We start from the raw sequence: 82,826 nt of genomic DNA, 5'->3' as shown, positions 1-82,826 counted from the left end.
AACAAGTTAGAGCGCACTATAAGTCCCTCTATTTTTTAGAAGACCGTTTTCAATATGGAAACGGTCTTTTTTGTGTTGATTATTGAAGGATTGAAAAATTAAAAGATTTAAAGAAATATAAATGTCATCTCGACGAAAGGAGAGATCTAAAAACTTTCAATCGATTTAACAATTACACAGATTAACAATCATAAAAAAGAGGTTTCTCTTCGGCTATGCCTCATTCGAAATGACGGATTTGCTTCCGATTAACGATAAAAAAAATCAACGATAAAAGAAAACAAAACAATTCAATTATACACATCTTTCGCATATCTTTTCGTTATTTTGTGCCCTCATTATGATTCACTACAAACGTACATATATTTCCGCAGGAAGCAATTTAGGCGACAAGTTTAAAAATCTAAATACAACCGTTCAACTTTTAAACGAAAGTGCCGGGACTGTTATTTCTTGTTCTCCCATTTACCAAACACCACCTTGGGGTTTTGATAGCGACGATTTTTACAATATTTGCATCGGTTTAGACACCCAATTACAACCGCAAGAATTGTTGGATTGCCTGTTGCAGATAGAGCAAAAAATGGGGAGAGTACGCTCTAATTCCAAAGGTTATTCGGCTCGCACCATCGATTTAGACATTCTTTTTTATGAAGATGAAATTATCGACGAACCCGACCTTATTATTCCGCATCCACATTTACAGCTACGTAAGTTTGTTTTGCAACCGTTGGCAGATATCGCTCCGGGAAAAGTTCATCCTATTTTACAAAAAAGTATTGCTGAATTACTCGATTTTTGTGAAGATGAAAGCGAACTTGAAAAAACTAATTTAGAGATTTCAATACTGAAAAAAGACTTTTCAAAATTCAACTTTATTGCCATTGAAGGAAATATTGGCGCCGGAAAAACTACACTTGCTACCAAGATTGCTGAAGAATTTAACGGAAAACTTATCTTGGAACGCTTTGCAGACAATCCGTTTTTACCAAAATTTTACGAAGATAGAAATCGCTATGCTTTTCCGTTGGAAATGTCTTTTTTAGCTGATAGATATCAACAATTTACCGATGACACTGCGCATCCAGATTTGTTTAAAAATTTTATGGTAAGCGATTACGATATCTTTAAATCGCTCATCTTTGCTAAAGTTACCCTTCAAGAAGATGAATTTATACTGTACAGAAAACTCTTTAATTTTATGTACAAAGAAGTTGTAAAGCCCGATGTGTACGTTTATTTACACCAAAACACCGAGCGACTTTTACATAACATAAAAAAACGAGGAAGAAGTTACGAGCAAAGTATCCCGCCAGATTATTTAGAAAAAATAAATAACGGTTATCTCGAATTTATAAAAACACATCCAAACATTAACCCGTTAATCATCGATATTTCGGAATTGGATTTCGTACAAAATAAAAACGACTACCAATTTATTATCGATAAAATACACGATTTTTAGGTCGATTTGTTAAATTTTTAAAAGTTTGTTAGTGTTTTTTTTGGATTTCTCGTTAAGGTTTCCTTAATTCGTAGCATATTTAAAACAAGAAACTAGCTAACTTTACTTAATATACTTACCAGGATTCGACCTTTTCGAATCCTTTTTTTATCTACTAAGCTTAGCAAAAAAGTCCCACACCACTACTCCAACACTTACAGAAATATTGAGTGAATGCTTTGTGCCGTATTGCGGAATTTCAATAACATTATTCGAAGCCGACACCACTTTTTGCTGAACACCTTTCACTTCGTTTCCAAAAATTAAGGCATACTTTTTATCAGAAGAAACCGAAAAATCGTTTAACATCGTTGCGTTATCGGCTTGCTCGATGGCTACAGTTACAACACCTTCAGTATTTAATTTTTCAACCAAGGTTACAGTATCTTCAACATATTCCCACGCAACACTATCGGTAGCGCCAAGTGCAGTTTTATGGATGTCTTTATGTGGCGGTGTAGCCGTAATTCCGCAGAGGTAAATCTTTTCAATTAAAAAAGCATCTGAAGTTCGAAAAACCGAACCTATATTATTTAAACTACGAATATTGTCTAGAACAATAATTATTGGTGTTTTGGTAGCTTCTTTAAATTCTTCTACATTTAATCGGTCGAGCTCGTTGTTCTTTAATTTTCGCATGTTTAATTTTTCGGCAAAAATAGGGAATATTGCTATACAACAAAACCTTAGTCCTAGCCCTGATTGAGCCAACTACCGTGTAGTGGCGAAAGCCTGCCTACCCGTCAGGCAGGTAACGGCAATGGCTAAATACACCATTTTAAAGTGCTTCAAAAAATATTTCATCAAGCAATTTGGAGGTAAATAGTGATTCAAAAGAGAAATTTACGAAAGTTGTTTATAATCAATGGCGGTAAAAATGGCATAAAAGGGTAAAAAATAATACTTTCGCTAAAGAACCTAATTTTTGAAATGGCTACAGCAAAAAAGAAGAAAACAACGCCTTTAATGGCGCAATACAACACGATTAAAGCTAAATATCCTGATGCACTTTTGCTATTTAGGGTGGGCGATTTTTACGAAACTTTTGGAGAAGATGCTGTTGATACTGCCAAAATTTTAGGGATTGTTTTAACGCATCGAAACAACGGAAGCGACCGTACGGAGTTGGCTGGTTTTCCGCATCATTCGTTACATACGTACTTGCCAAAATTAGTAAAGGCGGGAAAACGTGTGGCAATTTGCGACCAATTGGAAGACCCAAAACAAACTAAAACCATTGTAAAACGTGGGGTTACCGAATTAGTGACTCCTGGAGTTGCGCTAAACGACGATATTTTAACTGCAAAATCGAACAACTTTTTAAGTGCTATTTTCTTCGGAAAAAAAATGTTGGGAATTTCATTTTTAGACGTTTCAACAGGGGAGTTTTTAACTGCGGAAGGCGATGAAGAATACATTGCAAAATTATTGCAAAATTTTAGTCCGAGTGAAGTTTTAATTTCCAAGAAAAACAAAGCTGATTTTCTAGCAAGTTTCGGGAAAGAATTCCATACATTCTTTATGGAAGATTGGATTTTTCAAGAAGATTACACCCAAGAAACGCTCAACAACCACTTCCAAACCAAATCGTTAAAAGGTTTTGGTGTGGAACATTTGCAACATGGTATTATTGCTTCTGGAGCGGTATTGCATTACCTTTCGGAAACACAACACAACAAGCTGGAGCACATTACTGCCATTACCAGAATTGCCGAAGAAGAGTATGTGTGGATGGACCGCTTTACCATTCGGAATTTAGAATTATACCAAGCGCCAACAGCCAATTCTGTTACGCTACTCGATATTATCGATAAAACTATTTCTCCAATGGGAGGTCGTTTACTGAAAAGATGGTTGGCACTTCCGCTGAAAAGCATCGATAAAATACAACAGCGCCACCAAATTGTACAACACCTTTTGGAGCATTCGGAGTTACTAGAAAGTTTCCGAAGTCAGATTAAACAAATAAGCGACTTAGAACGATTGATATCGAAAGTTGCTACGGGAAAAATTAACCCCAGAGAAGTAGTTTTACTAAAAAATTCGCTTAACGCCATTGTACCAATAAAAGAAACGGCATCTCAAATTGATAACGATGCCTTAAAAGTTATTGGCGACCGCTTAAATACATGCGATGTGTTGCGAGAACGCATTACGCAAACTATAGCTGAGGAAGCTCCGGTAAACATCAACAAAGGGAATACAATTGCCGATGGTTTTTCGGAAGAATTAGACGAACTTCGAAAGTTAGCATTTTCTGGGAAAGATTACCTCGACAATATGCTAGAGCGCGAAATGAAGCGCACCGGAATTACTTCCCTAAAAATAGCTAGCAACAATGTTTTTGGTTATTATATCGAAGTTAGAAACACGCATAAAGACAAGGTGCCTGCCGAGTGGATTAGAAAGCAAACTCTTGTAAATGCCGAACGTTATATTACTGAAGAACTCAAAGAATACGAAGCTAAAATTTTGGGTGCTGAAGAAAAAATTGCCGTGCTAGAACAACAACTCTACACGCAATTGGTTACTTGGATGCATCAATACATCCAATCGGTGCAAACCAATGCTGTTTTGATTGCTCAACTCGATTGTTTATGTGGTTTTGTCCAATTAGCAAAAGAAAATAACTATACCCTTCCAGAAATTGACAACTCCTACGATTTGGAAATTAAAAACGGAAGGCACCCCGTTATCGAAAAGCAATTACCGCTAGGAGAAAATTATATTGCAAACGATGTTACTTTGAATCGAGATGAGCAACAAATCATCATGATTACTGGTCCGAATATGAGTGGTAAATCGGCTATTTTACGCCAAACCGCACTCATTGTTTTATTAGCGCAAATGGGAAGTTTTGTGCCTGCGGAAAAAGCTCGAATTGGAATTGTAGATAAAATATTTACCCGTGTAGGTGCGAGTGATAATATTTCTTTAGGCGAATCGACTTTTATGGTTGAAATGAATGAAACCGCTTCAATTCTAAACAATGTCTCCGAAAGAAGTTTGATTTTGTTAGATGAAATTGGAAGAGGAACTAGTACTTACGACGGAATTTCAATTGCATGGGCTATTGCCGAGTACATCCATGAACATCCTGGAAAAGCTAAAACTCTTTTTGCTACGCATTACCACGAGCTAAATGAAATGACAGAAACTTTTAAACGAATAAAAAACTACAATGTTTCTGTAAAAGAATTAAAAGACAACGTGTTATTTCTTCGGAAATTGGTTGCTGGAGGAAGCGAACACAGCTTCGGAATTCATGTTGCAAAAATGGCTGGAATGCCACAACAAGTAATTCACAGAGCCAATAAAATATTGAAGAAGCTAGAAAAATCGCATAGCAGTGAAGAGTTAACCGACAACTTAAAAGCATCGCAAAACGAAATGCAATTGAGTTTTTTCAACCTAGACGACCCTCTTTTAGAAAATATAAAGCAGGAAATTATCCATACCGATATTGATACTTTAACGCCAGTTGAAGCTTTAATGAAGTTAAATGAGATAAAAAGAATGCTTGTTAAAAAGTAGTTTTTAAAAAACTTATAATTGAAAGTTATTTTGTTTTTCATTTTTGTCTTGACACAAAAACGAAACAAAAAAGTCAAGACTGATTAAAAAAGTATCAAAAAAATCTACGGAACCATCCTCCACAGATAAAAAGAACTCGCTTCACTCAAACAACTTTTTATCTATCTGCCCACACTGCTTCCTTGATTTTTAAAACTTTTTTAAATAGGTCGTAAGTACAACAAAAAATAATTATTTATGTCAATCAACAATAAATTAGGCAGTTAACAGCTACTGAAAAATAAAATCAATTCTTTTTTCAAAAAAAGCTTTGGTTTTTACAGAAATGTATTAAATTTGCATCCGCAATCAGAGAGATACTGAGCGCACCAAAGACCTAAAGTTCTTTAAAATTTTTAAACGAATGCGAAAATAGCTCAGTTGGTAGAGCGCAACCTTGCCAAGGTTGAGGTCGCGGGTTCGAATCCCGTTTTTCGCTCAATAAAATGAGCGAACAACAAACAAAAATTCAGAATCGTTTTCGCTCTAAATAATATTTCGCTCGAGTGGTGGAATTGGTAGACACGCTGGACTTAAAATCCAGTGGACAGTAATGTCCGTGCGGGTTCAAGTCCCGCCTCGAGTACAAAAACCCTTGTTAATCTTAAGATTTTCAAGGGTTTTTACTTTTTATACACTTTTTTCTGTACGCAATTTCCTTTCTTAAGTTTAAATTATCTTATCTAAACTGGTTAACCAATTTTAAATTCACTAAATTTGAGATTCATTAAACCATCTCAAATGCATACAAATTACAAGGAAATATTTAAAGGCATCAGCACTGCAAGTATTGCTACTGCACTTTTTAAAAGAGGCTTTAAAAATCAATTTATACAAAAAGTAAGACCCTTACACCTTTCTCAGAAACAAATGGTGGGAGAAGCTTATACATTGCGATATATTCCTGCGCGCGAAGATTTGAACACCATTGAAGTTTTTAAAAACCCATCCCATCCACAGCGTGTAGCTGTTGAGGAATGTCCAGAAGGAGCTGTATTGGTTATCGATAGCAGAAAAGATGCAAGAGCAGCCTCTGCAGGTTCGATTTTGGTTACACGCCTCATGAAACGTGGCTGTGCAGGTATCGTGACTGATGGTGGTTTTAGAGATGCTCAAGAAATTAGTCTACTCGACTTCCCTTCATTCCATAAAAGGCCATCTGCTCCAACCAATTTAACTTTACATCAAGCAATTGGTATTAATGAGCCAATCGCTTGTGGAGATGTGGCTGTCTTCCCAAAAGATATTATTGTTGGAGATTACGATGGAGTGATTGTAATTCCGAGAGGAATTGCAAAAGAGATTGCAGAAGAATGCAAAAAGATGGAACTTTTTGAAGCTTTTGTAACAGAACAAGTAAAAAACGGAGCTTCTGTAATTGGCTTATATCCACCAACTAAAGAATCAACTATTGATATGTTTGAGAAGTGGAAACAATCAATTAAAGAATCTTAAACCTAATTTCTAACTTTTTGTATTAGTGCAAGTGTATTGGCTATGGTTTCTGTAATGCCGTTGTAATCATACTGATTACTTTCATCAGTAAAAATTAAATTAGAACCCATTCCCACACAACATACTCCAGCATTAAACCATTCTTTTATGTTGTTTTCTTCCGTAGAAACTCCACCCGTAGGCATGATATTTGTCCACGGTTGCGGACCTTTGATAGCTTTTACAAATTTAGGTCCGTAGATAGCACCTGGAAAAAGCTTGATAATTTCGCATCCCAATTCTTCAGCAGCAGCAATTTCAGTAAGTGTTCCACATCCTGGCATCCACAATACTTTTCGACGATTACAAACTTTTGCAATGTCTTCTCTTAAAACGGGAGTAACTATAAAATTTGCCCCCATTTGCATATATAGAGATGCTGCAGCAGCATCGGTTACAGAACCAACACCCAACAACATTTCGGGTAATTCTCGATGTGCATATTTAACTATTTCTGAAAAAACTTCATGTGCAAAAGCTCCACGAGCAGTAAACTCTATTGCTCTTACTCCTCCGTCAAAACAAGCTTTAACAATTTTCTTAGCAATTTCAGCATCTGAATGATAAAACAAAGGCACCAAACCCTTGTCGGTTATTTGTTTTGCAACATCAAAACGAGCTATGTGTTTCATTCTAAAAATTTTTATCGAGCCACTAGAGCAGCTTCATTCCCATTTATTAATTTTTCTACTTCAGCAATACTCACCAAATTATAATCTCCCGAAATAGAATGCTTTAAACAACAGGCTGCCGCAGCAAAATCTATTGCGTATTGAAAATTATTTGGTTGAGAAATCAATCCGAAAATTAATCCCCCCATAAAAGCATCTCCGCTACCTACTCTATCAACCACGGGGATAACTTCGCGTAATCGGGCAAAATAAGTTTTGTTGGTATCGTAAATAACCCCTCCTATTTTTTGATGAGAAGCATTTACAGAATACCGCAAAGTAGTTGCCATTAATTTAATATTTGGAAAACTATCTAAAAAATAACGATACGCTTCTGGCAAACTGTAATGATTGTTATAATCTGGGTTGATTTTCTCCTTTCCAGTCATTAAACAAGCGGTATCAATATCTCCTAAAACAATATCGCTATATTTTAAAAGATTGGGCATTACTTCGGATGGTGCTACGCCGTAGTTCCAGAGTTTTGCTCTGTAGTTAAGGTCACATGACACCATGATTCCTTTTTCTTTTGCTGCTTTTACAGCTTCTAAGCAAATGTCTGCAGCATTTTGAGATACCCCAGGAGAAATTCCGCTCCAATGAAACCATTGCGCATCATTAAATATTTCATCCCAGTTGATTGTATTTGCGTTGATTGTTCCGAAGGAAGAATCATCTCGATCGTATAAAACACTACTAGCTCTAGAAGAAGCGCCTGTTTCTAAGTAGTACACTCCCAGGCGCTTTCCATTTTTTATAATACAATTTGTTCCTACGTTTTTCTTTCGAACTTCTTCCAAAGCTCTTGCCCCCAATTCATTATCGGGAACCGCGGTAACAAATTCGGTTGGAATATTAAAATTTGAAAGTGAAACTGCAACATTAAATTCGCTTCCGCCGTAAGTTGCCAAAAAAGAATTTGCTTGAGAAAACCTAAGGTGTCTTTCGGTTGATAACCTCAGCATGATTTCTCCAAATGTTACGACTTTCTTCATTATTATTTTTTTATAAATTGAATTAACTAAATGCTAATCCACCGTTAATATCCACATTATTTCCAGTTAAAAAAGATGCCTCATCTGAAGCTAAATACGCCACTAAATCGGCTACTTCATTCGCTTCACCTTCTCTTCTTAACGGAGTACCAGCAGCTACTTTACTTCTAACCTCATCTTTTGTAAAGTCGTCGTGAAATTTAGTAGCAATCATCCCTGGAGAAAGTGCATTCACACGAATTCCTTGTGGTCCAAACTCTTTTGCTAAAGATCTTGTATAAGTCATTACTGCTCCTTTAGAAGCCGCGTATAAAGATGCTCCAGGCCCTCCACCATCGCGAGCTGCCTGCGAAGAAAAGTTAATTACAGATCCTCCTTTATTTAGCATTGGTTTAAAGGCTTTGGTTACCAAGAAAACCGATTTAAAGTTAACATCCATCAGTAAATTATAAAAATCTACATCCATTTCTTCAATAGTTTTTCTTGCGAAAAGTCCACCTGCAACATTCACTAAAATATCCACCTTATCTCCAAATGCGTTTTTAGTTTCAGCAACCAAATTATCGATATCTTCTTGTTTAGTAGCATCTGCATAAACACTTATTGCTTCTCCTCCTAAACTTTTTATTTCGTTCACGGTAGCTTCGGCTCCTTTTTCGTCGTCAAAATAATTTACAACTACTTTAGCTCCTTCTTTTGCTAATTTAATAGAGATTGCTTGTCCGATATCTCTAGCTCCACCAGTTACTACGGCTACTTTTCCTTCTAATTTTTTCATTTTTTATTAATTTATTTTATGTATTAATTTTCTAATTCTACAGGTTTGATTTTAGGGATCAGCACATATAAAGACACAACAGCGAGGGGCGCCAAAACAGCTATTAGAATAAATGCTGGCGTGTATGATTCAACTGTTATTTTAGGAATAAGCCAGTTCATTATAATTACTGAAACTGCAGCAATAGTTCCCGCTAAACCTGCTAATGTTCCTACAGATGGACCACTAAATAAATCACTTGAAATTGTTTGAATATTTCCAATTGCAAACTGAAAACCAAAAAGCACTACTCCTACGATATAGATAAACATCATTGGGTCGTTCCCTTTTACTAAAAGAATTATACCGAGTAACCCTAAAAATATAAGTGATGCACCTATGGTAATTACTATTTTTCTTGCAGTATCTACAGTTTTAGTTTGCATCAATTTACCACAAAACCATCCACCGAGGATACTTCCGGCCATTCCTCCTAAATATGAAATCCAAAGAGTTGCTCCAATTTGTTCAATACTAAACCCATATTTAGAGTTTAAGTAAATTGGCATCCACCCAACAAAAAGCCACCAAATAGGCTCAATAAAAAATCGGGTTACTAGTACTCCCCAAGCTTCTTTAAATTTTAAAATTTGTGCTACGGAAAGTCCTTTTTCTTTGGAGTTATTTACTGCTGAAGTTTTTTTAATTCTATCATTTAAAATAAGTGCACGTTCTTCTTCTGTAATCCATGAATGATTTTCTGGAGTAGTTTTATTTACAAACAGCCATGGAATAACCCACAACAAACCAATTCCTCCTAAAATGATAAAGGTTGTTCTCCAACCAAATGAACTGTAAAGAACAGCTATAAAAGCTGGCGCAATAACACTCCCTAACGATGCACCTGCGTTAAAAATTCCTTGAGCGATAGCTCTTTCTTTCACAGGGAACCACTCGCCATTACTTTTAACAGCTCCAGGCCAATTTCCTGCTTCTCCAAGTCCTAAAAAACCACGCACTATTGACAGTGAAACTAAACCTCTTGCAAATGCGTGAAATACAGCAGATAAAGACCAAACTACGATAGAAACCGTAAACCCTAATCGGGTGCCTATTTGGTCATATAATTTTCCCGATAAAAATTTCCCGGCTGCATAAGTTACCATAAACACGTTAAGCATCACGGCATAATCTGCTTCATCCATGCCTAGATCTTTCCCCATCTCTGGCCACATCACACCAAAAGCAGTTCGGTCGACATAATTAATTACTGTCGCTAAGCCAATTAAGGCAATAATCCACCATCTAAGTCCTTTAATTTTCATGTGTAGGTTTGTTAGTTTATTTTTTAAAATAAGGCAATAGTAATTTAGCGCTCTAATTGCACAACAATTAGGCTTCTACAAATGCTTATTAAATTTTTAAGGAAAGAAAAGTGCTATACACTAAAATTCCTTATTAAGTAATCAATGTTTAAATTTTATTATTATCGAGATTGTGCGATCCCTTTATTCTCATTAATATCTATATTATAACAGTATTGATACAAACTTCTAAAATGAACTTTCATTTTCTCCTTAGCAGCTTGAGGGTCTTTATTTTTAATTGCTTCGTAAATATCGGTATGTTCTTGAATTCCAAGAAGTGCCTGATTATCATCACACACATGATACTTTTCGAAATTGGTGATAATCTCTGGAGTGATTATCAGCATAAATGTATTCATCGTTCTGTTACCGCTTGCCTTTGCGATTGCTAAATGAAAAAGCAAATCTTCTTGAACAGCATCTTCTCCATTAAGCACCTTCTTTTTATATGCATCGAGTGCTTCTTTCATGTTTTTAAGTTGCGATTCGGTACGGCGAAGTGCAGCCAATTTTACTGTTTTAAGTTCTAATAAAATTCGAGTTTCTACGAGCGATTTAAAATCGGGGTTGTCTAAACTCACAATATCAGAAATCATTCCGTTTAAAGCTATTATTCCAATGTTTGCAACGAAGGTTCCGCTTTGTGGAATCGATTTTAACAATCCATAAAATTCTAATGTTTGTATAGCCTCACGTAGATTGTTTCGACTAACTCCAAATTTTTCAGCTAACATTCGCTCTGATGGCAATTTATCCCCTGGTTCTAGATTTTTATAATTAATTAGCTCTCTAATTTTAGAAATTATCTCATTCCTAACATCTTGATTTTCAATTTTATTTAAAGCTTCTATTTTCATTACAAAGGCGGTATATATAAACCTTACAATTGGTTAACCAGTTTGGTTTATCAAATTTATAAAATTTATGTTTAACAAAAAAACTCAAAACGTTAGTATTTATAAACTATTTCCTCATTAAAAGACATCTGCCAGATGATATCGAATTACAAAAGGTTTCTGGCAGATATCAAAGCACTAACTAAAACAACTCATCTAACAACTGTAAACAATTAATGAGTAACTTTTAAATCGAAAAAATTCACTTTTGCAAAAGCACCTTCGTCTCTTGTTTGCAAATAATTTCCTGCCTTGAAGTAGTTTTCAAAAACACTCCAACGTTTTATACTTAAATTATCATATGTAACATATTCGTTATTGTTTAGGGAAACAACCATTTTTCCGTCGGAAACATCTATTTCGACAGTAAATTTTTTAAATCCTACTTCTTCTTTAAAAGAATAACCTTCGTCGTCGCCCCATGCTTCTTCATGTAAAATCCCTTCTGAAGAAACACCATCGTACTTAAGCACCTTAGTCTTTACACGAATCTTCCCTTTATCCCAGTAAATCTTTAAAATTGGTGGTGCATTGTTATCTTTTTGTCCGATAAGCGCTTTTTGTTCATTGGTTAACCTACCGTGTATCTGAAGTATAATCACTTTATGATATTTTCCATCTTCATCTTTAGACACATCGCCCATTGCAATTTTAGCCTTTAAATTTCCCCCGTCTTTAAAAGTCCAATTTACATTATCATTACCAGGCTCCATTTGTTCACGGAGTTCTGATCGTGAATATTTGGTGTTTGCTGTGGTAGCATTGCTCGGGTATGCATAAAAAGTTAGCGCTCCAATTAAAGAGTCGTTATACATATACGGCTTTAAGGTTTCGTTTGTTGCATAATCAAGAATTGCAGGTGGTTCTACACTTATAGCTCCCCCTTTCCCTTCACCTTCAGGAATGGTTACTTTCCAATGACTCAAATCTATCTTTGGGAGTTTGTATCTTTTTTTTCTTGCTGAAGAAACCAACGCAGTATCTTCATTTTTATTTAAAGATGCAAACAACAAATGCTTAGAAGTCACAGATGCTTGTGCTGTTAATGTTGGTACTGAAGAAAAAATCAGTACCAACATAAAAGCTAAACAAAGCAATTTATAATTTTTCTTTATTAACATTTGCATCGCATTAACCAGCTGGAACAATTGAAACATCATCGATATACGAATCTTTAGCATTGGCTTCTCCTGCTTCAAATAGCATAGAAATTTCTCCGCTTGCTCCTGTTTCAAATTCAATAATAATAGCATTAAAGTTTCCTTTTCCACCATTTACAGTTCCTTCACTTGAACCCAAAATTGTAGCACTTGCAAATTCATCATAGTTTTCTAAAGCCCCATCAATAATACTTGCTTTTACACTATCTCCATCTTCTTGAATGGCGTAATACAGTGTAAACACATATTTTGTATTTGGTGAAACTGTAACCGCTTGGTAAGTTACACGGGCATCGTTAGAAGCTGCTGCTGGATATTTTGCTCCTCTAGTTCCGTTTCTACCATCGGAAGTGGTTTGGTGGATTTTACCTCCAGAAATTCGCCAGCAATCTCTACTATCTCCAGTACCACAAACATCGTTTCCATCTTCAAAATCGGCTGCGCCAATTGCTGGTGTTATTGCTTGCGGAACTTCTGGTTCTACCACAACAATTTCTTCTGAATAGGTGCTTGTTTTTCCTAATTTATCAGATGCAGTTAAGGTTACAGTATAAGTTCCTTCCGCAGGAAAAGTATTGGTAGCATCTAGGTCTGTAGAAGTATTCCCGTCTCCAAAATCCCATTGAAAATCGGTAGCACTTGATGATAGGTTTGCAAAATTGTAAAGCAGATAATCTGTTTCATTTTGCGAGGCTGCAAATAAAGCTTGCGGTGGCGTAAGGTCTTCAATCGAACCCTCTTCTGGCAAGTCTTCATTTAAATCACAGGCTACAACGGAAACCATGGTTAATACAAAAGCTATTAACTTAATTAGTTTTTTATATATGTTTATTGTTTTCATTTTTTCTAAATTTTAGTATCCAGGATTTTGCGTCATTAAACCATTACTCAAATTGATTTCTCTTTGAGGAATAGGCAGTAATAAATCTGTTGCACTGAAGCCATATCCATTATCATCTGAATATTTGGACAACACTTCTTGTGCTACACCAAAACGAACAAGGTCGAAAAATCTATGATTTTCGAAAGCCAGTTCCACACGTCTTTCATCTAGTAAATCTTGTTTTGTGATAGAAGTTACAGGTGTTGTGATACCTGCTCTGTTTCTTACTTTTTGGAAAGAATTTAACGCAGCTGTTGCAGAGGTTTCTTGCCCTCCAGCCATAATAGCTTCTACATGCATCAATAACACATCGGCATAGCGAAGAACAATCCAATCGTTTCCTGCCAATTCTGGATTATTGGAAGTAGCTTGGATTCCTAAATTATCATCGCCATTTGGCAGATATTTCACAACTTGATATTGCGTTGGCTGTGCCGCATCTTGGCGATAAGAATACACTGTTCTGTCTCCTCCAAATTCATCGAGTGCAGCTCTTGCTTCCGTAGTAACGTAATTCATTCCACTGGTTCTTCCTACAGAATTAAGCCATTCCGCAGAAATATTTTGACTATCAGAAACAAGGTCTGAAGTATAACCTACGGCAAAAATCACCTCATCATTCCCTTCAGTATAAAAAACATCTTGAAAGTTTGGCTCTAAATCATAACCACTGTTCATTACAGATTCTAAGAGTGTTTGTGCCTCACCGTAGTTTGTCCCCAACGTTAAATATACTTTTGCTAGCAAGGTTTGAGCAGCCGCTTTTGAAGCTCTATTTTTATAGTTGTTGTTCAAGTTTGCAATTGCTACCTCAAGATCGCTAATAATTAAATCGTACACTTGGTCTTTGGCTACGCGTGTATAAGCTGTTTCTTTATCTGAAGGACCTATTACACGGTCGATTAACGGGATGTCTCCAAAAAGTCTAACTAAATTGAAATACGCATAAGCGCGTACAAATTTAGCTTCGCCTTCGAAGGCTCCTGCTTTGGCAGCAGAGGCTGCATCTAGGTTTTGAAGCACCAAATTTGCTCTATAAATTATTTCGTAAAAACTGATGTAGTAATTGGCAACAATTCCGTTACTGGCTGTTACAGTATAATTTTCGAACTGAGCAGCCTCTCCTTCACCCGATTTGGTACGCGTATTATCGCTTCGCATTTCGGTGATATAGTATTCTCTTTGAACACTAAAATTATCGTCAAGGTCATTTGAATTTACACCTTGAATAGCATCATACATTCCTATAATTCCGCTTTCTATTTGCTCGTCGTTTTCAAAATAAGCATCAGAAGTTACAGCAGATTCTGGAACTGGATCTAAAAAATCGTCTCCACAAGACCACGCGAATCCTGCTAAAAGTACAATTCCTATATATTTATATATTTTCATTTTTAAGTAATTTAGTCAGTTAAAATCTTTTAAAACTCAGCATTTAACCCCAACGAAATGGTTCTTGCGATAGGCGAACCTGCTCTTTGATAACCGTAGGTTGTTGGAGAAGTTTCGTAAATCGATTCTGGATTAAACCCTGTATAACCGTCTGCAGTAAAGTACAGTAAGTTTTGCCCTGCCACATAAAGTCTCAAATTAGAAAGACCTATATTTTGAGTAACATCTTTTGGGAAATTAAACCCAACATTTACTGTTCTTAAAGCAACGTACGAAGCATCTTGAACGATAGAGTTTGTAAAGATTTTCTCTCGTATAAACTCTTGATTTGGAGTAATTGACGGATCAAAATCTTGTCCGCTATTAAAATGGTTAAACAAGTATTGGTCTCCCATATTACGAACTTCGGCACCGTGACTTCCTTGAAATAAGAAACTTACATCAAGGTTACCAATTTGGAAATCGTTGGTAACACTCCAAACCAAATCTGGGTATGGGCTTCCTAATATTGTTTTATCATCATCATCAATTAGTCCATCGCCGTTAAGGTCTTTTACGTACACATCTTGCGCTTGCCCACCTACAGGCCAAAAAGGTTGTTGTAAATATTCCAACGGAACTTGATCGTCGACTACCCATCCGTAGAAAGAAGAAATTGGTTGCCCTTCTAAATTAATCCACTCTGCAGCTCTTTTATCATCTACAAATTGAATTTGACCATTAGAGTCTGCAAAGTCAGTTAACTCATTATCATTCATCGAAGCCAAGAAAGTTGTTGTCCATTTAAAATTTTGATTTGAAATGTTACGTGTTCTAAGCTCAAATTCAAAACCACTATTAACAACTTCTCCGATGTTTACCAACGCACTTCTAAATCCTGTTGTTGACGATACTGGATTGTCTAAAAGTAATTGATCGCTGGTACGGTTGTAATAATCTACAGAACCTGTGATTCTATTTCTAAAGAATCCATAATCTAGCCCTAGGTTGATTTCTTTTGAACGCTCCCATTGTAAATCTGGATTTGCAATATTCAATGCAATGTAAGCCGACTCTAAACTTCCTTCGATAGTTGCTGAAGAAGGCCCAAGCAGTGACAACGCTGGGTATAAATCGATAATATCGTTCCCTGTATTTAAATCTTTATTACCTGTATAACCGTAACTTACTCTTAACTTTAAATTGCTAATTGCATCGCTATTGATTAAAAAATTTTCTTGTGAAATACGCCAACCTGCAGATACTGCTGGGAAATTCCCGTATTTAGAATCCATTCCAAAAACCGAACTTCCATCTCTACGGAAACTTGCAGAAAACAAATATTTATCATCAAAAGCATAGTTAAGACGCCCAAAATACGATTGGAAACGCTCTGCATAAATCCAAGAATCGAGTTCTGAAAGTACTGTTGCAGCTGTTAACGTTTGTATTAAATCTGAAGTATATCCTGTTCCTAAAGAACTATTTCCTTCGTAATCCCATTTTTCTGCTGAAAAACCAGCTACAGCCTCAACGTCGTGCTTTCCGAAGGTTCTATCATACGTAAAATAATTTTCGGTAGCTATATGAATTCTATTTTCATCTGAAACTTCATAACTCGCATCGGCAGCACCGTTTCTACTCGATAAAACCCCTTGCCAACGATCTCTCCTTGTATCTTGATAATCTCCAGAAAGTGTTGCCTTAAACTTTAATCCCTTAGCAATTTTGTATTCTCCGTAGAAACTTCCAAACAATTTAAATTTATAATCATTCTGGTCTCTTTCCAAAACTTTTGCTCCTGGATTGGTGTTCGACGTATCACTAATATCGATTAAGCTACTACCATCTCCATAATAATCGTAATTATCAAAATGACGTTGTACTGCATAATCGCCTATTTGCACATCTGGGTAAACATTTCTATCTACATACTGAATTGTGTTTTCGTCATGGTACAAAGGCAACCATGGCGGCTGACGTAAAATATCGTGTGTAGAGCCATCAAAACGTCTTGTATTGGTGTACGAAGGTGCTAGGTTTCCACCAAAACTAAAACGCTCTCCAACTTTTGTATCAATTTTTAAACGTGCATTGTAACGCTTGTAATCATCTGTTAACAACACACCCTCGTCGTGTAAATATCCGAAAGAAACACTGAACTTTGTAGTTTCATTTCCTCCACGAGCACTTACTTCATGACTTTCAATTTTCCCTCCATCAAAAATGATATCTTGCCAATCTTGATCGATTCCTATTTTTTGTAAATACTTTGTTCTATCGGAAAGTGTTCCTGCAAAAGCTAATTCAGCAGCAGCTGTTTCGGCTACCGAAAAATAGTAAGCATCGCTCTGCTTTGCAGATTTTAACCCCGTATAACCTTGATAACTAAATACTGTTTTACCAGACTTTCCTTGTTTGGTAGTAATTAAAATAACTCCATTTCCTCCACGAGAACCATAAATAGCAGCAGAAGCAGCATCTTTTAATACATCAAACGACTCTACCTCGCTCATGTCTAAACTTCCTAAAAAGTCATTATCAACCACTAATCCATCTACTACAATTAACGGATCTGAACTTCCAGTTAACGACCCTGTACCTCTAATTCTAATGGTTGGTGCAGACCCAGCCTCGGCTTCAGTAGCTTGTATATTTACCCCAGCTACTTGTCCAACCAAAGCATCATCTACCCTAGATGTTGGTATTTGATCGAGCGCTTCATTGGTTACTTTAGAAATCGCTCCAGTTAAGCTTGTTTTCTTTTGCGTTCCATACCCTACAACAACCACCTCATCGAGTTCTTCAAGGTCTTGCTCGAGCGCAATATCTATAGTCTGTTGGTCAGAAACTGTTATTGTTTGTTCGGTAAAACCGATAAAGCTATACGAAACTTTATCCCCTTTAGTTACCGAAATTGAGTAGTTCCCGTCAAAATCGGTAACAACTCCTTTATTACTATTGGCTACAAGCACATTTACTCCTGGAATTGGCACTCCGTCGGATTTGGCTGTAACCGTACCACTTAGCATAAATGTATCTTGCGCAATACCCGAATATTGACACAAAATAAGCATTATAAATATGGTTAAAAACCTGATTTTCATAAGTTTAAAATCTTTAAGTTAGTTTGAATTTTTACATAGAATTTCTAGAGGTATAAAATACCTCGATGGCTATTTACTTAAATGTAATTGTTGAGTTAGCTTTTTTGAAGTTACTTATGAAAAAAATGTATCTTTGTAACTTCTAATTACTTATTAAGTAATTACATGTTTAAATTTTACTTCTTTTTAGAAGTTGATTTTCAAAAAAGGATAGGTGTGCGCCTGTCCTTTTTTTTGTACTATTTCACAAAATGTTTCATACTAAATTTGTTTTATAATTTCTATTCGTTTTAATTGGTTTACCAAATTGGTTTACCAAATATATATTATTTAAATGTTAACTAAAAATGTTTTTATCAAAAACTTATGTCTAAAAATGATATTTTAACAAAATAGAGCTGCATTTTTAAACACATAAGCAAAAACAGCTAGTTTTAACTCATAAAATCTTCTCGAATAGGACTAAAAACATCTATCAACACACCTTCTTCTACACAAATGGCTCCATGCATTTCATGCGGTGGAATATAAAAAGAGTCGCCAGCTTCCATTAATTTGGTTTCTCCTTCAATTGTTAACTCAAATTTTCCGCTCACTACATAGGTTACTTGAGAGTGGTAATGCTCGTGCATACTCCCAATGCCTCCTTTGTCAAAATGAACTTTAACAAGCATTATTTTATCGTCGTACCCCATTATTTTTCTTTTTACACCTGGCGCAACTTCTTCCCATTCTAATGAAGCTCCTTTGATAAATTTTTCACTAGTTCCGAATGATTTTTCCATTTTTTTTTATTTTTTCTGATTATTTATAAAATGATAAGGTCCAGACCATGTGTAGGTCTTTCCATGTACATTTAAATTATGTATTTTATCTTCTGAAGTATTTGCATTCGCAATGAATAAAATAAGGTTTTGCTGAAGGTATTCAACCTCAACCACAGTATACTGCTCATCACTTTGCAATACATTTATTTGTTCTACTTGACTAAAAGCATTTTTTGCATTTTCGGTGACAGGGCTATAACTTCCATGTTTTTCGACTACTGATACAAAAGTAGTTTTATCGGTATTTTTTCTTCTTAAAATAACAGCTGGGTCTCTACGCAAATTAAAATTGGCATCGTTTGCTCCTAGTCGTGTAAATAAAAGTTCATCGCCACTTTCTGCAGTTGTGGTTAGCGAATAAAAACATCCGCTTAGCAACCATGTTAATTGTGCGATTTCCTTTGAAACAGTACCCCAAGCTTCTTTATATAAATGCTGGTATCCATCTGAAGTTCCAAGTGCTGAAAGTGTGTTACTAGTATTCAAATCGACATTAGTACTTATGACCTGCCCTGTAAAATGATACGGTAAGTCATACTGATGTTTTGTTTGAGCTTCAACTCTAAATACATCAATCAAAATTGGATTTTCAAACGCTTCAAGAGTTACTAACGCGAGTGTTCTATGTAGCAAAGTTCCTTTATAAGCGTTACTATCTACAGCGCTCGCTATTTGTATGTTTTTGTTTTTAAAGTCTGAAAAATATTTAGACGAATGGTGTTGACTCCCTATTTTATACTCCCCATTAAAATGCGACTTTTCATCTTGAACAATAGTATTGTGTGCAATGGTTTGTTTTGCCCAAGTGGTGTTCTCTTTTAAATATCCGCCACCATTTTTCTGGTCGATATTTACAAAGCGTGCCAATCCGTAATCTTGAAGCACTTCAGTAGCTCCATCATACATTGAAAATGAAAGTTTGTCGTAATGTCCATGACTTCCTCCGTGTGATGAATATTTAAAAACAACATCCAAAGGAATAGCTGAAGCTGAAGAACGCAACACCGTAATACCACCTTGATTTCCGTTTGTGCCATCTTGAATTTCAAAAGAATTTCTTGGAATTGATTTCTCAAAATCTCCTCTACTTACTGCTTGAGCTACTGCAAGTCCGGCATCGTTGAGCGTAACTGCTTGTTGCTTTTCAGCAATTGCCAATAAAGAAGAGTTTTTAGCCCCATAAAAATAAGCGATATCTACAGCACTTATTAACGAACTCGAATAATAAGACATTCCTTTTTGAGCATCATTAAGCGGATAAAAATTCCCTTCAACATCAGTTAAATCTACCAAAGTGTTTACGGCCTTTATCAGCACACTATCTTTAAACTGAAAAATATCCTTTTTATACCCAGTGTTATAGAGTCCTTCAGCAAAAATCATAAACGGATACATGGCGTAACGCTGATAATAAGGCCCTTCGGTATAATATCCTGAAGGAGAAAATGCATCTTCTAAATTTGCTAAAAAACCTGCCTTTCCTTCAGCATCAAAAATAAAACCTCCGTCGTTGTCTTTTTCTGTTAAATCAAGCGAAGACGTTTTCATGCCATATAAAGCTCTATTGACAAGCGTTGTATCTCGCATTGCCAACCCAATCATTCCAACGGCTGCATTTCCCCACGTGCTATGATTATGAATTCGGTTAAAAAACTTAGGGTTTTCAAGGGATAAAAAATCTGCAAAAGGGATAAAAAGTTCTTGTTCTAAATAGTTTCTTTCTTCTGCTGAAAGAAAATCATAAATAGCATCGTACGCCTGACTAACATACACCAACCAATTGGCATCGTTTAAGCATTGCCAAAAAAGTTTTCCACGCGCATACGAACGTTCTTCTGGATGCAAGGGTAATGTTTTATACATTTTGGCGTATGCATCCAACATATTTTTTATATAAGTTGCGTACTTTTTATCACCCAAAATTTGATACAAACTTCCTGCCTTTTGAAGCACAAAAAAGTTTTGTTTATGCCTTTCATGTGTATAGCCACCCGCCATGTCTTTAGGGATTGGCACTTCTATTCCAGACATTATTTCTTTATCAACTTGATGTTTTACTTCTGCTAAAGTTTCATCAAATAACGGAACACTGCCCAAATTCTTTTTAATAGAAGCTACACCCTGTTCTGTTAAGGTTAAACTCGGATGTGTATTTGTTGTAAATTGAGCCGAAACCACTGCGGAAACACCAAAGAAAAACAAAAGAGAAAGTATTTTACTGAATGATTTCATAAAATGAACTTTATAAGCTTTCATCTATTATTCCAATATTTTTTCCGTCTGTAGCTTTATTTTTTAATGTAGAATTTTCATCTACTTTAAAATCTGCCGTCAACTGAGGATTTTCAGACCAAATTGATGAAATCTCATACGCCTGATCTCCAGTAATAATAGGTTTTGGCGTGTTGTAAAAAGTAGAATGAGAAATATTTACAATAGGCTCTCCTACTACCAAATGCGCTTTAAGTGGTTTAGAATCTTTAAAAATGTTATTTTTTATATCGATATCTTGCACTCCATACAGTGTTACGGCAGCATCGGTTGTGTTGCGCTTTCCGTTCCCAACGTTATTAAACACACAGTGTTCAAGATCTAGAAAAGGTCCAAAGGTACTTTCGTCAGATCCACCTCTATACAAGTTTAAAGCGACTCCTTCGATGTTATTAAACACATTGTTTTTTAGAATTACATATTCTGCATTGTAAATACCTATATCTTCATTTTCTTGATTTAGCGATAGAACATCTCCTGTAATTGTCTCAAATTTTGAATTTTTTATACTGATGGTATCCGCAAAAGTATTCTTATAGGTTTTGATAGCATTAAAAGAATGATTCATATCCAAATTCACAAAATCGCAATGATTTATAAATAATTTGTAGTTATCATTCATTGAATACTTACTGGTAGTAATTACAGCGTTTCCTGTTCTATCGGGCGCATTTTTCCCGTCGAAAATTATTCCTTCTAAAGCTAACTTTCCTCCATTCTCAATTTCGATTGCATTTTTCTTCTCGAATAAAATGGTTGCGCGCTTTTGAGTTGAAGCCCTTATTGTAAGCGGCTTCGCAATCGTTATAGTTTTTGAAAGTAAATAAGGTTCTGTATTTTCCAATTGAAGAATGTCTCCTGCATTTGCTTTTGCAACCGCCTCTACAAGTGTATTTAACCCAGGTGCCACTTTAATAATTTGACCACTAGACAATGAAGCTTCCGCTACATCTTTTTGATACCATGTAGCTCCTGTAGTTGTTTTTGAAGGAATTTCGCCTGCAATTTTAGCTCCTGCATTTATGTTGGAAGTTGGTTCTAAAAGTCCGTTTTCTGCACGTTTAAAAGTAATTTCTTGCTGACTAAAACCATCTTTGGTTAAAGGTTGAATGTTTGGACTTACAATATTATTTTTAAAAGAAATCCCAGAAATATCGTCGTATACAGTAAACAATTGATTTTTATGTTCATTGTAAAAAATATTGTTTGCCATTACAGAATTGATAGGTGTTACACTTCGTTCATCATCACTTCCGGCACACAATTGCACATGGTCTGAGTTGATAAACGTATTGTTTTCCACACGAGCATCTTCCACTTGAAAGTATCTGTTTATTGGAGAATTTGGCACTCCATTCATCACAACAAAGGCACCTCTAAACCTATATCCCGTAAGTCCCTCTCCGTAATTATTAACCACAGTTTGCTGTCCGTTTATAACTCTAATCCCACCTGTATTTAGCTTCCCGTTTCCGAAGAATACATTGCCTTCAACCCACGTTTCGTTACCGTGACGCATTGTTAAAGTTCCAGTACATTCGTAAAAAACATTGTTTTTAAAGGTATTCTGACACGATTTGTTTGAGATGATTTCATGCTCACCATTACATCTATCAAAATAATTATATTCAACAAGTGTTTTAGAATTTGTAAGCGAATAATGACTCGTTCCTATACGGAGCGTCTCACCTCCATTGGAACCTAAATTTTGACGAGGACCAAAATAATTATGGTCAATGCGGTGGTTGTTTTCTCTACTTTCTTCAGTGTTCAATCGCACTGTCATGGTTACGCCTCTATTGCGTTTACCCTCTAAGTGGTTGTGGTCTATTCGATTGTTTTTTCCGTAAATAGCCACCCACGTATCGGCTTCATGGCGTTCTGGATTACTAAAATTATCAATCACACATTCTGTTAAACGGCAATTGTTTGCTAAATTCTTATTGTCTTTTTTAAATGAAATGACTTCATTTGTTGGTGTAAAACCATCTTTAAACACAAGTCCTTCAACTACCAAATACTCTCCTGCAATTCTTAAATTAGAGTTTCCAGTTAAAATAACTTCTCCTTTGGTTTCCGCTTTTAATGTAATTAAGCTGTCGCTTGTTCCTTTTGCTTCAAATAACAACTCGGCATTTTCCCAAGTACCATTTGCTAATATTAAAGTATCTCCAGGCTTTGCCTTTGAAATGGCTTCGTTAAATTCAGATAAATTCTTAAGCGTTTTTAATTCCGACTGTTTAGCACACGAAAAAGCTAAAACAGTAATAAACAGCAGGCTAAATAGTTTAGTGTTTTTCATAAAATAAATTGGTTTACCAGTTTGGTTGACCAAATATATGAATAATTAAATTTTATGCAAATAAATTATTAATAAAATGAAAAATGATTGCAAAAAATGAGAATATAACATTCGTAAAACAGGATAGAATAAAAAATCGCTTTACTGAAACTACAGATTAAGTAGCAGTAAAGCGATTTTAATTATTATGAATAATTTATTTGGATAAAGCAAACAGCAGTCCAATTCCGCTGACGTTACTTTTTATGAAATGTAAATTAACTATTTTTAGTTTACAATACTCATAAAGCTAAAAATTTTATAAAAATAAATAATTTTTTGTGCGATTATATTCATTGAGGAAATCCTCATTTTTCAGTATAAATCATCCTTTGTGCACAATTATCAATCTATTAAAATTCAGTAAAGACTTTCAGTATAAAATAAAAATAACGCAATTGTTGACCGATAATATTAACAATATGATGACTTGCTAAAATATCTCAACTCTTGCCTGCTGAAAATCAGAAAAATACACTTCAAAAAATACGCTACAATTCATAAAATAGTTGTCTTACAGTGCATAGTATTTAATCCTCAAACCCTTTAGTAGTGTTGGGTTAACAGAGGATAACAAGTATAAAAAACACAAAAAATAAAAGTAACTTTGTCTACCCTTTTAACTAAATAATAACTATAAGTTTACGCACGAATTAACAAAACTGCTACAAATACGATTATCACCCCCGACTCCTTCAAGAAATTATTTCACGATTATTATCCGAGTCTGCTTTCCTTCTGTCTACGATATGTGGAGGACAAAAACACTGCGGAAGAAATTGTGGAAGAATGTATGGTGTATTTATGGGAACGTAAGGAGCGAATGTCTCAAGTAAAAGACATTAAATCGTATTTATACACTATGGTTAAAAACAAAGCTTTTGCACATTTAAAACAGGTTGATAAAACAGTGTCATTGGATGCGCAACCTTACGAACAATTTAGCCAATCGGATGAGTTTACAATTGAGGAAGATGTACATGCAATATTACTCAACGCAATCGACTCGTTACCAGAAAAATGCAAAGTAGTTTTTAAATTATCTTGCTTAGAAGGAATAAAATACAAAGACATTGCGGAGGACTTAAACATTTCTGTAAACACAGTTAAATCGCAAAGAGCCAGAGCTTTAGAACTCATCAAAGAGAAATTAAAAGGGCAGTCTATTCTTGCTGTTTATTTACTGTTTTTGTTAAAATTATTATTTTTTTAAAATCTTTTCCACCCATTTCATCAATTTTTCACTCTATATAACGCTAACCGTTAAATTATCGGTAGCAACCAAAGCTAGCTTAAAAAACAATGAACAAAAATCAACTGTCGAAAAACGCTGTTGTACGGTTAATTGTTAAATCCATTTTAGGGAATTTAACTTCCGAAGAAAAAGAAACATTTTCTGAGTGGTTAAACAATGGAAACAACAATAAACTCTACAAAAAAATAATCAACCCTAGCAACCTAGATGCTAAGGAAAAACTATATAAGAGTATTAATAAAGAAGCTGCATATAACAGAGTTCTAAAAACAATTGCTGCCAACAAACAGCAACGTAAAAAGAAAGCACTTTTTCAAGTGTACAAGTATGCTGCGGTTATAATTGTAGCCTTATTGGCGGGTACTTTTGTGTTTAAGAATTATAAATCTGAAGAGGTTATTACTGAAGAAAACTTGGTAAAAATCACACCTGGATACCACAAAGCAACACTTATTTTAGGAAATGGAGAAGTTGTTGATTTAACTGCACATCAAAATGAAACCATTAATGCAACTTCAGCAAAAATCAGTAATAAAAATAATACTCTAGATTATACTGCTACAACAAGTGAGTCGAGCGCCGAAATAAGTTACAATACGCTTATTGTACCAACGGGAGGGATTTACAACATTGTTCTTCCAGATGGTTCTAAAGTTTGGCTGAACTCCAACTCTACACTTACCTATCCTGAAATTTTTACTGAAGATACTCGAACTGTAAAACTAGAGGGAGAAGCATATTTTGATGTGGTAAAAAACAAAGGAAAGTTTGTTGTAAAAACACAACATCAAAACGTAACGGTACTCGGAACATCGTTTAACGTAAGCGCATACAAACAAGACAATTACTTCTCTTCTACACTTGTGGAAGGAAAAATAGAACTTTCTTCGGAAGAAACCGAAGCAGTTATTTTAACACCAGGTACCAGAGGATACTTAAAGTTTGACAGCAACAAAAAAGTATTTGTAAGCAAAGTTGATGTTAGAAATTACAGTTCGTGGAAAGATGGAATATTCTATTTCGATAACGAAAAGCTTCCTGTCATCTTAAAGAAAATAGGTAGATGGTATGGTTTTGATGTAGCCTTTGAAGATGAAAAAGCAATCGACAATATTTTATTTACAGGTGTATTTAAAAAAGATGCACCAATTAAAGATTTATTAGAAATGATCCGGAAGACCTCTGGAATAGCATATCAAGTTGAAGAAATAAACGAAACCTATAAAATAAAAATATCAAAATAAATAACAGAGAAAAACCGGATAGTATTTGGCCGTGCTATCCGGTTTTAAGGGCTGTTAACTAAACTATCAATTAACAACTATAATTACGTAAATGTATGAAAAAAAACCTATCGGAAGGATACGCAATGCGTTTCCTCAGGCGGTATGAACGTGAAATTGCATGGATTATGAAGCGATCGCTCTTAATGTTCTTACTATTTCTAAATGTATCAGCTTTTGCTTTTGCTCAAAAAATCAACCTGAAAATGGGCGAAGTAACACTTCACGAAGCATTAAAAGAAATCAGAGAACAATCAAATGTAGAATTCTTCTATAGCAACAATACGCTAGATTTAGACAGAATTGTAGTGGCAAATTTTGACAATGTAGAACTACTCGATGCAGTAGCGCAACTCATTGGAGATGGTTACGCCCTTGAACCTCAAAACGAACAATTGTACTTAATTGTTCCTGTTAAAAAAACGCGACAAGAGTTTTTAAACGTAACTGGGGTTGTTCAAAACAACAATGGAGAAACACTTCCTGGAGCTACTATTATGGTAAAAGGCACCATGATTGGAGTATCTACAAACCTCGAAGGTAGGTTTGAAATTGATGTTCCTGTAAAACCAGGACAAACTCCTACCATCGAAGTAACGTTTTTGGGGTATAAAAAATCCGAGATAGCTATTGGAGAGAACACCAACCTAACAGTTATTTTAGAAGAAGATGTAAACTCTTTAGAAGAAGTTACTATAGTTGCCTACGGAGAAAGAGGAGAAAAAGAACTTATCAACTCGGTATCTAAAGTAAAGGCAGAAGCGATAAAAGATATGCCTGCAGCAAATCTTGAAAACCTTATGCAAGGACAAATGGCCGGAGTTTTTGTTACCAACCAATCTGGATCACCAGGAGGTACAGGAACAATTGTAAATATTAGAGGGCAAAACTCTTTAATGGTTACAGGTCCAGATGGACAATTAATAAACGATGGTTCTCCTTTATATGTAGTTGACGGAATTCCTATTATTTCTGAAACAAATACAGCTATGGGTGTAAGTGGTCTTGCTGATATTGATCCTGCAACTATCGAATCTATGGAGGTTTTAAAAGATGCTTCTGCAGCTGCCTTATATGGTTCGAGAGCAAATAACGGAGTCGTATTAATCACAACCAAAAAAGGAAAAACAGGTAAAGCACAAATCACAGCTAATGTTTCTAGAGGTTACAGCGTGCTTCCAAAAACTCCTGTTCAAACGTTAGGAAATGCCGAAAGACAATTTGCACTTCAGTTTGCAAAAGGAGCTACTACGGCTTATTACGACCCTGCTTCTCGTACCTATGTTGTACCAGAATCTTACAAAGAATCTTGGGGAACACAAGGAGTTTACGATTGGTTTTGGGGTAACGGAGTTAACGTCGGTGCTTACAAACCAGAAATTCAAGATAGTTTAAATACATATTACAACAACAACTCTAACTGGTGGGATTACTATTTCCAAACAGGAAAAACTCTCAACGTAAACTTACAAGTTAACGGAGGAACAGAATTGTTTAAATACAACCTTGCTTTAGGTCATTATAACGAAGAAGGTATCATGCCAGGAACCGCATTTAACCGTTACAACATTACGGCAAATATGGATATTAAACCACGCAAAAACATAACAATTACCTCAACCAATTACTTTGCATACACCAACAGAGGATTGGGTTCTAACAGCAACAACGGATCGGCTTTTATGGTTGGATCGCCAGTTTCGAGTTCGTCTTTGTATTCTTTCAATAACCCGATAGCTTTAGAACAAGCCAACAGAATTGCAGCTACCGAACAAAAGAATGATACGTACAGATTGCGTTCTGGTCTTCGACTAAATTGGACTTTTGCTAAAAACTTCAGTTTTAATTCTACACCATCTGTAGATATTTCTTTAGTGACTAGCAATGTATTTGTTCCTTCTTATCTAGATGACAGATTCGGACTTTCAAGTTCAGAAGCAACCAATAATTTATCGATTGTTACCAACTGGGAAAACACTTTAAATTATACCAACACCTTCAATAATGTTCACAATTTAGAACTATTGGCAGGTCAAGGTTATACAAGCAGAACAAACAACAGAAATTGGGGTTACGGTAGCGGAATGCCGAGTGACGACATTCACTACGTCCCTGAAATTCCAGAAACTGCTATTGTAATCGATCAAAACGGAAACCAAATTGTTACTCGTAATTTCTCATCGAGTTACAATGAATCAGTTTTATTGAGTTACTTCGGAAGAGTTGCTTACAACTTCGATAAAAAATATTTAATTGAAGCAACGCTAAGAGCCGACGGGTCGAGTACTTTTGGAGAAGGAAAAAGATGGGGAACATTCCCATCGGTAGCAGCAGGATGGAACTTTGCCAGTGAAAAATTCATGGAAAATCTTTGGTGGTTAAGTTCTGGAAAACTTAGAGCTTCTTGGGGGGTAACAGGAGTACAATTCCAAAACCCTTATTTAGCACACGGTACAGTTTCCGATAAGAACTCACCTTACTTTTTAGGAACTCCAGGACTAGCGCCAGATCAAGTTTCGTACAACAATTTAGCTTGGGAAGAGTCGCAACAATACAGTCTTGGACTTGACTTGAACCTGTTTGAGCACCGCGTAAAAATGGTAACCGATTGGTACTATAAATACAACAAAGATCAAATTTACAATGCACCACTTCCTGGAGATGTTTACTACGAATCTTCAACTTGGAGAAATACGTTTTCTACATCAAATACTGGTATAGAAATGGCTTTACAAGTAGACATTTTAAGAGATACTGAAGTTAAATGGAAAACTAGTTTTAACATCGCTAGAAACTTCAACAGATTTGAAGAAAGTTTTAACGGTAAAGATGTAGATAATTTTGTTCTAGGAAGACCTTTATTCGGCTTTAATGTTTACGTTCAAGATGGTTATATCGAAACCGAAGAAGATCTTGAAAACTATTACAATGTTAATGGTTCTGTAACTACACAAGGACAGTCAGACAACTTCCACCCTGCTCAAATAGGGATGAAAAAAATCAAAGACCTTAATGGCGACGGAAGAATTAACGACCTAGACAAAGTTTTCAAAGGAAGTCCAATTCCAAAAGCTAGTGGTGGTTTCACCAACGAAGTAAGTTGGAAAAACTTCAGCTTAAATGTATTGTTTACCTACACACTTTCTAAATCTATCATAAATGCGGTACCATACGCGTCGTATACAAACGGTAGAGAGCCTACTACAACTCGTTTGTACTTCGATATGGACGATGTAGATTTTTGGTCTGAAGAAGGATATGCAGCTGCTGGAGATGGTTACAACCCATTTTTCCCATCGGCAAACCTTGGGTACACTCCGCAATCGGATCCTATGGTTGACACAAATATTGAAGATGTAAATTATTTAAGACTGAAAAAATTAAATATCTCTTACACTTTCAATAAAGAATGGATGGAAAAAATAGGAATGGAGTCGGCTAGAATATTCTTCACTGCTGAAAACTTATTCTTAATTACAAATTACTCAGGTTTAGATCCAGAAGCAGTTAATTACACAGGAGTAGATACTCTAGATAATTATCCACTTCCACGAGTATTCACCTTAGGATGTTCATTAAACTTATAGCAAAAAAATCATCGGGTAGCAATCCCTCATGCTACTCGATGATATAACATATAACATACAAAACAATGAAGCGAATTTTAATTCCTTTACTACTTTTAGTAACCGTATTGAGTTCTTGTGCAGATGCACTCGACATCAAGCCAGAAGACAGACAATCGATCACCAATGCTTTTGACGACGACGATGAATTAATGGGGTTTTTAATCACCATTCAAGGAGAAGTGCAACGTTTAATTGGTGAAGATCCACATCAAGCAATGGGAGCTGCTGCCGATCAATGCGACAACTCTGGTTTGGCAAACTTAAGAGATTTAGTTCCTGCTACTGTAAAAGGCTCTTTATACAGCAAATGGGCCGAGTATTACGATGTAATTTACCTTTGCAACCTAGTGTTAGAAAACATCGACCAAGCTGAAGGAAATATTTCTCAAGAGCGAATAGATTTTTACACTGGGCAAGCGCGTTTCTTTAAAGGTTGGATGTATTTCGAACTTGGGCGAATTTGGGGAAATGCCATCATTACTACTGGCACCAACAACTTTAATGCCTACGGAAACAGCACCGATTACGAAGTTATTGCAGAAGCTATTACGAACATGGAAAGTGCTTACACTTTACTAGGGCGTTATGGTGAAATGATAGACGACGAAGGCGAACCACTACTTTCTAAACAATACGGAAGCAGAGGTGCAGCGGCTGGTTTATTAGCACATATGTACGCTTGGCAAGGAAGTATGGCAGAACTTTACAACTGGACGACAGTAATGCCTGCTACTTCTTACAACAAATCTATCGAATGGGCTACAAAATTAATCTCAGGAGAAGATGCAGGAGAATATGGTTTAGCAACAGATATTCCAACAATGCTATCTGAAACCTTTAGCACTTGGGAACCTTCTTCTAGACCTATCGCTAGAGAAAGTATCTTAGAAGTTCAAAACTTTTATTTAACTGATAATTCTGGAGGTTATGCTTCTACCATTATGGAACGTTATGTTACATGGCCTGTAGATACCAACGACAGTAATTCGTACATCGAAACTGCAAGAATCGCATTAAAATTTAATGCTTCTACCATTCAAGAATATTATCAAAATAACGACGAAAGAAAAGATAATTACTTCTATAAAGTTGATTCGCTTGCTGCCGCAGGACATCCTTTTGCTTTTCCGTATAAAGTAAAAGAAGGTGTTTTTAGAGTTGTTAGTCAAGCTACTGGGCGTACAAGTATGACAGGACTCAACAGCAACAACATTTATATCAGACTTGCAGGTATTTATTTATTAAGAGCTGAATGCTACGCAAAAATTGGTAACGATGCTGCTGCCGTAGCCGATTTAAATACAATCCGCTCAAGAGCAAAAGCCGATTTGTACCCAACTGCAGAAGATACCGATTTACAGTATGCTATCTTTAAAGAAAGAGAAAAAGAGTTAATTATGGAAAACGGAAGGTATTACGACGTTGTTAGAAATCATTATTTCGATACCGAGTTTACACCTGCTTTTGCACAATTAACAGACCAAGACATTCAAGACGGCGCCTTATACCTTTATATCGGAGAAGCAGCCTTTACAAACAACACCTTATTAAAACAAAACATCTACTGGAACAGAGTAGATTAATTATTTAAAAAGTATTTAAATGAAAAAAATAGCACTTTTATTCATCACTATCACAGCCTGTTTTATAAGTTGTACTAAAGACAACACTATCGACAGTGGTGTAGCCGATGGCGTTTTACCAGATAAAACCATCTACGAATACTTACTCACAGATGATTATAACTGGGAGCTTACTGTAGAAATGATAGACCATGCTGGTTTAACTCCTTTATTCAACGGAGAAGATGCCAACTACGATAAAATTATGTTTATGGGAATCACTTCGCATTCTATTAGACGTTGGTTGTACAGTCAGAATCTAGAAACCATTGCAGAAACCGACCCTGAGGTATGCAAAGAAATCTTACTGAACCACGTGTTTACAGATGTATTACTTCGTGATGAAATTCCTTCAAGACAAGACGGCGGAATTTTCATTACTTCTATCGGAGCTGCCGAAATTCAATTATTTACAGAAGAAGAAATTGACCCTGTTTACGGAGTTGGTCCGGTGTATGTTAAATTTAATTCTGCTGACGGAACTACCATCAGAGATGCACAAATAGCCTCTGCCGACATTCAACCTTCTAATGGCGTAGTACACTCTATGCACTACGATTACCTAATTGACAAACTATAAATTACCATGAAAAAATCTATCATATACCTTACACTCGCCCTATTAAGTGCAATAACTTTTAGTTGTGACAAAGAAGTTGGTTTTCTAGATATCGAAAACGCAGAATACTTACCAAATACTATGACTGTTAGATTGGAGCCAGACCCAAGAGAAGACGCGTTGAGAATTGAAAACGAATCGCCATGGGTTTCTCAAAAAATAAGTGGCGTTTTAGGAACTCAGCCACTTGTATTTAGTATTGCAAGTGTACGCTCAGACGATGTGGATGCGGCCTCAGTAAACTATTTTCAAGAAAATGTAAGCATTCAAGGTTTAGGTCAAGTAGTGTATCCGCTATTTTCTGAAACTACACCCGGAAATTACATCGTAAGTATTGGAATTCACAATGCAGGAGATCACTACGGAGTTGTAGAAGATGCTCTTATAATTACTGTTGAATAAATAACTTCAGCAGAAAAAATTAAAAACAGAAAACACAAGAAGCAATGAATATTTACAAATCAATTATCATCCTCCTAGTTGCTTTCATTACCAATAGTAATGTGCAAGCACAAGGAATCAACTTTTTCGAAGGTACTTATAAAGAAGCCTTAGCAGAAGCTCAAAAGAGAAACGTTCCGTTATTTATCGATTACTATGCCGATTGGTGTGGACCATGTAAAATGATGGACAAAAACGTGTATGTAGACGAAAAACTAGGAGCATTTTTCAATGAAAATTTTGTTTCAGTAAAAGTAGATGTCGAAGAAGAAATCAACACGCAATTGGTAAGAGAAAATCAAATTGTATCAATGCCAACATTAATGTTTGTTGATGGTAGCGAAAATGCTTTAGCGCGTGTAAGTGGTTCTTTAGATATCGAAAACTTGATGCAAATGGGACAAACCGTTACTGGAGATGTTAGAAGTTTTGAAGAGATTTATACTGAATATCAGAAAAACTCAGACGACTTAGAAATCATGGAAGAGCTGCTTAACAAAGCACCTGCTTTTGTTACGCTTCAGGAAGGGATGAATAAGAAAAAATGGATTGTAAGAGTTGAAAAAATCTTTGACGATTATATCGAACAAAAAATCGACAAAGGAGATGCGCTAGTCAACAAAGAAGATTATGTAATTATCAAAAAGTTTCACCGTCCAGAAGGAAAAGACGATGAAATTATGGAATACATGATTGCCCATATGGACGGATACATCAAAGAAGTTGGACCGCCTGCAGCATTTTATGTTATTCAGCACAATACAGAATATCTAGAGTCTTTAGCTAAAGATGGAGACAAATCGTATGAAACAGCATTGGAGCGTATAAAAGGCGACATGAAACCTGCATATGATGTAATTGAAAGCGATGCAGATCAATACGAATTACAAAAAGCAAATTGCGACGCGCTTTACGCACTTTACAAAGAGAAAAATGTTGATAGCTATATTGCCTTAAAGAACAACTATTTTGAGCTTCAAGGAGAAACAATTTCTCCAATGAGTTTAGCTAGAGCTGCGCAAGTAATGTATGCTGAAGCTGGAAATAAAGTTACTAAAGAGCAAAATGAAGTTGCGAAAGATTGGATTGTAAAATCGCTTAACACCAACGATATTCCAACAATCGATCGTATAAACATTATTGCGCTTTTAGGTGATGTAAATAAAAAATTAGGCGACTTAGACGGAGCCGAAAAAGCTTACAACCAAGCTTATCTTGAAAGTGCTCAAATTGATAAAGCACAAATGCAAAAGTATGTTCAGATGCTTTTAAAAAGAAAACTAGAAATGCTGAAACTTGAGTAACATATTTTATAGTTAGCGTACCATAAAGACTGTCTGAAAAGGCAGTCTTTTTTTATTTGTTAACCTAAGTTCGAGATAAATATCAACAGAGAGAAAATTTGAGCTATATGTATTTCAGTTATTTAATTATCCTTTCATTTTTGTCTTGACACAAAAACGAAACAAAAAAGTCAAGACTGATTCAAAAAGTATAAAAAAATCTACGGAAACAACCACCACAGATAAAAAGAACTCGCTTATGCTCAAACAGCTTTTTATCTTCCAGCCTACGCTGCTTCCTTGATTTTCAACACTTTTTAAATAGGTCAAATTTATTTCATATTCATCATTCTTATGTCGAACTAACGTTTAAAACAAAGTGAAGTATTCCCTTACAAAATTTCACATCAAAATATTTCAAGCTATTCGTATTTATACTGATATAGTTGTTGAAATTAAATAGATGTTGAATTACATCCACTCGTTAATTCTGTTAGCATCGAGCTTTAAAAAGATAAATAACAATACTGTAAACCCAAGTAATCCTGAACCACCATAACTAAAAAACGGTAACGGAATACCCACTGTTGGCAACAAGCCAATAACCATTCCTACATTAATTGCGAAGTGAAAAAAGATAATAGATGCTACGGAATATCCATAAATTCTACTGAAAGCAGACTTTTGTCTTTCTGCTAAAAAAATCAACCTTAAAATTAGCATTGAAAACAACAAGACAACAGCAGAAGTTCCTACAAAACCCCATTCTTCTCCAACAGTACTAAAAATATAATCGGTGTGTTGTTCTGGTACAAAGTTTCCTTTGGTACGAGTTCCTTCTAAAAAACCTTTTCCCATAAATCCGCCAGAACCAATTGCAGATTCCGACTGATAGGTGTTATATCCAATTGTTTTTCGAATCTGATTCAGTTTTACTGGATCATCTTCCAAACGTAACCAAAGACTAAAACGATCTCTATGTCTTTGCTCAAAAACATTATTAAAAATAAAATCTACCGAATATGAAAAAGTGGTGGTTACGATCAATACAACAATTAGTTGCAATATAGTTACTCGTTGCTTTTTTCGTTTTAAATAATAATAAGCCAACCCCAATAACAAAGCAGAACCCAAAAACACCCAAATGGTACCAAAAAGTAAGGTTGCTGTAAAGAGTATGATTGAAAAAAAACCAATTAACAAATACATTGGATGTAAACCCTCTCGGTACAAAACAAAAAAGAATGCCGCATATACTAATGCACTTCCAGGGTCTGGCTGCGGAATTATAAGAAACGCTGGTAAGGAAATTATCAAAAATATTTTTAATAAATCTTTAAAGTCCTTTATATCGGTTTGAATGTCACTTAAATACTTTGCCAACGCTAAAGCAGTAGCTGCCTTAGCAAACTCCGATGGTTGTAATGTCATCCCTCCAATAGCATACCAAGAGGTGGCACCGTTTACATTTTTACCGAAAACAAACAATCCTAATAAAGAAAGTAAAGACGCTAAATAAATTATACTTGCAAATCGCTCGTAAAATTTGGCTTCAACCGAGAGTAAAATGATGACTAAAAAACAACTTACAATAATAAACACGAGCTGTTTTCCATAAAATGTATCTGAATTTAAAATACTTCCTCCCTCGCCAGTATAGGTTGCTGAATAGATATTAAGCCAGCCTATAAAAACCAATAATGCGTATAATAAAATACTAAACCAGTCAACCTTTTTTAAAAAATCTATCATCTATGGCAATGGTTTTTTTTCAGTTTTAATTGTGTTTTCCGTAGGCCATTTAATAAACGTTTTTCCGTCGTTAATGGTAAACGATTTTCCACTTAATGGTTTTGCGTACTCTTCTTCTAAGCTTCCGTTTAACACATATTTCTCTAAGTCAGTTCGAGTAATTTCTCCCTTGATATATTTTTCTATCATTAAACTCGCAATACGTCCTGCCCATCTACTCCCCCAATAACCATTTTCAACAAAAACAGCTATCGCAATTTTAGGATCTTCAACAGGAGCAAAGGCCACAAAAATAGAGTGATCGGTAAGCTGGGCTCTTTTCCCTTCTATTTTAGTAAAGTTTTCAGCAGTACCTGTTTTTCCTGCTATGTTAATATCTGGAATTTGTAGTGAACTTGCAGTACCATAACGATACACATCAAACATACCTTGAATAACTGGCTCAAAATTTTTAGGGTCGATTGTGGTTTGATGCTTTTCTACAAATTTATGCGGAATGGTATCTTCTTCAATCTTTTTAATAATATGTGGTGTATAGTAGTATCCCCTATTTGCAATTGTAGCTGTAAGATTGGCTAGCTGAATTGGCGTTGCCAAAACTTCTCCTTGCCCAATTGCGTTTGAAAGTGTATTTGTAGCATACCAACGACGCTCCCCATAAACCCGATTGTAATAATCGGCATCTGGTATTTTCCCAGATTTTCCTGTAGGTAAATCGTATCCTAAATAGTTTCCGAGTCCAAAACTTTTTACGTGTTCTTCCCAAGTATTCATCCCTTCAGCAGAGGTTGGATATTTTTCGATAACGCGTCGATAAGTATTTGCAAAATAAGCATTACAAGACACCTGTATTCCACGAATTAAATCGTTGTGTGTACCAGAAGGACAGTGGCAACCCATAAAAGAGTTTCTTCCGTAGCGATATCCATGATAACACGTAAAAGTAGTGTGCTCATCGATAACACCTTCCTGTAAACCGATTAAAGCATTTATAGTTTTAAAAGGCGACCCTGGAGGATACATTGCATTTAAACCTCTATCGTACAAAGGTTTTGCGATAGAATCGTAATACAATTCGGTATAATTTCTAGAACGCTTACGTCCTACTAACAAGTCTGGATCGTAACTAGGCGCAGAAACTAGCGCTAAAATTTCGCCAGTTTTTGGAGCAATGGCTACAATTCCTCCTCGTTTATGAATCATTAATTCCTCTCCATACTTTTGGAGCTGGTTATCAATAGTAAGCGTAATATCTTTTCCTGGAACTGGTAGCGTATCGAAAATTCCGTTTTTATACGAACCAATTTCTCGGTTAAATCTATCTTTCTGAATAAACTTCACCCCTTTTTGTCCACGCAACACTTCTTCGTATTGCTCCTCAACTCCTTGACGCCCTTTTAACTCTCCCGATTGGTAGTACGAATATTTACGTAAATCTCTATCATTCACCTCACTTATATACCCCAAAACATTTGCTCCAACACTCGTCATATAGTGTCTTAACGAACGCTTCTGAATATAAAACCCTTCGTACTTACGCATTTTTTCTTGTAAAATGGCATATTCTTTTTTGGATAACTGCGGAACAAAAACCGACGGTAGCCTTGGTGAATACACATAGGCTTTTCGGTATTTCTTAATAAAATCTTCCTTCGAAATATTTAATAATTTACAAAACTCTAACGTATCCAAAGGCTTTACATCTCTAGGAATCACCATGACATCATACGAAGGCTGATTGGCTACCAAGAGTGTTCCGTTTCTATCGTAAATATGTCCGCGCTCAGGATAATCGTAAATGGCTTTTATAGCCGTATCGTTTAACGGATTTTTGTTTGAAGTATCTAACAATTGCAAATACGAAAGCCTTCCTATATAAACTATAGCAATTACAATAATTATAAATGAAAGGAGTAATTTTCTCATGTACTTTTCTTACTAAATAGTGAGATAAAGATTAAACACATAATTAGTGTGAATATTGCTGAAAATAAGGTTTTTTTCAGAATAAGCAATACATGTGCAAAACTAAAAATCTCTAAACTGAATAGCATGAGGTGATGTGTTAAAATTAAAATAACAAGATAATTAACACGTTGACCAAAATAGGTGCTCTCGATTTTAATGTTGTGGTAGTCGTAACTTACTCCAAAAACAGAGCGCATCATTAACGGACGGAAATACGCTACAAACACACTTGCCGCTGCATGCACGCCTCCACTATCACTAAACATATCGATTGTTAGGCCTATTAGAAAAGAACAAAATATAAATAAAATTCTATTGTCTTTATCAAAAGGAAAAAGCACAATAAAAAGTATGTAGATATACGGATTTAAATATCCTAGAAAATTGATATGATTAAAAATAACCACTTGCAAAAGCACAAGCAGTACAAACCGAAGTATAATGACAAATATTGTTTTATTCATCGATTGTGTTTTCTAGGTTTAAAATTTCTTCTTTGTTTAAATTCTCAATAACATACACATGGTCTAAAGTAGTCATGTCGTTAAAGAGTTTTACATCTATTAAATAATAATTTTGAGAAACGTCAAGGTCAAAATTTTCAATCGTTCCAATTGGAATTCCCTTCGGAAAGATACTAGACATCCCTCCTGTTATAATTGTATCGCCAATTTTTACATTTGCCGAACGTAAAATATCTACCAGTTGTACACTATTGATATTTTTTCCGTTCCATTTTAACGACCCAAAATTATTGGTGTTTTTTACTGAAGCATTAATCTCGGAAAGCGAGTTTAAAACCGACTGTACATTGGCGTAATTACTCGAGGTATTTTCTACAATTCCAACAATCCCTTTAGAAGTTATAACTCCCATATCTTGCTGTACACTATCTTGCGCACCTTTGTCGATTAACAAATAGTTTCTTGGCTTGTTAAAACTATTTTTAATAATCGAAGCGGCATACAAATTATAATCGGTAAAAAGAGAATCTGTAAGTAAAACAGAGTCTTGTATTTCTGTTTTCAAATTCAGTAACTGCTTCCGAAGTCTTAAATTCTCTTCAACAAGCTGTTCGTTATATTCTTTTAGATGAAAATAATCTGAAACTTTATTAGAATTATTATACACCAATCCACTTACCCAATTAGCAGATTTTACAAACTTGGCTTTTTGGTAGGAATGCGATTGAAAAGTTAAAAACAGCGAAAAGCAAAAAAGCAATAAAAAGCTAATAAAGGATTTATTCCTTATTAAAAAATTGACAATTTGTTGCATTCACTAATTTTATTTTATCAGGATAGGTTTGTACTTATCTAAGTTTTTTAATGCAATTCCGGTTCCTCTTACAACAGCTCTTAATGGATCTTCTGCGATGTACACAGGAAGGTCTGTTTTTTGAGAAATACGTTTATCCAACCCTCTCAACATCGATCCTCCACCTGCTAAATAAATACCGGTATTATAAATATCGGCAGCAAGTTCTGGTGGCGTTTGCGACAAGGTTTCCATAACCGCATCTTCTATTCTTAAAATAGATTTGTCTAAGGCTTTTGCTATTTCTCGATACGAAATTTGCACTTGTTTTGGTTTCCCAGTTAACAAATCACGTCCTTGAACGCTCATTTCTTCTGGCGGAACTTCAAGATCTTCCGTAGCGGCACCAATTGCAATTTTAATATTTTCAGCAGTTGTTTCTCCAACGTACAAGTTGTGTTGTGTACGCATGTAATAAATAATATCATTTGTAAATACGTCTCCTGCAATTTTTACTGATTTATCACATACAATCCCTCCTAAGGCAATCACAGCAATTTCGGTAGTTCCACCACCTATATCTACAATCATGTTTCCTTTAGGCTGCATAATATCTAACCCGATACCGATAGCAGCTGCCATTGGTTCGTGAATTAGGTACACCTCTTTTCCGTTAACACGCTCTGCAGATTCTTTTACCGCACGCATTTCTACTTCTGTAATTCCTGAAGGAATACAAATAACCATTTTTAATGTTGGCTGAAAGAAACGTTTTTTCAATGCAGGAATTCCTTTAATGAACATATTGATCATTTTTTCGGAAGCATCAAAATCGGCAATAACTCCATCCTTAAGCGGACGAATTGTTTTTATATTTTCATGGGTTTTACCTTGCATCATGCTGGCTTCTTTACCAACTGCAATAATTTTGCCAGTCATTCTGTCTCTGGCCACAATAGAAGGGCTATCCACAACAACCTTGTCATTATGTATAATCAGCGTATTTGCTGTTCCTAAATCTATAGCAATTTCTTCGGTTAAGAAGTCAAAAAATCCCATGAATTATTCTAATATTAATCTTGTTATACTCACTTTGTGAGACAAATACTGAAACATTTATTTTCAGTTTCTATTCATCTTGTTTAAACGAGGTTGTCTAAAATATTACTTTTCTAGACAACCTCGTTTTAATTTATTCAAATGTAGTGAATTAATGTTTAAAATGACGTGTTCCTGTAAACACCATTGCCACATTATTTTCATTACAGTAATCGATACTTAATTGATCTTTTATAGATCCTCCTGGTTGAATAACAGAAGTAATCCCTGCATTGTCTGCAATTTCTACACAGTCTGGAAACGGAAAGAAAGCATCGCTCGCCATTGCCGCTCCATTCAAATCAAAACTAAACGATTTTGCTTTTTCAATAGCTTGTCTAAGCGCGTCAACACGACTGGTTTGTCCTGTTCCGCTTGCGCAAAGTTGCAAGTTCTTGGCAAAAACAATAGTATTCGATTTTGTGTGCTTACATATTTTTGAAGCAAACAATAAGTCTTTTAACTCGTTTTCGCTAGGTTTATTGTTGGTTACATGCGTAATATCTGCAGCAACATCTGTTTTTAAATCTTTATCTTGAACCAAAACTCCGTTTAAACACGTACGCACTGATGTTTTTGGCAACTCAATTTGTTTTTGAACTAAAAGGATTCTGTTTTTCTTTCCTTTTAAAATTTCTAAAGCTTCCGCAGTATACGAAGGTGCAATAACTACTTCACAGAATAACGTATGAATTTCCTCAGCAGTCTCAGCATCTATTTCAGTATTCGAAATTAAAATTCCTCCAAAAGCAGAAACTGGATCTCCAGCCAACGCATCCACATACGCTTCTTTAATTGTTGGTCTTGTAGCCACACCACAAGCGTTGTTGTGCTTTAAAATTGCAAAAGTAGGATCGTCGTTTTTAAATTCTTCCATTAAGTTTACCGCCGCATCAACATCGAGTAAATTGTTGTACGATAATTCTTTTCCGTGAAGTTTATCAAAAATTTCGTCCATATTTCCGTAGAAATACCCTTTTTGGTGTGGGTTTTCTCCGTAACGCAGTTCTTGCCCTTTAGATTCGCTCACTTTATAAGCGTCGATAGTTTCAGTTTGATTGAAGTAATTAAAAATAGCGCTATCGTAGTGCGAAGAAACATTGAATGCTTTTGCTGCAAATCGTTTTCTATTCTCGATAGATGTTTGTCCGTTTTGAGAAGAAATAACTTCTAGAAACTCTGCGTAATCTTCCATAGAAGAAACACAAATTACATCTTTAAAATTTTTGGCAGCAGCTCTAATTAATGAAATTCCTCCGATATCAATCTTTTCAATAATATCTTGCTCACTTGCTCCACTTGCTACCGTTTTTTCAAACGGATACAAATCCACAATAACAATATCGATTTGCGGAATTTCGTATTGCGCTAACTCGGCAACATCGCCCTCGTTATCTTGTCTGTTTAAAATTCCACCAAAAACTTTTGGGTGAAGCGTTTTTACACGCCCGCCTAAAATTGAAGGATAGCTTGTTACATCTTCTACTGGAACAACATTTATTCCCAGATCTTTAATAAATTTTTCAGTACCTCCAGTGGAGTAAATGGTCACACCTAGTTCGTCTAATTTTTTTACGATGGGTTCTAATCCGTCTTTACTGAAAACAGAAATTAAAGCCGATTTGGCTTGCTTTAGATTATTCATTGTTATTGTGTTGTTTTGGATTTTGCAAAAGTAATTTATTTGCATTAAATAGCAGCCTTGTAAAACAGAAAAATAGCTGTGTTTTTTAATTAAGAACCTTGTTCTAAAAGTAAAGCGACTTCTTTGTTTACAAACTCCAAAAATTCTTCATCTTCTTTCGTGAAAGGGTCGGCTGTATGCGAATCGATATCTATTTGCCCAATGTTTTCTCCATTTACAAAAAGCGGAATTACAATTTCTGCCTTTACAAAAATACTACACGCTATATAATTGTCTTGTGCTTTTACATCTGGCACCACAAAATTACTGTTCGAAACCGCAACTTGTCCGCAAATTCCTTTTCCAAACGGAATTATGGTATGGTCTGTTGGTTCTCCTGCAAACGAGCGCAACTTTAACTCTGGTTTATCGCCATTTTTAAAATAAAATCCAACCCAATCGTAATAAGCAACATTGGTTTGTAATAACTCACAAATACTTGTTAGTTTTTTATCTACGGAAGTATTTGCGTCGCTTACGATCACTTTTACTTCTTCTTTTAAATTTTCAAATGTCATGTACTCTTTTTTTTGCAAAGGTATAACAAACTTCATTCGAACACGATTTATTAGCTACTGAAAAATATGCATTGAAAGATTTTTTACTATCTTGAATAAAATCTGAAATTCAATCAAATGAAAAAGATAATTCTAAGCAGTATTGCGTTAATTTTTATAGCAGGAAGTTTTATTTCGTGTAAGGAAACCGAAAAAGAAAAGGAAGTTATTACAAAAGAAGAACCTGTAATTAAAGAAACTCCGAAAGCACCAGAAAAGGAAGAAGTAGCAAAACCAGTTACTGAAAAAGCTCCAAAGAAAACCGAAAAAGAAGTGGAAGAAGAAATTGACGAAGCTTTTGAAAAATTTGGCGACAACAACTAGTAACTAAAAAAGCTGTCTGAAAATAAACAATCAGACAGCCTATATTTTATTGTGGCATTTCAATGTACGAATCGTCATTTTCTACGACAGGAAAATCTTTAGCAACCCAACGCTCTTTTGCATCCTCAATAAGTTTACTATCCGAAGAAACAAAATTCCAAAATATATGTCGCTCTTCAGGTAAAGGTGCTCCGCCAAAGAGTAACAAATGAGTATCTGCTGACACTTCAACTTTACACGCATCATCTATTTTTGAAACCAACATATTTCCTTCAGCAATAATATTTTCACAAGCTTTAATACTTCCTTTTACAATACAAATTCCTATTTCCCCCTTAACTTGATCTGATAAATTGAGTGTAAAACTATGCGTCGCTTTAACCTCAACCATAAATTGTGGAGATAAAGTTGGCACTGGCGATTTTCTACCGAAAGCCTCACCAGCAATCAGTGTAAAATTAGCATTGTCTTGTTGCCATTTTGGTAAAGCTTCTTTCTCAGCGTGATAAAATTCAGGCTTCATTTGCTCCATCTCCTTTGGGAGCGCAATCCAAATTTGAAAACCATGCACATTATAAGTATTTCCATCCCTTAAGCTGTCGGGCGTGCGTTCGGTATGAGTAACACCACTTCCTGCCGTCATTAAATTTACGGCGCCAGGTGTAATGACTTGATCACTGCCGATACTGTCGCGATGTCTTATTTCGCCTTCAAATAAATACGTAAGTGTAGAAAGTCCGATATGTGGATGTTGCCCAATATCGATATATTGATTCGGACCAATCTTGGACGGCCCCATATGATCTATAAAAACAAAAGGACCTACCATTCGCTTTTTCCGAAATGGCAATAATCGCCCCACCAAAAAATCGCCAATATCTCTGGCTCGTTCTTCTATAATCAATCCTTTATTCGACATTTTTAAAACTATTTTAATTTTCAACTAAAAGACAACCTCAATTCGATATAAATATCAATATAGAATAAATTTTAAATACTTTCATTTTTGTCTTGACACAAAAACGAAACAAAAAAGTCAAGACTGATTAAAAAAGTATAAGAAAATCTACGGAATCCTCCTCCACAGATAAAAAGAACTCGCTACGCTCAAACAGCTTTTTATCTTTTGCCTCTACTGCTTCCTTGATTTTCAATACTTTTTAAATAGGTCCATTTTGTCACATATTCATCATCCTTATATCAAACTAACGTTAAAGATAAGTTTTTAAACACAAAAAAAAGCGCCTGATTTTTCAGGCGCTTTTAAATTGTTATGTTGAATTGGAAGTTATTAATTTTAGTAACTCCACATATCTTGTTCCTTGTCGCGAATCTTCTCTTTGAGACGTTGCGCTTCTAGTAATTGGAACATGGCATTATCTGGAATATAGTCTTTAATACCTCTATCTCCTTGAACGTTTTCTTCTTTGTAAATTACAGCATTAAAACGTCTCGCGTTTAACAACTGATCAAAAGAAATTGGTCGAGATGAGTTTTCATCATTAAAGGCTTTTGCTTCGTGTAAAATATCTCTTGAACTAGGGAACCAAAGCCAGAATAACTCAACTAAATCTGAATTTTCACCATCGATAAAGTTTACATCTGGAGCAACTGGAGCAATACCTAACAATCGATATTTTAATTCTCCTTGGCGCTTATCAAAATACCAAACTCCTTTAATACGCCATTCTTGAATATCGGCTGCGGTAAGTTCTCTTCTGTTAATATATTCTAGAGAAACTTGCTCTCCAGCATTTAATTGTTCGTAACCAAGATCGGTAGTATCTACTTTTTGTAAAGTAGCCGATAAATCTCCAAACTTACGACGCTCTGTAAAGTAAGAGTCAACATAGATATCTTTTAAACTTCCGTTTTTGATGTTTTTAATAATTACATCGTACAACGAACGTCTATCACTTCCAATATCTACAGTATCGATTGGATAGTAGAACGGAAAATTAATACGTTCATCCAAATCTATACGTTCCCAAACTGTTTTAGACCAAAGGATATCTCTATCATCAACATATCCGTATGGTAATGGTGCGTCGTTATCTGCTTCAATTTGATCGGCAGTTTTCATGCCGACTTCTTCTGGAAATTCTGCATTGAGTAAGTTTGCTTGCGCAAAGCTACCTACAGAAACCAAAGCAGTGGTTATAGTTAATACAATACCTTTCCAATTCATAACATTATTCATTTATTAATTTGTGAGCTCTACAACAACTGGCGAAACCTTTTTAAGTTTGTACGACCTGTTGTTGGTAATATACGCTTCAATATCAAAAATTTGAACCGCTTCTCCTCTTCCTGCTCTTTTTAAAGCAGATTTGGCGCGACTATCTAATTTGTTTCCTCTAACAGAAACAGTTGGCTGCCCTGGTACTTTAAATTTAAATCCGCTGATAGCAAGGTTTAAATCGAAGTCGAAATCTTCTAGCATTGCTCCAACCGTAGAAATCTCTAAGTTGTTTCTTGGCATTTTAATTTCTCCGTACTCTCCTCTTACAGTTCCAGAAGGACGTGGAATGTCTTTAATTCTGAATTCTGAAGCTGAAGAAACACCTTGACCGTCTGGTAAAGTTCCGCTAGCTTTAATTGTAACAGTTCTTCCACCACCAGGGTTCATTGCATATTTACTACCTGAAACTTTTTTAAGTCCTGGTGCCGATGCATTTACTTTATTATCTGGAATTCCAGGAATAGAAATCGTAATAGGGTTTGAAACTCCACGGTAAACCACATTCATTTTATCTGCTGAAATTACTGCCGCATTTGGTTTTGTAATTGTAGCAAATTTTTGAGAAACTGGCACTTCAATTGGCTCTCCATCTTGCTTAAAGATTAAGTTTCCTTCCAAAGTATGATCTCCAGCCGAACCTGCATTTACTTTAAGTTTTACTCGTCCGTTTTCGATAACGTAATCATCACCTTCTTTAAGTGATCTTCCGTCTAACTTTAAGTTTACCTCGTTTGGTTTTGTAGACCCGTCTTTTCTTCCTAAAACAATCGATCCGTCAAAAGTTTCCCCTTGGTAGTAAGCCGATTTTGGTTGCTCCAACAAAGTAGTGTAATTGGTCATCGATAAATCGGATGCCATTTGCCCTTGTAACATAGATTTTAAAATTTCGTCTTGCGTCGTTTTAATATCACTTTGTAATAAGGTTACTTTTGTTAAAGATGCAACTAAAGGAAAGCCTTCGTAGTGGTAGTTTAACCAATCTACTGCACGACCATCTCTATTTGTTACTTTTCCGTTTTCATCGCCCGTTGCGAAACGTGTTTCGATAGACGATTTTAATGATGCCTTTTGTGTTGGCTTCATTAGTGAATCTGGAATTTCAGTAATTGTTTGAATTGTAGTTTCTCTGAAATTATTAATATGATTCACAAATTTCTGTCCTTCTGCTGAATAACGTCCTCCTTGAAAAAATGCTTGATCAAGAAAATCCGATTTATCCATAACCTCATAATCTTGAAGGTCTTCCTGCGGAATTTTAGAAACCATTTGTGCTTTTAAGCTATCCAAATAGCCATTAAATGTCATCGAAACTTCTTTAATTTCCTCTACATCTCTAAAAAGTGTTTCGTACTTTTCTGGTTGTTCTGTAGATTTTAGTTTCAAATCGTTAAAAGCTGCTAAGTTTCGCTCTGTAGCTTTTTCATTAAAGTTTGTAAGCTTTTCGTTTAATAATCCAAAAGCCGACAATACTTCTTTACTCATATTCAACGCCAACATTGCAATGAAAACCAAGTACATTAGGTTAATCATTTTCTGACGTGGTGATAAACTTCCTCCTGCCATATCTTAATTCGTTTTAATTTTTAATGATTGATTTCTAAAACTGAATTAATTCACAGGTCTGTTCATAGCAGAAAGCATTCCGCCATACACTCCATTTAAAGAAGATAAATTTGAAGTTAAAGACTGCATTTGGTCTTTTAGTTTCCCTGCATTTGCAGCAACTTCTTCTTGAATCATCGCTTGTTTGTTTGCACTTTCTAGTTGTACTTTATACAAACTGTTTAACGATTCCATTTGTGCAGCTGCCAATGAAAGTTCTTCGCTGTATTTTTTAGTTGAAGTTAAAGCTTCTGCTGTTGGAGAAATGTTTTTTGCAGCACCTTCAAAGTTTCTGATGCTATCTCCTAAACTTGTCATTAATGCTGAATCGATTCTAGCTTCTTTCAACATATCGTCAAGCTTTTTAGAAAGTTGTCCTTCTGCTTCTTTAATTTCTACAGCAGTTTCTTTCTTTCTATTAACTGATGCTCCACCAGCTAATTCTGGGTATACCAACGTCCAATCTAAATCGTCGTCTACAGGCTCAAATGCAGAGATGGCAAAAATTAATGCCTCTGTAATTAAACCTACTGCTAAAAGGTGACCTCCGTTTACAGGTCCTAATTCCCAGTGTAAAATTTTAAATAATGCTCCGAGAATTACAACCGCAGCTCCTAGCCCGTAGGCCATGTTAAATAATTTCTTTGTTGATTTTGCTTGTGCCATAGTACAAAAATTTTTAGTTAAGTCAAGTTATTAAATAAGTAGTAATTTGGTTTAATTTCTAGTTCTGAGTAGCTTCTGTACCCATGTAATCTTGAACTGTTCTGAAGCCAATATAGCTTCTCGCAGAATCTTGATACTCATAATCTCTAGTACTCACTTGTAAGAAGTAAGCAACGTCCTTCCAAGAACCACCTCTAATAACTTTACGCTTGTTTTCACCATCATAAGTATTTGGGTTCATTGTAGAAACGTACTCGTACGAATTGGGGTCGTATGATGAATTTGTCCATTCAGAAACATTACCAGCCATGTTGTATAAGTTGTAATCGTTGGGGTCGTACGATTTTGCTTCAACTGTATACAAAGCTTGGTCTGCCGCATAATCTCCACGTAGTGGTTTAAAGTTTGCCATAAAGCATCCTCTTTCATTTAAAATATACGGACCTCCCCATGGGTATGTTCCAGATTGAATTCCTCCTCTGGCAGCATATTCCCACTCGGCTTCTGTTGGTAATCTAAACTGATTTACAAATTGCTGATTTTTATCTTTCTGAAAATCATTTTTATATTTCGTTCTCCAAGCACAAAATGCTTTTGCTTGTTTCCAAGAAACTCCAACTACTGGATAATCGCTATAAGCTTCACTCCAGAAATAGTCGTTGTGCATTGGCTCGTTGTATGAATAACTAAAGTCTTTAATCCACACGGTTGTATCTGGATATACCATTACTTCTTCGTGTTTTATAAAGTCCTTACGACTCCCGCCACCTTTTGCGCGAGCTGCCGCTTGGATATCCATCCAATCGTATTGAAATTTTAATTTTGTTACATCGATGGTACGCTGTCCGTTGTACGATTCTTCTAAAGGAATGTACATAGAATCTACCATGATTTCTGTGTAGTATTCGTCTGGATACTCGGCAACATCCCAAATAAGATCTACATCTTTATTAAGGCGTCTTCCTTCGTAACCAGTTTCTCCCATACCAGAATGATTTAATAACATATACTCTTCGTATACTGATAAATCTTCTGTGTTAGCATCTTTAAACGCATACTCACCTATACCTCCGTTTCCAGGAATCTCTCCCAATTCGTCGGCTAGGATAGCTAATTTTGTTCGAACTATGGAATCTTTTACCCATTCAACAAACTGACGGTATTCGCTGTTTGTTATCTCTGTTTCATCCATGTAGAATGAACGCACTGTTACGGTTTTAGTTGGGGCATTTAACACGTCGGCCATATCTTCTTCAGACCTTCCCATTATGAAAGCTCCTCCGGGTACAAGTGACATTCCGTAGGGCTTTTCGGGATGCCATTTTTTACCGCTCACGCCAACTAATTCCCCTCTGTCATTAGAACCACAGCTGGTTAATAATAATGTAACAGATGCTAATAGAAATAGCTTTTTCATATACATACTTGAGGTTAAATTACATTCTTAGATTTAAGATGGTAAACCTATTTAATTAAATTTAAAAAAACAATAAACTCTTAATTTTTGTTGTAAAACGGTGCGAAAGCACAGTCAACACAAAATATCGCGCTACTTTATACACGACTTACACCAACATTTTTTTATAAGCTTTCCACCAGCGTTCTGGCACTACACCACTACTGGCTTGAAGATATTCTTTGTGTGTGCATGGTAATAACGTATGTCTTTTGTATTTATTATTCAAGTTTTCAATTTGTGGCACTTCTATCCACCATCTACCTGAAATATTACTTTCAAAAAAACAAAGATCCATTTCTTCTAAAGGCACGATATACTTATTATAATCGATATTTGTAATGAATGGATAGTCTTTTTTTCTATAGTTAAAACCTTCGATAAAATACCATAAAATTTGTGCCGACAATTGTGCACATTGCAGTGTTTTTCTCGTATTTAGCAATCCAAATGCAGTAACTTTATCGCTTATTCCTGCATAACGAGCAATGGCACAAATCTCTCTCCCGTCAAAACCGTTCGGGAAAGTATGCGTAGCATACCCCATTTCGGAAGCCTTAATTGCCGTCATATCCAAACTCACCAAATCGGTATCTCGAAATACCGGCTCTACAATACTTATATCGTTAATTACTTCTCCCAATCGATAGGCATCGAAAAATAACTTCTCCATCAAATCGATTTCTTCCTGCGCATTAAAGTACGTTTGGTAACCCACCACTGCATAATTAAACAGGTTGTTGGGCTGTTCCATTATAACTTTACTCATATATGCATTGGAAGCAATCAACTCATCCGAAGCACTGAAATCGAACGTACTATTTACCGAAGTTAAATTTACCATCTGCTCCAAAGTATCGTAAGCGCGATACATTGCGTATGTTAAATCTTGGCTTCCGCCGATAACAATAGGAATAATGTTTTGTTTCAGTAAAGAATTGGTAATATCTGTAAGCGCAAAATAGGTGTCTTTTAGCGTTTCACCAGCTTCAATATCGCCCAAATCGGCAATAGACGCATGCCAATTTCCGAAGAAAAGTTTATACAATTCTATACGGATAGCTTCCAAATCTACCTCTCCGTGTGCATCGGCGGTTTCGCTACGAGTATCTTTTACTCCAACAATAGCCAATTGCACATTTGATAAATCTGGAAACGCTCCTTTTTCTGAATGAATTTGAATTGTTCTTCCCAACGCCTGTTTTGGCAACAACTCGTTATGCGCCAACACTACATTTTTAACGGGCGACAAAAATTCAATATTCATATTTATTTTTTGGTTTTAGTCTTTTTGGTCGTTGTTTTCTTTTTGGCAGTTGTTTTTTTCTTTGGTGCTTTCTTCTCAATCAAATCTTTCACTTCTTCCAAAGTCAGCTTAGTTGCATCTACATCTTTAGAAAGTTCAATTTTAGTCTTCCCCTTAATGATGTTTGAGCGTCCCCAACGTGCCTTCTCTACTCGAATCCCTTCGTCTTCCCAATTATGAATTACTTTTTCACGTTCTTTCTTCAGCTTATCTTCAATGAGTTCTTCAATATCAGCTTGCGAAAGATGATCAAAATCGTATTTTTTATTCACATTGATAAACATTCCGCTCCATTTTATAAATGGCCCAAAACGTCCAACTCCTTTAGTAACATCTTCATTTTTATAGGATGCAATTGGGGCGTCGGCTTTTTTCTTCTGAAGAATAAGTTCCTTCGCTCTATCCATATCTACTTCAAAAACATCTTCGCCTTTTTCGAGCGACACAAAGCTTTTCCCGAAACGCACATACGGTCCAAATCGACCAACGTTTACCTCTACCTCATCGCCTTCAAAAACTCCCAACTTTCGAGGAAGTTTAAACAAATCGAGTGCTTCGTCAAAAGTAATTGTATCAATCGACTGGTCTGGAAGTAAACTTGCAAACTGCGGTTTCTCCTCTTCGTCGGCAGTTCCAATTTGCGCCATCGGTCCAAAACGTCCTAAACGCACGCTTAATTGACGACCAGATTGCGGGTCGGTTCCTAAAATACGTTCTCCGCTTTCGCGCTCGGCATTTTCTTCAACATCTTTTACATTTGGATGAAAATCTTTGTAAAAATCTTCAATCATTTTTGTCCAATCTTCTTCTCCAGATGCAATGTCGTCAAAACTCTGCTCAACTTTTGCGGTAAAATTATAATCTAAAATTCCGGCAAAGTGATTCACCAAGAAATCATTTACAATCATTCCGATATCTGTAGGAACTAACTTTCCTTTGTCGGAACCTACATTCTCGGTAAGTTGAGCTTCTTTTACTTGATTGTTTTCTAATGTATACTGAATGTACGCACGTTCCACACCATCAATAGTACCACGCTCTACATACCCTCTATTCTGAATAGTTGAAATTGTTGGCGCGTAGGTAGACGGACGCCCAATACCGAGCTCTTCCAATTTCTTCACCAAAGAAGCCTCTGTGTAGCGGTATGGCGGACGTGTAAAACGTTCGGTTGCTGTTATGTAATTTTCGTAAACCGTTTCGCCTACTTTCAATGCTGGCAACATTCCTGCTTGCTCTTCATCTTCGTCGTCGGTTCCTTCTAAATATACTTTTAAAAATCCTTCAAACTTTAATACCTCTCCATTTGCGGTAAACAACTCATCGTGTTTATTCGCCTCAATCTTCACATTGGTACGCTCTAATTGCGCATCACTCATTTGCGATGCCAATGTACGCTTCCAAATAAGTTCGTATAAACGTGCTTGGTCGCGTTCGATTTGCACGCGGTGACGCGACATATCTGTTGGACGGATTGCCTCATGCGCCTCTTGTGCACCTTTAGCTTTCCCTGTATAGTTTCGTGGCTTACTAAATTCCTTTCCGTAGGATTTAATAATTTCGTCTTTTGCTGCCTCTACTGCTTCGCTAGACAAGTTTACACTATCGGTTCTCATATAGGTTATGAGTCCGGCTTCGTATAAACGTTGCGCCATATTCATGGTTTTTGACACCGAAAAGTACAATTTTCGAGATGCTTCCTGCTGAAGTGTAGAAGTTGTAAATGGCGGTGCTGGCGATTTTTTAGCTGGCTTGGTATCTAAATCGGCAATTTTAAAATTGGCACTTACATTTTTTTCAAGAAATGCTTTGGCTTCTTCTTTGGTAGCAAAACTCTTATTGGTTTTTGCTTTGAAGCTTTTGCCTTCTTCATTTCTAAATTCAGCAACAATTTTAAAAGAAGCTTCTGGTGTAAACTCTTTTATTTCGCGCTCACGCTCCACAATAAGTCGCACAGAAACCGACTGTACACGCCCTGCCGAAAGTCCTGTTTTAATTTTTTTCCAAAGTACAGGAGACAATTCATACCCCACCAATCGGTCTAAAACTCTACGCGCTTGTTGCGCATTTACAAGATTGTAATCGATGGTTCGTGGATTGTCGATAGCTTTTTGAATGGCGCTTTTGGTAATGGAGTTAAATACAATACGCTTGGTTTTACTCGCATCGAGTTTTAACTCTTCTGCCAAGTGCCAAGCTATTGCTTCTCCCTCGCGGTCCTCATCACTCGCTAACCAGATAGTCTCTGCATTTTTAGCAAGGTCTCTCAACTTTTTAACTACCGCTTTTTTATCAGAAGAAACGATGTATTTCGGTTTAAAATCCTTTTCTACATCTACTCCTAATTCTCTTGAAGGAAGGTCTGCAATATGCCCAAAACTACTCTCTACCTTATAATCTTTTCCCAAAAATTTTTCGATAGTTTTCGCCTTTGCAGGGGACTCCACAATTACCAAATTCTTTGCCATAAAGCCATTTTTTAAGAGTACAAAAGTATACAGAATTTTTAATTTCTAACACTTTCGGCGTTTTTAAGCCTATAAAACAGCGTTCAAAAGCAAAAAAGTTCTTACTAAAATCAGCAAGAACTTCTTTGTTAAAATCATTTTATTGAGGCGAAGATTAAGTTTTTATACTGAAAAGCTATCGTCAAAATATTGACAATTTCTTAAACTTAAAATTCAGAAATAGCATGAGTTTGGGTTTCATTTTCATCAAAACCAACTGCATCTTTATATATTAAATAGATTGGCAAATACGGAAAAGAAGCCGTGAATAGCAGTCCGATTCCACATAAAAGCAACCCGACCATTTCTGCCAACAATCCTGCAACCATTACCAACCCAAAAGTAAGCCACCATTTTTTGTGTCCCAATTTAAAGCAAACTTGAATATTTTCTTTTGCTGAAAGCTCTGGATTAAAAGCAAATACTACAGCAACAAAATATAAAGGAATTGCCACATAAAACATAGGAATTACACACAACAGCATCGCCAAAAGTGTAATAACAATACTGAAAAAAGATATTGTAAATAATTTTCCTAAATACTGACTTTTAAAGAACATAAACAAACTTGCATTCTGCACTGCTCCTTTTAAGTCTATCTCTTGAATAATTTTATAATACCCGCTCATCAAAGCCAAACCTACTGTTTGAATTAAAATTAAAACAGGTATAAAAATCACTGCAAAAGCTATGATAGCTCCCACAGGTAAATCTTTACCAGTTTCTGGGTCGAAATCTCCAGTAAAAGCAGACACGAACATAGGAGAGTAAAGCAATATCACAAGCGGAATTACCAATACCAAAGATGTTAAAAGCAATAATAAACCTTGTGTCCAAGTTTTTTTAAATAAGTCAATAGATTTTCCGAAAATATCGCCAAAATCGAGTCTAGGACTTTGCGCTATTTTGTTTAAAAGTACGTCGAATTTCATTTTTTATAAATTAGTGTAGCTCCCAAAGCTACTACTATTTTACCTATAATTGAAACCCATATTAGACTTCATACAAAAGTTGCGTTAAATTTACGCTGACAATTTGTCACTACACCAAATATAATCGTATCTTTGCCCTCTAAATTTGATTTTTTTTAAATCGTGATGGAGAAGATTATTGACGAAAAGAAACAAGGAGACACTCTTGTTTTAGACCAAAAAACAGAAAACACGCGTAAACTTTATATCGAAAGTTACGGTTGCCAGATGAATTTTTCTGACAGCGAAATTGTAGCTTCCATTCTTGCTAAAGAAGGTTTTAATACCACTCAAAAAATGGAAGATGCCGATTTGGTGCTTGTAAACACCTGTTCAATTCGAGACAAAGCCGAACAAACTGTTCGTAAGCGTTTGGAAAAATTTAATGCGGTAAAACGTATTAATCCGAAAATGAAAGTTGGTGTTTTAGGCTGTATGGCAGAGCGTTTAAAAAGCAAATTTTTAGAAGAAGAAAAAATTGTAGACATGGTTGTTGGACCAGATGCTTACAAAGATTTGCCGAACCTCGTTCAAGAAATTGACGAAGGAAGAGACGCCGTAAATGTAATTCTATCCAAAGAAGAAACTTATGGCGATGTTGCTCCAATGCGTTTAAACAGTAATGGCGTAAGCGCTTTTGTATCGATTACTCGCGGTTGCGATAATATGTGTACGTTTTGCGTAGTGCCATTTACACGTGGTAGAGAACGTAGCCGAGACCCGCAATCTATTTTAGATGAAGTAGACGACCTTTCTAACAGAGGGTTTAAAGAAATAACTTTACTAGGGCAAAACGTAGATAGTTATTTATGGTATGGTGGCGGACTCAAAAAAGATTACGAAAAAGCTACCGACATGCAAAAAGCTACAGCAGTAAATTTCTCCAATTTACTTAGTATGGTAGCCGAAGCACATCCAAAAATGCGCATTCGTTTTTCAACTTCCAACCCGCAAGATATGACCTTGGATGTAATCGAAACCATGGCAAAATATAAAAACATCTGTAATCATATTCATTTACCGGTACAGAGTGGAAGTAATAGAATTTTAAAAGAAATGAATCGTCTGCATACGCGAGAAGAGTATTTCGAATTGATTGATAACATCCGAAAAATTCTTCCAGAGTGTTCTATTTCTCAGGATATGATTATTGGTTTTCCTACGGAAACAACGCAAGACCATAAAGATACAATGGACTTGATGGAGTATGTAAAATACGATTTTGGATATATGTTTACGTATTCAGAACGTCCAGGAACTCTTGCAGAACGAAAATTAGATGACGATGTTCCTGAAGAAACTAAAAAGAACAGACTTACAGAAATTATAAACCTTCAGCAGAAACATAGTGCATACCGCACCAAACAAAATTTAGGTAAAACTGTAGAAGTGCTTATCGAAGGAAATTCTAAAAAATCTGATGCACATTGGATGGGACGTACTTCGCAAAATGCGGTTACGGTTTTTCCAAAAGAAAATTATAAAATTGGCGATTTTGTAAACGTAAAAGTAAACGATTGTACTACGGCTACCCTTATCGGAGAAGCTGTAGGATATTCTGACAACAATTAGCCAAACCTCAAAAAAATTAATAAAACATGGAGAGTGTTCAAGCCATAAAACAGCGTTTTGGTATTATTGGTAACGATGTAAAGTTAAACCGAGCTATCGAAAAAGCCATTCAGGTTGCCCCTACCGATATTTCCGTTTTAATTACCGGAGAGAGTGGTGTTGGGAAAGAAGCCCTCCCAAAAATTATACATTCTTTATCGCACCGTAAACACGGAAAATACATAGCCGTAAACTGTGGTGCTATTCCAGAAGGAACAATAGATTCTGAACTTTTCGGTCACGAAAAAGGAGCATTTACTGGTGCTACGCAAACTCGTAGCGGGTATTTTGAAGAAGCCGATGGCGGTACTATTTTTTTAGATGAAGTTGGAGAGCTTCCGCTTACCACACAAGTGCGTTTATTAAGAGTACTCGAAAATGGTGAGTTTTTAAAAGTAGGTTCATCCAAAGTACAAAAAACCGATGTTCGAATAGTTGCCGCTACCAACGTAAACATGTTTGAAGCAATTGAAAAAGAAAAGTTTCGTGAAGATTTATACTATCGTTTAAGCACTGTAGAAATACATTTACCACCACTTCGAGAACGCAAAGACGACATCCATTTGTTGTTCAGAAAATTTGCTTCCGATTTTGCACAGAAATACAAAATACCTACCATTAGACTCGATGATAACGCCATACAATTACTCAACAAATATCGCTGGTCTGGGAATGTGCGTCAGCTTCGAAATATTGCCGAACAAATTTCAGTTTTAGAGCAAAATCGCATTATTTCTTTCGACACTTTAAGGAGTTACCTACCCGATGCTGGTAGTAATTTACCTGCCGTTATTAAAAATGAAAAGTCGGAAAGCGACTTTAGTAGCGAACGCGAAATTCTCTACAAAGTACTTTTTGATATGAAAAGTGATTTAAACGATCTTAAAAAACTCACCTTAGAGTTGATGAAAGGCGGAAGCAACGGCGAGAAAGTTCAGCAAGAAAATAAAAGTTTAATCAATAAAATCTACGGAGACGAAGAGAGCGAAATAGATTTTGAACATGCTGAAGAAGACGAAGCTATGGAAGTTCTTCAGATAGAGCATCAAAAAGAAATTCCGCAAACAGTTGCTGTGGAAGACAAATATCACTTTGCTGAAGAAATTCAAGAAGAAGAAACTTTATCACTTCAGGATAAAGAATTAGAATTGATTAAAAAATCTTTAGAGCGAAACAAAGGCAAACGCAAAGCAGCTGCCAGCGAACTAGGAATTTCCGAAAGAACACTTTACCGAAAAATAAAACAGTACAATTTGTAATATTTTTTGTTCTTTTGAAACTTACATTATTTTAAAAATGAAAAAAATCATCATACTTTTTGTAGCTGTATTTAGCATGCAAGGCTGCGGACCCTATTCATTTACTGGAGTTAACACCACTGCAGAATCTTTTCAGGTAAACTTCTTTAAAAATGAAGCGCCAATTATTGAGCCTGGTTTGGATTACGAGTTTACAAATGCTTTACAAGATTTAATTTTAAACCAAACCAATTTACAATTGGTAAGCCGAAATGCCGATTTAATTTACGAAGGAGAAATTGTTCAATACGCCATTTCTCCAATGTCGGCTACTGCCAATCAAACTGCTGCGCAAAACCGATTGACAATTGGAGTGAATGTACGTTTTTACGACACTAAAAATCCAGAAGAAGATTTCGAAAAACGCTTTTCTTTCTTCTACGACTATCCTGCGGCAACACAACTTGTTACCATAAAACAAGCTGCCCACGACGAAATTTTAGAGCGTATTACACAAGATATTTTTAACGAAACCCTTGCAAACTGGTAGTAGATGAACGTTTCAGATTTTTCATATTTATTACAAAAGCCTGAACAAATTACACAGCAGCACGTCGATTCTTTAAAAAAGATACTCGATGAGTTTCCGTATTTTCAAGCGGCAAGAGCGGTATATTTAAAAGCGCTTAAAACGCAAGAAAGTTTTAAATACAACGGCGAACTCAAAAAAACTGCTGCTTACACTACCGATCGTTCTATTTTATTTGAATACATTACTTCGGATATTTTTACGCAACACGCAGTTGCCAAAAAAATAGCGCAACAAACTGCCAACGAGCAATTGCACGGAATAGAAGTTACTGCTGAAGAAGTTATTGTAAAAGACAACAAAACAGCTTTCGATTTTAACGATGTAGATGCTGGTGCTGTGATGGATCCAGATCTTTTTCAGCCAAAAGAAAATACAAAACCTGCTGAAAAATCAGAAGAAACAGAAAAATTACAACTCGGAAAACCTTTAGAATTTAATAAATCTGAAACACATTCATTCACCGAATGGATGCAACTTTCAACCACTGCAACGCCAATTAACAGAGACGAAAGTGAGGTAGAAACATCAGAAAAATCTTCCGAAGTAAGAAAAGAAAAGAAGTCGGGAATTGAAGGAAAACTAAAGCTTATCGATAAGTTTTTAGAGAGCAATCCAAAAATTCCACCAGTAACCGATGTAGCCAATAAAGTAAATTTAGCCAAGGAAAACAATGTTGAACGAAGTGAGTTAATGACCGAGACTTTGGCACGTGTTTACCTAGAGCAAAAGAAATATAAAAAAGCAATTCAAGCTTATAAAATTTTAAGTTTGAAATATCCAGAAAAAAGTGGTTTCTTTGCAGACCAAATTAACGCAATTAAGAAATTAAAAGACAATAATTAATATAGAAATGAGTACGTTTTCAATTTTTTTGGTACTAATTATAATAGTAGCCTTTTTATTAGTTTTAGTGATTATGGTACAAAACCCTAAAGGTGGCGGGTTATCATCTTCATTTGGTGGTGGCGGAAGCCAAGTTGTTGGAGGAGTAAAAAAGACAGGCGACTTTCTTGATAAAAGTACTTGGACGTTAGCAACTGTTTTAATTGTATTAATTTTACTTTCTAACATTACGTTAGTATCTGGCGATTCATCTGAATCAAAATTATTAGACGGAAGAGAAGTAGAAACTGCTGCTCCAAGCACTACGGTTCCTGCTGCTGAAGTTCCTGCTACAACTACAGATAGTACAGACGAGCAATAAAAAACTCACATACATATTTACAAAATGCCAGCTTGATGACAAGCTGGCATTTTTGTTTTATACCCACTCGTCTTTTTCGAACATCTCATTTTGACATTTTTTCGCTCATTTTTTTATCAAAATGACAGTCGAAAAACAAAATACAACTACGCATGAGTAAAATTGTCAGTTTACAGGGCGTGGCACAATTTCTGTCTATAGCTAGAAAGTAAATTTTAAATTAATTAATCAAATATTAAAAATATGTCGAAGTTAAACATTAAACCGCTTGCTGATAGAGTTCTTATTGAACCACAAGCTGCCGAAACTAAAACAGCTTCAGGAATTATTATTCCAGACAACGCAAAAGAAAAACCTCAAAAAGGAACTGTTGTAGCTGTTGGTCCTGGTACAAAAGACGAACAAGTAACTGTTAAAGTTGGCGATTCTGTGTTATACGGCAAATACGCAGGTACAGAATTAAAGTTAGAAGGTAACGATTACCTTATTATGCGCGAAAGCGATATTCTGGCAATTGTTTAAGTAACAACAACATTTAAATTAATTAAAAAGTTAAACTAGCTTAAGGCAAAATGCCTCAAGCAAAAAGCAAAAATAAAATGGCAAAAGATATAAAATTTGACATTCAGGCTCGTGACGGACTAAAGCGCGGTGTGGATGCTTTAGCAAACGCAGTAAAAGTAACTTTAGGACCTAAAGGTCGTAATGTAATTATCAATAAATCTTTTGGTGCCCCACAAGTTACCAAAGATGGTGTTTCTGTAGCAAAAGAAATCGAGCTAGAAGACGCACTTGAAAACATGGGAGCACAAATGGTTAAAGAAGTAGCTTCTAAAACCAACGATTTTGCAGGAGATGGTACTACAACAGCTACTGTACTTGCACAAGCTATCGTAAAAGAAGGACTTAAAAACGTAACTGCTGGTGCAAACCCAATGGATCTTAAAAGAGGTATCGACAAAGCTGTAGAAGCTATTGTTGCAAACCTTAAAGAGCAAGCACAAGCTGTTGGAGATTCTTCAGAAAAAATAAAACAAGTTGCTGCTATTTCTGCAAACAACGATGACACTATCGGAGATTTAATCGCGCAAGCTTTTTCTAAAGTAGGAAAAGAAGGTGTTATTACTGTTGAAGAAGCAAAAGGAACAGATACATACGTAGATGTTGTTGAAGGAATGCAATTCGACAGAGGATATCTTTCTCCTTACTTTGTTACTGACACCGATAAAATGGTTGCCGATTTAGACAATCCATACATCTTATTATTCGATAAGAAAATCTCGAATCTTCAAGAAATTCTTCCAATTTTAGAGCCAGTTGCGCAATCTGGAAGACCTCTTTTAATTATTGCTGAAGATGTGGACGGACAAGCATTGGCTACTTTAGTTGTAAACAAACTAAGAGGTGGTTTAAAAATTGCTGCTGTTAAAGCTCCAGGATTTGGAGATAGACGTAAAGCAATGTTAGAAGATATCGCTATCTTAACAGGTGGTACTGTAATTTCTGAAGAAAGAGGATTCTCTCTAGAAAATGCTTCTTTAGACATGCTTGGTTCTGCTGAAACTGTAACTATCGATAAAGACAACACAACTGTTGTTAACGGTGCTGGAGATGCAGAAACTATCAAAGCAAGAGTAAACCAAATTAAAGCACAAATCGAAACTACCACTTCTGATTATGACAAAGAAAAGCTTCAAGAGCGTTTAGCTAAATTGGCTGGTGGTGTTGCTGTACTTTATGTTGGTGCTGCTTCTGAAGTTGAAATGAAAGAAAAGAAAGACCGTGTAGATGATGCTTTACACGCAACTAGAGCTGCTGTAGAAGAAGGTATTGTTGCTGGTGGTGGTGTAGCTTTACTAAGAGCTAAAGCTGTACTTAGCAAGCTAAAAGCAGACAACGATGATGAAGAAACAGGTATCCAAATTGTAACACGTGCCGTTGAAGCGCCGTTAAGAACAATTGTTGCCAATGCTGGTAGCGAAGGATCTGTAGTTGTTGCTAAAGTGTACGAAGGAAAAGACGACTTTGGTTACAATGCTAAAACTGGAGAATACGTACAAATGCTTAAAGCAGGTATTATCGACCCAACTAAAGTAACTAGAATTGCTTTAGAAAATGCAGCTTCTGTTGCAGGGATGATCTTAACTACTGAGTGTTCGTTAACAGACATTAAAGAAGATGCTCCTGCAATGCCTCCAATGGGCGGTGGGATGCCAGGAATGATGTAATATCATTTCCATACAATAAACAAAAACGCGGTGCTAAGCATCGCGTTTTTTTATGGTTGATATTTTCGTTATATTCAATTTAAGTTATTGAAATTCGATTATGCTAAAAAATATATCCATAATTCTTTTACTGACGTTAGCTTTTTTCAGCTGTAATGATACACGTAAGCTTGTTAAAACTGAACAACAACTCCTCTCCTTTATAAACGAACAACCCGTTGGAAAAGAATTCACTTTAAAGTTAGACACCATAGAATCTATTAAATGGGATGAGATGTTTATAGCTGGTCCATATACTGATATTACTGAAATTAAAGAAGGAAAGACATATAACCTCACCAAACTACCTAACTCTACAAAATCTCATGATAAATACATCTTAATAGGATTTTTAAATGAAAAAGAAGCTATTGGTTGGATAGAATTGGAAAGCAACACGCCTCTCAATAAACTTCTATCAAACTCAAAAGGCTATCAATTCTACGATAAAAAAGATTGTGTGTTTTTATTAAAGAAATAAAATAAAAGAGGCTGTTATATACTAACAGCCTCTTTCAATATCTATGTAATCGAATTACTTCTTAAAATTTCCAATTCCATCTTTTAACCATGCCAAATATTCTTCGATATCTGGGGTGTATCCAACTGGAGCGTTAAGATTCTCCTCATTTAAATCCATTAACACATAAAAAGGTTGGGCGTTGGCTTTGTAACGTAGAGTTTGAAACTCGCTCCATTTTTGTCCGATATACTTTAATTTTTTTCCTGTAATTTCAGAAACTACTTCTTCCCCTTCAGGTAATTCACGTTTATCGTCTACATACAAAGAAATCAATACAATATCACTCTTTAACACGCTCAGTACACTTGGGTCACTCCATACGCGCTCTTCCATTTTTCTACAATTCACACATGCATACCCTGTAAAGTCGATTAAAACGGGCTTTTTCACTTTTTTAGCATACGCCAATCCATCTTCATAATCGGTAAAAGCAATAATATCGTTCGGACCTAAATGCGCTCCTTCAGGAATTTCAGTAGAAACACTTTCGCCTCCACCCGTTTTTGTGTATCCAACTCCGTAAGGCGATTCGCTGTAATGCATAGCTGGTGGGAAACCACTAATAAGCTGTAATCTTGCCCCCCATAATCCAGGAATCAGGTAAATTGTAAATGCCAAAACTAAAAGTCCCATACTCAATCTTCCTACAGAAATATGTGTTTCTGGTGAATCGTGTGGGAGTTTAATTTTTCCGAAGAGATAAAAAGCAAGTGTTCCAAAAATGGCTATCCAAATGGCTAAAAATACTTCTCGTTGTAAAATATGTAATTGCAATACCAAATCGGCATTCGATAAAAATTTAAACGCCAATGCCAATTCTAAAAACCCTAAAAACACTTTTACGGTATTGAGCCATCCTCCAGACTTTGGCATAGAATTTAACCATCCAGGAAATGCTGCAAATAATGCAAAAGGTAAAGCTAAGGCTAGTGAAAAACCAAGCATCCCAACAAAAGGTGCAATTCCGCCCTTACTCGCTGCTTCTACTAGCAAGGTTCCAACAATAGGCCCTGTGCATGAGAATGAAACAATTGCAAGTGCCAATGCCATAAAAAAGATTCCTATAATACCTCCTCTATCGGCTTGCCTGTCCACTTTATTTGCCCAAGAATATGGTAAAACAATTTCAAAAGCACCTAAAAATGAAACGGCGAAAACAACAAGAATGATAAAGAAAATTAGGTTGAACCAAACATTTGTTGAAAGCGCATTTAAAGCACTAGCGCCGAAAAGCCACGTAACAACTGCTCCTAAAAACACGTAAATAACAACGATAAAAAAGCCATACAAAACAGCATTTCGAATTCCTTTTGCACGAGTTTTACTTTGTTTGGTAAAGAAACTTACCGTCATTGGAATCATCGGGAAAACACATGGCGTAAGTAACGCTGCAAACCCCGATAAAAATGCGATAATGAAAATAGTAAATAAGCCTTTTTGCTCTTGTTCTTTAGTTGAATCTTGAGCTGTAGTTGCTGCAGCCGCTTGACTCTTTTCTGTTAAAGTAAACTTTAAAGTTTCCTTTTTTGGAGGCAAACAACGTTTGTTGTTACACACCATAAATACAACCTCCCCAACAACTTCTTTTAAGTTTTTATCTTTTAACGAAATGTGTTGCACAAAGGTTGCTGTATTTTTAAAAGCTCTAATTTTTGCTTCAAAAATAGAATCGTGCACCATCATACCCTTGTCTTCTTTGGTTGTTCCGTTTAATTGGAAACTTTCAACAGTTTCATAAGTAAACTGCGTAGCTTCTGGCCCTTCGTCTCCAATGAGCTGTGAATACATATGCCACCCTTCTTCAATGGTAGCTGTGGTAATTAATTCAATTTCCGTATCCGAAACTTTATTTACTTCTGTATTCCAACTCACTGGATTGGCGCTTTGAGCCCACCCGAATTGAAATCCGATAAAAACTAAAATTAAAAAAAAATGCTTCATTATATTGTATGCTTTGTTAGGGGATTTTGACAAAAGTAACTTTTTTAGACAGATTAAATTACTTTTTTAAGATTGAATCTAATTGCGATTTCAACTCTGGATTTGATGGTCGTATTGCATCGCTAGAAATAATCTTACCTTCGGTATCAAAAAGTAAAAAACGAGGAATCGCATTGATACTGTAATTTATTGCTACGGCAGACTCAAAAGCTTTATCGGCAACCAATTGTACGCCTGTTAGATTGTTGTCTTTTACAAACTTTTTCCATTTTTCCTTATCGGCTGGTTTGTCTAAAGAAATACTCAAAAACTCAATATTATCGTCTGCATACTCTTCTTCTAACTCTTTTAAATACGGAATTTGTTTTTTACACGGCCCACACCAAGTTGCCCACAAATCGATATAGACATACTTCCCTCTAAAATCTGAAAAAGAAACCATCTTACCATCAATATCTTCATAGGAAAAGTTGAATCCACTTTGTCCTGCCTCAGAATGTAAGTCTTTTTCATATTCTAATAAAAAATTCTTACTTGTTTCTGAAACCATATATTCACGTGAAAATTCCATGATTTTATCATACTCAAACGGTTTCAGTTTACCTCTCTTAACTGTTTCTCGAACGAGTACTTCTTTTACTCTATCATCAGAAATATGTGACAAATAATCTTTTAAACCTTGAACATTTGAACGACTATATTTTCCATGAAATGAATAATAGAAAAAGTAATTTTCCATCCATGAAACTCCATTTTCTAAACGTAATATATTTGGATCTGAAAATTTAATTCCATCTGTAAACAACTCTTCATAAATACTCGGCACATCCGATGGGTCTGGATGTGTAGTACGTGGTAATCTGTTAAATAAAAACAATGTGTTTTCTACATCTGCTTGAACAGCCAACTTTAAAAGCTTATTAAATTCTTCATCTTTTGTATTAATAGAATTTGAAAACTTTGTTATTTCGCTCATTTCTTCTGAAGCTAAAAATGGGTAAAACTGCTCGTATGAAACTCTAGGGTTGAATGCAATAAACACAGCAAGCTTGTTATAAATTTCGTTTGCTTGATGCACTAATTTGTTATGTCCGACTTTTTTCCCATTAAGCTCATAGCTTCTTTTATTTATTTCTAACGCTATATCCAAGCCAGGCTCTAAATAGAGACGAATAAGTTGATACATACGCTTTGGAGCCATTTGCCCGTAATCTAAATAGTAAAATCCAGGTTCTACTATTGGCACTGAGAAACCAAAATCTCCTTCAGTATTAATTTTGGAAGAAGCATAAGGTTCTAAAGTTCCATCTTTTACATGATGAAGTGTAATTTCAGTTGCTTTTTCAGCATAATCAAAATGTCCACGTATGGTAGTGAAATTGTCTTTTTTTGTAGCAAATGAGATGTAAGCCATCATTAAACTACAAACTAAAAAATAAATCTTTGGGTTTTTCATCTGTTAGTTTTATCGTTTTTATTTCTTAAAAGAAGTATTAAAATTATTATTTGGCTCCAGGTAAATTACTTTATCTAAAGCGTTTACAATGATGTTAAAGCGATTTATTATCGAAATCCCTAAAGATCCATCATGTGAAGACCACTGCTGATTATCGGCATCAAACTCTTGTAAGGCGGTTGGAACTGCTTTAAAGTCAAAAGTTCCTATAGAGAGCTTGTTGGCGCTTCCCATTTTAATTGCGGTTTGTTGTCCGAAACTATAGTTTGTAGACATAAAGTCAACTTTAAACCCTTCTTCTAGTTGATTTGCTTCAACAAAAGGTCCAAAAGCTATTATATTATAATCGGCTCCAGTATCAAAAACAAAATCACCACTCACCTGTTTCCCAGAATTTAATTCAAGTTCTAGATTAACAATTGGAAGTTGTGTAGCATATTCAAATGGGAGTTTACATCCTTCTTTAGGATATTCGAATTTTCCGAAAGAATACAGCGTAATTGTTTTTGTGTCAAAATTTATTCTTGTAATGTATTTTGCCAAGAAGTTTTTCCCAAAAAGTCCGTCATAGCCATTTCTAACTGTACCGAACACAACCGTATTTTGGTTTGGGATTGAAATTCCGCCGACGTGAATTGTATTTCCTGAAGAGAATTTTACATTCATCGTTCCTCCTACTACATCCGTTTTTCTATCTCTTAAGTTTTTAACCTGAGCTTTTTTTGCTGTGACTTCGCTAATCGCCATACCATCAGCACCCGTATCAAAAAGCATTTTAAATTCTTCCGGAGAGTCGTTTAATTTTACTTTTACTACAATCGAGCCATTTTCCATTTCAAAAGGAAAACTCGCTACAATTTCGCTATTTTGATATCTGTCTATTTTGTATAACTTATCAAATAAATCTACATATTGAATTTGGTTATTACCGTTGAGTTTTAAATTTGACACAAATGGTTTTCGATCTTTAAAAAAATACTTCAGCTTTATCTCTTTTCCACTCGCTACAGCATTTACTTCTTTTAGCTGAATAGAATCTAACTGAAAATATTTTGAAAGAATACTTTTCAGCATTATATCTGTTGAAGGGCGTTGGTAAACTCCAATTGTAAAATTTTGAGCCAATATAGCCTCCATCGCTTCAAAGCTTCTGTTTTTAAAAGCTTTTTCGTAGGTTGATACGGTTTGTTGCTCTATTTTTTGTGCATGTACAGCAAACGCAAAAAACAACAAACCAAAAAACGTTATTCTCTTCATATATTAAAAAATCATTTTAACGCTTCAGTGTATTTGAAAAAATTAAAGTAACCTCCAATATATTTATCAAAATACTTGAAGGTTACTTATAGCTAATCAATCAAAATACAACATCAAACATTATTAAATTTTAAATGCAATACTTACAATTTTTGCAAACCCATCAAACGAAAGGTTTAATTCTAAATCTCCATTTACAGGTGGTACTGTGTACAACTCCATTTTACCATTTGCTCCGTTTGCATCGCAACTTGCAACAATTAGATCTTTAGAGAAAGGTGAATATTGCTCAAATTGTAAAACTGTAATTTGATCGCTTCCTTTATCGATCATTAACTTACTTGTTTTCAAGTTGAAGTCATATTCATAAATTTTTCCGCCCACGTTATAAAAAATGTATCCATAATCTGGACTTATTGCAAACTGAGTAGCTTGGCTCATCAACTGAGCCGACTCTTCTGGAATTTCATCATAATAACGTTGCCCGATAGCTCTATCAGATCTAATTCTAGCCAAATAAAGTTTAGCATCGGCAGGATCTTTTAAAATTGCAAAAACCTCACCTCTATTGTAAGGTGTTTGTGTCATGAACACTAAATCTTTTCCTGTGTTGTAATCAAACCTATTATGATTTGGCATCTCTAAAGAAGAAGAACCTCTTTGTAGGAATCGCACAAATCTTTGATTATCTACATCATATAAAATATTGATGTATCCTGTTCCTATAAATGGAGACGCTTTAAAAGGTTTTTCTTCACCCTCAATGTAATTAATTGGAACTCCATATCGAATTGAGAATGGTCTGTAATAGTAGTATACATCTCCATCTTTATACACAAAAGATTCTCCTCCTCGAATTGGTTGTACAAAATCGGCACCAAAGTCGGTAGGTACATTTGTTAGCATTTCATAAGATAAACGGTAGGTATCTTCCCAATCGAACGTTAGAGGATCTATTTTAGTAGTTCCGTTTCCGGTAGTATTAACATACACGCCATAAAATTGAGGATCGTAAGAATAACAAGCTACGTTAAGTGGTTCTCCTTCCAATTTAAGTGCAGAACCCGTATAATCTAACACATCGTGAATAGGTTGATAAACCGTATCAATAATAGATACCATATCTAACCTCGCTTTTCCTTGGTCGTCGTTTAAAACAATCCAACCTCTTTGAATACTGCTCGAAACTACAAGCATAAACGACTTAGACCATTGTACCTCAGTTTGTGTATCGGTTACTCTGTAATAAACTTTATAGGTTCCAGGTGGAATGGTTAAAGATTCAAGGTCTAAATTTTTAGTAATTGCCAAGTCTTTCTTTATATCGTCTGACAGCAAACCTAAATCTGTATTAAAAGCTATCCACTCGTAAGTATATTGACTATCGTCTCCGTTTGTGCTTTTTGTGAAATTAAGTTCTGGAGTAATTGCAAATGGTTCTCCCAAAAGTGCAGTATAGGTAGTATCAATACCACTTATTTGCACTTCATTTATTTCTTTATAATCGTAATTTCCTAGGTCTTTAGTACACGAACTCACAAATACTAAAACAGAAATTAACACAAATAAAATACTGTATTTATAATATTTATACATTTTTAATTTTTTTAGGTTGATTAATTTTTAGGCATTTGGACCCATTTCCATTTCAGAACCATCATCTTCATAAACAGTTTCCCCGTTTAATTTTTGTTCTGCTAAATATCGCTTCATAAAACTTGCATAAAACCTTACATCTCCTACACTTACAACTTGATTGAAAGTTTCCGTAGAAATTCCAAGTAAGTCACTCATCAAGAAAAGTTTCTTTGCTGTAAATGTTCCGAAGTAATAATCCACCCAATACGGAGGAGTTTCTAGAATATCACTAATAGTAATATCAAACTTTGTATAGTTTAAAACTTCGCCTGTAAAGTCGTTTTCTTTACTGTTCATTTCTGTTGAAAAATCATCATTAGCTTGCAGTTGTAATTGCAGTCTAAATCTATTCTCTTTCATGTCTGGCGTTCTATGGAATGTAATAGGAATAGAATCGGTTGGTTGATTGGCTCTAAAAACAATAGTTTCTGGCAAATCAAAATGTTCTCCTTGAACAGCAGTACTCGAATCGGTTACAGCTACACTTACAGTTCTGTCCACATCGGCCAATTTTCCTTGAACCGAAATAGGCAACATTAAAATAGTATCATTAATAGTTGGCGGAATAAACGCAAAAGAAACTCCAATACTGTCTGGATACGCTAGCAATCGATTTACGTAAGTTCCTTCAACAGGCCATGTAAAATAGACGCTGTTTTGACCTTTGTAAGTATCTATTTCGTCTTTATCGCAAGATGCAACACATACGGTAATTGCAAATAATATATAATAGAAATATGTTTTCATGTTCTGAGTTTTTTACTGAAATTTTGTTTCTGACTCTGGAATTGGCACCACATAGTTTTCAACTCCCATTGATACTGTTCTAGATGATGAAGTAGAATTTCCGTCTGGAATAGCCTCTATATTGTTTCTTTTGTAATAAAAGAACAACTGCCCTTCGCCATAAAATTCTTTCATGTATTCTTTTCTTATTTCTTCTGAAATATCCACATCCTCATCTAATGCTACCAAACCTCTATTGTATCTTACCTCATCAAGGTATTGTTTTGCCAATGCTACATCTGGAGTAGTTTCTGCCACGATATAATACATCTCTGTTTTTCTAACAATTGGTTGCATAAATCTAAACGACAAGTCTTTATCTGTTACATCTGCATATTTTGTAAAAGTTCTGTAACTTCTCACACCATCCGAAGGAACAACCCAACTAGAATTGAAACGATAATCGCTTTCATTAGACTCAAACACTTGCTCAATTCGAGTGGTATTTGGCGCTAAAATTTTAGCATCTGTTAAGTTATTCGAAAACAAATTATTGTGACGCGTGTATAAAGACAGGTTCTGAACCGCAAAAATTATTTCTGAAGAAAAAACACGATCTCTGTTATCGCTAGAAATAACTGCCGACGGTTCTGTCCATGGTAACAAACCAGAAGTTTCATCAATTACAAATTGCGCTGTAGTTAATGCCTCTTGCGTGTTTCCTGCATACAAATGTACACGGGCCTGTAGTGCTTTAATTCCGTAGTAATTTAAACGTAAATTTCTGAAAGAATAAAACGGTTGCTCAGGATCTTCTACAATACCATTTGTAATTATCGGATCGTTTTCTAATAATGTTTCAGCTTCATTTAAATCTGAAAGCACCATATTAACAACATCTGTAGCAGGTAAAAAACTATTAGCTTCTGCTTTTGCTTCAGTGTAATAAGGAATACTTAAGTCTGATGCATTTGTAAGATAAACTGGTCCAAATAAACGCAATAAGTCAAACTGAATCATCGCTCTCAAACCTAAAGCTTCTCCTTTAATAATATTCTTTTTCCACTCTGGTAGCGTACTGTATTTTTCAATTCCTTCAAGTAAAGAATTCAGGTTTATAACAACCTCATAAGCACTTGTCCAAATTCCTTCAAAACTAGCTCTAACACTTGTTTCGTCATACAAATAATGACCGTGATCGTACCAGTCGTGGTTAGCGTTTGAAACATTATATCGTTGCGCCAATAATTCAACAGTACTCATGGTTAATTGCCCACCGTATAAATTATTCTCGGCTAAATTAATGTACACTCCATTCAGTAAATTATTAATTCCTTCTTCTGAACTGTACACCTGCTCTTCAAGGTATTTATCTTCTGGTTTTACATCGAGATACTCATTACAAGAACCCATCAGTAAACCAAAAAGAAAAACTATTGATAGTTTTAAATATGTTTTCATATGTTTGTTTTTTTATTTCTGACTTAGAAATTCTTCTGCTTAAAATGATGCGTTGATACTAAATGAAACTGATCGTGCAAAAGGATATGTAATTCCTCTTTCTACTTCAATTGAAGACCATCTAAAAATATCATTCATGTATAAGTTAAAGCGTACACTTTGCAGTCCTAACTTTTTAACCCATTGCTTGTCGGATGCTCTATATCCAAGGTTTATGGACTCTCCAATAAGTTCATTAACTTCTTGTACAAATCGAGAAGAAATAGGCGTATACTCAGTTAAAGAAATCCCTTTATACTTTGCTATATCACCTGGCTCTTGCCAACGGTCGTATAGAGCTCTCGCATCTTGGTTGTAAGCAACTTCGGTTCTACTAATATTTTCTACTTTTTCGTAAAGCGCTCTATTAAATGTATCGCCTCCTAAACGGTATCTAATATTCACCCCAACTAAAAAGCCTTTATAGTTTAAGTTACTACTTAAAACCCCTTGAAGTTTAGGTCTTAAATTCCCTACTGCAACCACATCATCGGCATCGTATTCAAAAGATGTTTGTCCGTTTTTCTTAAGGAATACTTCTTTCCCTGTTGCTGGGTCAATGCCTAAAGATGGTACTGCCCAAATATCATCTGGACTATAACCGTCTTTGTATCGAATTAAAGAATTACTCTCTTGAGCTCCATCATTTAAACTTTCAAGTTTATTATTAAAGCCACTATACTCACTAGTGTACGATGTTGCTGTAGCTCCTATAGTCCACACTATTTGCTCTTTGACTTTATAAATTGGAGCATACTTTAAAATGGTTTCAAAACCTTTTACGTCGAGTTGCCCCGCATTAAGAGGATAACTAGCAACTCCAGTTGAAGATGGCAAATCGATACTTACCACTAATGGATCGGTTGTTTTCTTATAAAATTCTAACGAACCGCTAAATCTGTCAAATATTTTAAAGTCTACCCCGAGGTTAGATTGTAATGTGTTTTGCCACTCTAAATCTTCGTTAGCAAGTTGTATTAAGTCTACTCCTGGCCCAAATACATTTACCGCATTGTTGTATTGATAAATTGAAGTTGTCGCAACACTTCCGAAGTTTTGATTTCCTGTAAGACCAATATTTCCTCTTATTTTTAAAAGACTAATAATTTTTGGATCGAAATTAAACTCCTCGTGAAGATTCCATCCTAAACCAAAAGACCAGAATGGAGAGTACTTTTTGTTCGAACCAAAAGCTGTAGAACCATCCATACGATAGGTGGCATCTACTAAATACTTTTTGTCGTACGTATAGTTTACCGATCCTAAAATGTTATTTCTTCTATAGATATTTGTTCTATATCCAGGTTTAGCATTAGGCTCGTATCCAAAGGCAAAGCTTGGATTTCCGTTTGTTCCTGCCGGAAAACCAACAGCAACTGTATTGTATCGATCTCTTCTAGACTCTTCAATATCGGCTCTAACATTGGCATTGATAGAGTGTTTTTCGTTTAATAATTTTGAATACACCAACATGATGTTTCCGAAATAACTAAATGTTTCCGATTGAGAGTTTGTATATCTTCCGCGTTCAAAAATATCAACATCGTCAAATTGAGTTTCTTGAGGCGACTCAAAAATCTCATTGTTTACAGAACCTTTTTTCAACTGTAATCCCGCTGTAATTCTAAATGAATTGTCAAAGCGATAAATTGCTTGCAAACTGTTTCTGATATCAAAACCAACTGTGTTATCACTACTGTTTAATGTAGAATTGTATAGCGGATTTGCAATGTTATACGATGTTACCCCAGAAATATTTACCTCATCTAAATATTTTGTTATTCTTCCGTCTTCATCATAAGGTCTGTAATATGGATTTGCTCTAGCATACTCACTAAAATCACCGTAATTAGACTCGTCTGCATCATATCCGTTTACGTAAAGTCTATTCGTGATATTAAGTTTTCCTTTTCGGTACGTAACATCAAGGTTTCCACCCCAAGTTTGACGTCCAGAACCAATCATAACTCCTTTAATGTTGTTGTAATTAACCCCTGCACCGAAGTATAAATTTTCACTTCCTCCACTTAAGTACACAGCATGCTTTTGAGAGAAACCAGTTTGTAATGGCTTTTCTAACCAATACGTATCTACACCTCTTCTAACATCTGCTAATTTTGCATTGTAAACACTGTCTAATTGAACTTGACCAGAAGGGTTATTCCCACTTATATCCCATCTTCCAGAAAGCTTTTCGAAGATTAATTTTTCTTCAGCATTCATTAAATTATAATCTGTAAGATCTGGAATTTCAACTCTAAAATCTCCGGTATACGAAACTCGCAACTCCCCTACTTTTGGACGTACAGTTTCTACAACCACTACTCCATTTGCTGCCTTTGCTCCATAAAGTGCTGTTGAAGTTGCATCTTTTAAAATCGTGATACTTTTAACTCGATTCATGTCTAAATCGACAATAGTTCTTAAGTCGGTTTCAAAACCATCTAAAATAAATAATGGCTGATTTGGATCTCCGTCAAACTCATCTCTTACGCCCGTTGTAGACACACTAGTTTTTCCTCGAATTTCAATATTTGGAAGTACATTTGGATTAGAACCAAGTTCGTTATTATCCAAAACGATAAAAGACGGATCTAAAGTTTTAATACTTTGAATTACGTTTTGATTCCCGATGTCTTTTAATTCTTCACCAGAAATAGTATTCACCGCACCAGTATAACTTTCTTTCTTTCTTTCAACGATACCTGTTACAACAACTTCATCAAGTTCAGATACATCTGGACTTAAAATTACATTTATGGTAGTTTCATCTATAATCTCAACTTCCTTAGTGTTAAAACCAATATAAGTAAACACCAACGTATCTCCTTGATTTGCCAAGATTCTATAATTACCTTCATCATCAGAAACGCCTCCTTGGCGGGTTCCCTTTACCACTACTGTTACACCAAACAACGGCACACCTTGATCGTCTATAATTTTACCAGTTACAATTGTTTGTTGTTGGTTTTTCTTTTCGGCTGGTACAATTAAAATAATATTTTCAGTTTCTTTTTGCACCTCAAAATCTCTCCCAACAAGTGTCTTTACAATTGTTGTAAGTTCAACATCTTCAAAGGAACCGCTTACAATTTTATCGACATTTAATTCGTTATCACTGTAAAAGAAATCAACATTTGTTTCTTTACTTATTTGCTTAAATGCCTCTCCAAGCGTTACCTCGTCTACACGAAGTGAAACACGCTGAGAAAAAGCAAAAGAAGCAGTAGATAAAAAGAAAACAAAAAACACAAATAAAGTTCGTTTCATAATCCAAATTAGTATGCTTTTGTATTCCTGCACGGGGAAACCATCTGCCAACGCAGAATCATTTTTTTTCATATTTTTACATTTTGGTTGTTAATTGTTTAGACTCAATTTTCGACAATTAGAAACTGCCGGGTTATGTTGCCGCATTTCCCGGTTTTCTATTTTTTAGATATTTCTACGAGGTATTTTTCATCTGTTTTACTTTTTCTGATTTCATATTTAATTTTGGATGATTTACTTATCATTTTTAAAAGAAGTTCCAAATCGTTTTCTTTTGAAACAGTTCCCGTAAAAAGTTGCTCTTTTAATTCATTCGAGCTAAACATTGGCTCAAAATTGTACCAACGTCCAACCTTTACAAACAAATCCTCTAAACGTTCTTTTTCAAAATAGAACTTCCCATCTTTCCATGTGGTGTAAATGCGCGTATCTACTTCTTTTAAGATTACTTTTTCTTTTTGATCTTTTAACACAACAGCTCGTTGCCCTGGTTTTACAACAATACTTTTATCATCGGTATTTGTAAGTTTAATTTTTCCTTCAACCAATGTGGTTGAAAAAAAATCGTCATTTGTATAGGAACTCACATTAAAAGATGTTCCTAATACTGTAATATCTGCAGTGTTATTTTTAACAACAAATGGCATTTTCTCGTTTTTAGCAACCTCAAAATAAGCTTCTCCTTCAAGAATTACTTCCCTAAGCGACCCGCTAAAAGTTTCTGGAAACTTTAAAGAAGATGCCGAGTTTACCCAAGCTTTTGTCCCATCTGGAAGTTCTATTTCATAGATTCCCCCAACAGGAACATAGAGTGTATTATAGGAAACTGTAGGCAAAACAGCGCTATTTACCGCACGATACTTTAAAACATTATCCTTGTTTTCAATTGCCACAACTCCAGAAGTTTGAATAACACTATCCAAGCCTTTTTCTAAGTTTACTTTGGTTCCGTTTGCTAATACCAGCGTAGCTTTCTCAAAACCTGGAGCTATAGTTTTTACCACTTCGTGAGTAGTACTCATTGAAGAGGTTGAAATAAAATACGCAGCAGAACCTATTAATAAACACCCTATTAATATTGCGGCGTATTTATATAAAAATTTAAACTGATTTACTGGTTTTTGTTGCTTCTGAATTTCGTTTTGCTGAATACGCTTTTGAAGTTTTTTCAAGGCTTCTTCCTTAGAGCTCAATTTGTAAATACTTTCTGTATTCTGAACACTTTCACGATTTAAAATTTTACGATACAGCGCCAAATTATCTCCGCTCTGGAGCCAATTTTTTAATATTTTTTCTTCTTCCGAAGAAAGACTTTCAATAGCAGATTTGTATATAATATCGGATATTTGGAATGTATTATTTATTTCTTTCATATATGGAAATAATAACAATGTGTTATTAAACTCTTAATCTTTTGTTATATATCCATGAGTCCTACTTTTTTCAAATGGGTGGAAAAAAAATAAAAAAATTCAATATTTTAACATTTATGCTGAAAATAAATAGACGAATAGCCTATTTATAGAAAAATAAGAAGGAGTTTTTAGAGAATATACTATTGTTAAGAAAATTTATTTTATTAAATCCATTAACAAAAATAAAACGAGCGGATGGTCTTTTAGTTTGTCCTTTAATAATTCGATGGCTCTAGCGCGTTGAGATTTTACCGTATTAACCGAAATGTTTAGATCCTCAGCAATATGCTTATACTGCAATCCTTCTAAACAAGACAACTCAAAGATTAATTTACATTTTTTAGGGAGTGTATTTAAAGCTTTTATTAGAACATCATGTACTTCGGCTTCGATAATAGACGCATCTGCATCCACACTTGGAATATCTGAAACTTCTTCTAACATGGCTGTTTTATCCTTTTTCTTTAGGTACTTTAACGAAGCGTTTCTAACCATTGCATACAAATATGATTTCACACTGTTTATATGCGCTAAATCTTCTTTTTTTTCCCACAAAAACAACATAGCATCTTCAACAATCTCTTCAGCAACAAATTGATCACCGACCAACTTATAGCAATAGCCAAAAAGACGATCGTATAGTTCGTTAAAATACTTATTAAAAGTTTCTTCTGAATTGACGCTATTAAAATCTACTACCTTAATACTTTATTACACTTTTTAAATCGAATAATTGTAAATATAATTTTTTAAACAAAACTTTACATAGCTATGCAATAAATTTATTATACAACGACAAACTGCTGTTTCTATTAAAAATGGAATTCAAATTAAAATATTTGATAAAAATGAAACAAAACTACATCTGAATTGATTTTTAAAAATTTGCAAACTTCTAGATGTGAAATTTTAACACATCATTAACCACCCAAAAAGGAGTTTTCATACTCGTATGTTGTAAATAACAACGCTAAAACCTAACAAATGAAAACTAAACTTTTACTCTCTGCAAAGACTATTGTTTGCAATTTACTGTTACTTTCTTATTTTATATCTACAGCTCAAAATGAAGTAACATATCAAGATGAAGGAGCAATTATGTCGGAAATTAAAGTTGCGTCGAGAAATTTTTTAGATAACGAAAATATTCTTCTGAATTCTCTAAATGCAGGAGCACAACTTTATAAAAGCAACACAACCGAACTAAATTTACCACAGCCTAACACTAAAGAACTTTCGGCTGAAGAAATTTTTAAACAAGCAAAAAAGTCAACTTTAATTATAGGAACAGGTTGGCTTTGCAATACTTGCGATAAAACTCATGCAGGAACAGCTTCTGGATATATTATTTCTGAAGACGGTGCGTTTGTAACCAATTATCATGTAATTAACTCTTTTATCGAAGCGCCTTTTGACAAAAAAGTACTTACCGCTCGTACTTACGACGGAAAAATATATCAAGTTAAAAAAGTACTCGCCAAAGACAAATTAAACGATTTGGCGATTTTACAACTCGAAACATTGGGGGACAAATTAACTCCTATGCCACTTGGAAAACCTGCGGCACCAGGGACAAAAACCTATGTACTGAGCAATCCTAAAAAGTTATTTTATTACTTCTCTCAAGGAATGGTAGCTAGAAATAGCAAAATGGAGTCGGAAGACGAAGAAGGTACCATTTACTCTATGGCTATTACTGCCGATTACGCAAAAGGTTCTAGCGGTGGCCCTGTTATTGATTCCTACGGAAATGCCATCGGGACGGTTTCTAACACCTACTCGATGTACGCAGACCAATCGCATCAAGCAAACTTACAAATGGTGATTAAAAACACTGTCCCTGTAATTGCTTTAAAAAATATAATTGAAGAAAATAAAGGTTCTTAAATAAATTGAATTTAGCAAAAATGAAAGCGGAGTAGTTAACCTAACTACTCCGCTTTTTTATATTAAAATCGGTTGTTATTTTTTCAGTTTAAAAACTAAAGCTTCTTCTTTTGGTGGTAAACAATTTGCATCGTTACAAACCATAAATTCAACGGTACCGTTTACAACGCTACCATGTGCTTTTGTAAGTTTAATTTTTTGCTTAAAAGTTGCTTTGTCTTCAAAATACTTAATATCCATTTCAAAAACTTTATCGTACACTTGGTGCCCTTCTCCCTCGGCGGTTTCTCCTTCCATTTCCATTCCGTAAATTTCTTCGAAACCAAATGTTGTAGCAATCGGTCCACCTTCTGGCACATTTTGCGAGTACAAATGCCAACCTTCTTCGATAGTTGCTGTAGCGACTAATACATATTCGTTATCGCTTACTTTTTCTACGGAAGTTTCCCAGCTAACTGGATCATAAATTTGTGCACTTGCTGATACTCCTACAAAAAAACATGCTAGTAAAATTAATTTTTTCATGTGTGTGTTTTTAATAATTTGATGAAACTCACTTCAGTATTTAAAGAAAAGTCCATCCCTATTTTTTAAGTTAATAATTCATGTTTGCTAAAACTTCCGTTTGAGAAATCTCATTTTCAACACGGGTACCAAAGTAATTAATTTTAGCAATTCTTATTTATATTAAAGAGTTAAAACTTATCAGAAAGGGTGGAAACAAACGTACAACTAAAGCAAACTTCTGGTCGTATTTCACAGAAGTTTGCTGTAATTCATTTTAAAACGAAACTGTAACTTTTCCTCTTATATAAAAAGGAGTCCCAGGTGTAAAGTGTATTTCTTCAACTGGCTCAGGCTCGTCAAACAAACGGCTTTCTGTTGCAAATTGTGTTTCATTCCATTCTGTATCGAATAGGTTTTCAATAATTATGCCATAAGTCCAATTCTTCCAATTATAACTAATGTTAAAATCGGTTACAAAATAACCTTCAGCAACAATTGAATTATCTTCGTTTGCAGGTCGATCGTCGATATAACGATAGGTTAATGCTCCAGAAAAGTTTCCTAAATTTTCAACCAAAATTCCTCCAGCAGACGTAATATCTGGCGCTAACGGAATATAATTTTCTCCATCTGGATCGTTTACACTTCTACCATGCGCATAGTTAGCATCGGCATACAAATAAAGCCATGGTAAAGCTTGGTAACGCGCTCCAAAATCGATTCCCATTCGGCGTGTTTCTCCACTTGGCTCTACAATTGCAGCATCTCCAACATATACAAACTCTTGGTCTAAATACAACCACCAAAGCGACGCGTTGATAGCAAGCTTACTAAAGGGTTTGTAAATGGTACCCAAATCGGCTCCATATGCAGTTGGCAAAATATCTTCGCCATTGTTGGCAACCACAACACGTGCATCATTGGAGTGAAAACCTAAACCTGTTTTAAGAAACACTTGCCAATTTTCGTTTACGGTATAAAAAGTGTTTAACTTAGGACTCACTGCCACCTTGCTCTCGCTTTTATTGTCATAGGTATCGGTAAGTTTGTTGTAGTAATCAAACTTAAAATAGTCTAATCGTACAGCAGGATTTATACTCCATTTTCCTATTTTAAAAGCTGTATTTATAAATCCGTAAGTATTTACCTCATCGACATCTCCATAGGCGTATCGCTCCAAAATTTCTTGTCGGTTTAATGTATGTGAAAGTTGTACATCATCTACATTATCATATCTAAAACCAACTCCTGTTTGGTATTCAAAATTCACATTGTCGCCAATTAAAAAATTGTGTTTGTCGAGCATGGTTTCTGCCCCTACTATAATTCTGCTTTCTTCTTGCTCTATTTGATCACCATTTACAGGATCGTCTAAATAAAATGTAAAGTTAGAGAAGAGGTTAAAATCGTATTTAGAAACATAGGCTTTGGTTTTTACCGAACTATTTTCGTCTAAAATTTTTAAATGATTAACCGAAAAATTGGTACGGCTCGTTTCTCCACCTTCGGTATCATCTATAGCTCCAAATCGACCAATAAGTCCTTCGTCTACGGCACGTTGTGGAATTTGCCCAGAAGCATCCCATTTACTTTGAAAATGCGATGCTGTTACGGTTAAATCTTCATCGTCGGCAAGTTTATAATTGTAACGCGCCATCACATTAATTCTATTAAAATTCTGCGGACTGTCGAAAGGTCCGTCGGTTAAGTACAATTCCGAAGCAACATACGCACTACTTTTATCGGTTTTTAATACATTGAACATCCCCATAAAGCGACTTGTATTAAACTGTCCAACTTCTACCGAAACAACATTTTTAGACAATGTTTTACGCAATTGTAAATCGACAAATCCTGCTGTGGTAAAATCTCCATGAGCAACATCGTACGGACCCTTACCAAAATTAATTCCATCGATAGTTTCTGGAATTACAAAGTGCAAGTCTGAATACCCTTGTCCGTGTGCATGCGACACCATATTCACAGGCATCCCGTCTACACTAATAGCAACATCGGTACCGTGGTCTATATCAAAACCTCTCAGAAAAATCTGTTCTGCTTTTCCTCCTCCGGCATGTTGCCCAATGATTAATCCTGGAACTTTACGCAGAATTTCTTGAGACGATTTTACAGGGTTGGTTTGAATATCGACATCTACAAATTTGCTTAGCGCATTCACTTCAGAAACCAATACAACTTGATTTAAAGAGATTGCTGTTTCTTTTAAAACTACATTGGTTTTCTCGGCTAGCGAAGCTTCAGAAACAACTACTAATACAGTTTGATATCCCAATCTAGAAAAGTAAATCGAGTCGTTAACTTTTGTATTTCTTAACTGATAAAACCCACCGTCGTCGGTATGTGAATGGGCTCCAGTTGTTTTATTAAAGATTCCTACATCGGCAAGCGCCTTATTATTTTCGTCGGTTACTTTGCCCTCCAAAACTTGAGCATACGACACACTGATAACAAGCATCAACAATGCTGTTAATATATTTTTCATTTGTTTGATTATTTAGTAATGACCATAAAAACCACGCATTAAAATTTCAAAACACGTGCATTTTAATGTTTTTTAAATTGAAGAAAAATCTTCTTTTCTATTTATGTGAAAAGATGTATTTGTGGAGGAGGTGTAACCACACCAATATCAACCCTATAAAAAGTAGTAGTTAACAACCATTCACACTGTAATATTTCAGAAAAAACAATTGGTTTTGACTGATAAATTACTGACGGAATATGTTCGTCTAAAGTTTTATAAATTGATAAATGCTTTTGATTTTCCTTTTCTTGTTCTTGCTGAAAAAAGGAAGTAAATGCAGTTAAATATCCATGCTGATGATTTGAAATAGTTGAATCATCATGCGAGTGTGAATGTGAATGCGATTGATGCGTATGAAATGAAAACCGATGCGAATGCGGTTTATAACTCCCCGATTCGATAGTATGCGAAATTGCGTGCATAAAATTAAAAATATACACCCGTAATGGAAATAAAAGGTACACAAATACCCCAAAAACCAAAAAAACGCGTAGTAAAATCAACTTTATGTTGCTAAAATACCTCAAATATACAGTTGGTTAGTTTCGAAAAAAGCAAAGCTACTAAAAACCTTTGAACCTCGCATTATTTGTTCCCTAAGCAATTTTACCATCTCCTCCAATTATAAGTAAAATTATGAAAAATTAACACCTACTATAGATTTTATCTTTAGTAAGCCTATTAGGATAAAATATAACTATTTGACATTGAGCACTATATTTACGATATTTGCAATGTGAATCTTAATAGGGTGTAAATCATCGTATAAAAAAGAAAATCAAAAATTTAGGAATTGTTCCTAAATACTATGAATCTCAACTACTACTGTTGGGGAAACAAAAATTATGGCATTTATAAAAATTAAAAGAAAAACAAGATTAGAAAAACGTTACAGCAAGAAAATGGGAAGTGTGAGTGTAAAAGTTACTTACATTAAAAAGCACCTTTTAGGTATTCCGCTTCGAACTGTACACAAATACAGAGAAACCTATTATGGAACCGTTAAAGATTGTGCAGACTGTACGCTAACGGCATAATTTAAAAATACAACTAACAAAAAACCACGCTAATTAGCGTGGTTTTTTTTATCATATTTAGAAACAGATTATTTGTTTTCATCTGTCATATCATCGATTTCATCTTCGACTTCTTCTGCTCCTTCTTCAATTTTATCACCAACATCTTCAGCAGCTTCTTTTACCTGCTCTGCTGGTGTTTCTTTTTTCTCTTTACAACTTGTTGTAAATACCCCAAGTGAACAAATTAATGCGAATGTTAAAAATATCTTTTTCATGTTGTTTAGTTTTTAATGGTTATTATTTATTTTGATTTTAATTGTGGTTTATCTTCTAGAAAACAATCTGCTAATAATAGATATTAGAAATAGCACTAAAAAGATAAAAAATAAAATTTTAGCAATTCCAGCAGCTGCTCCTGCAACACCACCGAAACCAAAAATTGCTGCAATTACTGCAACTATTAAAAAAATGATTGTCCAACGTAACATAGTGTTTAATTTTTTTGGTTATACTCTAATATACGAACGAAAAGAATTTTCTGACGTGTATTTAAGGAACTTTAACGCAAAGTGTTAAGGCGTTGTTAATCGACAATCAAAACAAAAAAAGCATTCTAACCAGAGGCTAGAATGCTTTAATACTCAATATTTTCAATGGGTTTAAATCGCTGCAGAAGCAACTTCAGCACTTCTATCAATTTTCTTAACCAACCCTTGTAAAACTTTTCCTGGGCCAACTTCTGTAAACAAAGTCGCTCCATCTTTAATCATATTCTCAACACTTTGCGTCCATTTTACTGGAGCAGTTAATTGTGCAATTAAGTTCTTTTTAATTTCCTCTGGGTTATTAACCGCTGTAGTCGTTACATTTTGGTACACCGGACAAATAGGTGTATTAAAAGTTGTTTGCTCGATAGCAGCAGCAAGCTCTTCTCTAGCTGGCTCCATCAATGGTGAATGGAAAGCTCCTCCAACTGGTAACACCAACGCTCTTTTTGCACCTTTTTCTTTTAATGCTTCACATGCATTATTAATAGCTTCAATTTCTCCTGAAATAACAAGCTGCCCCGGACAGTTATAATTTGCAGGTACTACAATTCCATCAATTGTGTTACAAACTTCTTCTACAATATTATCTTCTAAACCTAAAACAGCAGCCATCGTACTTGGTGTAATTTCACAAGCCTTTTGCATTGCCATAGCACGTCTAGAAACTAATTGCAATCCGTCTTCAAAACTCAAAGTGTTGTTTGCTACCAATGCCGATAACTCCCCTAACGAATGTCCTGCAACCATAGCTGGCTGAAAACTATCGCCTAAAACTTTACTCAAAATAACAGCGTGTAAAAACACAGCTGGTTGTGTTACTTTGGTTTGTTTTAAATCTTCGGCAGTTCCTTGAAACATAATATCTGTAATGGAAAAACCTAAAATATCGTTAGCTTGTTCAAATAATTGTTTTGCTACATCAGAGTTTTCATATAAATCTAACCCCATTCCTACAAATTGAGCGCCTTGCCCAGGAAAAACATATGCTTTCATTTGTTGTAATTTATTTTTTATAAAATAGAATTTTCATGAATCGTCTCACAAAAATCCGTTTTGTTTAATCGTTAAATTTTGGCAAAAGTAAAAAATTAATCTTCCTTAAACCAAGATGCATACATAACATAACTATTTGCAATGCGCTCCACCTCGTTTTTACTTAAATCTTCACTGATATTTTTTACTTTTCGTGCTGGAACTCCTGCATAAATCGCACCTGCTTCAACATGTGTATTTTGAGTTACTACAGCCCCTGCTGCAATAATTGAATTGCTTTCAACAACACAATTATCCATCACAATACTCCCCATTCCGATAAGGACATTATCTTTTATAGTGCAACCATGAACAATGGCATTATGCCCAATAGATACGTTGTTGCCAATTACTGTTGGATGCTTTTTATAAGTGCAATGTATAACAGCTCCGTCTTGAATATTCACTTTATTTCCAATTTTGATAAAATGTACATCGCCACGAACTACTGCATTAAACCATACACTACATTCGTTTCCCATTTCTACATCACCCACAATGGTAGCATTTTCAGCAATAAAAACAGCATCGCCAAAGCTTGGTTTTTTCCCGTTAACTTCTTTAATTATCATGATTTTATATTTATACGAAGATACTTCGACTTTAATAATTTACAGCAGGACATTTACATTTATACCTTTCTTTCCCCTGTAAAAAATCGTAGCCTAAAGTAATTTGATGAAATCCGCCATTGTCAAATCGTACGTCGCCAGTTTGATAAGAATAATTGTACGAAAACATAAATTTATTGATATTAACGCCAACAATAGGGGTAATTAATTGTAGTTTTTGCGTGCCCGAACCAGCGCCAGAGGCATATTCGGCTCCTTCAAAGCTTCTTCGATAGGAAAGCCCTCCCCAAATTTTACCAAAATTCATTTCTCGGTAAACTTTTGCATTAAAATCGACTGCAGTTTCTTGTGTGTATTCTGAAAACTGAAAAAGAACAGAAGGTTCAAATTGCCATTGTTGTTGCCCAAATACATACCCAATTGAAAATAAATAACGTCTTAAATTATCAATTTCTTCTGCGGAATATAAATCGCGGCTATTTCCCAATAAATTTTTAACAGCAACATGCGCATAAAATTCTAAAAAATTATACGACATTCCCACATCAACATTATAATAATTTGAAGTCGTGTTTGTTCCTGAAATAATAGGGTCTGGAATAGTAGAAGTAAACTCCGATTCGTCAAGGCGACTTTGCATAAACCCTACATTCACACCAAATGACAATTGATTCACACCGTCTCGATATTGAGACAATGTAATATGGTGTGCGTAAGTAAACTTCATTCCAGATTGCGAATGATAGCCATTTCTGTCGTTAAATAGAATAACTCCAACTCCACTTTTCTCGCCAACTCTCATATGTCCGTTTAAAGTTTGTAATGCCGGCGCTTTCTCAACATCAAACCACTGCTTCCTAGCTGTAAGTCTTATTTTACCTCCTTTCCCAACTCCTGCCATTGAAGGATACACCAAATAATAATTGTCGGACAAATAATCAAAGTACACCGGAATACCTTCTTGCGCATAAGAATATGTAGCCGTAACAAACAGCAAAAAGAAACTTATTATACGACTAAATTTCATGCAATTAAGGGAATTAGTAGGTTATTAATCAAAGATACCAAAAAGATGAGCTTTGTTTTGTAATTTTGCAGAAAATTAGATGAAATGGAACCTTATAAAATAAATATACAACCTACCAATAGACCGGCAATTATAAAGTTTGAGGCTAACAAATTTCTAACTCGTAAGCAAAATTATGAGTTTAAAAACGTTGACGAAGCTAAGAATTCGCCTTTAGCAAAACAACTTTTTTATTTACCGTTTACAAAAACAGTGTACATTTCTGGAAACTTTGTAGCTGTAGAACGCTACGACATTGTTGAGTGGCCAGAG

Annotated in this window: 67 protein-coding genes and 2 tRNA genes (1 of these 69 only partly in view); 24 read left to right on the top strand and 45 right to left on the bottom strand. The window is 35.3% G+C overall.

The window, feature by feature from the left end; all coding sequences use genetic code 11:
* Positions 1-340: 340 nt before the first annotated feature.
* Positions 341-1,465, top strand: a complete 1,125-nt coding sequence (gene folK, locus JMA43_RS11260) for a 2-amino-4-hydroxy-6-hydroxymethyldihydropteridine diphosphokinase (RefSeq protein ID WP_342156696.1) — start codon at positions 341-343, stop codon at positions 1,463-1,465.
* 147 nt (positions 1,466-1,612) lie between these two features.
* On the opposite strand, the gene JMA43_RS11255 is transcribed toward folK, so the two are convergent.
* Positions 1,613-2,143, bottom strand: coding sequence for an RNA methyltransferase (locus JMA43_RS11255; RefSeq protein WP_342156695.1), 531 nt, complete (start codon positions 2,141-2,143; stop codon positions 1,613-1,615).
* Between the two features lie 291 nt (positions 2,144-2,434).
* On the opposite strand from JMA43_RS11255, the gene mutS reads away from it, so the two are divergent.
* From mutS to JMA43_RS11235, 4 genes are all read left to right on the top strand, one after another.
* The gene (gene mutS / locus JMA43_RS11250) at positions 2,435-5,038 is read left to right on the top strand and encodes a DNA mismatch repair protein MutS (RefSeq protein WP_342156694.1); all 2,604 of its coding nucleotides are present in this window, start codon (positions 2,435-2,437) and stop codon (positions 5,036-5,038) included.
* A 405-nt stretch (positions 5,039-5,443) separates the two neighbouring features.
* Positions 5,444-5,516: transfer RNA gene (locus JMA43_RS11245), tRNA-Gly, on the top strand.
* Between the two features lie 61 nt (positions 5,517-5,577).
* Positions 5,578-5,663, top strand: a tRNA-Leu gene (locus tag JMA43_RS11240).
* Between the two features lie 155 nt (positions 5,664-5,818).
* The gene (locus tag JMA43_RS11235) at positions 5,819-6,532 is read left to right on the top strand and encodes a ribonuclease activity regulator RraA (RefSeq protein ID WP_342156693.1); all 714 of its coding nucleotides are present in this window, start codon (positions 5,819-5,821) and stop codon (positions 6,530-6,532) included.
* Positions 6,533-6,534: 2 nt separating this feature from the next.
* On the opposite strand, the gene JMA43_RS11230 is transcribed toward JMA43_RS11235, so the two are convergent.
* The 12 genes from JMA43_RS11230 to JMA43_RS11175 all read right to left on the bottom strand — a co-directional run bounded on the left by JMA43_RS11230 (position 6,535) and on the right by JMA43_RS11175 (position 23,178).
* The gene (locus tag JMA43_RS11230; RefSeq protein WP_342156692.1) at positions 6,535-7,203 is read right to left on the bottom strand and encodes a bifunctional 4-hydroxy-2-oxoglutarate aldolase/2-dehydro-3-deoxy-phosphogluconate aldolase; all 669 of its coding nucleotides are present in this window, start codon (positions 7,201-7,203) and stop codon (positions 6,535-6,537) included.
* Positions 7,204-7,214: 11 nt separating this feature from the next.
* Entirely contained in the window at positions 7,215-8,237 is a 1,023-nt protein-coding gene (locus JMA43_RS11225) for a sugar kinase (RefSeq protein WP_342156690.1), read from the bottom strand.
* Positions 8,238-8,259: 22 nt separating this feature from the next.
* Entirely contained in the window at positions 8,260-9,015 is a 756-nt protein-coding gene (locus JMA43_RS11220; protein ID WP_342156689.1) for an SDR family NAD(P)-dependent oxidoreductase, read from the bottom strand.
* 23 nt (positions 9,016-9,038) lie between these two features.
* On the bottom strand, positions 9,039-10,319 hold the full coding sequence (locus tag JMA43_RS11215; RefSeq protein WP_342156688.1) for an MFS transporter: 1,281 nt from the start codon (positions 10,317-10,319) through the stop codon (positions 9,039-9,041).
* A 161-nt stretch (positions 10,320-10,480) separates the two neighbouring features.
* Complete coding sequence (locus JMA43_RS11210; RefSeq protein ID WP_342156687.1) at positions 10,481-11,218, bottom strand: FadR/GntR family transcriptional regulator; 738 nt, start codon at positions 11,216-11,218, stop codon at positions 10,481-10,483.
* A 212-nt stretch (positions 11,219-11,430) separates the two neighbouring features.
* Positions 11,431-12,378 (bottom strand): polysaccharide lyase family 7 protein, encoded by a 948-nt coding sequence (locus tag JMA43_RS11205; protein WP_342156686.1) that lies wholly within the window; start codon positions 12,376-12,378, stop codon positions 11,431-11,433.
* A 10-nt stretch (positions 12,379-12,388) separates the two neighbouring features.
* Positions 12,389-13,258 carry a PKD domain-containing protein gene (locus tag JMA43_RS11200; protein WP_342156685.1) on the bottom strand — a complete coding sequence of 290 codons (870 nt, stop codon included), beginning with the start codon at positions 13,256-13,258 and terminating at the stop codon, positions 12,389-12,391.
* Positions 13,259-13,270: 12 nt separating this feature from the next.
* Positions 13,271-14,692, bottom strand: coding sequence for a RagB/SusD family nutrient uptake outer membrane protein (locus JMA43_RS11195; protein ID WP_342156684.1), 1,422 nt, complete (start codon positions 14,690-14,692; stop codon positions 13,271-13,273).
* Between the two features lie 29 nt (positions 14,693-14,721).
* A complete protein-coding gene (locus JMA43_RS11190; protein ID WP_446719406.1) occupies positions 14,722-17,778 on the bottom strand; it encodes a SusC/RagA family TonB-linked outer membrane protein in 3,057 nt (1,018 codons plus the stop codon).
* Positions 17,779-18,212: 434 nt separating this feature from the next.
* The gene (locus JMA43_RS11185; RefSeq protein WP_342156682.1) at positions 18,213-18,563 is read right to left on the bottom strand and encodes a cupin domain-containing protein; all 351 of its coding nucleotides are present in this window, start codon (positions 18,561-18,563) and stop codon (positions 18,213-18,215) included.
* A gap of 6 nt (positions 18,564-18,569) precedes the next feature.
* Entirely contained in the window at positions 18,570-20,837 is a 2,268-nt protein-coding gene (locus JMA43_RS11180; RefSeq protein WP_342156681.1) for an alginate lyase family protein, read from the bottom strand.
* A 10-nt stretch (positions 20,838-20,847) separates the two neighbouring features.
* Positions 20,848-23,178, bottom strand: a complete 2,331-nt coding sequence (locus JMA43_RS11175) for a chondroitinase-B domain-containing protein (RefSeq protein ID WP_342156679.1) — start codon at positions 23,176-23,178, stop codon at positions 20,848-20,850.
* Positions 23,179-23,869: 691 nt separating this feature from the next.
* Here JMA43_RS11175 and JMA43_RS11170 point away from each other — a divergent pair.
* The 7 genes from JMA43_RS11170 (at position 23,870) to JMA43_RS11140 (ending at position 33,370) form a co-directional block, all read left to right on the top strand.
* Positions 23,870-24,430 carry an RNA polymerase sigma-70 factor gene (locus tag JMA43_RS11170; RefSeq protein ID WP_342156700.1) on the top strand — a complete coding sequence of 187 codons (561 nt, stop codon included), beginning with the start codon at positions 23,870-23,872 and terminating at the stop codon, positions 24,428-24,430.
* Between the two features lie 89 nt (positions 24,431-24,519).
* Positions 24,520-25,716 (top strand): FecR family protein, encoded by a 1,197-nt coding sequence (locus tag JMA43_RS11165; protein WP_342156678.1) that lies wholly within the window; start codon positions 24,520-24,522, stop codon positions 25,714-25,716.
* A 95-nt stretch (positions 25,717-25,811) separates the two neighbouring features.
* The gene (locus tag JMA43_RS11160) at positions 25,812-29,342 is read left to right on the top strand and encodes a SusC/RagA family TonB-linked outer membrane protein (RefSeq protein ID WP_342156677.1); all 3,531 of its coding nucleotides are present in this window, start codon (positions 25,812-25,814) and stop codon (positions 29,340-29,342) included.
* Between the two features lie 65 nt (positions 29,343-29,407).
* On the top strand, positions 29,408-30,967 hold the full coding sequence (locus JMA43_RS11155) for a RagB/SusD family nutrient uptake outer membrane protein (RefSeq protein WP_342156676.1): 1,560 nt from the start codon (positions 29,408-29,410) through the stop codon (positions 30,965-30,967).
* A 19-nt stretch (positions 30,968-30,986) separates the two neighbouring features.
* The gene (locus JMA43_RS11150; RefSeq protein WP_342156675.1) at positions 30,987-31,586 is read left to right on the top strand and encodes a hypothetical protein; all 600 of its coding nucleotides are present in this window, start codon (positions 30,987-30,989) and stop codon (positions 31,584-31,586) included.
* Positions 31,587-31,592: 6 nt separating this feature from the next.
* The gene (locus JMA43_RS11145) at positions 31,593-32,027 is read left to right on the top strand and encodes a hypothetical protein (protein ID WP_342156674.1); all 435 of its coding nucleotides are present in this window, start codon (positions 31,593-31,595) and stop codon (positions 32,025-32,027) included.
* A 44-nt stretch (positions 32,028-32,071) separates the two neighbouring features.
* Positions 32,072-33,370: a thioredoxin family protein gene (locus tag JMA43_RS11140; RefSeq protein WP_342156673.1), complete on the top strand. Its 1,299-nt coding sequence runs from the start codon at positions 32,072-32,074 to the stop codon at positions 33,368-33,370.
* 450 nt (positions 33,371-33,820) lie between these two features.
* Here the strand turns inward: JMA43_RS11140 and rodA are convergent, their stop codons facing one another.
* The 7 genes from rodA to JMA43_RS11105 all read right to left on the bottom strand — a co-directional run bounded on the left by rodA (position 33,821) and on the right by JMA43_RS11105 (position 41,626).
* Positions 33,821-35,101 (bottom strand): rod shape-determining protein RodA, encoded by a 1,281-nt coding sequence (rodA, locus tag JMA43_RS11135; RefSeq protein ID WP_342156672.1) that lies wholly within the window; start codon positions 35,099-35,101, stop codon positions 33,821-33,823.
* Entirely contained in the window at positions 35,102-37,027 is a 1,926-nt protein-coding gene (gene mrdA, locus JMA43_RS11130) for a penicillin-binding protein 2 (RefSeq protein ID WP_342156670.1), read from the bottom strand. It lies immediately after the preceding gene.
* Positions 37,024-37,533, bottom strand: coding sequence for a rod shape-determining protein MreD (locus tag JMA43_RS11125; RefSeq protein WP_342156669.1), 510 nt, complete (start codon positions 37,531-37,533; stop codon positions 37,024-37,026). Before JMA43_RS11125 ends, mrdA begins: the two co-directional genes overlap by 4 nt.
* Positions 37,526-38,347: a rod shape-determining protein MreC gene (gene mreC / locus JMA43_RS11120; RefSeq protein WP_342156668.1), complete on the bottom strand. Its 822-nt coding sequence runs from the start codon at positions 38,345-38,347 to the stop codon at positions 37,526-37,528. The genes JMA43_RS11125 and mreC overlap by 8 nt, the downstream gene beginning before the upstream one ends.
* A 9-nt stretch (positions 38,348-38,356) precedes the next feature.
* Positions 38,357-39,385, bottom strand: a complete 1,029-nt coding sequence (locus JMA43_RS11115) for a rod shape-determining protein (protein ID WP_342156667.1) — start codon at positions 39,383-39,385, stop codon at positions 38,357-38,359.
* 151 nt (positions 39,386-39,536) lie between these two features.
* Positions 39,537-41,069: a bifunctional phosphoribosylaminoimidazolecarboxamide formyltransferase/IMP cyclohydrolase gene (gene purH / locus JMA43_RS11110; RefSeq protein WP_342156666.1), complete on the bottom strand. Its 1,533-nt coding sequence runs from the start codon at positions 41,067-41,069 to the stop codon at positions 39,537-39,539.
* 89 nt (positions 41,070-41,158) lie between these two features.
* Complete coding sequence (locus tag JMA43_RS11105) at positions 41,159-41,626, bottom strand: GAF domain-containing protein (RefSeq protein WP_342156698.1); 468 nt, start codon at positions 41,624-41,626, stop codon at positions 41,159-41,161.
* Between the two features lie 117 nt (positions 41,627-41,743).
* On the opposite strand from JMA43_RS11105, the gene JMA43_RS11100 reads away from it, so the two are divergent.
* The gene (locus JMA43_RS11100) at positions 41,744-41,989 is read left to right on the top strand and encodes a hypothetical protein (RefSeq protein WP_342156665.1); all 246 of its coding nucleotides are present in this window, start codon (positions 41,744-41,746) and stop codon (positions 41,987-41,989) included.
* Positions 41,990-42,035: 46 nt separating this feature from the next.
* Here JMA43_RS11100 and JMA43_RS11095 read toward each other — a convergent pair whose 3' ends face one another.
* The 8 genes from JMA43_RS11095 to JMA43_RS11060 all read right to left on the bottom strand — a co-directional run bounded on the left by JMA43_RS11095 (position 42,036) and on the right by JMA43_RS11060 (position 52,700).
* Positions 42,036-42,908 (bottom strand): pirin family protein, encoded by an 873-nt coding sequence (locus JMA43_RS11095; RefSeq protein ID WP_342156664.1) that lies wholly within the window; start codon positions 42,906-42,908, stop codon positions 42,036-42,038.
* A gap of 378 nt (positions 42,909-43,286) precedes the next feature.
* Complete coding sequence (porN, locus tag JMA43_RS11090; RefSeq protein ID WP_342156663.1) at positions 43,287-44,177, bottom strand: type IX secretion system ring protein PorN/GldN; 891 nt, start codon at positions 44,175-44,177, stop codon at positions 43,287-43,289.
* Positions 44,178-44,192: 15 nt separating this feature from the next.
* A complete protein-coding gene (porM, locus tag JMA43_RS11085) occupies positions 44,193-45,794 on the bottom strand; it encodes a type IX secretion system motor protein PorM/GldM (RefSeq protein ID WP_342156662.1) in 1,602 nt (533 codons plus the stop codon).
* A gap of 45 nt (positions 45,795-45,839) precedes the next feature.
* Positions 45,840-46,499: a type IX secretion system motor protein PorL/GldL gene (porL, locus tag JMA43_RS11080; protein ID WP_342156661.1), complete on the bottom strand. Its 660-nt coding sequence runs from the start codon at positions 46,497-46,499 to the stop codon at positions 45,840-45,842.
* A gap of 58 nt (positions 46,500-46,557) precedes the next feature.
* Complete coding sequence (gene porK, locus JMA43_RS11075) at positions 46,558-47,916, bottom strand: type IX secretion system lipoprotein PorK/GldK (protein WP_342156660.1); 1,359 nt, start codon at positions 47,914-47,916, stop codon at positions 46,558-46,560.
* A 148-nt stretch (positions 47,917-48,064) separates the two neighbouring features.
* Entirely contained in the window at positions 48,065-49,222 is a 1,158-nt protein-coding gene (locus JMA43_RS11070) for a formimidoylglutamase (RefSeq protein ID WP_342156659.1), read from the bottom strand.
* 2 nt (positions 49,223-49,224) lie between these two features.
* Positions 49,225-51,729, bottom strand: coding sequence for a type I DNA topoisomerase (gene topA / locus JMA43_RS11065; protein ID WP_342156658.1), 2,505 nt, complete (start codon positions 51,727-51,729; stop codon positions 49,225-49,227).
* A gap of 206 nt (positions 51,730-51,935) precedes the next feature.
* Positions 51,936-52,700 carry a hypothetical protein gene (locus JMA43_RS11060; RefSeq protein WP_342156657.1) on the bottom strand — a complete coding sequence of 255 codons (765 nt, stop codon included), beginning with the start codon at positions 52,698-52,700 and terminating at the stop codon, positions 51,936-51,938.
* A gap of 165 nt (positions 52,701-52,865) precedes the next feature.
* Here JMA43_RS11060 and miaB point away from each other — a divergent pair, with 165 nt between their 5' ends.
* From miaB to JMA43_RS11020, 8 genes are all read left to right on the top strand, one after another.
* Positions 52,866-54,311 (top strand): tRNA (N6-isopentenyl adenosine(37)-C2)-methylthiotransferase MiaB, encoded by a 1,446-nt coding sequence (gene miaB, locus JMA43_RS11055; protein WP_342156655.1) that lies wholly within the window; start codon positions 52,866-52,868, stop codon positions 54,309-54,311.
* 26 nt (positions 54,312-54,337) lie between these two features.
* Positions 54,338-55,609, top strand: coding sequence for a sigma-54 interaction domain-containing protein (locus tag JMA43_RS11050; protein WP_342156654.1), 1,272 nt, complete (start codon positions 54,338-54,340; stop codon positions 55,607-55,609).
* Positions 55,610-55,646: 37 nt separating this feature from the next.
* Positions 55,647-56,138: an LptE family protein gene (locus JMA43_RS11045; RefSeq protein WP_342156653.1), complete on the top strand. Its 492-nt coding sequence runs from the start codon at positions 55,647-55,649 to the stop codon at positions 56,136-56,138.
* Positions 56,139-56,141: 3 nt separating this feature from the next.
* The gene (locus tag JMA43_RS11040) at positions 56,142-57,023 is read left to right on the top strand and encodes a hypothetical protein (RefSeq protein WP_342156651.1); all 882 of its coding nucleotides are present in this window, start codon (positions 56,142-56,144) and stop codon (positions 57,021-57,023) included.
* A gap of 7 nt (positions 57,024-57,030) precedes the next feature.
* A complete protein-coding gene (secG, locus tag JMA43_RS11035; protein WP_342156650.1) occupies positions 57,031-57,384 on the top strand; it encodes a preprotein translocase subunit SecG in 354 nt (117 codons plus the stop codon).
* Positions 57,385-57,627: 243 nt separating this feature from the next.
* Positions 57,628-57,906 carry a co-chaperone GroES gene (locus tag JMA43_RS11030; protein WP_342156649.1) on the top strand — a complete coding sequence of 93 codons (279 nt, stop codon included), beginning with the start codon at positions 57,628-57,630 and terminating at the stop codon, positions 57,904-57,906.
* Between the two features lie 77 nt (positions 57,907-57,983).
* Positions 57,984-59,612, top strand: coding sequence for a chaperonin GroEL (gene groL / locus JMA43_RS11025; protein ID WP_342156648.1), 1,629 nt, complete (start codon positions 57,984-57,986; stop codon positions 59,610-59,612).
* 100 nt (positions 59,613-59,712) lie between these two features.
* On the top strand, positions 59,713-60,132 hold the full coding sequence (locus JMA43_RS11020; RefSeq protein WP_342156647.1) for a hypothetical protein: 420 nt from the start codon (positions 59,713-59,715) through the stop codon (positions 60,130-60,132).
* 54 nt (positions 60,133-60,186) lie between these two features.
* Here JMA43_RS11020 and JMA43_RS11015 read toward each other — a convergent pair whose 3' ends face one another.
* From JMA43_RS11015 to JMA43_RS10975, 9 genes are all read right to left on the bottom strand, one after another.
* Positions 60,187-62,115 carry a protein-disulfide reductase DsbD family protein gene (locus tag JMA43_RS11015; protein WP_342156646.1) on the bottom strand — a complete coding sequence of 643 codons (1,929 nt, stop codon included), beginning with the start codon at positions 62,113-62,115 and terminating at the stop codon, positions 60,187-60,189.
* 58 nt (positions 62,116-62,173) lie between these two features.
* Complete coding sequence (locus JMA43_RS11010; protein WP_342156645.1) at positions 62,174-63,571, bottom strand: TlpA family protein disulfide reductase; 1,398 nt, start codon at positions 63,569-63,571, stop codon at positions 62,174-62,176.
* A gap of 18 nt (positions 63,572-63,589) precedes the next feature.
* Positions 63,590-64,828, bottom strand: coding sequence for a retropepsin-like aspartic protease (locus JMA43_RS11005; protein ID WP_342156644.1), 1,239 nt, complete (start codon positions 64,826-64,828; stop codon positions 63,590-63,592).
* Positions 64,829-64,951: 123 nt separating this feature from the next.
* Complete coding sequence (locus JMA43_RS11000) at positions 64,952-66,424, bottom strand: PKD-like family lipoprotein (protein WP_342156643.1); 1,473 nt, start codon at positions 66,422-66,424, stop codon at positions 64,952-64,954.
* A 27-nt stretch (positions 66,425-66,451) separates the two neighbouring features.
* A complete protein-coding gene (locus JMA43_RS10995; protein WP_342156642.1) occupies positions 66,452-67,213 on the bottom strand; it encodes a DUF4843 domain-containing protein in 762 nt (253 codons plus the stop codon).
* Between the two features lie 12 nt (positions 67,214-67,225).
* Positions 67,226-68,653 carry a RagB/SusD family nutrient uptake outer membrane protein gene (locus JMA43_RS10990; protein WP_342156641.1) on the bottom strand — a complete coding sequence of 476 codons (1,428 nt, stop codon included), beginning with the start codon at positions 68,651-68,653 and terminating at the stop codon, positions 67,226-67,228.
* A 39-nt stretch (positions 68,654-68,692) separates the two neighbouring features.
* Positions 68,693-72,034, bottom strand: coding sequence for a SusC/RagA family TonB-linked outer membrane protein (locus JMA43_RS10985; protein ID WP_342156640.1), 3,342 nt, complete (start codon positions 72,032-72,034; stop codon positions 68,693-68,695).
* A gap of 86 nt (positions 72,035-72,120) precedes the next feature.
* A complete protein-coding gene (locus JMA43_RS10980) occupies positions 72,121-73,335 on the bottom strand; it encodes a FecR family protein (RefSeq protein ID WP_342156639.1) in 1,215 nt (404 codons plus the stop codon).
* A gap of 198 nt (positions 73,336-73,533) precedes the next feature.
* On the bottom strand, positions 73,534-74,082 hold the full coding sequence (locus JMA43_RS10975) for an RNA polymerase sigma-70 factor (protein ID WP_342156697.1): 549 nt from the start codon (positions 74,080-74,082) through the stop codon (positions 73,534-73,536).
* 279 nt (positions 74,083-74,361) lie between these two features.
* On the opposite strand from JMA43_RS10975, the gene JMA43_RS10970 reads away from it, so the two are divergent.
* Positions 74,362-75,264: a S1 family peptidase gene (locus tag JMA43_RS10970; RefSeq protein ID WP_342156638.1), complete on the top strand. Its 903-nt coding sequence runs from the start codon at positions 74,362-74,364 to the stop codon at positions 75,262-75,264.
* Positions 75,265-75,339: 75 nt separating this feature from the next.
* Here the strand turns inward: JMA43_RS10970 and JMA43_RS10965 are convergent, their stop codons facing one another.
* From JMA43_RS10965 to JMA43_RS10955, 3 genes are all read right to left on the bottom strand, one after another.
* Complete coding sequence (locus tag JMA43_RS10965; RefSeq protein WP_342156637.1) at positions 75,340-75,789, bottom strand: protein-disulfide reductase DsbD domain-containing protein; 450 nt, start codon at positions 75,787-75,789, stop codon at positions 75,340-75,342.
* Positions 75,790-76,045: 256 nt separating this feature from the next.
* Positions 76,046-78,274: a TonB-dependent receptor gene (locus JMA43_RS10960; RefSeq protein WP_342156636.1), complete on the bottom strand. Its 2,229-nt coding sequence runs from the start codon at positions 78,272-78,274 to the stop codon at positions 76,046-76,048.
* Between the two features lie 101 nt (positions 78,275-78,375).
* Positions 78,376-78,738 carry a hypothetical protein gene (locus JMA43_RS10955; protein ID WP_342156635.1) on the bottom strand — a complete coding sequence of 121 codons (363 nt, stop codon included), beginning with the start codon at positions 78,736-78,738 and terminating at the stop codon, positions 78,376-78,378.
* A gap of 423 nt (positions 78,739-79,161) precedes the next feature.
* Between JMA43_RS10955 and JMA43_RS10950 the strand changes: the two genes are divergently transcribed.
* Complete coding sequence (locus JMA43_RS10950) at positions 79,162-79,353, top strand: hypothetical protein (protein WP_342156634.1); 192 nt, start codon at positions 79,162-79,164, stop codon at positions 79,351-79,353.
* Between the two features lie 68 nt (positions 79,354-79,421).
* Here JMA43_RS10950 and JMA43_RS10945 read toward each other — a convergent pair whose 3' ends face one another.
* From JMA43_RS10945 to JMA43_RS10925, 5 genes are all read right to left on the bottom strand, one after another.
* On the bottom strand, positions 79,422-79,610 hold the full coding sequence (locus JMA43_RS10945; protein ID WP_342156633.1) for a hypothetical protein: 189 nt from the start codon (positions 79,608-79,610) through the stop codon (positions 79,422-79,424).
* A gap of 48 nt (positions 79,611-79,658) precedes the next feature.
* Positions 79,659-79,823 (bottom strand): DUF1328 family protein, encoded by a 165-nt coding sequence (locus tag JMA43_RS10940; protein ID WP_342156632.1) that lies wholly within the window; start codon positions 79,821-79,823, stop codon positions 79,659-79,661.
* 171 nt (positions 79,824-79,994) lie between these two features.
* Positions 79,995-80,876 (bottom strand): ACP S-malonyltransferase, encoded by an 882-nt coding sequence (fabD, locus tag JMA43_RS10935; protein WP_342156631.1) that lies wholly within the window; start codon positions 80,874-80,876, stop codon positions 79,995-79,997.
* A 95-nt stretch (positions 80,877-80,971) separates the two neighbouring features.
* Positions 80,972-81,487 carry a gamma carbonic anhydrase family protein gene (locus tag JMA43_RS10930; protein WP_342156630.1) on the bottom strand — a complete coding sequence of 172 codons (516 nt, stop codon included), beginning with the start codon at positions 81,485-81,487 and terminating at the stop codon, positions 80,972-80,974.
* Positions 81,488-81,518: 31 nt separating this feature from the next.
* Positions 81,519-82,514 (bottom strand): PorP/SprF family type IX secretion system membrane protein, encoded by a 996-nt coding sequence (locus JMA43_RS10925; protein WP_342156629.1) that lies wholly within the window; start codon positions 82,512-82,514, stop codon positions 81,519-81,521.
* Between the two features lie 84 nt (positions 82,515-82,598).
* Between JMA43_RS10925 and JMA43_RS10920 the strand changes: the two genes are divergently transcribed.
* Positions 82,599-82,826, top strand: the start of a protein-coding gene (locus tag JMA43_RS10920; protein WP_342156627.1) for a NifU family protein. It continues 687 nt past the right edge of the window; 228 of the gene's 915 nt are visible here — the first part of the coding sequence; its start codon is at positions 82,599-82,601; the stop codon falls past the right edge of the window.

This window comes from Joostella sp. CR20 (assembly GCF_038433465.1).
Lineage (GTDB): Bacteria > Bacteroidota > Bacteroidia > Flavobacteriales > Flavobacteriaceae > Galbibacter.
This window is presented reverse-complemented; position numbering and strand designations above follow the sequence as displayed.

What these genes read in the sequence shown, in the direction of transcription:
- JMA43_RS10945 (WP_342156633.1), bottom strand. Translation starts at nt 79,610, where the DNA reads ATGAAAAAGATATTTTTAACATTCGCATTAATTTGTTCACTTGGGGTA.
- mreC (WP_342156668.1), bottom strand. Translation starts at nt 38,347, where the DNA reads ATGCAACAAATTGTCAATTTTTTAATAAGGAATAAATCCTTTATTAGC.
- JMA43_RS11040 (WP_342156651.1), top strand. Translation starts at nt 56,142, where the DNA reads ATGAACGTTTCAGATTTTTCATATTTATTACAAAAGCCTGAACAAATT.
- JMA43_RS11145 (WP_342156674.1), top strand. Translation starts at nt 31,593, where the DNA reads ATGAAAAAATCTATCATATACCTTACACTCGCCCTATTAAGTGCAATA.
- JMA43_RS11160 (WP_342156677.1), top strand. Translation starts at nt 25,812, where the DNA reads ATGAAAAAAAACCTATCGGAAGGATACGCAATGCGTTTCCTCAGGCGG.
- JMA43_RS11005 (WP_342156644.1), bottom strand. Translation starts at nt 64,828, where the DNA reads ATGAAGAGAATAACGTTTTTTGGTTTGTTGTTTTTTGCGTTTGCTGTA.
- porN (WP_342156663.1), bottom strand. Translation starts at nt 44,177, where the DNA reads ATGAATTGGAAAGGTATTGTATTAACTATAACCACTGCTTTGGTTTCT.
- JMA43_RS11175 (WP_342156679.1), bottom strand. Translation starts at nt 23,178, where the DNA reads ATGAAAAACACTAAACTATTTAGCCTGCTGTTTATTACTGTTTTAGCT.
- groL (WP_342156648.1), top strand. Translation starts at nt 57,984, where the DNA reads ATGGCAAAAGATATAAAATTTGACATTCAGGCTCGTGACGGACTAAAG.
- JMA43_RS11215 (WP_342156688.1), bottom strand. Translation starts at nt 10,319, where the DNA reads ATGAAAATTAAAGGACTTAGATGGTGGATTATTGCCTTAATTGGCTTA.
- JMA43_RS11030 (WP_342156649.1), top strand. Translation starts at nt 57,628, where the DNA reads ATGTCGAAGTTAAACATTAAACCGCTTGCTGATAGAGTTCTTATTGAA.
- JMA43_RS11060 (WP_342156657.1), bottom strand. Translation starts at nt 52,700, where the DNA reads ATGAAATTCGACGTACTTTTAAACAAAATAGCGCAAAGTCCTAGACTC.
- JMA43_RS11210 (WP_342156687.1), bottom strand. Translation starts at nt 11,218, where the DNA reads ATGAAAATAGAAGCTTTAAATAAAATTGAAAATCAAGATGTTAGGAAT.
- JMA43_RS11190 (WP_446719406.1), bottom strand. Translation starts at nt 17,778, where the DNA reads ATGAAAATCAGGTTTTTAACCATATTTATAATGCTTATTTTGTGTCAA.
- JMA43_RS11070 (WP_342156659.1), bottom strand. Translation starts at nt 49,222, where the DNA reads ATGAATATTGAATTTTTGTCGCCCGTTAAAAATGTAGTGTTGGCGCAT.
- mutS (WP_342156694.1), top strand. Translation starts at nt 2,435, where the DNA reads ATGGCTACAGCAAAAAAGAAGAAAACAACGCCTTTAATGGCGCAATAC.
- JMA43_RS11000 (WP_342156643.1), bottom strand. Translation starts at nt 66,424, where the DNA reads ATGTATAAATATTATAAATACAGTATTTTATTTGTGTTAATTTCTGTT.
- JMA43_RS11015 (WP_342156646.1), bottom strand. Translation starts at nt 62,115, where the DNA reads ATGAAGCATTTTTTTTTAATTTTAGTTTTTATCGGATTTCAATTCGGG.
- JMA43_RS11225 (WP_342156690.1), bottom strand. Translation starts at nt 8,237, where the DNA reads ATGAAGAAAGTCGTAACATTTGGAGAAATCATGCTGAGGTTATCAACC.
- JMA43_RS11230 (WP_342156692.1), bottom strand. Translation starts at nt 7,203, where the DNA reads ATGAAACACATAGCTCGTTTTGATGTTGCAAAACAAATAACCGACAAG.
- JMA43_RS10940 (WP_342156632.1), bottom strand. Translation starts at nt 79,823, where the DNA reads ATGTTACGTTGGACAATCATTTTTTTAATAGTTGCAGTAATTGCAGCA.
- JMA43_RS11150 (WP_342156675.1), top strand. Translation starts at nt 30,987, where the DNA reads ATGAAAAAAATAGCACTTTTATTCATCACTATCACAGCCTGTTTTATA.
- JMA43_RS10995 (WP_342156642.1), bottom strand. Translation starts at nt 67,213, where the DNA reads ATGAAAACATATTTCTATTATATATTATTTGCAATTACCGTATGTGTT.
- JMA43_RS11045 (WP_342156653.1), top strand. Translation starts at nt 55,647, where the DNA reads ATGAAAAAAATCATCATACTTTTTGTAGCTGTATTTAGCATGCAAGGC.
- folK (WP_342156696.1), top strand. Translation starts at nt 341, where the DNA reads ATGATTCACTACAAACGTACATATATTTCCGCAGGAAGCAATTTAGGC.
- JMA43_RS11235 (WP_342156693.1), top strand. Translation starts at nt 5,819, where the DNA reads ATGCATACAAATTACAAGGAAATATTTAAAGGCATCAGCACTGCAAGT.
- purH (WP_342156666.1), bottom strand. Translation starts at nt 41,069, where the DNA reads ATGAATAATCTAAAGCAAGCCAAATCGGCTTTAATTTCTGTTTTCAGT.
- JMA43_RS11180 (WP_342156681.1), bottom strand. Translation starts at nt 20,837, where the DNA reads ATGAAATCATTCAGTAAAATACTTTCTCTTTTGTTTTTCTTTGGTGTT.
- JMA43_RS11205 (WP_342156686.1), bottom strand. Translation starts at nt 12,378, where the DNA reads ATGTTAATAAAGAAAAATTATAAATTGCTTTGTTTAGCTTTTATGTTG.
- JMA43_RS11165 (WP_342156678.1), top strand. Translation starts at nt 24,520, where the DNA reads ATGAACAAAAATCAACTGTCGAAAAACGCTGTTGTACGGTTAATTGTT.
- JMA43_RS11105 (WP_342156698.1), bottom strand. Translation starts at nt 41,626, where the DNA reads ATGACATTTGAAAATTTAAAAGAAGAAGTAAAAGTGATCGTAAGCGAC.
- JMA43_RS11100 (WP_342156665.1), top strand. Translation starts at nt 41,744, where the DNA reads ATGAAAAAGATAATTCTAAGCAGTATTGCGTTAATTTTTATAGCAGGA.
- JMA43_RS10925 (WP_342156629.1), bottom strand. Translation starts at nt 82,514, where the DNA reads ATGAAATTTAGTCGTATAATAAGTTTCTTTTTGCTGTTTGTTACGGCT.
- JMA43_RS11010 (WP_342156645.1), bottom strand. Translation starts at nt 63,571, where the DNA reads ATGAAAAACCCAAAGATTTATTTTTTAGTTTGTAGTTTAATGATGGCT.
- JMA43_RS11125 (WP_342156669.1), bottom strand. Translation starts at nt 37,533, where the DNA reads ATGAATAAAACAATATTTGTCATTATACTTCGGTTTGTACTGCTTGTG.
- JMA43_RS10955 (WP_342156635.1), bottom strand. Translation starts at nt 78,738, where the DNA reads ATGCACGCAATTTCGCATACTATCGAATCGGGGAGTTATAAACCGCAT.
- JMA43_RS10980 (WP_342156639.1), bottom strand. Translation starts at nt 73,335, where the DNA reads ATGAAAGAAATAAATAATACATTCCAAATATCCGATATTATATACAAA.
- JMA43_RS11255 (WP_342156695.1), bottom strand. Translation starts at nt 2,143, where the DNA reads ATGCGAAAATTAAAGAACAACGAGCTCGACCGATTAAATGTAGAAGAA.
- JMA43_RS10990 (WP_342156641.1), bottom strand. Translation starts at nt 68,653, where the DNA reads ATGAAAACATATTTAAAACTATCAATAGTTTTTCTTTTTGGTTTACTG.
- JMA43_RS11050 (WP_342156654.1), top strand. Translation starts at nt 54,338, where the DNA reads ATGGAGAGTGTTCAAGCCATAAAACAGCGTTTTGGTATTATTGGTAAC.
- JMA43_RS11155 (WP_342156676.1), top strand. Translation starts at nt 29,408, where the DNA reads ATGAAGCGAATTTTAATTCCTTTACTACTTTTAGTAACCGTATTGAGT.
- JMA43_RS11095 (WP_342156664.1), bottom strand. Translation starts at nt 42,908, where the DNA reads ATGTCGAATAAAGGATTGATTATAGAAGAACGAGCCAGAGATATTGGC.
- porM (WP_342156662.1), bottom strand. Translation starts at nt 45,794, where the DNA reads ATGGCAGGAGGAAGTTTATCACCACGTCAGAAAATGATTAACCTAATG.
- JMA43_RS10930 (WP_342156630.1), bottom strand. Translation starts at nt 81,487, where the DNA reads ATGATAATTAAAGAAGTTAACGGGAAAAAACCAAGCTTTGGCGATGCT.
- mrdA (WP_342156670.1), bottom strand. Translation starts at nt 37,027, where the DNA reads ATGAGAAAATTACTCCTTTCATTTATAATTATTGTAATTGCTATAGTT.
- rodA (WP_342156672.1), bottom strand. Translation starts at nt 35,101, where the DNA reads ATGATAGATTTTTTAAAAAAGGTTGACTGGTTTAGTATTTTATTATAC.
- JMA43_RS11140 (WP_342156673.1), top strand. Translation starts at nt 32,072, where the DNA reads ATGAATATTTACAAATCAATTATCATCCTCCTAGTTGCTTTCATTACC.
- fabD (WP_342156631.1), bottom strand. Translation starts at nt 80,876, where the DNA reads ATGAAAGCATATGTTTTTCCTGGGCAAGGCGCTCAATTTGTAGGAATG.
- JMA43_RS11200 (WP_342156685.1), bottom strand. Translation starts at nt 13,258, where the DNA reads ATGAAAACAATAAACATATATAAAAAACTAATTAAGTTAATAGCTTTT.
- JMA43_RS11020 (WP_342156647.1), top strand. Translation starts at nt 59,713, where the DNA reads ATGCTAAAAAATATATCCATAATTCTTTTACTGACGTTAGCTTTTTTC.
- porL (WP_342156661.1), bottom strand. Translation starts at nt 46,499, where the DNA reads ATGGCACAAGCAAAATCAACAAAGAAATTATTTAACATGGCCTACGGG.
- JMA43_RS11115 (WP_342156667.1), bottom strand. Translation starts at nt 39,385, where the DNA reads ATGGGATTTTTTGACTTCTTAACCGAAGAAATTGCTATAGATTTAGGA.
- miaB (WP_342156655.1), top strand. Translation starts at nt 52,866, where the DNA reads ATGGAGAAGATTATTGACGAAAAGAAACAAGGAGACACTCTTGTTTTA.
- JMA43_RS11220 (WP_342156689.1), bottom strand. Translation starts at nt 9,015, where the DNA reads ATGAAAAAATTAGAAGGAAAAGTAGCCGTAGTAACTGGTGGAGCTAGA.
- JMA43_RS11185 (WP_342156682.1), bottom strand. Translation starts at nt 18,563, where the DNA reads ATGGAAAAATCATTCGGAACTAGTGAAAAATTTATCAAAGGAGCTTCA.
- JMA43_RS10970 (WP_342156638.1), top strand. Translation starts at nt 74,362, where the DNA reads ATGAAAACTAAACTTTTACTCTCTGCAAAGACTATTGTTTGCAATTTA.
- porK (WP_342156660.1), bottom strand. Translation starts at nt 47,916, where the DNA reads ATGAAAAAGCTATTTCTATTAGCATCTGTTACATTATTATTAACCAGC.
- JMA43_RS10950 (WP_342156634.1), top strand. Translation starts at nt 79,162, where the DNA reads ATGGCATTTATAAAAATTAAAAGAAAAACAAGATTAGAAAAACGTTAC.
- JMA43_RS10985 (WP_342156640.1), bottom strand. Translation starts at nt 72,034, where the DNA reads ATGAAAAAAAATGATTCTGCGTTGGCAGATGGTTTCCCCGTGCAGGAA.
- JMA43_RS10960 (WP_342156636.1), bottom strand. Translation starts at nt 78,274, where the DNA reads ATGAAAAATATATTAACAGCATTGTTGATGCTTGTTATCAGTGTGTCG.
- JMA43_RS10965 (WP_342156637.1), bottom strand. Translation starts at nt 75,789, where the DNA reads ATGAAAAAATTAATTTTACTAGCATGTTTTTTTGTAGGAGTATCAGCA.
- topA (WP_342156658.1), bottom strand. Translation starts at nt 51,729, where the DNA reads ATGGCAAAGAATTTGGTAATTGTGGAGTCCCCTGCAAAGGCGAAAACT.
- JMA43_RS11195 (WP_342156684.1), bottom strand. Translation starts at nt 14,692, where the DNA reads ATGAAAATATATAAATATATAGGAATTGTACTTTTAGCAGGATTCGCG.
- secG (WP_342156650.1), top strand. Translation starts at nt 57,031, where the DNA reads ATGAGTACGTTTTCAATTTTTTTGGTACTAATTATAATAGTAGCCTTT.